This is a genomic window from Acidocella aromatica (assembly GCF_014201825.1).
Lineage (GTDB): Bacteria > Pseudomonadota > Alphaproteobacteria > Acetobacterales > Acetobacteraceae > Acidocella > Acidocella aromatica.
The window spans coordinates 113,117-224,323 of the sequence record NZ_JACHFJ010000003.1 but is presented as its reverse complement, the minus strand read 5'-3'; the positions used below and the strand labels follow the sequence as shown (position 1 = coordinate 224,323).

The following is a 111,207-nucleotide window of genomic DNA, read 5'->3' as shown; positions in this document are numbered from 1 at the left end:
ATATTGCCGCCTATCTCGCCGAGGGCGCGCTCGACCTCGGCACCCTGGCCGCCGATACGCGCCTTGCCGTGACGGCGCTCACTCTGGCGGCCCCCGGCGCGCATCGTCTGGCCATCGGCTTCACCGATCTCAACTTGCTCCTCACCCGCCTCGGGCTGGATTACGGTAGCCAGGCGGCACGCGACACGGCGGTGGCACTCACCGCCTTCATCGGCGCGCATGCGCATATCGCCTCCGCCGCCCTGCGCCCCCAGAGCCCTACTTTGGGCTACGCCTTCATGGCGCCCACCCTGCCCGAACATACCGCTGTACCTGGGCTGCCAGCCGCCGCCCAGGCCGCCCTGGAAGACGCGGCCAAGGCTGGCACCACGCGCCATGAGGCGCTGCTGGGCTTTGCCGCCGAACCGGCGGTGGAAGCTCTGCTCGGCGCGGAAGTCTGCAACTTCGCCCCGGCCCTCTCGCCGGTGAACGAAGAGGGCCAGCTAACCCTGTGGGCGCAGGAGAGCCTCGCGGCGCGCGGGCTGAATCCGGCCACCGCCCTGGCCCGCCAACTCTCCGGCGAAACCCTGTTCCCCGCCCCGCGCGCGGGCGCGCATCTGGCCATGCATGACGCCCTGGCTCCGCTGGTTGCCTCCATGCCCGCCCGCCCCGCGCAGCCCATGCAGGCGCGCCAGCCCAGCACACGCCAGCCCTTGCCCTCGCGCCGCAGCGGCTACACGCAGAAGGTCAGCGTCGGTGGGCATAAGCTGTTCCTCTCCACCGGCGAGTATGAGAATGGCCGGATCGGAGAGATCTTCGTTGCCCTGCATAAGGAGGGTTCGGCCTTCCGCGGGTTGATGGACGCCTTCGCCATCGCGGTGAGCATCGGCCTGCAGCATGGCGTGGGGCTGGAGGATTATGTCGAGGCTTTCACCTTCACCCGCTTCGGGCCGGCCGGCGTGGTCGAGGGCGACCCGGCCGTGACCGCCGCCACCTCGATGCTGGACTATGTGTTCCGTAATCTGGCGGTGAATTATCTCGGGCGTACCAACCTCGCTCCGGCCACCCTTGAATCCGCCGACACTGTGGGCGAAGGTGCCGCCGAGCGCGCGCCGCTGCTGCCGCTCGACCTGCCCGACCCCGCGCCGCGCGAACGGCGCAAGGCCCTCAAACTGGTGAGCTAACATGACCGCACTGCAACGCCTGGCCGATCTCGGCATCACCCTGCCCACCCCGATGCCGCCCGTGGCCACCTATGTACCCGTGAGCATCACGGGGGATCTGGTCGTCGTCAGTGGCCAGCTTCCGGCGGTGGACGGCAAGGTCGCCGTCACCGGCAAGCTCGGGGCTGGCGTGTCCCTGGAAGAAGGCCAGCACGCCGCGCGGCTTTGCCTCATCAACGTGCTCGCCCAGCTCAATGCCGCCCTGCCGGGTGGCCTCGCCAGCATCAAAAAGGTGGTGCGCCTGGGCGGGTTCATCGCCGCCACGCCGGATTTCATCCAGCATGCGGTGGTGATGAACGGTGCTTCCGACCTCGCCGTGGCCGTGTTCGGCGATGCCGGGCGGCATGCGCGCTCCACCATCGGCGTGCCCTCCCTGCCGCTGGATGCGGCGGTCGAGGTCGAGGGAATGTTTTCTCTCGTTTAATCTTTTAACGTAACGGGCTTGTGGATTTCGCCATGGCCCGGACGCTATAAACCTTAACATGAGCTGGCCCCGTTCACCTCTGCCCGGCCGCATGGCGGTGAATATCGCGCTCGACGGGGGGCTGGCGGCGCTTGCCGTCACCGCCAGCTTCTGGCTGGCCAACCCGCAAGCCCCTTGGGCTTGGCCGCATTTCTTTCCGCTCGCCGGGGCGTGGGCGATCTGGCTGATCGGCATCCCCTTCGGCCTCTGGCGCCTGCGCTGGCGCTTCGTCTCCTTCCGCGATCTCGCGATGCTCGCCGCCGCCGGCATCGTCACCGCGCTGATGCTGGCACTGCTGATGACCGGCGCCGGGCTGCCCCTGCCCTCGCCCGCCTTTCCCGCCATATTGGCGCTGGTGCTGGCCGCCTGCCTCACCGCCCCCAAATTCTGCTACCGTCTGCTGCGCGAACCCAGCGCCGGGCATAACGCCACCACGCAGCAGGCTATTCTTGTCGGCACCCCGGAAACAGCCGAGCTGTTTCTCGCCGCGCATGCGCAGAACCCGGCCAAGCCCTATTGCGTGGCCGGACTGCTCGCCCTCTCGTCCAAGCATGTGGGGCAGCGCCTGCATGGGCTGGACATTGTTGGCGCGGCTGACAATGCCGCCGCCGCGTTGGCACGGCAAAAGCCGGATCTGCTGATCATCACCACGCCGGATCTGGGTGGCACGCGGTTGCAAGCTCTGCTGGCGGCGGCGGCGCGGCATGGCACGCGGGTAATGCGCGCCCCTTGCCTCACACATCTGGCCCCTGCTGAGCAGCAGTCGGAACTCCGCCCCATCGCGCTGGAGGACCTGCTCAACCGCCAGCCGGTGCGCCTCGACCGCGCGGGCATGACCAAGCTGATCACCGGGCAGCGCGTGCTGGTGACCGGGGCGGGCGGGAGCATCGGCGCGGAGCTGGTGCGCCAGCTCGCCGCCCTTTCCCCCGCCGAGCTGCTGCTGCTGGACAACAACGAATTCGCCCTCTGGCGCATCGAGCTGGAACTCTCCGAGCTGCACCCTGCGCTTCCGCGCCGCATCGTCATCGCCGATATACGAGACGAGCCCCGCATCCGCGCCGTTATGCGGGAGTTCCGCCCGGCCCTGGTGTTCCACGCCGCCGCGCTGAAGCACGTGCCGATGGTGGAGGCCAACAAGCTGGAAGGCCTGCGCACCAACGCGCTCGGCACGCGCATCGTGGCCGATGCGGCTTCGGCCAGCGGCACCGGGCTGATGGTGCTGATCTCCACCGACAAGGCGGTGAATCCCAGCTCGGTGATGGGTGCCTCCAAGCGCCTGGCCGAGATGTACGCCCAGGCGCTGGACGTCGCCGCCCGCCATGCCGGGGCGGGGATGCGCTGCGTGACCGTGCGCTTCGGCAATGTGCTGGGCTCCACCGGCTCCGTGGTGCCACTGTTCCGCCACCAGCTCGCCCAGGGTGGGCCGCTCACCGTCACCCACCCCGATATGCACCGCTATTTCATGACCGTGCGCGAAGCCGTGGGGCTGGTGTTGCAGGCGTCCGTCTCGGGCAGCGGCGCCGAGGCCATCCCCGATGGCGGCATTTTCATGCTCGACATGGGCGAGCCCGTGCGCATCGTGGACCTCGCCCGCAACATGATCCGCCTGGCCGGTCTGCGGCCGGACGAGGATATCAAGATCGCCTTCACCGGCATGCGCCCGGGCGAGAAACTATTCGAGGAGCTGTTCCACGGCCATGAGCAGCCGGTCCCCAGCGGGCATGAGGGGCTGCTCATGGTCACCCCGCGCACGGCGGAGCTGAGGGCGATGAGCGCCGCGATGGACGAGCTTGCCGCCGCCCCGGACGATGCCCGCGCCATGGCGGTGGTCGAGGCGCTGGTACCGGAATTTTTACCGCCCGCCGGTCTCGCCGTTTCCGCCGCCGCGGAGTAACACGGGAGCCATGGACGCCGTGACCCTTCCGCCGATTCCCTTCCTCGACCTCAAGGCCCAGCAGGCCCGGCTCGGCCCAGGACTACGCCAGAGGCTGGATAAGGTGCTGGCTCATGGCCAGTTCATCCTGGGACCGGAGGTAACCGAGCTGGAGGGCAAACTCGCCGCCTTCTGCGGCGCCAAGCATTGCGTGACCGTGAGTTCCGGCACAGATGCCCTGCAAATCGCCCTGATGGCCGAGGGCATCGGCCGGGGTAATGCCGTATTCCTCCCCGCCTTCACCTACACCGCCACCGCCGAGGTGCCGCTGCTACTCGGCGCCACCCCGGTCTTCGTGGATGTCGATCCCCGTACCTTCCAGATCGACCTCGCCAGCCTGCGCACGCGCATCGCCCAGGTGAAGCAGGCCGGAAAGCTGAAGCCCCGCGCCATTATCGGCGTGGATCTGTTCGGCCAGCCCGCTGATTGGGCCGGTATCCGCGCCATTGCCGCCGAGGAAGAGCTGTTCACCCTGGATGACTGCGCCCAGAGCTTCGGCGCGGCGCAGGATGGCGACCGGCTCGGCAAGGCGGCGGACGCCACGGCCACCAGCTTCTTCCCCTCCAAGCCGCTCGGCGCCTATGGCGATGGCGGCGCGCTGTTCACCGAATCCGACGAGCGCGCGGCACTCTACCGCTCGCTGCGCACCCATGGCGAGGGCACAACACGCTACGAAGTGCTGCGCATCGGCATGAACGGGCGGTTGGACACCATGCAGGCCGCCGTGCTGCTGGCCAAGCTGGAGGTGTTCGAGGGCGAAATCGCCCGGCGCGAGGAAATCTCTCGCATCTACGATGCCGAACTCGCCGGCGTGGTGGAAACCCCCGCCCGCGTGCCGGGTGCCCAAAGCGCCTGGGCCGTGTACTCCGTGCTGCTGCGCGACACCGCACAGCGCGAGGCCGCCCGCGCCGCGTTGCAGGCCGCCAATGTCGGCAACGCCGTGTACTACCCGCGCGCTTTGCACCAGCAGCCCGCCTATGCCGCCTGCCATGACGGCGCTGCTCTGCCCGTGGCCGAGAGCCTGGGCGGGCGCATCCTGGCCCTGCCCATCCACCCGGACCTGACCGACGACCAAGCCCTGCGCACCGCCGCCACGCTGCGCGAAGCCGTAACGGCCTGAGCCATGCCGCGCGGCGATTTGTTCCCGGATATCGTCCCGTTCGAGACCGGCTATCTCTCGCTGGATAACGGCCACACCATGTATTGGGAGCAATCCGGCAACCCGCAGGGCAAACCGGCGCTGTTCCTGCATGGCGGGCCGGGGGCCGGGGCCGGGGCGGTGCATCGGCGCTTCTTCGACCCGCGCTTCTGGCGCATTATCATCTTCGACCAGCGCGGTGCCGGGCGCTCCCGCCCCCTTGCCGGGCTCACCGCCAACACCACGCCAGATCTCGTTGCCGATATCGAGCTGCTGCGCCAATTCCTGGCCATCGACCGCTGGCTGCTCTTCGGCGGTTCCTGGGGCTCCACACTGGCGCTGGCTTACGCCCAGGCCCACCCCGAGCGCGTGCTGGGCGCGGTGCTGCGCGGTATCTTCCTGGGCCGTGCCCCCGAGGTGGAGTGGTTCCTCTACGGGCTGCAACGCGTCTTCCCCGACGCCCATGCCGCCTTCGCCAGCTTCCTGCCCGAGGATGAGCGCCACGACCTCCTGGCCGGTTACTTCAAGCGCCTGACCGACCCGGACCCGGCGATACACAGCCCGGCGGCTCAGGCCTGGAGCATGTATGAAGGCTCCTGCTCCACGCTGCTGCCGAGCTTCGACGCTGTGGCCGCCTATGCGCAGGATCGTTCCGCCATCGGGCTGGCACGCATCGAGGCACATTATTTCCAGCACGGGTTGTTCCTGCCCGAGGGCGGGCTGCTCGCGCATATGCACCGGCTCCAGGACATCCCGGCCGAGATCATCCAGGGTCGCTACGACATGATCTGCCCGGCGCAATCGGCCTTCGAGCTGGCGGCGAGCTGGGCCGGATCGCGTCTCACCATCGTGCCCGATGCCGGGCATTCCGCGCTGGAGACTGGCGTGCGCCTCGCGCTCATCGCCGCTGTGGAGCGGTGCCGCGCCTTGACATGACCCACACGGAGGCGCTGATCTGCCGCCTCCAGGTCGGAGAAAAATTGTGAGCCTGTGCCGCCGGAATCTGTTGCGCCTCGGCCTCGCGCTGCCGGCGATGCCAGCCTTTGCCGATACCCCCGCGCTCTTGATGGGTACCGGTGCGCCGGGGGGCGACTATGCTGTTTACGGCCCGGCCTGGGGCCAGTTTGCCGCCGCACAAGCGGGCGTCAGCATCGCCTACCGTGTTACGGGCGGGTCCTCCGCGAATATTTTGCTGATCGAGGAAGGTACGGCCGAGTTGGGGCTGACGACGGTGGCCATCGCCAACCAGGCGCGCTCGGGCACCGGAAGCTGGACCGCAGGGGTGAAGTTCCGCGCCTTCCGCGCGCTGTTCCCCATGTTCCCCTCTGTGCTGCAGATCGTCTCCCCGGCCAATACGGGCATCACCTCACTCGACGCCCTGGCCGGACAGGCGATCGGCATCGGCCCCGAAGGCAGCAGTGCCGCCAACAGCGTGGCGCAGATCCTCGGCAGTGTCGGCGTGCAGCCCAAGGCCATGGTGACAGGAGGCTATATCAGGCAGCTCCATGACATGCTTGCCGGGCAACTTGCGGCCTGTGCCTTCATCGGCGCACCGCCCTTGCCCGCCATCGCCCGGGCGGCGATGACGCATAATCTCTCGCTCATCGGCTTTTCCGCCCCCGAGGCCGAGCAGGTGGCCCGCGTACTGCCCGGCATGAGCCCTATGGTGCTGAAAGCGGGGCTGTTCCCCGGCCAGCGTGTGGGCGTTGGCAGCGTGGGTACGGTGAATATCGCCATCGGCGCCGCCAGCCTGTCGAAGGATCTGGCGCAGGCCGTCACCCAGGCCGCGCTGGACCATGTGGGGCAACTCGCCGCCGCCATCGGCACGGCGCCGCATCCCTGCCCGGTGAGCAGCGTCACCGATGTGGGCATCACCTTCCACCCTGGTGCCGCCATCGCCCTGCGCCGCGCGGGGTTCGACGTGCCGGATAAGTTCGTCGAGGCTTAAACCAGCCCGCCGTCGCGCAGCGTTACCTGCCGGTCCATGCGCGCGGCCAGATCCGGGTTATGCGTGGCGATCAGCGCCGCCACATTCTCCGACCGCACCACATGCAGCAGTTCCTCGAACACGATATTGGCGGTGGCGACATCGAGATTGCCCGTCGGCTCGTCGGCCAGCAGCAGCGCGGGGCTGTTGGCCAGCGCACGGGCGATGGCCACGCGCTGCTTCTCGCCGCCCGAAAGCTTGCCCGGCGGATGCGCGGCACGGGCTGCCAAGCCAAATTTCTCCAGCAGCTCCATGGAGCGCTTATTGGCCGCCGCCTCCGGCACGCCGGCGATCATCTGCGGGATGGAGATGTTCTCCAAAGCCGTGAATTCCGCCAGCAGGTGGTGAAACTGATAGACGAAACCGACCTTACGCAGGCGGATGGCGGTGCGCGCGTCGTCGGACAGCGCCCCGGCATCCACGCCATCGATGAGCACCCGCCCGCCATCGGGTTTTTCCAGCAGCCCGGCGAGGTGCAGCAGGGTGGATTTACCCGAACCCGAGGGCGCGACCAGGGCGACGATCTCGCCCCGGTTCACGGAGAGTTCCGCGCCGTCGAGCACGGTGAGCGCCTCGCTGTCGGTCTTGTAGGTGCGCTGGATGGCTTCCAGCCGGAGCAGAACATTACTCACTGCGCAGCGTCTCCACCGGGTCGATATGCGAGGCCCGCCAGCTCGGGTAGATGGTGGCGAGCAATGAGAGCAGCAGGGACATGACCAGCACCTCGGTCACCTGGTGCCAGTCCAGCTTCGCCGGCAGGGCTTCCAGGTAATAGATCGTCGGATCGAACAGCTTCACCCCCAGCAGGCGCTGCACGAACTGGCGGATCTGGTCGATATAGGCGCAGAAGGTGACGCCCAGCCCAAAACCGATGAGCGTACCAAGCACGCCGACCGAGGCGCCGCACATCAGGAAGATGCGCATCACAGCACCCGAGCTGGCCCCCATGGTGCGCAGAATGGCGATGTCCCGCGCCTTGTCCTTCACCATCATGATCAAGGACGAGATGACGTTGAACGCCGCGACCAGGATGATCAGCGTCAGGATCAGGAACATCACATTCCCCTCCACCGTCACGGCGGCGAGGAAGGAGTCGTTGTTCTGCCGCCAGTCCTGCACGTTAAGCGTCTGCGTTGGGAACGCCGCCGCGATGGCCTGCTTGATGGCGTCGTCATGGTCCGGGTCGGTGACGAAGACCTGAATCTGCGTGGCCGTGTTGGGCTGCTGGAACAGCGTCTGCGCAGCCCCCAGAGGCAGGAACACAAAGCTCGAATCGTATTGCTGCATCCCGGTCTGGAAGATCGCCACCACCCGGAAAGACTGGATGGAGGGGATGGTGCCGATGACCGTGGCCTTGCCCTGAGGCAGGATCAGCGTGATCTGCGAACCGACCGACAGCCCGAACTGGCTGGCGAGGCTGCCGCCGATGGCGATGGTGTCGCTGCCGGTCAGGTCGTCGAGGCTGCCGGCGACGACATGCTTCGAGACGGTCGGAAGCTGCTTCAGCCCATCGGGCGTGATGCCGCGGGCGATACCGCCCGCCGCCCCGCCCTGCGGGCCGGAGAGCAGCACCTCGCCCTGCACGATGGGGAACGCGCCGGTGACACCCTTGATGCCGCGGATCGTCCCGGCCATGGCGTCGTACTCGGTGAGCGGGGCACCGGCGCCATACACGCCAATATCGCCGTTCAGGCCCAGGATCTGCGAGAGCAGCTCCTGGCGGAAGCCGTTCATCACGCTCATCACGATGATCAGCGTGGCCACACCCAGCGCAATGCCGATGAGCGAGAAGATGGCGATGATGGAGACGAACCGCTCCCCACGCCGGGCGCGCAGGTAGCGCGCCGCGATCTTGCGCTCGAACGCGTTGAACACTAGCCGCGCACCTTGGCGAGCGCCTCTTCAACCGGCAGCTCGAAACGCTCGCCCGTGGCGCGGCGCTTCAGCTCCACGATCCCGGCGGCAGCCCCGCGCGGGCCGACGATCATCTGCCACGGATGGCCCATCAGATCGGCCTCGGCGAATTTCTGCCCGGCGCGCTCCTCGCGGTCGTCATACAGCGCGTCCGCGCCCAGGGCGGCGTAGAGCTTCTCGCAGAGCGCGTCGGTGGTCGCATCACCCTGGCGCAGATTGAGGATGGCGGCCTTGAAGGGGGCGATGGCGTCGGGCCAGATGATGCCCGCCTCGTCGTGCCGCGCCTCGATGATCGCGCCGACCAAGCGGGAGATGCCGATGCCGTAGGAGCCCATCTCGGGGTAGAATTTCTGCCCGTCCGGCCCGGTGACGGCGAAATCCATCGCCTGGGAGTATTTGGTGCCGAAATAGAAGATCTGCCCGACCTCAATGCCACGCCCCTCGCGGCGGCGCTCGGCGGGGATGGTATCCCACACGGCGGTGTCGTGCTTCTCGTCGGTGGCGGCGTAGATCGTCGTCATCCGCTCATAGAAGGCATCGACGTCGGTGGCGTCCATGGCGTCGCCCGTCTCGAAGGCGGCGTCGTAGAACACGCCGGACTCGCCGGTAGGGGCCAAGATGTGGAATTCATGGGAGAGATCGCCACCGATCTGCCCGGTATCGGCGCGCATGGGGATGGCGGTGATGCCGATGCGCTGGAAGGTGCGCATATAGGCGAGCATCATGGTGCGGTAGGCACGCACCGCGCCCTCGTAGTCCAAATCGAAGGAATAGGCGTCCTTCATCAGGAACTCGCGGCCGCGCAGCACGCCGAAGCGGGGGCGCACCTCATCGCGGAACTTCCACTGGATGTGGTAGGGCCATTGCGGCAGGTCGCGGTAGCTCTTGATGTTGTCCCGCACGATGGCGGTGATCATCTCCTCGTTGGTCGGGCCGTAGAGCAGCTCGCGGTCGTGGCGGTCGGTGATGCGCAGCATCTCCTTGCCATAGGCGTCGTAGCGACCGGATTCGCGCCAGAGATCGGCGCTCTGGATCGTCGGCATCAGCACTTCCTGCGCGCCCGCGCGGTCCTGCTCCTCGCGCACGATCTGCGCGATCTTGTTCAGCACCTTATAGCCGGTGGGCAGCCAAGCGTAGATGCCCGAGGCCATCTGCCGGATCATGCCCGCGCGCAGCATCAGGCGGTGCGAGGCGATCTGCGCCTCTGCGGGGGTTTCCTTGAGGGTGGGAATCAGGCTGCGGGAGAGGCGCATTGCGGACCTTCAGGCGTTCAGTTTGAGAGTGACAGGCTCGGTATCGGAGGCCCTGGCCGCCAGCCACTTGTCGGCGGCGCGGCGGCAGGGGGTTTCCACGGCGGTATAAAGCAGAATCGCCAGGACAAAAGTGCCAACCACCATGCCAGAGGCGAAAAGCGCGGCGTGATCAGCGGGCGTCCACCCGGCGCGGCGGAAGAACTGGCAGAGCACCAGCTCGGGGATCGAGAAACTCATGTAAAAGGAGTAGGAAATCAGCCCCAGCCAGCGCAGCGCCGGGCGGTTGCCCAGCATCGGCGGCCAGCCGGTATCGGCTTGCATAAGAAAGGCGAACAGTACCGCCCACAGCCCCACCACGGTGATCAGGTCCACGCCCATCGCCGCGCCGCCCAGGGTGAAGGCGCCGCCACCATACAGGCAGAGCCGCCGCATCCAGGCTTCATCGGCGCAGAGATAAACAAACCGCGCCGAGGCCACGCCCGTGACGAACTCGGGGATGAACCGGAACAGCCCCCAGGCGTAGGTGAGGTTAAGGCTGTAATCGTTCATGATGAACACCGTGCCCATCACGGTAAAGCCGATCACCGCCACCTGTACCGCCACGATGGCGGGGCAATAGGTCAGCGCGAGCCAGAGCAGCGGGAATAGAAGATATCCCGCCCATTCCGTGCTGATCGACCAGCTCGGGTAATTCCACGCCCCTTGCACCGTCCCACCCCAGCCCTGCACCAGCAACAGGTTCTGCGCCAGCGAGGACAAGCCAAACCGCGAAGGATCGCGCGGCGCCCAGCCCAGCGCCATGCCGGAGAGCACCAGCCCGCCCAGTATGGCGATGGTGGCGAGATGCACCGGATACAGCCGGGCAAAACGCTTGCCCCAGAAGGCGAGCACGGCGGCGCGGGCGGGCGGCTTGAACTGCGGGGTACGCGTGTCCTTGTCCTGATTGGCGAGGTCCGGGTGCACCCGCGCCAGGATCAGGCCCGAGAGAATGAAGAAGCCATCCACCCCGAGATAACCACGGCGGATGATGTCCGCGAACGGGCCGAGCCAGGCGGAAAAATTGAGGTACAGGTCTATGTGATAGACGAACACCCACCCCGCGAAGACGGCGCGGCAGATCGTCAGATCGGTAATTTCCTGCTTCGCGGTCATCGGCGGGATCGTCCTAACCAAATAGAAAGAAGCCCGCCAGCCCTAAGAGGGCGGCGGGCCAAGTTCAGGGAGGAAACGCCAGTCACACGGCAGGATGAAGAACCGAACCTCATCCCTGAGACACATAATGCACTGCACAAAACCTCAGCGTCCAGCAAAAAGCCAAGGAATTTAGTATAAATTTTAACCTTTCAGGCAAAATTCGCATGTTTTTTGTGCCGCGTGACGTTCGCTTTCCATTTTTTGCTCAGATATTGTCCAGACGAAGAATATGCACCTCCACCAGAGGACGCTTGCCCAGGCGCTTGCCGGTGATCCGGCGCAGGGAGGCACGGGCGGCGTCGGTAAAGGCGGCATCGTCGTTGCGCAGCCCCTTTGGCAGGTCGTTCAGCTCCTCCAGGAACTCCGCCTCATAGGCCAAACGGGTCTTGCCATCAGCCTCATCCAGCAGGCCCGGGCCGGAGATGCGCGGCGTGCCGACGACGCGCCCACGCCCGTCCACCGCGAAGCTGCCCATGACCACGCCGTTGAACAACATGCGACGGCGCGCGGCCAGCACGCTGCCCTTCAGCGGCAGAATGCGGTCGCCATCCACCACCAGCCGCCCGGTGGGTACGGAATCCACAATCCGCGGCGCACCGGGGGCGAATTGCAGCACGTCGCCATTCTCCACCAGCACGGAGGGAATACCCTCATGCTGGGCCAGCCCCGCCTGGGTGGAGAGATGCCGCCACTCGCCATGGGTGGGGATGATGTATTTTGGGCGGATCAGCGCGTAGAGGCGCTTCAGCTCCTCCTGCGCCGGATGGCCGGAGACATGGGTAAACTCGTCGTCATCGGTGATGATGTTCGCCCCACGCCGGGTCAGGGCATCGCGTACCTTGCGCACCGCCAGCTCATTGCCAGGGATGACGCGGGAGGAAAAAATCACCGTATCGCCTTCGCCCAGTACGGCATAGCGGTGCGCATCGTGCGCAATTCGCGAGAGCGCCGAGCGCGGCTCGCCCTGGCTGCCGGTGACCAGCAGCAGCAGGTTCTCGTCGGGGATGGAGCCGATCTCCTCCTCCGGCACGAAATCTGGCAGGTCCTGTAGGTAGCCCGCCTCCTGCGCCGCGGCGAGATAAGTGTGCAAGCTGCGTCCAACCAGCGCGATATGCCGCCCCGCCGCCTCGCCGGCCGCGATGATGCTGGAAAGCCGCGCAATATTGCTGGCGAAGCAGGTCACGGCCACCCGCCCGGGCAGGTCCATGATCAGCGCTTCCAAGCTGGTCTTCACATCCTGCTCTGAGCCGGAATGCCCCTCCACCGTGGCATTGGTGGAGTCGGAGACCATGGCCAGCACGCCGGCATCGCCCAGGGCGCGCAGCGCGGCTTCGTCGGTGGCCGGGCCAACCACCGGGTTGGGGTCGAGCTTCCAGTCGCCCGTGTGCAGCACCGTGCCGTAGGACGTGGTGATGGCCAGGGCCTGCGCCTCGGGTGTGGAATGGGTGAAGCCATAATAGCGCAGCGAGAACGGGCCGCGCTGGAACGACCCGCCGCAGGGCACGATGTTGAGCTTCACCTCGCGGCCGATACCGGCCTCGGCCAGCTTGCGCTTGAGCACGGCGGCGGCGAACGGCGTGGCATAGACCGGGCAGCGCAGCTGCGGCCACAGCCGGGCGATGCCGCCGATATGGTCTTCATGCGCGTGCGTCACCACAAGGCCAAGCAGCGCGTCACGCTGTTCCGCGATAAAGGCGGGGTCGGGCAACAGGATCTCGGCCTCGGGCGTTTCCGGCCCGGTGAACCCCATGCCGCAATCCACCGCCAGCCAAGCGCCGTCGCAGCCATAGAGGTTGAAATTCATGCCGATTTCACCCGTGCCGCCAAGTGGCACGAAAATGAAAGCGCCTTCCGCGTCACCCCCGCTAGGTGGCTGGGGTTTGCGGGCGGATTTTGCCATCAGATGCTCAACTCCTGGTTTTCGTCTGTCAGTCGTGGTCCATAAACCTTGCGCGGTCTCGCGGCAAAGCCGGGGCTGGGTTGCGTTCCGAGAGCAGGCGCAGCCCGTCGAGCGTGAGGTCCGGGGCGATAGCCATGAAACGGCTCGTCCCCTCGGCAAAGAGTGGTGCCAGCCCACCCGTGGCGATGGCCTTCAGCGTCTCTCCATACTCAACCTCGATGCGCGAGAGCAGCCCCTCGACCAGCCCGATATAGCCCCAATAGATGCCCGATTGCATGGCGGGCACGGTATCGCGCCCGATGACGGAGTGGGGCCTGCCAATGCCGATGCGCGGCAGCCGCGCCGCCGCTTGGTGCAGCGCCTCGATGGAGAGGTTGATGCCGGGCGAGATGGCGCCACCGAGATAGGCGCCGTCCTTGTCCACCACATCGAAGGTCGTGGCGGTGCCGAAATCGACCACCACCAGCGGGCCGCGATAGTAATGATGCGCCGCCAGAGCGTTGAGCAGACGGTCGGCGCCCACGCCCTCGGGGTTGTCGGTCTTGATCTGGAAGCCCCAGTTCAGCGGGGCGCGGGCGATCAGCGGCTCCACGTTGAACCATTCGCGGCAGAGGCGGCGCAAATGATACAGCGCCGCCGGCACCACGGTGCCGATCACTGCACGGTCGATCTTCTCCGGCTTAACGCCAATGCGGATGAGCAAAGCTTGCAGCCAAACGCCGTATTCGTCGGAGGTACGCTGCGCCGAGGTCGCCAGCCGCCAGGTGCCGCGCCATTCCAACCCGTCATGCACGGCGAATACGATATTGGTATTGCCCGCATCGATCACCAGAAGCATCGCTCTCCGCCCCTTTTTATGCCTGCCCGAGCAGGACTTCGCCTGTGTTGACGGTGTCGATACGATTTTTGCTGCACAACAGCAATTCACCGGCAGGGGAGAGTCCGGCGAACGTGCCTTCCAGAAGTTGCCCACCGGATTGGATGCGCATGGGGGTGCCGACGGGGTGGGCGCGCGCCAGCCAAGCGGCGCGGATATCGGCGGCGGGAGCTTCCTGCCACGCACCAAGGCGGGCCAGTAACCCTTCCGCCATTTGCTGTGCCGTCAAGCTTACGCCGTGCGCGGCGAGCGAGGTGGTGCGTCGCCCGGCGATCTCGGGTGCTGTACGTAGATTCATCCCAATGCCAATCGCCAGCCAATCCATCCGGTTGGCGGCGGGGGCGGCGTCGATCAGGATACCAGCAAGCTTGGCATCGCCGATCAGCACATCATTAGGCCATTTCAGGCTGGTGGGGGGCGCGAAGAACTGCTCCAGCGCCTCGGCCACGGCGATGCCGGTGAGCAGGGCGAACATCCCAGCCTCGGCCAGAGGCCGGGCGGGACGCAGCAGCACGGAAAGATTGAGATTGCCCTCGGGCGCCTGCCAGGAGCGGCCTCGCGAGCCGCGTCCGGCAGTCTGTTTCAGGGCCAGGATTGCCAGCCCCTCAGGCTCCCCTGCCCGCGCCCGTTCGGCGCAGGCATCGGCGGTGGAGCCTAGTTCGTCAAAAACCTCAAGCCGCCAGGGGATCAACCCATCAGAGCCTTTGCCGCGGCATCAGCCGCGCTGAGCAGCGGCGCCGGGAGGAAGACGAACAGCGCGGTCACCGCGGCGCCGAGCGCCATGATGAAGTTCACACCCTTGGCGGAGGGGTCGAAATTCGGCGCACCGGCATCAAAATACATCACCTTGATCACGCGCAGATAGTAGAAGGCGTTGATCACACTGGTGACGATACCGATGATGGCCAGCGTAGTGAGCCCCGCATTGAAGGCGGCGGCAAACACGTACAGCTTACCGAAAAAGCCCGAAAGCGGTGGGATGCCCGCCATGGCCCACATGAACACGGCGAGCGCGAAGGCGAAGCCAGGACGCTGCCCGGCGAGTCCCGCGAGGTCGGAGATCTTCTCCACCGCCTGGCCCTGACGGCGCATGGCGATGATGCAGGCGAAGGCACCGAAGGACATCACCACATAGATGGCGATATAGACCAGCGTAGCCTGGATGCCCGCCTCGGTGCCCGCGGCGAGGCCCATGAGCGCGTAGCCCATATGGCCGATGGAGGAGTAGGCCATCAGGCGCTTGATGTTGGTCTGCGAGATGGCGGCGAGACCGCCCAGCGCCATGGAAATGACGGCGAGGATCTCGATGATCGCCTGCCATTGCGGCAGCAGGTGGCCGAACGGACCGGTCATCACCGAGAGGAACAGCGCCATGGCCGCGGCCTTAGGCGCGGTGCCAAAGAGCGCGGTGACGGAAGTCGGCGCGCCCTCGTACACATCCGGCGTCCACATATGGAACGGCGCGGCGGAGATCTTGAACGCCAAACCGACCAGCACGAACACCAAGCCGATCACGGTGCCCGCACCAGCAGTGCCGGTGAGCAACGCGGCCAGAGCGGTGAAGTTGGTGGTACCGGTGAAGCCGTAAACCAGCGAGATGCCATAGACCAGCAGGCCGGAGGCCAGCGCTCCGAGCACGAAGTATTTCAGGCCAGCCTCGGTGGAGCGCAGCGAGTCGCGCGCCAGGGCCGCGGCAATGTAGAGCGCCAGGGATTGCAGCTCGAACCCGACATAGAGCGTCATCAGGTCGTTGGCGGAGATCATCACCACCATGCCGAGCACCGCGAAGAGCACCAGGATCGGGTATTCGAAACGGGCAATGCCCTCTTTGCTGTTATAGTCGAAGGCCAGCACCAGCGCGGCGGCGGCGGAGACGTAAACGATACCGTCGGCAAAGCGGGTGAACAAAGTGGTCTTCAGCAACCCGCCAAAGAGCAACGCATCCGGCGCGGAGCAGGACGCCCAGGCGGCCGCGAGCAGCAGGACGATGGACCCCGCCGTGCTGAACGTCGCGCATTCACGCTTGGCCAGCACGCCGATGAGCAGCAGCGCCATGCCGCCAACGCCTAGAAGCAGGGCGGGAAGAACGGGGAGCAAGGAGGTCATTTCTGCGTCACCATGGCCAGGGCCGAGTGGGGGGAAAGGGCCGCGGTATGCGCCTGCACGAGCGAGGCCACCGAGGCGTCGAACATATGGGTGAAGCTGGTGGGGTACACGCCCAGCCACAGCACCAGCGCGGCCAGGGGCAGCAGCATGGCGTATTCACCCAGCTTCAGGTCGGCGATATGGGCGAGCCCGGGGTGGCTGAACTTGTCGAACAGCACGGCGCGTACCATCACCAGCATATAGGCGCAGCCCAGAACCATGCCGGCGGCCCCCAGCACCGAGACCCAGAAATTCACCTTCATGGCGCCGACGATGACCAAAATCTCGCCGATGAAGCCGGAGGTGCCGGGCAGGCCCATATTGGCCAGGGTGAAGAGCATCAGCAGCGCGGCATAGGCCGGCATGCGCGCGGCCAGACCGCCCAGGCGCGAGAGGGCCAGCCCCTCGCCACGGGAGAGGATCACACCGGCGCAGACGAACAGGCCCGCGATGACCACACCATGCGAGAGCATCTGGAACAGCGCGCCTTCGATGCCTTCGACCGTGAAGGTGAAGATGCCGATGATGATGACGCCCATATGCGCGACGGAGGAGTAGGCGATCAGCCGCTTCATGTCGGTCTGCGCCAGGGCGACCAGCGAGATGTAGATGACCGCGACCACGCCCAGGGCGAACATCAGCGGTGCTGCGGCGGCGCTGGCGGAGGGGAGCATCGGCACCGCGAAGCGCAGGAAGCCATAAGCGCCCATCTTGGAGAGCACGGCGGCCAGCATGATGGTGCCGGGGATCGGAGCTTCGCCGTAAGCATCCGGTAGCCAAGTATGCAGCGGCCACACCGCGGCCTTCACGCCGAAGGAGGCGAGGAAGGCGGCAAAGATCCAGATCTGCGCCTGGGCCGGAATGGCGGTGTGCAGCAGGGTGACGATATCGGTGGTGCCGGCATCGTGCCACAGCCAGACCAGGGCCAGCAGCATGAACAGCGAGCCCGCCAAGGTGAAGAGGAAGAACTTCACCGCCGCGTAGATGCGCTTCTCACCGCCCCAGACGCCGATGATCAGGTACATCGGCAGCAGCACGGCCTCGAAGAAGACGTAGAACAGCAGGAAGTCCGTCGCCGCGAACATGCCGGTCGTCATCGTCTCCAGCAGCAGCAGGGCCGCGAAGAAGGAGCGCGCGCGCTTGGTAATGGAGGCGCTGGCCAGAATGGCGATCGGCGTGAGCGCCAACGTCAGCAGGACAAGGAACAGGCTGATGCCGTCCACGCCCAAGCTGTACTTGATGTTGAGGCCTGGGAACCAAGCCACGCTCTCGACGAACTGGTAGCCCGCCTGGGTGGGGTCGAACTTCGTCCAGAGATCGACGCCCAGAGCGAGCGTGAGCAGCGAGATGGCCAGCGCCGCATGGCGCGCCTGCCTTGCAACGGCCACCTCATCGCCCCGGAGCAAGGCGAGATACGCCACGCCCAGCAGGGGGAGATAAGTGATGACCGAAAGGATGGGAAAACCTGCGACGTTCATGGTTTACCGGACCCACAGAAAGAGGCTGAGGAAGCCAAGCAGGCCAATCAGCATGACAAAGGCATACAGGGCGATCGAACCGGTTTGCAGCTTGACCGTCTGTGTCGAGGCGTCGGAAGTGAGGGCGGCGAGGCCGTTGGGCACGCCGTCGATCACCTGCTCGTCGCCGAAGCGCCAGGCGAACTTGGCCAAGCGCAAAGCCGGGCGGACGAAGAGCCAGTCATACAGCTCGTCGAAATACCATTTGTTCAGCAGGAAGCGGTACAGCCAGCCGAAATTCTGCGCCAGCGCGGCGGGAATGGCGGGGGCCACCATGTAGAACAGGAAGGCGACCGCGAAGCCGACGATGCCGATGACAAGCGGCGCGGTGGCGGCCCAGCTGGGGATGCTCTCGAGCATGCCCATTGGGGAGTTCGCCGTGACGTCGATGCTTGAACCCCAGAAGTGGATGTAATTGCCGCCGATGAAGTCGTTCTTCAGCAGGTAACCAGCCCCCACCGCACCGGCCGACAGGCCGATCAGCGGCACCAGCATCACCAGCGGGCTCTCATGCACATGCTCCTGCACATGCTTGGGCGCGCGGGATGTGCCGTGGAAGGTCAGCAGGAACAAGCGGGCGATGTAGAAGGCGGTGAGGCCCGCGGTGAACACGCCCAGATACCAGCCATACATCGCGATCGGCGTATGGGCGGCGAAGGCGGCGCTCAGGATCGCGTCCTTCGAGTAGTACCCGGCGAAAGGCGGGATACCGGCCAGCGCCAGCGAGCCGATGAGCATCATCAGCCAAGTAACCGGCAGCTTGCGGGCAATGCCCCCCATCAGGCGGATATCCTGCTCGTCGGACATCGCGTGAATGACCGAACCGGCGGACAAGAACAGCAGCGCCTTGAAGAAGGCGTGGTCGATCAGGTGGAACATCGCCACCGGATAAGCGCCCAGGCCCACGGCCAGGAACATGTAGCCGAGCTGCGAGCAGGTGGAGTAGGCGATGATGCGCTTGATGTCGTTCTGCACGCAGCCTACGGTGCCCGCGAAGAACGCCGTGGTGGCGCCGACAACGGTGATCAGCTCCAGCGTGCCGGGGGCGGCGTCCATCAGCGGGGACATGCGCACAATCATGAACACACCGGCCGCGACCATGGTGGCGGCGTGGATGAGCGCGGAGATCGGCGTCGGGCCTTCCATCGCGTCCGGCAGCCAAGTGTGCAGCAGCAGCTGGGCGGACTTGCCCATCGCGCCGATGAATAGCAGCACGGCGATGACTTCCAGCACCGGGAAAGTGGTGCCGAACAGCGTGTAGCCCTGCCCCGCATGGGCGGAGACTGCTGCGAAGATGCCGTCGAAGGAAATGGTGCCGAAAACCACGTAGATCAGCGCGATGCCGGCGGCGAAGGCGAGATCGCCCACGCGGTTGACGATGAAGGCCTTGATCGCCGCGGCGTTGGCCGCGTCGCGGTCGTACCAGTAATTGATCAGCAAATAGGAGACGAGGCCCACGCCCTCCCAGCCGAAGAAGAGCTGGAGCAAGTTGTTCGCCGTCACCAGCATCAGCATGGCGAAGGTAAACAGCGACATATAGGCGAAGAAGCGCGGGGCGTTCTCGTCATGCGCCATGTAGCCGATGCTGTAGACATGGATCAGCATGGAGATGACGCTGACCATCGCCACCATGGCGAGGCTCAGCTCGTCCTGGCGGATCGCCCAGTCGGGGTTGAAACCGCCAACGGAGATCCAGTCGGCAAGGTGCAGGGGCGCCTGCACGCCGCCCAGCTGGGCCAGCACGCCGGCAACGGCGCAGACCAGCATGAAGGCGATGCTGCCACCGATGGCAGCATGGCGACCAATGAAGGGGCGAGCCACGCCCGCGATGAGCGAGCCGACGAGCGGGGCGAAAATGGCGATCTGCGTGTACATATCAACCCCTCATCGTGGTCACGTCCTCGACCTCGATCGAGCCGCGATTACGGAAGTAGATGACGAGAATGGCGAGGCCGATGGCGGATTCCGCCGCCGCGACCGTGAGAACGAACATGGTGAAGACCTGGCCCACCATGTCGTGCAGCGCGCCAGAGAAGGCGACGAAGTTGATGTTGGCCGCCAGCAGAACCAGCTCGATCGACATCATGATAACGATGATGTTCTTGCGGTTCATGAAGATGCCGAACACGCCGATAACCAGCAGCAGCGCGGCAACCACGAGAAAGTGCGACAAGGGCACCGGCATGTCAGAGTGTCTCCTTCTCTTGCGCGGGCAGCGGCGCACCGGCGCCGAGCGCGGGGCGCGTCAGCACCAGCGTGTCTTGCGGCTTGCGGGCGTGCTGCATGGCAAGGTTCTGGCGCAGGGCGCGCTTGCGGTCGCGGTGGGTGAGCACGATGGCGCCAATCATGGCCACCAGCAGCACGATGCCGGAGAGCTGGAACAGCGGCAGATAGGCCGTGTAGATCAGGCTGCCCAGAGCGGCGGCGTTGGTCAAGTTATCCGGCGTGGGATACAGCCGGGCGGCGGTAGCGCCTGCCAGCACGTTCCAGCCGGAAACAACCAGGAACAGCTCGCCGAACAGCACCAGACCGACCAACGCGCCCACTGGGGCGTAACGCTGGAAGCCTTCCTTCAGCGCGGCGAAGTCCACATCGAGCATCATCACCACGAAGAGGAACAGCACCGCGACGGCGCCGACATAAACAATGGCCAGGATGAAGGCCAGGAACTCCGCCCCCGCAAGCAGGAACAGCACCGCGGCGTTGACGAAGGCCAGGATCAGGAACAGCACCGCATGCACGGGGTTGCGGGCGGTCACCACCATCACCGCCGAAGCCAGCAGGATGAGGGAGAAAAGGTAAAACGCGAGGTTCACGATCATGACTGGATCACCGGTAGGGGGCGTCGAGTTCGAGCCGCTTGGCGATTTCCGCTTCCCAGCGGTCACCGTTATCCAGCAGCTTGGCCTTGTTGTAGAGCAACTCCTCGCGCGTTTCGGTGGCGAACTCGAAGTTCGGCCCCTCGACGATGGCGTCCACCGGGCAGGCTTCCTCGCACAGACCGCAATAGATGCACTTGGTCATGTCGATATCGTAGCGCGTGGTGCGGCGCGAGCCGTCCTCACGCGGTTCAGCCTCGATGGTGATCGCCTGGGCGGGGCACACGGCCTCGCACAGCTTGCACGCGATGCAGCGTTCCTCGCCATTCGGGTAGCGGCGCAGCGCGTGCTCACCCTTAAAGCGCGGGCTGATCCGGTTCTTCTCGAACGGATAATTCAGCGTGGCCTTGGGTTTAAACACGTGCCCCAAGGTCAGGGCGAGACCGCTGACGATCTCCGAGAGCACAAGGCCCCATGCCATTCGGCCGAGACGGTTCATTTCACTACCTCAAGCATTGGGCAACCATCCGAAATACTCCAGCACTCCGGCCACCGCGACGAGGTAGACCAGCGTGATCGGCAGAAACACTTTCCAGCCAAGGGCCATCAGCTGGTCGTAGCGCAGGCGCGGCAGCGTGGCGCGCACCCAGACGAAGACGAACAGGCAGATGAGGATCTTGAGCAGGAACCAGAACACGCCGGGGATGAGCGTGAACGGCGCGAAGGGGATCGGCGAGAGCCAGCCACCAAGGAAGAGCAGCGTGGTCATACCGCTGATCAGGATCATGTTGGCGTATTCGCCCAGGAAGAACAGCGCGAAGGACATGGCGCTGTATTCCACGAAGAACCCAGCCACGATTTCCGACTCACCTTCCGCGAGGTCGAACGGCGCGCGGTTGGTCTCGGCGAGGCCCGAAATAAAGAAGATAATGAACAGCGGGAAGAGCGGGATGGCGTACCAGACATGGCGCTGCGCCAGCACGATGTCGTTCAGGTTCAGGCTGCCCGCGCAGACCAGCACGGTGACGATGATGAAGCCCATCGAGACTTCGTAGGACACCATCTGCGCCGCGGAGCGGAGCGCGCCGAGGAAGGCGTATTTGGAGTTAGAGGCCCAACCCGCGATGATGATGCCATACACGCCAAGCGAGGAGATCGCGAACAGGTACAGTATGCCGACATTGATGTTGGCGATGGCCCAGTTGTTGTTCACCGGGATCACCGCCCAGGCGATAAGCGCCAGGCCGAAGGTGAGCATCGGCGCCAGGGTGAACAGGAGCTTGTCCGCCCCCGCAGGCGTGATCGTCTCCTTGAGCAGCATCTTGATCGCGTCGGCGAAGGGCTGGGCCAGACCGAAGGGGCCGACCACGTTGGGGCCCTTACGGAGCTGGATCGCCCCCATCACCTTGCGCTCGAACCAGGTGAGATAGGCAACACCGATCAGCAGGGGCACCAGCAGAGCCAGCGTCTCCAGCAGGGTGAGGATCACGATCCCCAGATCGGTTTGAAAAAACTCGGCGTGAAAAAACGCGCTCATTCCGCGGCCTCCGCTTTAGCGGGGTAATGGGCCGCCACGCAGGCCGCCATTGTCGGGCTTGCGCGGCTGATGACATCGGTCTGGTAATAATTGGCGAAGACCGGGGCGAAAGACTCGGCCGAAACCGCCGACGGGTTACCGGTGGGGGCGCTGGCATCGTTCCCGGCAAGGCGGGTGAAGGCCTGACCAAACACCGGATAGCTGGCCTTCAGATGCTCGCGCAGCTGCTCCAGCGTATCATACGGCAGAGCATGGCCAACATAGGCGCTGATGGCGCGGATGATCGTCCAGTCCTCGCGGGCGTCGCCCGGCGGCAGCACGGCGGCGAAGCCCTGCTGCACGCGACCCTCGGTGTTCACGTAAGTGCCGTGCTTCTCGGTATAGGCCGCACCGGGCAGGATCACATCCGCGCGGGCAGCGCCGGCATCGCCGTGATGGCCCTGGTAGATCACGAAGGTGTCCTTACCGATCGCCTTGGTGTCCAGCTCATCGGCGCCGAGCAGCCAGAGCACGTCCACCCCGCCATTCAGCATGGCCTTTGTGGACTTGCCGTCCTTGCCGGGCAGGAAGCCGAGATCCAGCGCGCCGACGCGGGCGGCGGCGTGGTGCAGAACGTTGAAGCCGTGCCAGTCGGCGCGCAGCGCGTTGTACTGCGCCGCCAACCGCCAGGCGGCCGCCTGCAGCGCCGCGCCATCCGGGCGGGCCAGAACACCGGCACCGAGGATGATCATCGGCTTCTTCGCCGCCTTCAGCACCTCGGCGAAGGGATGCGTGCCATCGGCCAGGGCCTTCAGCGCCTCCGGCCCAGCGCCGATGCGCTCGACCGGATAGGTCAGCTCGCCCGCCTCGCCCACCAAACCAGCGGTGAAGCCGCCAGCCAGCCAGCGCTTGCGGATGCGGGCATTGAGCACCGGGGCCTCGTGGCGCGGATTGCTGCCGATGATCAGCAGCGCATCGGCTTCCTCGACGCCAGCGATGGTGGTGTTGAACAGATAGAAGGCGCGGCGGGAGGCGTCGAACGCGGCACCGTCCTGGCGACAATCCAGATTAGGCGAGCGCAAAGCGGTGAAGAACTCCTTCAGCGCCAGCATGCTCTCGGCATCGCACAGATCGCCCACGATCGCGCCCAGCGTCTCGGGCGCTGTGCCTTTGATGCGGTTGGCGATGGTGGCGAACGCCTCCTCCCAGCTCGCGGCGCGGAGCTTGCCGTTCTCGCGCAGCCAGGGGCGGTCGAGGCGGCGGCGCTTCAGGCCATCCACGGCGAAGCGGGACTTGTCGCCCAGCCACTCCTCGTTCACGTCGTCGTTCAGGCGCGGTAGGATGCGCAGCACCTCGGCGCCCCGGGCATCCACGCGGATGGCGGCGCCTTGTGCATCCAGCACGTCCACGCTGTCGGTCTTGCGCAGCTCCCAGGGGCGCGCGGTGAAGGCGTAGGGCTTGGAGGTCAGCGCGCCAACCGGGCAGAGATCGATGATATTGCCCGACAGCTCGGAGGTCAGGGCCTTCTCGACAAACGTACCGATCTGCGTGTTCTCTCCACGGAAGGTGCCGCCCAGCTCGGCGGTGCCGGCAACCTCGGTGGTGAAGCGCACACAGCGCGTGCAATGGATGCAGCGCGTCATGGTGGTGCGCACCAGCGGGCCCCAATCGGGCTTGGAGACGGCGCGCTTCTGCTCGTCGTAGCGCGAATAATCGCGCCCGTAGCTCACGGCCTCGTCCTGCAAATCGCACTCGCCGCCCTGGTCGCAGATCGGGCAATCCAGCGGGTGGTTGATGAGCAGGAACTCCATCACGCCGCGGCGGCCCTTGCGGACCATCTCGCTATCGGTGTGGACCACCATGCCCTCGGACACCGGCATACCGCAGGAGGCCTGCGGCTTCGGCGGCATCTTCTCGATCTCGACGAGGCACATGCGGCAATTGCCGGCGATGGACAGGCGCTCGTGATAGCAGAAACGGGGGATCTCGATCCCGGCGGCATCGGCCGCCTGGATCACGGTCGAACCGGCGGGGACTTCGACCTGGATACCGTCGATGGTGAGTTTTACCATGGCTTACTCCGCCGCCTGCGCCACGGTCTGCGGCGGCTGATAATCTGTTGCCCGCGCCTCCACCGTGGGGCGGAAAGCGCGCATCAGGCCCTGGATCGGCCAGGAGGAGGCCTCGCCGAAGGCGCAGATCGTGTGACCGGCCACCTGGGTCGTCACCTGCTCCAGCAGGTGGATGTCCGCCAGCGTCGCCTTGTTCTGCACGATGCGGTCCATCTGGCGCATCATCCAGCCGGTGCCCTCGCGGCACGGGGTGCACTGGCCGCAGCTCTCATGCTTGAAGAACTTGGACAGACGCCAGATCGCCTTCACCACGTCCACGGACTTGTCCATGACGATGATGGCGCCGGAGCCCATGCCGGATTTCACCGCCGCGAGGCTATCGAAATCCATGAGCTGCACGTCTGCCATCGCCTTGTTCAGGATCGGCATGGAGGCGCCGCCCGGAATAATGGCCTGGAGATTGTCCCAGCCTCCACGCACGCCACCGGCATGTTTCTCGATCAGATCCTTCAGCGGCACGCCGAGTTCTTCCTCGACATTGCAGGGATTGTTCACATGGCCGGAGATGCAGAAGATCTTGGTGCCCGCGTTCTTCGGGCGGCCAAGCCCCGCGAACCACGCGCCGCCACGGCGCATGATGGTCGCCACGCCCGCGATGGTCTCGACATTGTTCACCGTGGTCGGGCAGCCATACAGGCCCATCGCCGCCGGGAAGGGCGGCTTCATGCGCGGCATGCCCTTCTTGCCTTCGAGGCTTTCCAGCATGGCGGATTCCTCGCCGCAGATATAGGCGCCTGCGCCGCGCTGCAGCACGAGGTCAAAATCCCACCCGCTATTCGCCGCATTCTTGCCCAGAAGCCCTGCTTGATAGGCCTCATCGATCGCGAACTGGAGACGCTGGGCCTCGTTGTAATACTCGCCGCGGATATAGATAAACGCCTTGTGCGCGCCCATGGCGAAGGAGGCGATCAGCGCGCCCTCGATGAGCTTGTGCGGCTCATTGCGGATGATGTCGCGGTCCTTGCAGGTGCCGGGCTCGGATTCGTCGGCATTGATGACGACATAGCTCGGGCGGCCATCGGACTGCTTGGGCATGAAGGACCACTTCATGCCGGTGGGGAAGCCCGCACCGCCACGGCCGCGCATGCCGGAGGCTTTCATCTCCTCGACCAGAGCATCGCGCCCGCGCGCGATGATGTCCGCCGTGCCGTTCCAGTCGCCACGGGCGAGCGCGCCCGCCAGGCGCCAGTCCTGCTGACCGTAGAGGTTCTGATAGATGCGATCGGAATCCTTGAGCATGGTTACTCCCCCGAACCAGAGGCAGGCAGAAGAGTCGTCTGGCCGGAGGCCGGGGCGGAGGATTTGCGCCCGCCCAGCGAACCCGCCGGCGGAAGCGTCTTGCCGGCCTTAAGATCCCCGATCAGCGCCTCGGTGCGCGCCGCGTCCATGTCCTCGTAATAATCGTCGTTGACCTGCAGAATCGGCGCGTTCACGCAGGCACCGAGGCACTCAACCTCGGTGAGGGTGAACAGCCCGTCCGCGCTGGTATCGCCGAAATGCTCGATGCCGCTAGCCTTCTTGCAGGCACTCACGATGTCATCCGAACCGCGCAGCCAGCACGGCGTGGTGGTGCACACCTGGAGCTGGTACTTACCGACCGGCTTGAGGTTGAACATCGTGTAGAAGCTGGCGACCTCGTAGATGCGCATCGGCGCGGCATCCAGGCGCTTGGCCACCGCATCCAAAGCCGCCTGCGGCAGCCAAGCGGAGCCGGTGGTGCGGGCCATCTGGCGCTGGGCGATGTCGAGCAGGGTCTTCACCGCGCTCATCTGCCGCCCTGCGGGGTATTTGGAGATCGCCTTCGCCACCAGCGGCTCGGAGATCTCGTCGAATGCGAACGTCTGAGGCTCGGGCTGCGTATTCACCGGTCGATCTCACCAAACACAATATCCAGCGACCCGAGGATCGCGACCATGTCAGCCAGCATGTGGCCCTTCGTCAGTTTTTCCGTCGCCTGAAGATGCGCGAACCCGGTCGAGCGGATCTTGCAGCGATAGGGACGGTTCGTACCGTCGGACACCAGATACACGCCGAACTCACCCTTGGGAGCCTCCACGGCGGTATAGGTGGTACCCGCTGGCACGTGATAGCCCTCGGTATAGAGCTTGAAGTGATGGATCAGCGCTTCCATCGACTTCTTCATCTCGGCGCGCTTGGGCGGGGCGATCTTGTTGTCCTGGACCTTGATCGGGCCGGGCTTCATCTTCGCCAAGCACTGCTTCACGATCTTCACGCTCTCGCGCATCTCGGCCATGCGGACGAGGTAGCGGTCATAGCAATCGCCATGCTTGCCGACGGGCACGTCGAACTCGACCTCGGCATATTTGTCGTAGGGCTGGGCGCGGCGGAGATCCCACGCCACACCGGAACCGCGCAGCGACGGGCCAGAGAAGCCCCAGGCCAGCGCATCCTCGGCCGAAATCACGCCGATATCGACGACGCGCTGCTTCCAGATGCGGTTGCCATTGAGCAGCCGCTCGAGATCGTCGATGAATTTGGGAAAACGCTCGGTCCAGGCGCCGATTTCCTCGGCCAGCCCTTCCGGGATGTCCTTGGCGACGCCACCGGGACGGAAATAATTGGAGTGGAAACGCGCACCTGAGGCCGCCTCGTAGAAGGTCAGCAGCTCCTCGCGCTCCTCATAGCCCCACAGGCCGGGGGTGATGGCGCCGCAATCCAACGCAAAATGCGCGACAGCCAGCAGATGGTTCAGCACGCGCGTCAGCTCGGCGAACATCACGCGGATCCACTGCGCGCGCTCCGGCGCCTCGATGCCGAGGAGCTTCTCCGTCGCCAAAGCGAAGGCGTGCTCGCAAGCCATCGGGGAGACGTAATCCAGACGGTCGAAATACGGGAGGGCCTGGAGATAGCTCTTATATTCGATCAGCTTCTCGGTGCCGCGGTGCAGCAAGCCGATATGCGGGTCGGCACGCTCGATGACCTCGCCATCCATCTCCAGGATCAGACGGAGCACACCATGCGCGGAGGGGTGCTGCGGGCCGAAATTGATGGTGTGGCTGTCGAACTCGACGGTCCGGGTGACCGGGGTTGCGGCGTCACTCATCGGCGATCTCCACGCGCCTTCTCATCGCCCGGCAAGGTCGTCATGCCTTCCCAGGGAGAGAGGAAATCGAAATTACGGAATTCCTGCGTCAGCTTCACCTTGTCGTACACAACAGTTTTCCGCTCGGTGTCGTAGTGCACTTCGACATACCCGGTCAGCGGAAAATCCTTGCGCAGGGGGTGCCCCTCGAACCCGTAATCGGTGAGGATGCGGCGATGGTCGGCCAAACCGTTGAAGCGGACGCCGAACAGATCCCAGGTCTCGCGCTCCCACCAGCCGGCACTCGGCCAAACGTCGGAGACGGAATTGATCTCCTCGCCCTCGGCAACTTGCATGACCACACGCAGGCGAAGGTTACGGGTCACGGAGAGCAGGTTGTAAACGACATCGAAGCGCTTCGGGCGCTCCGGGTAATCGACACCGCAAATATCCATCACCTGCTCGAAGCCATGCGCGTCACGCAGAAGCTTGAACAGGCTCGCCGCCGGGTGGCTGGAGGCGATGGCGACCAACTCGTCACGCTCGCGGTGCGCGCTGAGCACGCCCGGCAGGGAGGCGATGGTCTGGAGCACGATATCGACCGGGGGCACAGCCTCCGGCGCGTCCTGTTTGGTTGCGTCAGCCACGGAGAATGGTCCCTGTCCGGCGGATTTTCTTTTGCAACTGCATAATTCCGTAAACCAGCGCCTCGGCGGTGGGCGGGCAGCCGGGCACGTACACGTCCACGGGCACGATCCTGTCGCAGCCGCGGACCACGGAATAAGAGTAATGGTAATAGCCGCCGCCATTGGCGCAGCTGCCCATCGAGATCACCCAGCGCGGCTCGGGCATCTGGTCGTAAACCTTGCGCAGAGCGGGAGCCATCTTGTTGGTGAGCGTGCCGGCGACGATCATGACGTCGCTCTGGCGGGGCGAGGCGCGGGGAATGATACCAAAGCGGTCGAGGTCGTAGCGGGGCATGTAGGCGTGGATCATCTCCACCGCGCAACAGGCCAGACCGAAGGTCATCGGCCAGAGGCTGCCCGTACGAGCCCAGTTCACCACCTTGTCGATATTCGCGACGACAAACCCTTTGCCCGCGATCTCCCCGGTGATCCCCTTGATAACCGCGTCCTGTTCAGCGCCGGGCGGCAGTTGTTCGCGGTTCCAGGCGATCTGCGTGGTGTCCTTCACCATGCTCATGCGGCTACTCCCAATCCAACGCGCCTTTATTCCACTCGTATACGAAGCCGACAGTTAAGACTCCGAGAAAGCCGAGCATCGAGAAAAATCCGACGGCGCCGATCCGCCCCAGGCTGATGGCCCACGGGAACAGGAAGGCGACTTCGACGTCGAAGATAATAAAGAGAATGGCGACCAGATAGAAGCGGACGTCAAAACGCCGGCGGGCATCGCCAAAGGCGTCGAAACCGCATTCATAGGCCGTGAGTTTTTCGGGGTAGGGCTTCTGCCGAGCCGCCAGCTTGGAGCCGAAGACGAAGGCCAATCCAAGGAAGGCACCGATGGCCAGGAAAACAAGGATGGGAAAATATTGCGAAAGGGCTACCTGCACCTGCTCATCTCCTTGTTCGCGCCGGGCCGAAAGGGCGCACAGCTCAAAGTAAGTCATTCGCCGTGTCGCATCGCAACACGTCGTGGTCAAGATCACACCACGAAGGGGAGGTATTACTCCATGTAGGAACGGAGAATGACAACTGGCGCGAGTGACGGGGCTCGAACCCGCGACCTCCGGCGTGACAGGCCGGCGCTCTAACCGACTGAGCTACACCCGCAATTCAGTATGAGGGCCGTGTAATGGGCTATTTGATCCACGTCAAGCGCACTACAGGCAAGAAAACTATGTTTCGGAATTTTGTCAGTGAAAAGCTGGGTTACAAAATTAACCTAGCTCAAAATGGTGGGCGGTGACGGTTTCGAACCGCCGACCCTCTCGGTGTAAACGAGACGCTCTACCGCTGAGCTAACCGCCCTGAAAAAGTGGACGGAAAATTCCCGTCCACACCTTTGCCGTTGTTAGTTAACGGCATCCTTCAGCGTCTTGCCGGGCTTGAAGCGCACGGAGGTGGACGCCGGAATCTCGATTTCCTCGCCGGTGCGGGGATTGCGGCCCTTGGAGGCATCACGCTCGGAGGTGGCGAAAGTGCCGAACCCAACCAGGCGAACCTCTTCCTTCTGCTTCAGAGACTTCTCGATCGCCCCGAACACAGCGTCGACAACCTCGGCCGCCTTGGCCTTGGACAGGTCGGTCTCTTCCGCCACGGCGGCAATCAGGTCATTCTTATTCACGGGCAAAGCTCCCAGTTGTGAGATACATAGATAATAGATGATGTCCGCAGAATGGCGGGCGCGCCAAATGGGGGTTTGGCGCGCGTTGATAGCCACGTTCGAAGTCTCGCGTCAAACACTGCCGATTTTTAATGCGGCAAGCCCGGCGCGACAGCTCCTTCTGCTGCCGGTTTAATCTCCGCCGGCGCCTCCTCCCACTCAATCGGCTCGGGCTTGCGCACCAGCGCCAGCTCAATCACCTCATCGACATGGGAAACCGGCACGATTTTCAGGCCTTTTTTCACGTTGTCAGGAATTTCAATGAGATCCTTCTCATTGTCTTTCGGAATGACAACCGTGTTCAGCCCTGCGCGCAATGCAGCCAGAAGCTTTTCCTTTAGCCCGCCAATCGGCAGCACGCGGCCACGCAGGGTAATTTCGCCGGTCATGGCAATGTCCTTGCGCACCGGAATGCCCGTGATGGCGGAAACGATGGTCGTGGCCATGGCGATGCCGGCGGAGGGCCCGTCTTTCGGAGTCGCGCCTTCGGGCACATGCACGTGGATATCGTGCTTGTCGAAGAAGGGCGGCTTGATGCCGAACTGCATCGCACGGGAGCGGACATAGGAGAACGCGGCCTGCACGCTCTCCTGCATCACTTCGCCGAGCTGGCCCGTCTGCTTGACGACGCCCTTGCCGGGCAACAGCAGACTCTCGATGGTCAGGATATCGCCGCCCACCTCGGTCCAGGCGAGGCCAGTGACAACGCCCACCATGTCCTCCGACTCGGTCTCGCCGAATCGGTATTTCGGCACCCCGGAGAATTTCTCCAGATTGCGCTTGGTGATCGCCACCTTCTTCGTCTTGGAGGTGACGATTTCCTTCACCGCCTTGCGCGCCAGGGTCGCGATTTCGCGCTCCAGGTTACGCACGCCGGCCTCACGCGTGTAGGTGCGCACCAGCTCGTGCAGCACATCGTCGGAGACGGACCATTCATCCGGCTTCAGTCCGTGCGCCTCGCTCTGCTTGGGCAGCAGATGCCGCTTGGCGATCTCCACCTTCTCATCCTCGGTGTAGCCGGGGATACGGATGATCTCCATGCGGTCGAGCAGCGGTTGCGGCATGCGCAGGGAGTTCGCCGTCGTCACGAACATCACGTCGGACAGATCGTAATCCACCTCGAGGTAATGATCGGCGAAGGTCGAGTTCTGCTCCGGGTCCAGCACTTCGAGCAGGGCCGAGGCCGGGTCGCCGCGCCAATCGGCGCCGAGCTTATCAATCTCGTCGAGCAGGAAAAGCGGGTTGGAGGTCTTGGCCTTCTTCATGCCCTGGATGACCTTGCCCGGCATGGAGCCGATATAGGTCCGCCGATGGCCGCGAATCTCGGATTCATCCCGCACGCCGCCCAGCGACATGCGCACGAATTGCCGCCCGGTGGCCTTGGCGATGGACTTGGCCAGCGAGGTCTTGCCCACGCCCGGCGGGCCGACGAGGCAGAGAATCGGCCCCCTCACCTTCGGGCTGCGCGCCTGCACCGCCAGATACTCGACGATTCGCTCCTTGATCTTGTCCAGGCCGAAATGGTCGGTATCGAGGATCTTCTCCGCCTCGACCACGTCGTTCTTGATCTTGCTGCGCTTCTTCCAGGGGATGCCGACGATCCACTCCAGATAATTGCGCACCACGGTCGCCTCGGCGCTCATCGGGCTCATCGAGCGCAGCTTCTTCAGCTCGCCCAGCGCCTTCTCGCGCGCCTCCTTCGAGAGCTTGGTGGCGTTGATCTTGGCTTCCAGCTCGGCGGCCTCATCCTTGCCGTCCTCACCCTCGCCCAGCTCCTTCTGGATCGCCTTGAGCTGCTCGTTCAGGTAATATTCGCGCTGGGTCTTTTCCATCTGCCGCTTCACGCGGTTGCGGATCTTCTTCTCGACCTGCAACACGCCGATCTCGGCTTCCATATGGTTGAACACGCGCTCCAGCCGCTCGGCGGTGCTGTCCATCTCCAGCAGTTCCTGCCGCTCGGCGATCTTCAGCCCCAGATGGCTCGCCACTGTGTCCGCCAGCTTGGAGGGCGCCTCGATCTGGTTGACCGAGACCAGCACCTCCGGCGCGATCTTCTTGTTCAGCTTGATATACTGCTCGAACTGCGCCACCACGGTGCGGCTCAGCGCCTCTACTTCCTTGGTGTCGTCGCCCCGCTCCTCGACCGGCTCGGCCGAGACCTCGAAATAATCCTCAGTCTCCTTGAAGCCGGTGATGCGCGCGCGCCGGATGCCCTCGACCAGCACCTTCACGGTGCCATCAGGCAGCTTCAGCAGCTGCAGAATGGTGGAGACGGTCCCCACGTTATAAATATCTTCGGCCGAAGGATCATCCTGCGCGGCGTTTTTCTGCGCCACGAGCAGGATCTGCTTGTCTTCCTTCATCACGCTTTCCAGCGCGCGCACGGATTTCTCGCGCCCGACGAAGAGCGGCACGATCATGTGCGGGAAGACGACGATATCGCGCAGCGGCAGGACTGCCAGCGAATCCATCGGCGTATCGGTTTTGGTTACATCAGACATTACGAATTCCCCTAGGTCTCATGGCCTGCCCTGCCTAGGCGCAGCCCATGCGTGCCGCATGCGGCCACATCCCGAATATCGGAAATGAAAAGGCGGCCCGCAAGGGCCGCCTTCCTAAAAGCCCCGTCAGGAGGCGTTTTCGGTACGCTTTTCGCTATAAGTATAGAGTGGTTCGGATCGCCCTTCGGCCACCTCGCCGTTGATCACCACCTCGGAGACGCCATCAAGCCCTGGCAGATCGAACATCGTCGTCAGCAGGATGGACTCCATGATCGAGCGCAGGCCGCGCGCACCGGTCTTGCGCTTGATCGCGCGCCCGGCCACCACTTTCAGCGCCTCGTCGGTGAAGGTCAGCTTGACGCCTTCCATCTCGAACAGGCGGCCATACTGCTTGACAAGCGCGTTCTTTGGCTTGGTTAGAATCTCGATCAGCGCCGCCTCGTCAAGATCATCGAGCGTCGCCACCACGGGCAGACGACCAATGAACTCGGGGATCAGCCCGAAGCGAAGCAAATCCTCCGGCTCCAGGTCGCGCAGGATCTGGCCGGTGCGGCGCTCGTCCTGGCTGCGCACCTCGGCGCCGAAGCCAATGCCCTGCCCCTTGCCACGCTGGGCAATGATCTTCTCCAGCCCCGCAAACGCGCCGCCGCAGATGAACAGGATGTTGGTCGTGTCCACCTGCAGGAATTCCTGCTGCGGATGCTTGCGCCCGCCCTGCGGCGGCACGGAGGCCACGGTGCCCTCCATGATCTTCAGCAGCGCCTGCTGCACGCCCTCGCCCGAAACATCGCGGGTGATGGAGGGGTTATCCGACTTGCGGCTGATCTTATCGACCTCGTCGATATAGACGATGCCGCGCTGCGCCCGCTCGACATTGTAGTCGGCGGCCTGCAGCAGCTTGAGGATGATGTTCTCCACGTCCTCGCCCACGTAACCGGCTTCGGTCAGGGTGGTGGCGTCGGCCATGGTGAACGGCACATCGAGGATTCGCGCGAGCGTCTGGGCCAGCAACGTCTTGCCCGAGCCGGTCGGCCCGATCAGCATGATGTTGGACTTCGCGATCTCGATGTCGTTGTTCTTGGTGGCGTGCGAGAGCCGCTTGTAGTGGTTGTGCACGGCCACGCTCAGTACCTTCTTGGCGTGCCCCTGGCCGATCACGTAATCGTCCAGCACCTTGCAGATCTCGCGTGGCGTCGGCACGCCATCGCGCGACTTCACCAGATGCGTCTTATGCTCCTCACGGATGATATCCATGCAGAGCTCCACGCATTCATCACAGATAAACACGGTCGGCCCTGCGATAAGCTTCCGCACCTCATGCTGCGATTTACCGCAGAAGGAACAGTAAAGCGTATTCTTTGTATCGGCCGATTTGCTGCTCATAACTACTCCACAGCGCGCAATTAAGTTGAAAGACTAGCTCCCTGTGCTCTTCCACACAAGCGCACCGCGCGGGACAGGAAAAACCAGAATTATTTCAAACGATTGCAGGAAAATTCCGCCCCATCTCCGGCATAACGGCGAAAGAGCTGCGTCAAAAAAGCGCAAAAAACGGGCCCGGAGGCGACTCCGGGCCCGTCCGTGTTTCCTGCCAGGTCCCGGCTCAGATGGAAGCGGGCAGTTCCGTGCTGGCGGCGGGGGTTTCCGCCTCGGCGCGGGGCTGGCTCTTCACCACGTCATCCACCAGGCCGAACTCCTTGGCCTCCTGGGCGGACATATAGGTGTCGCGCTCCAGCTTGGCCTCGATAGCCTCCAGCGGCTGGCCGGTGTGCTCCACGTAGATCCCGTTGAGCCGGCGGCGCAGGTTGAGGATCTCGCGGGCCTGGATCTCGATATCGGTGGCCTGGCCCTGGGCGCCGCCGGAGGGCTGGTGCACCATCACGCGGGCGTTCGGCAAGGCGAAGCGCTTGCCCTTCTCTCCAGCGCAGAGCAGCAGGCTGCCCATGGAGGCCGCCTGACCGATGCACACCGTGCTCACCGGCGAGCGGATATATTGCATGGTGTCGTAGATCGCGAGGCCGGAGGAGACCACACCGCCGGGGCTGTTGATGTAGAACGAGATTTCCTTGTTCGGGTTCTCGCTCTCCAGAAACAGCAGCTGCGCGCAGATCAGCGAGCTGACCTCGTCGTAAACCTGCCCGGTGAGGAAGATGATCCGCTCCTTCAGCAGGCGCGAATAAATGTCGTAGGAGCGTTCGCCGCGCGCGGTCTGCTCCACCACCATCGGCACCAGGGCGCTGTTGTAAAACTCGACTGGATCCCGATCCCGCATCACTTCATTCCTTGTCTCAAAAAAAACCGCCCGTCCCGGCATCACACCGGGCCATGTCCTGGCCGCGGTGTGGGCGGAACGGGCGTCATGCAACCAAGTTAGATGATCGCACGCGTTCGTCTAGTGCCGGATTAAGCTTCCGCGTCGGCGGCGAGCTCTTCCGGGGTCACGGTGACTTCGTCCTGCTTCACCTGCGAGAGCAGGAAGTCCACCACCTTGTCCTCGAAGAGCGGACCGCGGAAGCGCTCCATCTGCTGCGGGTTCTTGCGGAAGAACTCCACAACCTGCATCGCCTGCGGGCCGTAGCGCATCGCCTCGTTGAACATCGCGCGCTGCAGCTCCTGGTCGGCCACGGTCACGTTGTTGGCGCGGCCGATCTCGGCGACCAGCAGGCCCAGGCGCACGCGGCGGTCGGCGATGGCGCGATACTCGGCCTTCAGCGTCTCCTCGTCCTTCTCGGCATCCTCCGGGTCGGCGTTGCCGGCGGCCTTCTCGGCCTCAACCTGGCGCCAGATCGCGTCGAACTCGGCCTCGACCAGCGATTCCGGGGCGGTGAACTCGGCTTTGCCGGTCAGCGCATCCAGCAGGGCGCGCTTCAGCTTCAGGCGGGTCAGCTGCTCGTACTCGCGGCTGATCTGCTCGGACACCTTGCCGCGCAGCTCTTCCAGCGACTCGAGGCCAACAGCCTTGGCCAGCTCGTCGTCAATGGCCGGAACCTCGGCCACGGCGAGGGACTTGGCAGTAATCTCGAACTCGGCGGTCTTACCGGCGAGATCCTGCGCGCCGTATTCCTCGGGGAAGGTCACGGTGATGGTCTTGGTCTCACCGGGGGTCACCCCTTCAAGCTGCTCGGAGAAGCCGGGGATGAAGCCGGGGCCGGCGACGATCACACCGACATCCTGGGCGGTGCCGCCCTCGAAGGCGACGCCGTCGATGCGGCCGATGAAGTCCACGGTCAGGCGCTCGCCCTGGGCGGCGGGGCGGGCTTCCTCAACGTCCTTGAAGCTCTGGCGCTGCGACGCGATGTTCTTCAGCGCCTCGTCGATCTTCTCCTCGGCCACGGCGGCAACCGGCTTGGTCAGGGTGATGTCGGACACGTCCGGCACCGCGACCTCGGGCAACACTTCCATTTCCAGGGTGAATTCCAGGTCGGACTCAGTGCCGGGCTTGGTGATGTCGAGCTTCGGCTGCATCGCCGGGCGCAGGCCGCGCTCCTCGATCAGCTTGCCAGCCGCCTCGTTCACGGCCTGGTCCACCACTTCGGCGGCCACGGCCTCGCCATAGCGCTTGCGCACCATCGAGAGGGGCACCTTGCCCGGACGGAAGCCCGGCAGCTGCATGGTCTTGCTCAGCTCGGCCAAACGCGTCTCACGCTTGGCGGCAAGTTCGGGTTCGGGGACCACGACGGTAAAGCCGCGCTTCAAGCCCTCGGAGAGCGTCTCGGTAACCTGCATGAACGACAAAATCCTCAATAAAACAACAACTAAGCAACTCTACTGGTGCGGGCGGAGGGACTTGAACCCCCATGACTTGCGTCACCAGAACCTAAATCTGGCGTGTCTACCAGTTTCACCACGCCCGCTTTAGCCCTACTCCAAGCCGCGCCGTCTAGCGCGAGTTCCAAGACTTCACAAGGCGCCCCCTCGTATCTGCGGGAAAAAGCGACTAATTGGCATCCCCAATGAGCAGCGCGAACAACGAAACGCCCCCGAACCGGCAAGGCCGCCCCCCCCGCACCCGGCTCTGGCTTCTGGCGGGCATCGGCCTGCTCGTGGCCCTGCCGGTGGCAGCGGGGCTGGTGGCAATGGCCCGCTTCAATCCCAACGCCTACGCTCCCGCCCTCATCGCGGCGGCGGAACGCGCCACCGGGCGCCAGCTTACCCTGGGCGGCCCCGTGAAGCTGCATCTCTCCTTCAACCCCACGCTGACGGTCAGCAATGTCACGCTGGGCAACCCGGCGGGCGGCTTTGCTGGCGATTTCGTCACGCTGGACAAGGCCGAGGCGCAGATCGCCCTGCTGCCGCTGCTCACCCATCATCTGGACATTCTGCGCCTGGTTCTGGAGCGCCCGCGCATCACGCTGCAAACCCTGCCCTCCGGCGCCAGCAACTGGGATTTCTCCGCCGCACCGGGCCATGCCACCGGCACGCATCATTTCCACGGCTACCAGCTCGCCCTGGAGGCTGTGGAAATCCGCAATGGCCATGTCACCCTCATCCCGGCCAGCGGGCAGGTCTATGGGTTCGGCCTGCCGCGCGTCACCGGCACCGCGGCTTCGCTCACCGCCCCGCTGCATCTTTCGGGCGGCGCCAAAATCGGCATGCAGGAGGCGCAGCTTTCCGGGGTGGTCGGGCCCATCGCGCGGCTTTCCAACGCCGGGGCCGGCCCCTGGCCGGTGGACCTCAGCCTCACCGGCGCGGGAGCCACAGCGCATCTTGCCGGCGCCATCGAGCACCCGCGCACCGGCTCAGGCTATGACTTGACCTTGAGCGTGGACGTCCCGGATCTCTCGGCCCTTGGCGCCCTGCCCGCCATGCGCCAGCTGCATCTCGGCGCCGAGCTTTCCGACCGCCCCGGCCCCATCCCCGCCGTTAACAATCTCTCCCTCACCGCCGGAGCGTCGGACCTCTCCGCCCTGCGCCCTGGGCTGAAACTGCAAGGGCTGGATGTGGAGATGGCCTCGCTCGACCAGCCGCTGACGCTGCAAGCCACCGGCCAGCTCGGTCAGGACCCATTTAGCGTCAAGGGCGCCATCGGCGCGCCGGATACGCTGTTTGCCCCTTCCCTCCTGCCCGCGGGTACCGCCACCACGGCAAGCCTGCCGGTCGGGCTTTCGCTCCAGCTCGGCGCCGCCAAGGCCGCCATCACCGGGGCCATCGCCACGCCAAGCACGCTCTCCGGCGTGGCTCTGGCCATCAACGCCTCCATTCCGGACCTCTCAGCGCTCTCCACCGCCGCGGGCACGGCCCTGCCCGCTTGGAAGAACATCACCGTGCAGACCACGCTGATCGACCCCGGCGGACAGGGGCTGCGCAACGCCGTGGGAGTGGACAGCTTGGCCGTGAGCACGGACCATGCCCAGTTCGGCGGCGATGCCAGCCTGTTCCTTGGCGCTCACCCCGATCTCCAACTCGCGCTGAAATTCAGCAACCTGGACCTCGACGCGCTGGACGCCGCCCTGCCGCTGCCAACGCCGCCGCTGCCCACCGCCGCGCCGAGTTGGGCGCTGCCGCTGGCATGGCTGCATCTGGGCAATGCCGATATCCAGCTCGCCGCCGACTCCCTGGTCTGGCACAAGCTGAACTTCACCGCCTTGCAGGGTCACGCCACTGTCTCGAATGGCGTGCTCAGCCTCAATCCGTTCACCGGCGAATTGCCGGGCGGGGAGGTGTCCGCCAGCGCCGGTATCGACACATCGAAGCCCACTGCCGCCGAGACCCTGCAACTCACCGCCCCGGCGCTTGCCCTCTCGCCGCTGCTGCGCGCTTTCGGCCTGCCGGATACCGCCCAGGGCACGGCGCAGCTTCAGCTCAAGGCCGCCAGCACGGGCGATGACGTGCAAACCATCGCCGCCGGGCTAAACGGCAGCCTTGGGGTGGCGGCGGTGAATGGCATCGTCGATGGCGGCGTGCTGAGCAGCTTGCTCAGCGATGTGCTGAAAACCGCCGGACTGACCGAGCCGCAGCTCATCTCCCCCGGCCCCGTGCCTGTGCGCTGCGCCGCCTTGCGGCTGGATGCCGCCAACGGCACCGGCACGCTCAGCGCCCTGGCGCTGGATACCCCCCGCCTGACGCTACGCGGCTCCGGCACCGTGGATTTCGGCAAGCAGACCCTGGCCGTGACACTGCAACCTCAACCGCGCGGGCAGAACGCCACCAGCGCGGTCGTGCTCGGCGGCAGCTTTACCCAGCCCACGCTCACCGCCGCACCCGCCACCCCAGCGCCGGGCGGGGATCTCTGCCCCGGCGCGCTCAACCTCGCCCGGCTCGGTCAATCCGGCCCCGCCGCGCCGCCGCTGGGCAGCTTCCCCGCCCCCATCCGGGCCGCAGCCCCCCAGCCCGGCTCTCCCGCCAACCTCAACGCTCTGCTTGGCCAATAATGAAACGCTTCTGGACCACCACGACCGCCATCGCCGATGGCGAACATTTCACCGTTCTGCTCGACGCCAAGCCCCTGAAACTCCCTGGTGGGCGCGGCCTCTCCGTGCCTTATGCCGCGCTGGCCGAGGGCATCGCCGCCGAATGGGGCGCCGCTCCGCAAGAGTTCTCGCCCGACGACCTGCCCCTCACCCAGCTCACCAGCACAGCACAGGACCGCGTGCGCCCGCACCGGGCCGAGATCATCCGCCAGCTCGCCGCCTATGGGCTGAACGACCTGCTCTGCTACCGCGCCGAAGGCCCTGCCCCGCTGGTGGCGCACGAAAACGCGCAATGGGATAAATGGCTGGACTGGGCGCGCGAGCGGTACGGCGCGGAACTGCTCATCACCGCCGGGGTGCTGCCCATCAACCAACCCGAGGACACCGCCGCGCGCTTTGCCACCGCGCTCGACGCCTATACCGAATACGGTTTGGCGGCGCTGGGCGTGCTCGTCCCCGCCTTGGGCAGTCTGGTGCTTGGCCTCGCCGTGGCGGAAGGCGCGCTGGACGCCCAGACCGCCGCCGACACCGCCTTTACCGACGAGCTATGGCAGGAAGCGAATTGGGGGCAGGACAAGGAGGCCATCGCCCGGCGGCGTCATGTCACCGCCGATATCGCCTCTAGCCAGCAGTTCCTGTCCCTGTGCCGGGGCTAGAATAGACCAGCCCGGCGAACCTCGCCCCCGCCTCTACCAGCGCCGCCGCCACATCCTCGCCCAAGGCGGCGCCGCCCTGCTCCCAGGCGGCGGCAATCGCCTCGCGCGGCACAGCGTCGAACTCCACCGGCACCTCGACCGCCAGCCCCTGGAAGCTGACCGTGCCAAACCCGGTAACCGGCAGGCCGAACACGCGACCAGGTGCCAGCGAAGACCCGGCCTCGGCGCGCACGCACGCCCCGCGCAGTGCCAGATTCAGCGAGAGCAGCGGTTCCGCCCCATGGCCAAACCGCGCCGCGCCCTCACCCGCCAGGCGTTGCTCCATAATCTGCCGCGCCACCTTCCACAGATAGAAAGAGGGGATCACCAGCCCCGTCTCGCGCCGCAGCGCCAGCGTCACCTGGTGGATCACCGGCACATTCCCGCCATGGGCGTTGAGGATGACGATGCGCGTCAGCCCATGCCGCAACAGCCCGCGCAGCAGATCCTCCAGCACCGCCCGGAAGCTCTCCGCCGAGAGCGCCAGCCCGCCGGGGCTGGAACCAAAGTAATCCGCCACGCCATAGGGCAGGCTCGGCGCCACATAGGCTGGCGCGCCCAGCTCATGCGCCCGCCGCGCGATGCGCTCGGCGATGATATCGGCCAGCACGTAATCACCCATAGGCTGGTGCGGACCGTGGTCCTCATGGCTGCCCAGCGGCAGCAGGATCACCGGATCGCGCCCCAGGGCGGCGGCAAAGGCGGGGGCGGTGAGATCGCCTAGGCGGACAGGCCCGGTCACGGTGTTTCCGGCGCGCTCAACTTGAGCGAGAGCGCATGCAGCCCGGATTTGAACTCTGCCGCCAGCGCCTCATGCACCGCGCGCGAGCGCTCCAGCCGCGAGAGCGGGCGCAGGGATTCCGCCACCATGGTCACGGCGTAATGCGTCTCCCCGGCGGGCAGGTCGAATTTGTCGGCATGGCGGGCATGGCGGCGGCTCTCATCCTCCACCTCCAGCACCGTGGGCAAGAACGCCGCCCGCAGCGCCTGCTCGATTCTCTGGGCCCGTGTGCTCATCATCCGCATCCTTTCATCGCATCCTTGCGCGCATCGCATGTTGCCAATCGCGCGCGAGGGCGCACATTAAGGCCATGATTTCGACGAACCGCAAGCCGCGCGCCTTCGCGCCCGATCCGGCGGCCCCAGGCCAGGGCTGCAACAGCCCCGGCTGCCTGCTGGACGGCGAATTCCGCGCTCCCAAATCCCGCACCAATCTGCGCGAGTTCCATTGGTTCTGCCTGGAGCACGTACGCGCCTACAACGCCTCCTGGGACTATTATAAGGGCATGTCCGAAGGCGAGATCGAAGCCGAAATGCGCGCCGACGCATCCTGGCAGCGCCCGAGCTGGCCGCTGGGCCAGAACGGCAACGCCGCCCGCCTGCAAGAGGCGGTCGAGGCCGAGCTGCACGCCTTCGCCTTCGGCACCGAACGCCCCAACCCCGCCCCACGCTCCAGCGCGCCGCCCGAACTGCGCGAGGCGCTGGAGGTGTTCGCGCTGGTCTGGCCGGTTTCGATGGAGACGGTGAAAGCCACCTACAAAGCCCTGGCCAAGAAGCACCACCCCGACGCCAACCACGGCGACAAGGGCGCCGAGGAGCGGCTGAAGACCATCAATCTGGCCTATGCCACGCTGCGCGGCAGGTTGGCCTAGCCGCCCGCCGCGTAAGATGGCAAAATCAATGCAGCCTTGAAGGACCGAATACATGAACGACATCGCCGCGACGTCTGACTCCCGCACCCCCTCCACCTCGGCGATCAACCTGCCCGACATCAAGGTGAAGGTCCGCGAGGTGTTTGGCATCGACTCCGATCTCGAGGTCCCGGCCTTCTCGCTGCGCACCGAGCATGTGCCCGAGGCCGATCCCACCTATAAGTTCGACCGCGAGACCACGCTCGCCATCCTCGCCGGCTTCGCCTTCAACCGCCGCGTGATGATTCAGGGCTATCACGGCACCGGCAAATCCACGCATATCGAGCAGGTGGCCGCCCGCCTCAACTGGCCCTGCATCCGCGTCAACCTCGACAGCCACATCAGCCGCATCGACCTTATCGGCAAGGACGCGATCGTGCTGAAGGACGGCAAGCAGATCACCGAGTTCCGCGAGGGCATCCTCCCCTGGGCGCTGCAACATGCCTGCGCCTTGGTGTTCGACGAATACGACGCCGGCCGCCCGGACGTGATGTTCGTGATCCAGCGCGTGCTGGAGGTCGAGGGCAAGCTGACCCTGCTCGACCAGAACCGCGTGATCCGCCCGCACCCCTCCTTCCGCCTGTTCGCCACCGCCAACACGGTCGGCCTGGGCGACACCACGGGCCTCTATCACGGCACGCAGCAGATCAACCAAGGCCAGATGGACCGCTGGAACATCGTCGCCACGCTTAACTACCTGCCGCACCCGCAAGAGGTGGCGATCGTGATGGCGAAGATGGGCATCGCCGCCGACAACGCCGAGAAGAAGCAGCAGGTCGAGCGCATGGTGGCGCTGGCGGACCTCACCCGCGCCGGCTTCATCGCGGGCGATATCTCCACCGTCATGTCCCCGCGCACGGTCATCACCTGGGCCGAGAACACGCGCATCTTCGGCGATGTCGGCTTCGCCTTCCGCCTGTCCTTCCTCAACAAATGCGACGAAGCCGAGCGCCAGACGGTGGCCGAGTACTACCAGCGCTGCTTCAACGAGGAGATCCCGACCGGCCTGCGCCAGCCGGCCTGACGCGACATGAACGGCAAGCAGGATCAGGGCAAGGCCGAGGAGTTCAAGCGGGCGACCGCAAACACGCTGCGCGCCATGGCGCATGCGCAGGAGCTTGAGGTCGCCTACCAGCCCGGCCCGGCGGGGCTGGCCAGCAACAACAAGCGGGCGCGCCTGCCCTCGCCCTCGCGCGCGCTGCCCGCGGCCGAGATGGCCAAGCTCCGCGCCGCCGCCGATTCCATGGCGCTGCGCCTGCGCCACCACGACGATTCACTGCACAACGCCCGCGCCCCCGTGGCGCACGACGCCCGTGCCGCGTTCGACGCACTGGAACAGGCGCGCGTGGAAATCTACGGCGCGCGGCACATGGCGGGCGTGGCGGCCAATCTGCGCCACAAGCTGGACGATGAGTGCATCGCCCACGGGCTGGACAAGATGACCACCCGCGACCAGCTGCCTTTGGCCGAGGCCGTCGCCCTGCTGGCGCGCGAGCGTATGGATCCGGCCTCGGTGCCCGATTCGGCGCGGCATGCGCTCGATCTCTGGCACAACACGCTGAGCCAGGACGCCGAGAACGCGCTGAACGAGATGGCCTCCGCCCAGGGCGACCAGACCCATTACATCAGCGCCGCGCGCAAGCTACTGGCGGCGGTGGACCTCGCCGAGGCCGAGCCCGGCCCGGGCAATGACGAGAGCGAGGAGCAGAGCCAGGAGTCCGGCGAGCAAAGCTCGCAGCAGAACAACAGCCAGGAGAGCGAGGGCCAGCGCCAGGAGCAGGAGGCCCCGCTTCTGGCCGCCCAGCCCGAGATGGCCGAGGGCGATTCCGGTGACGACTTCCAGGAAGAGGAAGGCGAGCCCGAGGATATGTCCGCCGATGCGGGAGATGCCCCTTCCGGCCCGCAAACCCGCCGCCCGCCCGCCGATACCGGCGATGTCAGCGCCTACCGCGCCTACACCACCGCCTTCGACGAAGAGGTGGCCGCCGAGGATCTGTGCGACCCGGACGAGCTGACCCGCCTGCGCCAACAGCTTGACCAGCAGCTCCAGCATCTGCACGCGCTGGTGGCCAAGCTCGCCAACCGGCTGCAGCGCCGCCTGCTCGCCCAGCAGACCCGCGCCTGGGAGTTCGACCTGGAAGAAGGCATGCTGGACGCCGCCCGGCTCTCGCGCATCGTCGTCGATCCGCTGCTGGCGCTGACCTATAAACGCGAGCTGGAAACCGAGTTCCGGGATACGGTCGTGACCCTGCTCATCGACAATTCCGGCTCCATGCGCGGCCGCCCCATCACCGTCGCCGCCATGTGTGGAGACATCCTCGCCCGCACGCTGGAGCGCTGCGGCGTGAAGGTGGAGATTTTGGGCTTCACCACCCGCGCCTGGAAGGGCGGGCAGAGCCGCGAGCAATGGGTGCAGGCAGGCAAGCCGCCCCAGCCCGGGCGGCTGAATGATCTGCGGCACATCATCTACAAGGCCGCCGACATGCCGATGCGCCGCGCGCGCAAGAATCTCGGCCTGATGCTGCGCGAGGGGCTGCTGAAGGAGAATATCGACGGCGAGGCCCTGCTCTGGGCCTATAAGCGCCTGCTCGGCCGCCCGGAATACCGCCGCATCCTCATGGTCATCTCGGACGGCGCCCCCGTGGACGATTCCACCCTCTCGGTGAATGCCGGGAATTATCTGGAGCGACATCTGCGCGACGTGATCCGCGACATCGAAAGCCGGGGGCTGGTGGAGCTGATCGCCATCGGCATCGGGCACGACGTGACGCGCTATTACCGCCGCGCCGTGACCATAGTGGACGCCGAGGAACTGGGCGGCACGATGATGCGCAAGCTGGCCGAACTGTTCGACGAGGATGACAGCGCCGCCTGGCACCGCGCCACCGCTCTAGGCGCGCCGCAGATCGGGTAAACGCCGCTTTTTGAAAAAAGCGGTACCAAAAACTTCTTTTACTGCGGACACGCCTCCGCCATCGCCTTAACCTCAGGCGATGGCGGCTGCACGGGGCGATGCAACGCCGCCCCCAGCAGCGGCGCCAGCGCGATGGAATGCGCGTACTGGCAAGGCTTGGCCAGATGGTCCTCGCTGTTGAAAAAATCCGCCGCCGGGTAATGGCTTTCATTCGGCAACGCCAGAAACGCCCCGCCATTTTGCACATACACAGCCCGGATTGCCGCCAGCACATCCGGCGGCAGCGCCTGTTGCCGGTCATCCGCCGGCAACCCGCCAATCACCACCACGCCCCGCCGCCCCTGCACCGCGACAAAACCGGAAATCAGCCTGCTGCCATACCCCGCAGTGATTTCCGGCGATGTCGGCAACACGCGCGGCGCAGCGCCAATCAGCGCTGCGTCCCGCAACGCCAAATCGTTATCAACTCTATCACCTTGTTCATTATACTCTCGCGCCAGCAGCGCCTGTGCGTCCAGCGCATGCAGATGCGCCAGCGGCATCTCCGCGGCGGATTCCAGAAGATCATCCAATTGGCAGCAGAAAACCGCACCCAGCGCCCGTTCTCGCGGCATCTCGCGCAGCACATCCCGATCATGCCGGAGCAGGAATGCGCCATCCACCGCTGCGCGATATTCCCCAGCACTCATCGTGTATTGCGCCAGTTCCATCGGCATATACACAACATCGCCAGGACGCAGCAGCGGCGCGTAGCGGGCGAATACATCGTCCAGCCCAATGCCCACGGCGATGCCCGCATTCTCGCACGGCATATCCAACATCGTCCCCAGCACCGCGCAGGAATGCGAATACGGCCCGTTGGAGCCTGCTAGAATCACCAGGCGCGGCAAAGGCATGGCGGCCAGTGCGGCGGTTTTATCCAGCAACTCCAGCCGCAGCACGCCCAAAGATAATGGCCTGTCCGCCACCCCGGCGAACACTGCCGCATACAACGCCACCGAGGCCAGACAAGTCAGCAGCAACCGGTGCATCAGAACTGGAAATACAGAAACGGCACGGCAGCCGGGGCAAAGAACAGCGCTTGCACGCTGAACGCAAAACTCCCCAACAACGCCATATGGCGGCGATTGCGCGTCATCTCCTGCGTATTCGGCAGTGCCAGCGCAATCCACCACCCCAGTGCCAGGAACAACACACCCTGCGGCAGGCTGAGGGTGCGGGCATCGCCCAGATACGGCAACACCGGCACCACACGCACATACGCCGCGAGCCAGGGCACGGCCTGGGCAAAAATCTGCGGGAGCGCGACGCCATTGCCGCCGAACAGCGCCTTATAAAAGAGCATCGCAGCGCCAAACCCTTCGGCGCGGAACGGCACCCAGGCCAGCAGCACGCAAAGCAGCGTCAGCCCCCAGCCCAGCCTTGCCGGAACCCGCCAGCCCAGCCGCTCCACCCAGCCATGCAGCACCAGATACACCCCATGCAGCCCACCCCACAGCACGAACCGCCACGCCGCCCCGTGCCACAGCCCGCCGAGCAGCATGGTGATCATCAGGTTGCGGATGCGCTTGCCCTCGCCCTGCCGGTTGCCGCCGAGCGGGATGTAGAGGTAGTCGCGCAGAAACCCGCTCAGCGTGATGTTCCAGCGCCGCCAGAAATCGCTGATGTTCCGTGCCTTGTACGGGCTGTTGAAATTCACCGGGAACTTGATGCCGAACATCCGCGCGAGGCCGATCGCCATGTCCGAATAGCCGGAGAAGTCGAAATAGATTTGCAGCCCATAGGCCAGTAGCGCCACCCAGGCCTCGATCAGGCTCAACGGATCATGCCGCGCCGCCGCCGCGAAGCCCGGCTCGGCGAAGCGCGCCAGCCCATCCGCCAGCACCAGCTTCTTGCCCAGCCCCAGCAGGAAGATTTCCGTCCCAAGCACCAGCCGCTCGCGCAGCCCCTCCCAGGGCCGCAACGCCGCGAATTGCGGGAGGATATGGCCGGGCCGCACGATCGGCCCCGAGATGAGATGCGGGAAGAAGGCGATGAAGCAGGCATAATCGAGGAACCCCACCTCCCCCAGTTCGCCACGCGCCACGTCCACCAGATACATCACCTGCTGAAAGGTGAAGAAGCTGATTCCCAGCGGCAGGAAAATGCCCGTGGCCCCAAACAGCACGGCATATTTAAACAGCCCCAGCAGGCCGAGATTGAACCCCAGCCCCGCCACCAGCCAAAACCGCCCGCGCGGGATCATCCGCCCAAAGCCGGAATTCGCCCCGATGGAGACCAGCAGCAAAAGCAGAAAGGGCGGCTTCCACCACGCGTAGAAGACCAAGCTCACCGCCAGCAGCCAGAGCATCGCCGCCCGGCGCCCCAGCTTGGCGGCGGCCAGAAACCCACCCAGCGCCACCGGCAAAAACACCAGAATGAACAGCCTGCTATTGAAAAGCACGCAATTTTTGCTCGCCGTGGTTGTATCGAGGCCGGTTTACTTTACTAATCCGCCCCAGACAATTGGACCTGCCGCATGGCGATGCTATAGCGCCACGCCACCACAACGGTTCCCGATGAACGATACTGCGCTTACCCACCCTGCCCTTCTGCCTGTCGGCCTGCGCGACATCCTGCCCCCCGAGGCGGAGCTGGAAGCCCGCTCCGTCGAGGCGATCATGGATTGCTTCGCCGCCCACGGGTACGAGCGGGTAAAGCCGCCGCTGCTGGAGTTCGAGGACAGCCTGTTCGCGGGCTCGGGCGCCGCCACGGCGGAGCAGACCTTCCGGCTGATGGACCCGGAGAGCCAGCGCATGATGGGCCTGCGCGCGGACACCACACCGCAGATCGCCCGCCTCGCCGCCACCCGCCTCTCCGCCTCGCCCCGCCCGCTGCGCCTCGCCTATGCCGGGCAATGCCTGCGCGTGCGCGGCACAGATCTGGAGCCTGAGCGGCAGATCGCCCAGGCGGGCATCGAGTTGATCGGGCTGGACGCCGCCACAGCGGATGCCGAGATCATCCTCACCGCCATCGAGGCGCTGGAGGCCGTAGGCCTGACCCAGCTCAGTGTGGACCTCACCGTGCCCCGCCTAGTACCGGATCTGGTCGATGCCAAGCTCGGCCCGGTGCAGCCCGCCGCCCTCTCCCGCGCGCTGGACCGTAAGGACAGCGCCGGTGTCGCCGAGCATGGCGGAGCCGCCGCCCCGGTGCTGCTGGCACTGTTGGAGGCCAGCGGCTTGGTCGAGCGCGCCATCCCCTTGCTGCTGGCCATGGACCTGCCCGCCCCCGCCAAGGCGCAGATCGCCCGCCTCGCCGAGACCGTGGACGTGCTGCGCGCCGCCCGGCCCGAGCTGCAGCTCACCATCGATCCGGTGGAATTCCGCGGCTATCAATACCATACCGGCATCTGCATGACCGTGTTCGCCGCTGGCGAGCAGGCCGAGCTGGGGCGGGGCGGGCGCTATCTGTGCGATAACGAACCCGCCACCGGCATCACGCTGTACCCGGACACCATCACCCGCCTCGCGCCCCAGCCCAAGCTGCGCCCGCGCCTGTACGTGCCTTTCGGCACCAAGGCCCAGGACGCAGCCGCCGCGCGCGCAAAACATTTCGCCACCATCAACGGCCTGGCCCCGCACCCGGACCCGCGCGCCGAGGCGCGCCGTCTGGGTTGCAGCCATGTCTTCTCGGACGGCCAGATCGTCCCGCTCGCTTAAGGAACCAGGATTATGACGAACGTAACCATCATCGGCGCGCAATGGGGCGACGAGGGCAAGGGCAAGGTTGTGGATTGGCTGGCCAGCCGCGCGGATGTCGTAGTCCGTTTCCAGGGCGGGCATAATGCCGGGCATACCCTGGTCGTGGGCAATCAGACCTACAAGCTCTCCCTGCTGCCCTCCGGCCTCGTGCGCGGCAAGCTGGGCGTCATCGGCAATGGCGTGGTCATCGATCCGTTCGCCCTGCTGACCGAGATCGAGCGCGTCTCCGCCCAGGGCTTGAAAGTCACGCCCGAGACCCTGCGCATCGCCGACAACGCCCCGCTGATCCTGCCGCTGCACGCCGCGCTGGACGCCGCGCGCGAAGCCGCCCGTGGCGAGCGCAAGATCGGCACCACCGGGCGCGGCATTGGCCCAGCTTATGAGGACAAGGTGGCCCGCCGCGCCATCCGCGTCTGCGACCTCGCGGAACCCGAGACCCTGGCCGCCAAGCTCGACGAGCTGCTGCTGCACCACAACACCCTGCTCGCCGGCCTCGGCGCGCCGACCTTCAAGAAGGAAGACGTGCTGGCCAGCCTGCTGGAACTGGCGCCCAAGCTGCTGCCCTTCGCCGAGCCGGTGTGGGAGCGCCTCGCCGAGGCCAAGCAGCTCGGCCAGCGCATTTTGTTCGAGGGCGCGCAGGCCGTGATGCTGGATGTCGATCACGGCACCTACCCGTTCGTCACCTCCTCCAACACCGTGGCCAGCACCGCCGGGTCCGGCAGCGGCATGGGGCCGGACGCGGCGGGCCGCGTGCTCGGCATCGCCAAGGCGTATTGCACCCGCGTCGGCTCCGGCCCCTTCCCCACCGAGCTGCACGATGAGACCGGCCAGCAACTGGGCGAGCGCGGGCATGAATTCGGCACCGTGACCGGACGCAAGCGCCGCTGCGGCTGGTTCGACGCCGCACTGGTCCGCCAAGCCGTGAAGGTCGGCGGCATCCAGGGTCTGGCCCTGACCAAGCTGGACGTGCTGGACGGCTTCACGGAGCTGAAGATCGGCGTTGGCTACACCATCAACGGCAAGGCTTATAAGCACCTGCCCGCCGGCATGGCGGCCCAGGCGGCGGCGGAGCCGATCTACGAGACGCTGGAAGGCTGGAGCACCTCCACCCGTGGCGCCCGCTCCTGGGCCGAGCTTCCGGCGGCGGCGATTAAATACGTCAAGCGCATCGAGGAGCTGGTTGAAGCCCCGGTCACCCTGCTCTCCACCAGCCCGGAGCGCGACGACACCATCCTGATGCAGGACCCCTTTGCAGGCTAACCAGCCGCTTCTGCTGAACTGGCTCGATGCCCTGGTCGTGCTGCTGGCACGGCTGGGGCTGCCGGAAAGCTTCATCCGCTTTGGCATCGTCGGCGGCTTCGGCTTCTGCTGGGATACCGGCACCGTCTACCTGCTGCGCGGCCATACCAATCTCTACATCGCGGGCACGTGCGGCTTTCTCGTCGCCGCCACGGTCAATTGGGCCGCCAACCGGCTCTGGACCTTCCGCCACCACGAGCATGATGCCGCCCATATCCAATGGGCGCGCTTCATCGCCGCCAATGCCGTGGGATTTGTTTTCAATCGCGGCGTGTTCTTCGCCCTGGTGGCCCATTTCCCCCTCGCCAATCAACAACCTGTGATTGCCATCATCGCCGGTACGTTAGCGGGGCTAATCTTTAATTATGTGCTTTCCAAGCGTTTCGTGTTTCGTTAATACAACCCAAAGTAACAACACGTTAACTACACGACAACCTTAGAGAGCGTCTCGTATGGCGGAGCTTCACGCCTCGGCGGCCCTGATACAAGGGCAAACCCGCGCTGAAACGGCCTCTCTTTGCCCCCGCACGCTGCTCACCCGCCAGCAATTGCTGGTTATTTCCGATCTTCTCTGTATGCTGGCACTGCCGCTGACAGGCAGCCTGCTCATGCGGGAGAGCGAAGACTTGTTCCGCAACCTGTGGTTTTACGCACTGTTAGCCCTGCTCACAGTGCTGCTCACCGCCTCGCATGGCGGTTACAGGAAGTGGGCCCGGCAACCCGCCAGCATCGCCGCCAACAGCTTCCTCGCCACCAGCCTCGCCATGCTCGCCTTGGCGCTGCTGCTTGGGGATCCGCATATCCTCACTCGCGCCTGGACGGCGGCCGACCTCGGCATCACCCCGCTGCTGCTGGCGGGCGGGCGCTCTTTGCTCGCCATCCACACGGAGGCAGATGACCCAGCCCAGGCCGGGCGCGGCACGCTCGTCATCTGCTACGACCATTGCCCGCGCGACCTGCCCCGCGCCCTGGCCGAGAAGCGGATATCCCGCAACGTCGCCGGGGTGCTGCACCTCTCGCGGCTGCACGAGCCGGGCAACTGGCACCGCTGGCCGGAACTGCCGGATCCCCAGGCCCTGCTGCAACTCATCCATGAGCGGGACATTAAGGACGTGGTGTTCATCCACCACCCCGCGCTGGAGAGCTTCAGCGCCGCGCTGCACCAGGAGTTGCTGGCCGAACTGCTCGCTTTCCCGGCGCAGATCTGGATGGCCTTCGACCTCGCATCCAATCTGCCCGACGTGCTGAAATCCCGCTCCGGCGCGTGCAAGCTCATGCCCATCGCCACCGAGGAGCTGATCACCTCCGCCAACCCGGCCAAGCGCCTGCTGGACCTGCTGGGCGGCACGACCCTGCTCGCCCTCGTCGCCCCGCTGCTGCTGGCCCTGGCCATGGCGGTGCGCCTGAGCAGCCCGGGGCCGGTCCTGTTCCGCCAGACGCGCATCGGCGCGCATGGGCGGCGCTTTTCCCTACTCAAGTTCCGCACCATGACACATGCGCCGGAACGCCCCTTCGTCCAGGCCCAGACGGGTGATGCGCGCATTACCCCGGCGGGGCGCATCCTGCGGCGCCTTTCGCTCGACGAACTCCCCCAACTTATCAACGTCCTTCGCGGCGATATGTCGCTCGTTGGCCCGCGCCCGCACGCGCCGGAGACGCAGGTGGAGGGCTTGAGCTTCGAAACCGCGTTGCGCCTGTACCGGCTGCGCCACCGGGTAAAGCCGGGAATGACCGGGCTGGCGCAGATCCGCGGTCAGCGCGGGGCCACCCCGGCCATCGCGGCGCTGGAGCAGCGGCTGGCCAGCGACCTCGAATATATCCAGAACTGGTCGCTGGGGTTGGATCTCTCCATCCTGTTGCGCACGCTCCCCGCCGTGCTCTCGCAGAAGAATGCCTACTGAGAAGCGCCGCGCCGGCTTCCCCCCACCCTTGGGCGGGTACGACGCGGATATCATCATCCTCTGCCTCAACCGGCTGGAGGATACGCTAGAGGCCATCGGCTCCGCCTTGGCCCAGCGCGGCGGAGACTTCCACGTCACCGTGCTGGACCAGGGCTCGGAACCCGAGACCATCGCCGCCATCGCCCGCGCCTTCGGTACCCATCCGCGCTTCGCTCTCCACAGCGCGGGCAAAAATCTCGGCGTGGCGGGCGGGCGCAATCTCGCGGCCAAACTCGGCCATGGGAGCGTCATCGTGGCGCTGGATAACGACGCCACCTTCCGCGACGACTGGGTGGTGGCCAACGCGCTGAAGCGCTTCCGCCGCAGCCCCGATCTCGGCGCTCTGGGCTTCGCCATCCTCACCGCCGACGGCACGGGCCCCGATCCAGGCGCCTGGGGCTACCCCAAATCCCTGCTGCCGCGCTTCAGGGAGCGGTTCGACGCCTCCACCTTCGTCGGGGCCGGGCACGCCATCCGCCGCGCCGCTTGGAGCGCCGCCGGGGGGTATGATTCCAGCCTGTTCTTCACCTGGGAGGAATATGATTTCTGCCTCGCCGCCATCGCTCTGGGCTGGCGCATTGCCTACGATGGCACCTTGACCGTGCTGCACAAATCATCCGCCGAGGCGCGGGTACAGTGGAGCGGCGAGCGCATGGCCTGGTTCGTCCGTAACCGGCTGATCATCGCGCGCAAATGGGGGGCTTCCCGGCTGGGGCTGGTGCCACGCATCGGGGTGTATTGGCTGCACGGGCGGCGGCATGGCTGCGCGCCGCAAGTCTGGCGGGGGGTGGCACAGGCTTTTGAAGCAAACATTCCCGAGCCGCGCCGGATGCCCGAGTCAATGCGCCGCTATATCAGCCGCAATGAGACGCGCCATCGCGGCGGGCTGGTGCGCCAAGTGGTTAGCCTATTCAGCTAGGGGATGCAGCGTATTCACCAGCTTCTGTAGCCGCTCGGCCAGGACATGGGTGTAAATCTCGGTGGTGGAGATGTCCGCATGACCAAGGAGCTTCTGCAAACTTCGCAAATCCGCCCCATGCGCCAACAAATGCGAGGCGAAGGAATGCCGCAGCACATGCGGCGAGAGGCGTTCCGGGTCCACCCCCGCCTGCACCGCGACCTGTTTCAGCAGCAGCGCGAAGCCCTGGCGGGTCATCGGCTCGCGCGGGTCGCGCCCACTGAACAGATAGCGCGGCACGGGCTTCTTCTGCTCCATCACCTCACGCAGTGCCGCCGCCGCATCCTTCGCGGGCGCCGAGAGTGGCACCATGCGCTCACGTCCGCCCTTGCCTTTAATCAACAGCATCTGCGCATCGGTGGAGAGCGCCTCGCCCTTCAGGGCCAGCAGTTCCGAAACGCGCAGGCCTGTGGCGTAGAGGATCTCCAGCCCCGCCACCGCCTTCAGCCCCTTCAGGCCGGAAAGCTCCCGCGCCGCGCCGAACAAAGCCATCACCTCCGCCTCGCTCAGATATTTCGGCAGCGCCTTTGGCAAACGCGGGGAGGCAAACTCGGCCATCGGGTTATCGCTCCGCCGCCCCTCGCGCAGCAGGAACAGGAAGAACTGCCGCAGGGTGGAAAGCTTGCGCGCTTGGGTGCGCGCGGCCAACCCCAACTCGTATAGCTGGCGCACATAGGCCGCCACATGGCTGGCATCCGCCGCCCAGGCGCTCACCCCGCGCGTGCGCAAAAAGCCAAGAAAATCATCCAGGTCCGCCGCATAGGCGGCGAGCGTGTTGGCCGCCGCCCCCCGCTCTGCGGCCAGCATTTCCAGAAACGCCTCTGCCTGGCCATCTATCGTCATGCGCTCAATGTGATAAGCGTTCCCGGCAATGTCTTTCAACCATCACGACCTGCCCGTGCAGGAGCGCAGCATCGTTCTGGTCGGCCTCATGGGGGCCGGCAAAACCGCCATCGGCAAGCGCCTCGCCGCCCAACTCGGCCTGCCGTTTTACGATGCCGACCACGAGATCGAACGCGCCGCGGGCATGAGCATCGCGGAAATCTTCCAAACCCATGGCGAAGCGCATTTCCGCGCCGGGGAAAAGCGGGTGATCGAGCGTCTGCTCTCCGGGGAGCGCATCGTACTCGCCCCGGGTGGCGGTGCCTTCATGGACCCGGAGACCCGCGCGCTAGTCCGCGAACGCGCCATCTCCATCTGGCTGCGCTGCCCGCTGCCGGTGCTACATTCCCGCGTGATGGGGCGCACGCACCGTCCGCTGCTCAACGCCGGGGACCCTGCGGAAATCCTGGCCCGGCTTTCGGAGCTGCGCAGCCCGACCTACGCCCTGGCTGACATCATCATCGACGGTTCGGAGGTTCCCCCGCAAGTGACGACCGATAACGTGATTGCCGCGATCAACGCCTACACCCCGCCGCGGCGCGTGCATGTGCAGCTCTCCGAGCGCAGCTACGACGTGCTGATCGGCCCGGACCTGATCAAGCGCGCGGGCGCGCATATCGCCCCCGTGCTGCCGCAGCCGCGCTGCGTCATCATTACCGACAGCAACGTGGCCGCCCTGCATCTGCCCACATTGCAGGCGGCGCTCACCGAGGTCGGCATCAAGCACGCCACGCTCACCGTGGCGCCGGGCGAGGAGTCGAAGAGCTTCGAGACCTGGCAGCGCCTCGTGACCTCGCTGCTGGAGCAGAAGGTGGACCGCCACACCACCATCATCGCCCTTGGCGGTGGCGTGGTGGGCGACCTCGCAGGCTTTACCGCCGCCGCCACGCTGCGCGGGCTGCCCTTCATTCAGATCCCCACCACCCTGCTCTCCCAGGTGGATTCCAGCGTCGGCGGCAAGACGGGCATCAACACGCCGCAGGGCAAGAACCTGGCCGGCGCGTTCCACCAGCCGTTGCTGGTGCTGGCCGATACCGGAGCGCTGAAGACCCTGCCGGTGCGCGAGCTGCGCGCGGGCTATGCCGAAATCGTGAAGGCCGGGATGATCGCCGACGCCCCCTTCTACGAATGGTGCGAGGCGAATGCCGAGGGCATCGTCGGCGGGGATGACGCGCTGCTCTCCCAGGCCATCGAGCATGCCGTGCGCTTCAAGGCGCGGGTAGTGGGCGATGATGAGCGCGAGACCAAGCCGAACAATGGCCGCGCGCTGCTGAACCTGGGCCACACCTTCGCCCATGCGCTGGAGGCGGAATGCCATTTCGACGGCACGCTGCTGCATGGCGAGGCCGTGGCCACCGGGCTGGTGCTGGCCACCGATCTTTCCGCCCGGATGGGCCTCTGCCCGCAGGAGGATACTGGCCGGGTCGCCGCGCACATCGCCCGCGCCGGGCTCAACCCGCGCATCGCCGGGCTGAACGCCGAGGCATTGCTGGCGCATATGAAGCAGGACAAGAAGATGCGCGAGGGCAAGCTTACCTTCATCCTCATGCGCGGCATCGGTCAGGCCTTCACCAGCAATCAGGTGGAGGAAGACGCCGTCCGCAACACGCTGCTCGCCAACGGGGCAGCGTAACAACGCCGCCCTTTTTGAAAAAAGGGCGGCACCCCAAAAACTTTTAAAACTTTACGACTCGTCCGGCGAGATGATCACGCATCCGGTCGGCCCGCCAGAGAGGCGGTTGCAGGCGTTCACCGCGTCCTCATGCGGCAGCCCCACGATGCGCGCGCGATAGGTGGTCTTGCCATCCCTGTGGATGGACTGCACCATCGCCTGCCCATTCACCAGCTGCGACACAGCGGAGAGTTCCGCCATACCGAGCGCCGCGCGGGCGTTGGACGCGTTGGAATAAGCACCGACCTGGATGGCCCAATGGCGGCTGCCCGAAGGCGGCATCGCGGAAGCCTGCATGGTGCGCGACGGGGTATCGGCCATGGCGGACGGCACCAGCGCGAAACGGGGCTGCGGCTGCGTCCGCGCCGGTGAGGGCGGCGGAGGCGGCAGGGACATCGCCAAGGCCGAAGCCGAGAGCGAGCTCTGATACGCCGGCACGGCCGGACGTGAAGGCGGCGGGGGCGGAGGCGGCACCGGCGCTTCCTGCACTTCGGCGACGGCAGTGTTCTGCGCCACGGGGGCAATCTCCGAACTCTGCACCGCCTGGGTAACGGAAGGCGTCTGCACAGGAGCGATGGACGCCACCTGCACCTGCGCCCCCGTATTGTCACCCGTATTGGCGGGCAGCCCGTAAGAGGCATTCGGCACGAAGCCCGGCGGCAGCAGGCCGGGCGCCTGGCTCATCGGCTCGGTGTTCAAGGCCAGCTGGTCGGCCACGGAGCGATGCGCCGGGTAATAGCCCTGGATGCGCGGCGCGATCATCGCCACGTAATTCTTGGTCTCGTCCGGCAGGGGCCGGCTGTAGTTCATGTAGGAGTTCAGCCGCCCCGGCCCGGCGTTATACGCGGCCAGAAAGCCAGGCGAGCCATAGACCTGATACATGGCGTGGATATAGGCCGTGCCCGCCATGATGTTGTCGTACGGGTTGAACGGGTCATTCCCCAGCCCGTACTGCGAGGCCATCTCCTGATAAGTTTCGGGCTCAAGCTGCATCAGCCCCATGGCCCCCGCGGCGGAGACCACAAGCTGGCCGCCAATATACTCATGCCCGCCGGATTCCACGCGCATCACCTGGCGGATCCACATCGCCGGCACGTCAAACCGCGCCGAGGCCTCCTGGATATAGGGCCCCCATGGATCGCTCGGCGGGCCGGGCGGATTGTAGTCGTGCTGGGCATGGGAAAGGTAATAATTGGAGTTCTCGGCGGTACGCGGGCCGCCAGCGCAGGCGGTGAGTACGGCGAACCCCGCGCAGCCCAGCGACAGCTTGACCTTGAAGCCGGCACGAGAGCCACGCAAACGCCCCGGCCGCACTTTAGAGCCATTGACCACGATCAGAAGCCTCCAGCAATTCACGCCATATTTTTGCAGCATCATGTTCAATGACGGCTTAAACAAGGCACTGTAAGCCATTAGACCACCACACAAGTTTCGGCAATAAAATCTTGAGCCACGGCGCTACCGGCGAAAGCACAATCGTGTTAGCTCTGCAGCCATGCGGCGTTCTTGCAAAACCTCCCTGCTGCGCTCCGCTCCGGCCATGCTGCTGGTGTTTGGCGGATTGAGCGCCTGCGCGCCCTCTTCCCCGCAAGCCAGCACCGGCGCGGCGCCCAGCCTGCCCACAGGCACCGTGGCCGCCGTGCGCCATGCCGAGCCAGGGCAATCCCAAGCCTCGCTTGGCCGCATCATGTCCATCCTCGGCCAGCCGATGCCCGCCAATGCCGGGCCAGGCACGGAAGTGGTGATCAGGATGCAGGACGGCTCGGTGAAATCCGTGCCCGAGGCCGTGGACCCGCCGCTCTCCGCCGGGCAGAGGGTGACTGTCACCAAGACGCCGGACGGCGTCTCCATCAACCCGATCTGAGCCCCGAGGCGGCGCATGGTTGATGCCGCCCCACCGTTCCGCTATCGCCAGCCTATGCACATGATTGCGCCTGGCCAGGATACGGCCGGACCCGGCTCGCCGCCACCGGACGCGCCGCCGGCAAAGCGGCTCGTCATCGCCGCCTCGCATAGCTGGCGCGAACGCCTGCGCCTGGCCCTGGCCGACATTGCGGATACCGCCCGGCTCTGGCCGCTGGTGTGGACGCTCAGCCTGTTCGACATCCGCCTGCGCTATCGCGGCTCCCTGCTCGGGCCGCTTTGGCTAACCCTCTCCACCGCCATCATGGTCGGGGCCATCGGCGTGCTCTATGCGCGGCTGTTCCACCAGGATGTCGGGGATTACCTGCCGTTCCTCACCATCTCGCTGGTGCTGTGGACCTTCATCAGCACCGTCGCCTCGGATGCCACCACCTGCTTCACCCAGGCCGATGCCATGATCCGCTCCATGCGCATGCCCCATTCCGTGCATGCCGCACGGGTGGTGATGCGCAACATGCTGGTGCTGGGGCATAATGTCGTCGTCATCGCGGTGGTGTTCGCGCTGTTCGGCACCAGGCCAGGGCTGGATAGCTTTACCCTGCTGCCCGGCTTCCTGCTCTGGCTGGCCGACGGCTTTGCCGCGAGCCTGCTGCTGGGGCTGTTCGGCGCGCGATTCCGGGACATTCCGCCCATCATCGCCAGCATCATGCAGATCGCCTTCTACGTCACGCCCATCATGTGGAACCCGGCGATGCTGGCGCATCGGGGACTGGCCAAGGCGTTCGTCGAACTCAACCCGTTCTACGCGCTGCTGGAGATCATCCGCGGCCCGCTGCTCGGCCAGCCGCTCAATCCTGGCGCATGGCATCTGGCCGTGATCTATTCGCTGGGCCTCTTCCTGGTCACGGGCCTTGTCTTCACGCGCGCGCGGCCGCGCCTGCCCTATTGGTTGTAAGCCATGACCCAGCTGATCGTTAACGATGTCTCGGTGTCCTTTCCGCTCTACCACGCGGAGAGCCGCAGCCTGAAGAAGACCGTGCTCGCCGCCGCCTCGGGCCGGCTGGGCGAGGACAGCCGCCACCGCCTGACCGTGGAGGCGCTGCGCGGTGTCTCCTTCACGCTCAACACGGGCGACCGGCTGGGCTTCATCGGCTCCAACGGCGCTGGCAAGACCACGCTGCTGCGGACAATGGCGGGCATTTACGAGCCGGTGGGCGGGAGCATCACCATCGAGGGCGCGGTGACCGCCCTGCTCGACCCCGGCCAGGGCATGAACCCGGACCTCACCGGCAATGAGAACATCCGCCTGCGCGCCCTCTTCAACGGCTATTCCGAAGCGCGGATCCGCGAACTGCAAGAGGATGTCGCCGCCTTTGCCGGGCTCGACCAGTTTTTGGCCCTGCCGGTGCGCACCTACAGCTCCGGCATGGTGGTGCGGCTTGGGTTTGCCATGGCCACGGCCATCCGGGCGCAAATCCTGCTGATGGATGAATGGCTCCTGGCGGGCGATGCCAGCTTTCTCGACAAGGCCCGCCAGCGGCTGGAGACCATGGTGCGCGGCGCGGAAATCCTGGTGCTGTCCTCGCACCGGCCCGATATCCTGCTGCAATGGTGCAACCGGCTCATCTGGCTGGATGGCGGCACGGTAAAGGCCGATGGCACGCCGGAGGAGGTGCTCGCCGCCTATCTGCCGGCGGACCAGTTTACCCACGCCATGGAAACCGCTGGGAAAACCGCCTGAGGAAAGGACACGCCACATGCCCGCCATCGCCTATGTGAACGGCCGGTATCTGCCGCTGCATCAGGCCAGCGTGAATGTGGAGGATCGCGGCTACCAGTTCGGCGATGGCATCTATGAGGTGCTGTACGTGTATCGCGGCCGGCTGGTGGACGAGGCGCTGCACCTGCAACGGCTGGCGCGCAGCCTGGGCGAGATCGAACTACCCCGCCCGATGTCCGCCGCCGCGCTGCGGATCGTCATTGGCGAGGTGCTGCGGCGCAACCGGATCGAGACCGGGCTCGTCTATATGCAGGTCACGCGCGGTGTCGCCCGGCGGGACCATCCCATCCCCTCGCCTGCCCCGCGCCCGAGCCTCGTCATCACGGCAAGGCGCAAGCCGGAGCCACCGGCCGACATCGCGGACTGGACGGCCGAGGCCATCACCCTGCCGGATGAGCGCTGGGGACGCTGCGACATCAAATCCACCAATCTGCTCCCCAACGTGCTGGCCCGCACCGAGGCCAAGCGCGCCGGGGCGTATGAGGCGATTCTGTACGACACCAACGGCAATGTGACCGAGGGTGCTGCGAGTACGGTCTGGATTGTCACGCGCGAGGGCACGCTGCTCACCCGTAACCTGGACCGGCATATCCTGCCCGGCTGCACCCGCGCGGCGCTGGTCGAGGCACTTCAGCACCAGGGGATCGAGTTCGAGGAGCGGGAAGTCTCGCTGGACGAGTTGTGCGCGGCGCGGGAGATTGTCCTCACCAGCGCCACGTCCTTCGTGAAACCCGTGGTGCGGTTGGATGGCAAGCCCATCGGCAATGGCGGGCCCGGCGCCACCGCCACGGCGCTGTTCGAACTCTATTTACGCCGCCTGACGTAACAGGAGAGCAAAATGTACGTGCCGCCCGCCTTCGCCGAAACCCGCCCCGAGGAGCTGCACGCCATCATGCGCACGGCCTCTCTGCCGGTGCTGGTCTCCCCCACCGCCACCGGGCTGGCGGCAACGCATCTGCCGCTCTCATTGGACGGCACCGACAAGCTGGTGGGGCATATGGCGCGGGCCAACCAGCATTGGCGGGAATTTGATCCGCATGCCGAGTCGCTGGCCATTTTCACGGCGGTGGATGGCTATGTAAGCCCGAGCTGGTACCCAACCAAGGCGGAGACCGGAAAGGTGGTGCCGACCTGGAACTATCAGGCGGTGCATGCCACCGGGCGGCTGGAGATCGTCGAGGACCAGGCCGCGCTGCTGGAGATCGTCTCCCGGCTCACCGATCGCTTCGAGTCTCCCCGCGCCACCCCCTGGACGGTAAGCGACGCCCCGCCTGACTACATCGCCGGGCATCTCAAGGGCATTGTCGGCGTGGTGCTGCACATCACCAAATTGCAGGGCGTGGCCAAGCTCAGCCAGAACAAGTCCCTGGCCGACCGGGAGGGGGTGATCGCGGGTGCCGAAGCCGAGAGCCCGGCGCTGGCGGCGGCGATGCGGCGGACCCTAGATTAATTTGCCCTCGAACGGCGGCAGATAATCCGGGGCGTCGAACTCGATCACCCAGAGGTCGGGGTCGTAGGAAACCTGCTTCTTCACATAGGCGTCGGTGGCGTCCTCGCTCACCGGCTCGGGGCCAGTGCCGCGCATCCAGGCCAGTTCGCCATTCATGTCGCGGAACTGGGTTAATACGATGTTGCCCGTGCGCCCGTGCAGCACCACCAGCACACCTCCGGCATCGGGATCGCCCTTGCGCACCACGAGGCCCGGCTTGCCGTCCACCATCCCCAGCCGGAGCGCCGCCGAGACCCAAATTCCCGCCTTGATCCTCGGCTCACCCATGCTAATCCCTACAATACGTTCACGGATACCCGCGCAGGTCTTGCGCGGTCCGGTCCACTCTGCGTGCAACCACTCGTTTGCTCAAGTCTGTAGGGAGACTCCGCAATGTTCCGACCGGTCCGCTGGCTTGGCGCCGCCCTTGCCGCCCTCCTCGCCCCCACCGCACACGCCGCCGATACGGTGAGCTTCGGGCTGGATTGGGTGGCCGAGCCCGAATATGGCGGCTACTATCAAGCGCTGGCCACGGGCATCTATCAGAAATACGGGCTGGATGTGCACATCGTCCAGGGCGGACCGCAGGTGAACAACGCGCAGTTGCTCATCGCCGGGCGGCTGACCTTCGACATCACCTCCAACGCCTTCCTCGCCCTCAACTTCGCGCAGGAGAACATCCCCTTTGTCGCCGTCGCCGCGGGGTTCCAGAAGGACCCGGACGCGCTGATCGCGCATCCCGGCCAGGGCAATGACAGTTTTGCCAGCCTCAAGGGCATGCCCATCGCGGTAAGCACCGATACGCGGGCCAGCTGGTGGATCTTTCTCAAGGCCAAATACGGCTATAGCGACGATCAGCTCCGCCCTTACGGCTTCTCGCTCACCCCGTTCTTCACCAATCCGCAGGACGTGCAGGAGGCTTACGTCACCTCCGAGCCCTATCTGGTGCATCAGCAGACCGGGCAATGGCCCGTGGTGCTGGCCCTGCCCGATGCCGGGTTCGACGGCTATGCCAGCCTGATCGCCACCAGCCGAAAGCTGGTGGATGGCAACCCGGATCTGGTGAAACGCTTCATCGAGGCTTCCACCGAAGGCTGGTATTCATTCCTCTACAGCAACCCAGCCCCTGCTTTTGCCGCCATAAAAGCCGCCAACCCGGACATGACCGACGGGCTGATGCGATTCGGCTATGAACAGCTCAAGGCGCGCGGCATCGTCGATTCGGGCGACACCAAGCGGCTTGGCATCTACGCCATGACCGATGCGCGCTGGGCCAGCTTCTTCAACCAGATGGCCGAGGCCGGGCTGTACGACAAATCCATGGACTACAAGGCGGGCTACACGCTGCAATTCGTCGATCATGGGTTTGGCGTGCAGAAATAATGTTTTCCCTCCGTTCGGTCGCCAAGACCTACCCGAACGCCACCATCGCGCTAGACGGTATCACCGCCGAGATCGCGCCCGGCGAGTTCGTGGCGCTGCTGGGGCCATCCGGGTGCGGCAAATCCACGCTGCTGCGACTGCTGGCGGGGCTGGAGGAACCAAGTGCCGGAGAGATCGGGTGGGAACATCGCCCCGGTCCCGGCGATATCGGCTTCGTGTTCCAAGACGCGACGCTACTGCCCTGGGCCAGCGCCGAGGAGAACGTGTACCTGCCGCTGCGCCTGCGCGGGCACAAGCATGCCGAAGCCGCGCCGCTGGTTGCCGCCGCCCTGGCGCAGGTGGGTCTGGCGGAGTTCACCAAGGCCAAGCCGCGCGGGCTTTCGGGCGGGATGAGGATGCGCGTGTCCATCGCCCGGGCTTTGGTCTCCGACCCGATGCTGCTGCTGATGGACGAGCCCTTCGCGGCACTGGATGAATTCACCCGCCACAGGCTGCAAGACGATCTGCACGCGCTATGGCGGCGCAGCGGCAAGACCATTGTGTTCGTTACCCATTCCATCTACGAGGCCGCTTATCTGGCCAGCCGCATTCTGGTGCTCTCGCCACGGCCAGGGCGAATCGCGGCGGAGCTGCGCCCCAACCTCCCCGAGGGGGCGCACCGCCGCACCAGCGCCGCCTACACGCAGCTCGTCGCCGAGATCACCGAAACCTTCCAACGCGTGATGCCCGGGCATGAGTAAGAGCGTCGAACGCCTCGCTCCCTACGTGTTCGGGCTGATCGCCCTTGGGGCGTGGCAAGGGCTGGTCTGGGCGCTGGATGTGCCCTCTTACGTCCTGCCGGGACCGATCGCCATCGTGCAGGCTTACCTGGACGGCCACCAAGTGCTGAACCAGGCATTGCTGTCCACGTTAAGCGTGACCTTCGTGGCGCTGGTCGCGGCCACGGCCATCGGCGTGGCGCTGGCCGTGGCCATGGCGGCCAGCCCGCTGTTCCGCGCGGCCATCCAGCCCTGGGCCGTGATTTTGCAGGTCACGCCCATCGTCGCCATCGCGCCGTTCATCATCATCTGGGTCAACCAGCCGTTTCTGGCGCTGGTGGTCTGCGCCGTAATCATGGCGTTCTTCCCGATTCTCTCCAACACCGCCGCCGGGCTGGCCAGCACGCCGCCAGAACTGCGCGACTTGTTCCGGCTGAACGGCGCGACTCGGTGGCAGACGCTCACTCTGCTCAGCCTGCCCGCCGCCTTGCCCAGCTTCCTCACCGGGTTGCGCGTTTCCGGCACCTTGGCGCTGGTGGGGGCGGTGGTGGCGGAATTCGTGGCGGGATCAGGCGGTTTCGCCTCGGGGCTGGCATACCGTATCATCGAGGCCAGCTACCGGCTGGAGATCCCGCGCATGTTCGCGGCACTGGTGCTGCTGGGGCTGTCGGGCATCGTCATCTACGCCGCACTCGGCTGGTTGGAAGCCGCCCTGCTGCGCCGACGCGACGGCGCTTGAAATCTGCCCCGGACTCTGCGACGCAAGGACGACGACTGGAGACCAATATGACTGACTACACGAAGACGCTGAGCAAGGGACAGCTCGCTTATGAACAGCAGCGTGCGGCCAAGGCTGGGTTGTCGCTGGAAGACTGGATGAAGAGCAAGGCCAAAAAGGCCGAGGAAGAAGCCAAGCAAGCCGCCCCCAAGCCGCCGAAGAAGAAGGGCTTCTTCGCCCGGCTGCTCGACAAGGCACACGAGCCGCTCAGCTAATAAAAAAGGGCAAACCCCGGCGGGTTTGCCCTTTTGCTTTACCAGTTAAGGCGAAGACTTACTCTTCGCCTTCAGCCTCGGCGGCCACTACCGGCTTCGGGCCGGAGTCCTGGCCCTTGGCGGAAACGTCGCGCTCCACCAGCTCGATCACGGCCATGTCGGCGGCATCGCCATAACGCATGCCGGCCTTCAGCACGCGGGTGTAGCCACCGGCGCGGGTCTTGTAGCGCTCGGCCACAGTGGAGAACAGCTTGGCGACGATCGTCTCATCGCGGAGCTGATCGAAAGCCTGACGCTGGGCATGCAGCCCACCGCGCTTGCCGAGCGTGATCAGCTTCTCCACGACCGGGCGAAGCTCCTTGGCTTTCGGCAGGGTGGTGGTGATCTGCTCATGCTTGATGAGTGCGACCGCCATGTTGCGGAACATGGCAGCGCGATGAGAGGAGGTGACGCCGAGTTTACGACCGCTGAGACCGTGACGCATGATGAAGTGTTCCTGTTAATACTTTAGAAAGGCTGGTCCGAGCGCTTGGCCAGTTCCTCGATATTCTCGGGCGGCCAATCCGGCACCGTCATGCCAAGGGAGAGCCCCATGACAGTCAGCACTTCCTTGATTTCGTTCAAAGATTTGCGGCCGAAATTCGGCGTGCGCAGCATTTCCTGCTCGCTCTTCTGCACGAGGTCGCCAATATACACGATATTGTCGTTCTTCAGGCAGTTGGCGGAACGCACGGAGAGCTCCAGCTCGTCCACCTTGCGCAGCAGGTTCGGGTTGAAGGGCAGCTCGATGCGCGGCTCTTCGGGGCGGGCGCGCTGCGGCTCCTCGAAGTTCACGAACATGCTGAGCTGGTCCTGCAGGATGCGCGCGGCCAGGGCCACGGCGTCCTCCGGCGTCACCGCGCCGTTGGTTTCCACTTCCAGGATGAGCTTGTCATAATCCGTCACCTGGCCCACGCGGGTCTTCTCGACCTTGTAGGACACGCGGCGCACCGGGGAGTAGATGGCATCGACCGGGATCAGGCCGATCGGCGCGTCCTCGGGACGGTTGGCGGAAGCCGCCTCGTACCCGCGGCCGGAGCCGACGGTGAATTCCATACCGAGCGTCGCGCCCTCGTCCAGCGTGCAGAGCACGAGTTCAGGGTTCATGATCTCGATATCGTGGCCAGCCTGGATCTGCCCGGCCTTGACCTCGCCCGGGCCGGTCGCGGTCAGCACCATACGCTTCGGCCCCTCGCCATGCATGCGCACAGCGAGCTGCTTGATGTTGAGCACGATGTCGGTCACGTCCTCGCGCACGCCGGCGAGGGTGGAGAACTCATGCAGCACGCCATCGATACGGACTGCCGTGACGGCGGCGCCCTGCAGCGAGGAGAGCAGGATACGGCGCAGCGCGTTGCCGAGCGTGAGGCCGAAGCCCCGCTCCAGCGGCTCGGCGACGATGGTGGCGACGCGGGAAGCATCGGCACCAAATTCGACGTCGAGCTGCTCCGGCTTAATCAGCAACTGCCAATTGCGTTGCAGAGACAAAGTAGAGTCTTTCAACTTTCACCCCTCCGGCCTGGGCGGGGGATAAGACTCCACCCCGGCCTAAAGAAAAACCGAACCCAGATTAGACGCGGCGGCGCTTGCGCGGCCGGCAGCCATTATGCGGGATCGGCGTCAGGTCGCGAATCGCGGAAATCTGGAAGCCCACGGCCTGCAGGGCGCGCAGCGCGCTCTCACGTCCCGAACCAGGACCGCTCACCTCGATCTCGAGGGTCTCCATGCCGTGCTCGCGGGCCTTGCGGCCAGCGTCTTCGGCGGCAACCTGAGCGGCATACGGGGTGGACTTGCGGCTACCCTTGAAGCCCTGGCTACCAGCGGTCGACCAGGCAATGGTGTTGCCCTGCGCGTCCGTGATGTTGACCATCGTGTTGTTGAAGCTGGCGAGAACGTGCGCAACACCGGCGATGATGTTCTTGCGTTCTTTCTTGCGGGGACGAGAAGAGGCGGGCTTCGCCATATCGGTATTCCTGTTTCTGACGCTATGCGCGGAAAATTAGCGGGTGGCTTTCTTCTTGCCGGCGATGGCAACAGCCTTGCCCTTGCGGGTGCGGGCGTTGGTGTGGGTGCGCTGACCGCGGACCGGCAGCCCCTTACGGTGACGCAGGCCGCGGTAGCAGCCCAGGTCCATAAGGCGCTTGATGTTCATCGCCACTTCGCGGCGGAGGTCGCCCTCAACGCGGAAGTCGCGGTCGATGATCTCGCGCAGGCGCTGGATCTCTTCGTCGGAGAGCTGGTTAACCCGGCGCTCGTCAGGGATGGCCAGTGCCGTGCAAATCTCCTGAGCCTTCGCCGGGCCGATGCCGTAGATGTAGCGAAGGCTGATCACAACACGCTTGTTCGTGGGAATGTTTACGCCGGCAATACGCGCCACGTGGTCTCTCCTGAGGTCATAACAAGTAGCGGCGCCCCACCCGGGAGCGCCGCAGAAAGCGGGTTATAGCGCCCGCGAACTTAGAGTCAACAACGACTGATCAATTTTTCGTGAGGCTTGTCAAGAGTTGATGTCAGGCCTTCGCGGCGGATACGCCAACCTGGCGCAAAACCGCCTCGATCTGGCGCTCAACCTCATCCATCTCGGCCATGCCGTCCACGCTGAACAACCGCCCCTTGGCCTTGTAGTAGGGCAGAATCGGGGCCGTCTGGGCGTTATAGGCCTCCAGGCGCGCATGCACGGTCTCGGCCTTGTCGTCCGGGCGGCGGATGAACTCGGTGCCGCCGCATTTGTCGCACACGCCAGCCGCTTTCGGCTGCTTGAACGTGTCGTGGTAGCCCTCGCCGCATTTGGCGCAGGTGAAGCGGCCGGAAATGCGCTCGACCAGGGCGGCCTCGTCGACTCGGAGCTCGATCACCGCGTCCAGATCCACCGCCGCCTCGTGCAGCAGCTTATCCAGCGCTTCGGCCTGCGGCACGGTGCGGGGGAAGCCATCCAGGATGAAGCCGTTGGCGCAATCCTCGCGCTTGATGCGCTCGCCGATCATGCGGATCAGGATGTCGTCCGACACCAGCTTGCCGGCATCCATCACGGCCTTGGCCTCCAGCCCGATCGGGCTGCCCGCCTTCACCTCGGCGCGCAGCATATCGCCAGTGGAGATCTGGGCGATGCCGTAGCGCTCCTCCAGCAGCTTGGATTGCGTGCCTTTGCCAGCGCCGGGCGGGCCTAAAAGGATCAGTTCCACGTTGTTGCTCCTCCTTGTATTTACTTGCGGTTTTTACCGCGCCCCTTGCGGATCAGCCCTTCGTACTGATGCGCCAGCAGATGCGACTGGACCTGCGTCACCGTATCCATGGTTACCGAGACCATGATCAGCAGAGACGTGCCACCAAAATAGAACGGCAGACTGTAATTGCTCATGGCGAAGTCCGGCAGCAGGCAGACCAGCACGAGATATACCGCGCCGATGGCGGTGAGGCGGGTAAGCACGGTGTCGAAATACTTCGCCGTATTGCTGCCCGGGCGGATGCCGGGGATGAAGGCGCCGTTCTTCTTCAGGTTCTCGGCCGTTTCTTCAGGGTTGAAGGCGATCGCAGCCCAGACGAAAGAGAAAGTCATGATCAGCGCGGCAAACAGAAGCATATACAGCGGCTGACCGCGGGAAAGCTGGTGCGCCAGGGCCTGCAGCCAACCGGGGCCGCCCGCCGAGAAGCCGACGAAGGTGGCAGGGATGACCAGCAGGGAGCTGGCGAAGATCGGCGGCATCACGCCCGAGGCGTTCACCTTGAGCGGCATGTAGTTGCTCTCGCCGCCATAGATGCGCTGGCCGATCTGGCGCTTGGGATGCTGGATGAGAATCCGGCGCTGCGCGCGCTCCATGAACACGATGAAGCCGATGACCAACAGCGCCGCGACGAAGAACGTGATGATAAAGATGGTGGACAGCGCACCGGTGGAGCCCAGCTCCAGGATATTGGCGATGGCGACCGGCATGTTGGCGACGATACCGGCGAAGATGATGAGACTGGAGCCGGTGCCAATGCCGCGCGAAGTGATCTGCTCGCCAAGCCACATCACGAACACGGTGCCGCCAACCAGTGTGACCACCGCGGTGAACTCGAAGAACAGGCCGGGGTCGATCACGGCGGGCCCAAGCGCGCTCTTCACTCGCTCCAGGCTGACCGCGATGCCGTAGGCCTGCGCCGTGGCAATGATGACGGTGAGATAGCGCGTGTACTGGGTGATGCGCTGACGGCCCGAGTCGCCCTCTTTCTTCATCGCCTCCAGCGCCGGGATGGTCGTGGACATCAGCTGAATGATGATGCTGGCGCTGATATAGGGCAGGATGTTGAGGGCGAAGATGGTCATGCGGCCAAGCGCGCCGCCCGTGAACATGTTGAACATGCCAAGGATGCCGCCACCGTTCTGCGTCATCAGATGCGCCATCACGGTCGCGTCCACGCCGGGAACCGGAATATATGTACCCAAACGGAACACAATCAGCGCGCCCAGAGTAAACCAGATGCGCTTGCGCAGCTCCGTGGCCTTGCCGAATGCGCCCAAATTGAGGTTCGCGGCCATCTGTTCAGCGGCGGATGCCATTAATCTATCCTTATCATCCAATAAAAAACGGCGCTTGCCAGTGCTTAGCGCTACAGGCAAGCGCCGTTTTACAGCGCTATTTGCCGGATTTTCTCCGGCAGAGGCAAGAGGCTTAGGCGGCTTCGGCGTCAGCCTTGGCAACCAGGGTGGTCACCTTGCCACCGGCCTGCTCAACCGCGGCAACAGCCGCAGCGGAAGCGCCGGAGACTTCGATGGTCACAGCCTTGCTGATGGTGCCGCGGGCGAGCAGGCGCACGCCTTCCACCTTGTTCAGGCGGACCACGCCGGCCTCGGCCAGAACGGCCTCGGTGATCGGCTGAGACGCATCCAGCTTGCCGGACTCGATCGCCGCTTCGAGCGTGCCGAGGTTCAGCGGCGCGTACTCTTTGCGGTTGATGTTGGTGAAGCCACGCTTCGGCAGACGACGGTAGATCGGGAGCTGACCACCCTCGAAGCCGTTCAGGGACACGCCCTCACGAGCCTTCTGACCCTTCACACCCTTACCGGAGGTCTTGCCCTTGCCGGAGCCGATGCCGCGGCCAAGGCGCTTGGACTTCAGCCGGGCGCCGGGATTGTCGCGAATTTCATTGAGTTTCATGACGAATATCCTTGCACGGAGCGGCTTACGCCAGCTCCTCGACCTTCAGCAGGTGCTTGACCTTGTTGACCATGCCCAGCACTTCCGGCGTAGCGGTGACCTCGATGGTCTTGCTGATCTTGTTCAGACCAAGACCGATCAGGGTCGCCTGCTGGCCAGGCTTGCGCCCGTTGCCAGACGCGACCTGCGTGATCCGAATCTTCTTATCAGACATCGCTCACCTCCACGGCCGCTTCCTTGTGGGCCGGGCCATACAGATCCGCCACCTTCTTGCCACGGCGGCTAGCCACCTGGCGCGGGCTGGTCACGTTGGCCAGCGCGGCGAAGGTCGCCTTCACCATGTTGTGCGGGTTACGGCTACCCAGGGACTTGGCAACCACGTCGCCAATGCCCAGGGTCTCGAACACGGCGCGCAGCGGGCCACCGGCGATGATACCGGTACCGGCCGGAGCCGAACGGATGACGACATCACCCGCGCCGAAGATGCCGCGCACGTCGTGGTGCAGCGTGCGGCCTTCCTTCATCGGAACGCGAATCATGGTCTTCTTCGCGCGCTCGGTCGCCTTGCGGATCGCCTCGGGAACCTCACGGGCCTTGCCAGCGCCGTAGCCAACGCGGCCCTTCTGGTCGCCAACGACGACCAGAGCGGCAAACGCAAACCGGCGACCACCCTTCACGACCTTGGCGACGCGGTTGATCGTCACCAGCTTGTCGACGAACTCGTCACCAGCCTCGCGCTCGCGCTCGCGTTCGCGATTCCTGCCGCCGCTGCCGCCTTCGCGTGCTTCACGTGCCATGTGCAAACCCTCTTAGAAGTCGAGGCCGCCCTCGCGGGCCGCCTCTGCCAGGGCTTTCACCCGGCCATGATACAGATAAGAACCGCGGTCGAATACCACGGAGACAACGCCAGCAGCCTTGGAGCGCTCGGCGATCAGCTTGCCCACGGCGGTGGCGGCATCCTTGTCGGCGCCGGTGCGCAGCGCAGCCTTCAGATCTTTGTCCAGGGTCGAAGCGGCGGCCAGGGTGCAGCCCTGGGCGTCGTCGATGATCTGGGCGTAGATGTGCTTGCCAGAGCGGAACACGGACAAGCGCGGACGCCCGCCCGACTTCTGCCGGAGCTGATAGCGGAGACGGGCCCGGCGGCGCGCCTGCAATTCCAGATTGCTCGACATTATTTCTTCTTACCCTCTTTCCGGCGGATCGCCTCGCCTTCGAACTTAACACCCTTGCCCTTATACGGCTCGGGCGGACGGTGGCTGCGCAGCTCGGCGCAGACCTGACCAACCTGACGCTTGTCCACACCCTCGACCTTGATCGAGGTCGGCTTCTCACAGGTCACCTTGATCCCGGCCGGGATCGGGTACACCACATCGTGGGAGAATCCGAGGTTGACCACCAGATTGGCCCCCTGCACCGCAGCGCGGTAACCGGTACCGGTGATCTCCAGCGTCTTCGAGTAGCCCTGCGACACACCCTTCACCATGTTGGCGATGTTGGCACGGGTGGTGCCCCACATCATACGGGCCTGGGCAGCCTTGGTCTTCGGCTCAACCGAGACCTTGTTGCCTTCGATCTTGGCCTCGACCAGATCCGTGAGGGCGAGTTTCAGCTCGCCCAGCTTGCCCTTCGCCGTGATCACGTTGTCGGCCAGCGCAACGGTGACGCCAGCGGGGATCTCGACGGGATATTTGCCTACGCGCGACATATCTGCTCCCTCCCTTAGAAGACGCGGCAGAGAACTTCGCCGCCGACATTGGCAGCGCGGGCCTCGACATCGCTCATCACGCCGCGCGGCGTGGAGAGGATGGAAACACCCAGACCATTATAGACGCGCGGCAGCTCCTTGATCTTGGAGTAAACGCGGCGGCCCGGACGGGACACGCGGCTGATCTCCTTGATCACCGGCTGACCGTCATTGTACTTCAGCTCAATGCGGAGCTGAGCAATGCCGGGGCGCACTTCCTCGCGGGCGAAACCGCGGATGAAGCCTTCGCGCTTCAGGACGTCCAGCACGTTGGCGCGCAGGTTGGAAGCAGGCGCAACGCAAGACGTCAGACGAGCGTGCTGCGCGTTACGAATACGGGTGAGCATATCGCCCAAAGGATCGGACATCGACATTTTTAAACCGCCCTTTCCTTACCAGCTGGCCTTGGTGACACCGGGGATCTGCCCGGTGCTCGCCAGATCGCGGAAGGCGACACGGCAAAGCTTAAACTTACGATAATTGCCACGGGCGCGACCCGTGAGCTCGCAACGCAGGCGCACGCGAACCTTCGCGCCGTTGCGCGGCAGCTGCGCGAGCTTGAGGCTCGCCTCAAAGCGGTCTTCCACCGGCAGCGAACGATCCATGATCGTCGCCTTCAGCGTTGCACGTTTCGCCTGATCACGGGCGGCCATGCGCTCACGCTTGCCGTTTCGGTTGACCTGCGATGTCTTAGCCATCTTCTGATACCCTCCGGAACCTGCCAGTCTCTACCAGCCGTTTTCCAACAAAAATTTTCGCGATGCCGCTCACTTCTGGAACGGCAAGTTGAAACCCTTCAGCAACGCCTTGGCCTCGGCATCGGTCTTCGCGCTGGTGACGAAGATGATGTCCATGCCACGGATCGCATCGACCTTGTCATAGACGATCTCAGGGAAAATGATCTGTTCCTTGAGGCCCATGGCGTAGTTTCCGCGTCCGTCGAAGCCCTTATTAGCAGGCATTCCACGGAAGTCACGCACGCGAGGCAGCGCAATCGTCACAAGACGATCAAGAAATTCGTACATGCGGTCGCGGCGCAGGGTCACCTTGCACCCGATCGGCAGGCCAGCACGGATCTTGAAGCCAGCAATCGCCTTTTTCGCCAGCGTCTTCACAGGCTTCTGACCGGAGATCAGCGTCAGCTCGGCCAGCGCGGCTTCCAGCTTCTTCTGGTCAGCGGCGGCTTCGCCAACGCCCATGTTGATCACGATCTTCTGCAGGGACGGCACCTCGAACGGGTTCGAGTAGCCGAACTCCTTCTGCAGCTGCTCACGCACCACCTCACGGTAGTATTTCTGAAGGCGGGGCAGCTCTTTCACTTCGCTCATATTGGCCTCCTCAGCCTTCAATAGCGGTGCCGCTCTTGCGGGCGACACGCACTTTGCGGCCATCGTCCAGCACGCGGAAGCCAACCTTGGTCGGCTTGTCCGTGGCGGGGTCGATCAGCGCCAGATTAGACAGGTCCACGGCGGCCTCACGCTCGATGATGCCACCCTGCTCGCCCATGCGGGTCGCCTTGGTGTGGTGCTTAGCCACAGCAACGCCCTGCACAACGGCACGGTTCTCGGACGGGATCACGCGCAGCACTTCGCCGCGGGAGCCCTTGGCGGCGCCGGAAATAACCAGCACCTTGTCGCCCTTTTTAATACGCGCGGCCATGTTACAGCACCTCCGGCGCCAGGCTGATGATCTTCATGAACTTCTTCGCACGCAGCTCACGCACCACGGGCCCAAAGATACGGGTGCCGATCGGCTCCATCTGCTTGTTGATAAGCACGGCGGCGTTGCGGTCGAAGCGAATGGCGCTGCCATCGGCGCGGCGAACCGGGAAGGCCGTGCGCACGACAACCGCCTGGTGCACGTCACCCTTCTTCACCTTGCCACGGGGGATGGCATCCTTCACGGAGACGACGATGACATCGCCAACCGAAGCGGTCTTACGCTTGGAGCCGCCGAGCACCTTGATGCACTGCACGCGGCGGGCGCCGGAGTTGTCAGCAACATCGAGGTTGGATTCTACGATAATCATGGTTCAGCCCCCTCAGCCGGCCTGCTGGTCGGTGATGGCGGCGCCGTTGCGCTCCGTCACAACCCAGGTCTTGCGCTTGCTGATCGGCGCGCATTCTTCAATGCGAACCACATCACCTTCGACGCACACATTGCCCTCGTCATGCGCCGCGTACTTCTTGGAGCGGCGAATGAACTTCTTGTACAGCGGATGCATGATGCGACGCTCGACAAGCACGGTGATCGTCTTGTCCATCTTATCGCTCACGACACGCCCGGTCAGAACACGTTTCGGCATGGTACCCTCTTAACCCTTCACAGCCGAACGCGCGCGCTCAGCCAGAATCGTCTTCACCCGCGCGATCTCGCGACGCACCGCGCGCACGCGGCTGGTGTTTTCCTGCTGGCCGGTGGCGCGCTGGAAACGCAGGTTGAACTGCTCCTTGCGCAGATCCAGCAGCAGGCTCTTCAGCTCGTCCGGGGTCTTCACCCGGATGTCACTAGCAGCGGTCATCTCTTAAGCCTCCCCGATACGGGTGACGAACTTGGTGCGGATCGGCAGCTTGGCGGCACCCAGAGCCAGCGCCTCGCGGGCCAGCGGCTCGGCGACGCCGTCGATCTCGAACATAATACGGCCGGGCTGCACGCGGGCCACCCAGAATTCCGGGCTGCCCTTACCGGAGCCCATACGCACTTCGGCGGGCTTGGTGGAGACGGGCAGGTCCGGGAAGATGCGGATCCACACGCGGCCGGCACGCTTCATGCAGCGGGTGATGGCGCGGCGGGCAGACTCGATCTGGCGGGCGGTAATACGCTCCGGCTCCAGCGCCTTCAGGCCGAACGCGCCGAAATTCAGCTGCGTGTTGCCTTTGGCGTTGCCGTGGATGCGGCCCTTATGCGCCTTGCGGAACTTGGTACGCTTTGGAGACATCATGGCTTAAAAATTCCTTAGCGCTGCGGAGCCTGTTCGGCCGCGCGCTTATCCTGCGCGAACGGGTCCTGAACCAGAATCTCGCCCTTGAAAATCCAAACCTTCACGCCGCAGGTGCCGTAGGTGGTCTTCGCGGTGGCAACGCCGTAATCGATATCGGCGCGCAGCGTGTGCAGGGGCACACGGCCTTCGCGGTACCACTCAACGCGGGCGATCTCGGCGCCGCCGAGACGGCCGGAGCAGGTAATCTTGATGCCTTGGGCACCCAGACGCATCGCGGACTGCACAGCGCGCTTCATCGCACGGCGGAAAGCCACGCGGCGCTCCAGCTGCTGGGAGATGTTCTCGGCCACCAGCGTGGCGTCGATCTCCGGCTTGCGGATTTCCATGATATTGAGGGCCACATCGGCCTTCGCCATCGAGGACAGCTCCTTGCGCAGGCTGTCGATATCCTGCCCCTTCTTGCCGATCACCACACCCGGGCGAGCAGCATAGATGGTCACGCGCGGCTTCTTGGCCGGACGCTCAATGACCACGCGGGACACGCCCGCCTGCTGCAGCTTGCCGCGCAGGTGGTTGCGCAGCTTGATGTCGTCATGCAGCAGTTTAGCGTAGTCCTTGTCGGCGTACCAGCGGCTGTCCCAAGTGCGGGTGATGCCGAGGCGCAGGCCGATCGGATTAATCTTGTGACCCATGTTACGCAGCCTCCCCGGCAGACTTCGCGGACTTACCAAAGCCCGGACGAGCATCGCGCATCGGCTTCTCGGCCTGCTCGCGTTCCTCAACAACGATCTTCAGATGGCTGAACCACTTCTCCACGGTCGCGGAACGGCCACGGCCACGGGCATGGAAACGGCGCATCACGATGCCACGGCCAACCTCAGCCAGCTTCACATAGAGCTTGTCCACGTCCAGCTGGTGGTTGTTCTCGGCATTGGCGATCGCGCTCTCCAGAGCCTTCTTCACCTGCTTCGCGACGCGACGCTTGGAGAAGGTCAGGTCGGCCAGCGCACGGCTGGCCGGGAGGTTGCGGATGGAGCCCGCAACCAGGTTCAGCTTGCGCGGGCTAACACGAATGTTGCGCGCAATGGCCTCCGCCTGATTGTCGGCCAGGCCGCGCTCGGCTTTCGGTTTGCTCATCTTAGCCCCGCTTCGCTTTCTTGTCGGCCGCGTGCCCCGGGAAGGTGCGCGTCGGCGAGAATTCACCAAACTTGTGGCCGACCATGTTCTCGTTCACCTGCACCGGCAGAAATTTCTTGCCGTTGTAGACACCGAAGGTCAGGCCGACAAACTGCGGCAGGATCGTGGAGCGGCGCGACCAGATCTTGATGATCTCGTTACGGCCGGAGGCGCGAGACGCCTCCGCCTTGCCAAGGAGGTATCCGTCCACAAACGGACCTTTCCAAACAGAACGTGACATCGATTAGCCCTTCCCGCCTTTCGCACGGCGGATGATGAGATTATCCGTGCGCTTGTTGCTGCGCGTCTTGTAACCCTTGGTCGGCTTGCCCCACGGCGTAACCGGATGACGGCCACCGGAGGTACGGCCTTCACCACCACCATGCGGGTGATCGACCGGGTTCATAACCACACCGCGGTTATGCGGCTTGCGGCCCAGCCAGCGAGAGCGACCAGCCTTGCCGATCTGCTCATTCTGGTGGTCGGAGTTGGAGACCGCGCCGATGGTGGCCATGCACTCGCCGCGCACCATGCGCAGCTCACCGGACATCAGCTTGATCTGGGCATACCCCTGATCCTTGCCGACCAGCTGGGCGAAGGTGCCGGCCGAACGGGCCAGCTTGCCGCCGGCGCCAGCCTTCAGCTCGATATTGTGGATGATCGTGCCCACCGGAATGGCGGACAGCGGCATCGCGTTACCGGGCTTGATGTCAACGCGGGCACCGGAGATGACCGGATCCCCGGCCTTCAGACGCTGCGGGGCCAGGATGTAGGCCAGCTCGCCATCGGCGTACTTGATCAGCGCGATAAAGGCGGTGCGGTTCGGGTCATATTCCAGACGTTCGACCGTCGCCGGCACATCGAACTTGCGGCGCTTGAAGTCCACCAGACGGTAGGACTGCTTGTGTCCGCCGCCGCGGAAGCGGCTGGTGATACGGCCGTGGTTGTTACGGCCACCGGTCGAGCTCTTGCCCTCGGTCAGCCCCTTAACGGGCTTGCCCTTCCAGAGCTCGCTGCGGTCGATCAGGACGGTGCCGCGAAGGCTCGCCGTGACCGGATTAAAATGTTTCAATGCCATAATCCGCGCCTCACACCAGACCGGTGGTGAAATCGATGCTCTCGCCCTCGGCGAGCGTCACGAACGCCTTCTTCACGTCGGAGCGAATGCCCGGGCGGCCCTTGAACCGCTTGGTTTTGCCCTTCGTGACCAGCGTATTCACACCGGTAACTTTAACCTTGAACAGAGCTTCGATCGCAGCCTTGATTTCAGGCTTCGTCGCGTCGCTCGCCACCTTGAACACGAACTGGTTCTTCTCGGAGAGAAGAGTCGCCTTCTCGGTGATATGCGGAGCGCGCACGACTTCGTAGATACGCTCCGGGGAAATTTTCACGGTGCTCATGCCAGGCGCTCCTTCAGCCCCTCGATGCCGGCCTTGGTGATGACCAGCACGTCGTGACGCACAATGTCATAGACATTCGCGCCGACGACCGGCAGCACATCGAGGCCGTGCACGTTACGGCTGGCGCGGAGGAACTTCTCCTCCACGGCGGCATCGACGATCAGCGCCGAGCTCCAGCCAAAGTTCTTCACGCGGGACGCCACGTCCTTGGTCTTCTCGATGCCGCCAACGGCATCCAGAACCACCAGCTTGCCCTCGGCCGCCTTCTGCGACAGTGCGGAGACGAGGCCCAGACGGCGCACCTTCTTGTTCAGCGAGTAGCCATGGTCGCGCACAACGGGACCATGCACCACGCCACCGGTACGGAACTGCGGTGCACGCAGAGAGCCCTGACGGGCGTTACCCGTGCCCTTCTGCTTGTACGGCTTACGGGTGGTGCCCGAAACCTCGCCCATGCCCTTCACCTTGTGGGTGCCGGCACGGCGCTTGGCCAGCTGCCAATGGATCACGCGGGCGATAATGTCCGTGCGGGGCTCAGCGGCGAAGATATCGTCCGGCAGCTCAGCGCTGCCAACGGCCTTCGCGTCAAAATCAACAACATCCAGCTTCATCGACTTAGCCCTTCAGCGCCGCGGGGTAGGCGGCATCCGCCGGCCGCGCCTTCTTGATCGCATCGCGCATCAGCACGTAGCCACCCTTGGAACCGGGGACCGCGCCATGCACGAGGACCAGATTACGTTCCGCGTCCACACCCGCTACTTCGAGGTTGAGGGTGGTCACGCGCTCCTGGCCGAGATGACCGGCCATCTTCTTGTTCTTGAAGGTCTTGCCGGGATCCTGACGATTACCGGTGGAACCCAGGCTACGATGGCTGATGGACACGCCGTGGGAGGCTTCCAAACCACGGAAGTTCCAGCGCTTCATACCACCGGCGAAGCCCTTACCCTTGGTGATACCGGCAACATCGACGAACTGGCCGATAGCGAAGTGCGAAGCGGAGATCGCAGCGCCAGCTTCCAGCACGGCATCATCGGCCACGCGGAATTCCACCAGCTTCTGCGCCGGCTCTACCTTGCCCTTGGCGAAGTGGCCCTTCTGCGCCTTGCTCACATTCTTCGGCTTGGCCTTGCCAATGCCGAGCTGCACGGCGGAGTAGCCGTCGGTCTCAACCGTCCGCGCCGCCACAACCCGCACCTCGTCGAGATGCAGCACCGTGACCGGCACATGCGTGCCGTCTTCCTTGAACAGCCGGGTCATCCCCAGCTTTTTTGCGATCACACCGGTACGCATAATACCAATACCACCTAAGCTTAGATCTTAATTTCGACTTCGACGCCGGCGGCCAGGTCGAGCTTCATCAGCGCGTCCACGGTCTGCGGGGTCGGGTCAACGATATCCAGCAAGCGCCGATGCGTCCGGATTTCGAACTGCTCGCGGCTCTTCTTATCAACGTGCGGGGAACGGTTCACGGTGAACCGCTCGATATGGGTCGGCAAAGGAATCGGCCCCCGCACCTGAGCGCCCGTGCGCTTCGCCGTGTTGACGATGTCCTTCGTGCTGTTGTCCAGCACGCGGTGGTCATACGCCTTCAGGCGGATACGGATGTTCTGATTGTCCATCTTACTCAAGCTCTTCTGTAGATACGGGGGCCGGTAGGCTTACTTCTCGATCTTGGCGACGACGCCCGAACCGACGGTACGGCCGCCTTCGCGGATCGCGAAGCGGAGACCTTCGTCCATGGCGATCGGGGCGATCAGCTCAACGGCGATCGTCACGTTGTCGCCCGGCATCACCATCTCGGTGCCCTCAGGCAGCGTCACCACGCCGGTCACGTCCGTGGTGCGGAAGTAGAACTGCGGGCGGTAGTTGGTGAAGAACGGGGTATGACGGCCACCTTCTTCCTTGGTCAGGATGTAGGCCTGGCCAGAGAACTTGGTGTGCGGGGTGATGGAGCCCGGGGCCGCCAGAACCTGGCCGCGCTCGATGTCCTCACGCTTGGTGCCGCGCAGCAGCGCGCCGATGTTGTCGCCAGCCTGGCCCTGGTCGAGCAGCTTGCGGAACATTTCCACGCCGGTCACGGTCGTCTTGGTGGTCGGACGCAGGCCGACGATCTCGACTTCCTCACCAACCTTGATGATACCACGCTCGACGCGGCCGGTCGCCACGGTGCCGCGGCCGGAGATGGAGAACACGTCTTCCACCGGCATCAGGAACGGCTTGTCGATGGCGCGCTCCGGCTGCGGGATGTAGCTGTCAACAGCTTCCATCAGCTTCAGGATGGCTTCGCGGCCGATCTCGGGGTTGGTGTCGTTCAGGGCACAAACGGCGGAACCCTTGATGATGGGGATATCATCGCCGGGGAAGCCGTAGTTGGAGAGCAGCTCGCGCACTTCCATCTCGACCAGCTCGACCAGATCAGGGTCGGCAAGGTCCATCTTGTTCAGGAACACGACCAGAGCCGGCACGCCGACCTGACGGGCGAGCAGGATGTGCTCACGGGTCTGCGGCATCGGGCCATCGGCGGCGGACACGACCAGGATCGCGCCGTCCATCTGAGCGGCACCGGTGATCATGTTCTTCACGTAGTCGGCGTGGCCAGGGCAGTCCACGTGCGCGTAGTGACGGTTGTCGGTCTCATACTCCACATGGGCGGTGGAGATGGTGATGCCGCGAGCGCGCTCTTCCGGGGCCTTGTCGATCTGGTCGTAGGCGGTGAAGGTAGCACCACCCTTCTCGGCCAGCACCTTGGTGATGGCGGCGGTCAGCGAGGTCTTGCCATGGTCAACGTGGCCGATGGTGCCGATGTTGACGTGCGGCTTATTGCGCTCAAATTTAGCTTTGGCCATTTAACTGCTCCGTGTGCAGGCTAAAAACAGTAACGTTCAGTCCGATTACCACCGGTAGTGGCTGAAAGCCTTGTTGGCTTCGGCCATACGGTGAGTGTCTTCGCGCTTCTTAACGGCAGAACCACGGTTATTCACCGCATCCTGCAGCTCGTTCGACAGACGCTCTTCCATCGTGTGCTCCCCACGCTTGCGCGCGGAGTCGATGATCCAGCGAATCGCCAGCGCCTGACGGCGCTCAGCGCGAACTTCAACGGGAACCTGGTAGGTCGCACCGCCAACGCGGCGAGAGCGAACCTCAATGGCCGGCTTCACGTTGTCCAGCGCCTCGTGGAACAAGCGAACCGGGTCGGCATTCGCCCCGCCGCGCTTCTTCAGCACGTCCAGCGCACCGTAGACAATGCTCTCGGCCACAGATTTTTTGCCGTCATGCATCAGCACATTCATGAAACGGCTGATCACGACATCACCGAACTTGGCGTCCGGCAGAACTTCACGCTTAATCGCGCGACGGCGACGGCTCATCTCAATCTCTCCTTACTTCGGACGCTTCGCGCCGTAGAGCGAGCGGCGCTTACGGCGCTTCGGCAGGCCCTGCGTATCGAGCACGCCGCGCAGAATATGGTAACGCACGCCGGGAAGGTCTTTCACGCGCCCGCCACGGATCAGCACCACAGAGTGCTCCTGCAGGTTATGGCCTTCACCAGGGATGTAGCTCACAACTTCGAAGCCATTGGTCAGACGCACCTTGGCGACCTTACGAAGCGCCGAGTTCGGCTTCTTCGGTGTGGTCGTGTAGACGCGCGTGCAAACGCCGCGCTTTTGGGGGCAGCCCTCAAGGGCAGGCACCTTATTACGCTTCGGCGCCGGCTCGCGGCCTTTGGCGATCAACTGATTAATGGTCGGCATATCTCATCCTGCTTCGTGTGTATCCCGGTGGCGCCTTCGCCTTGACGTCTGGTCATCACAAAAGGACCCCCGTACCGCAGATTCCTGCCTTACGGAATGTCCCGCTCTAGCACGCGGCCTAGGTATGGGATGTTCCCACACGGCGCCGCACGCGCCAGATTGTATAGACGACCCACGCCAGAGAACTCTGGAACCGCGAGAGCGCTCTCCTTAGGACCCACCAGCATTCAAGTCAAGCGTTTCCGCAGGTTTTGCCAGGGTAAAATTGCAGATTGATGGATTCCTCATGGCTCGCCCCCGGAATCAAAACGGCGCCCACAAGGGGCGCCGTTCCGACTCGTTATAAATAGCGGAGACTCTTATTCCGCCGCGATATCCGGCTTGGAGATGGCAGCGCGGCTGCCCCCCAGGGCCTGGCGGTCGCGCCCGGCGGCAATGGCACGCAGCCGGTTCATCACCGAGCCGGTACCGGCCGGAATCAGGCGGCCGACGATCACGTTTTCCTTCAGGCCGGTCAGCGCGTCGATCTTGCCCGCCGTGGCGGCCTCGGTCAGCACGCGAGTCGTCTCCTGGAAGGAGGCAGCGGAGATGAAGCTCTGCGTCTGCAAGGACGCCTTGGTGATGCCCTGCAGCACCGGCAGAGCCACGGCCTTGCGCTCGTCCTCGGCCAGTTTGCCGTTCTCGTGGTCGAACTCCACGCGGTCCACCAGCTCGCCGACCAAGAAGGTCGTATCGCCCGGCTCCACGACCTCCACCTTCTGCAGCATCTGGCGGACGATCACTTCAATATGCTTGTCGTTGATCTTCACGCCCTGCAGACGGTACACGTCCTGGATTTCGTTCACGAGGTAGTCGGATAGTGCCTCGACGCCCAGCACGCGCAGGATGTCGTGCGGCACGCGCGGGCCGTCCACCAGCGGGTCGCCCTTGCGGACATAGTCGCCTTCCTGAACGGATACGTGCTTGCCCTTGGGAACCAGGTACTCGGTCTCCTCGCCGGTCTCGTCGCTCTTCACGATCACGCGGCGCTTGGCCTTGTAGTCCTTGCCGAATTCCACGCGGCCGTCGATCTCGGCGATGATCGCGTGATCCTTCGGACGGCGGGCCTCGAACAATTCCGCCACGCGCGGCAGACCACCGGTAATGTCGCGGGTCTTGGAGCCTTCGCGGGGAATACGCGCCAGCACGTCACCATCGGCCACCGTGGCGCCCGATTCCACCGAGAGGATGGAGTCCGGGGCCAGGAAGTAGCGGGCCTCGGTGCCATTGGCGAGACGCAGGATCTCGCCCTTGGCATCCTTCAGCAGCAGGCGCGGGCGCAGATCGGCGCCGCGAGCGGACTGCTTGTAGTCCACCACCACCTTGGAGGTCAGGCCCGTCACTTCGTCGGTCCGCTCGACCAGGGTGATGCCCTCGATCAGGTCCGCATACTCGACGATACCTGCACGCTCGGTGATGATCGGCAGGGTGTACGGATCCCACTCGGCCAGCTTCTGGCCGCGGGCGACATCCGCGTTCTCATCCACCAGCAGGCGCGCGCCGTAAGGCACGCGGAAGCGGGCGCGCTCGCGCTTGGCCGAGTCGGTGATGATGATTTCGCAGTTGCGGCTCATCACCACGGGCACGCCCTGGGAGTTGGTCACCACGTTGCGGTTGCGGATGGCGACCACACCATCATGGCTAGCTTCCACGTTAGACTGCTCGGCGCCACGCTGCGCCGCACCACCGATATGGAAGGTACGCATGGTCAGCTGCGTGCCCGGCTCGCCGATGGACTGCGCCGCGATCACGCCGACGGCCTCGCCCACGTTCACCGGGGTACCACGCGCCAAGTCGCGGCCATAGCACTTGGCGCAGACGGCGATCTTGGTGTCACAGGTCAGCACGGAGCGGATCTTCACCGTCTCGACGCCAGACTTCTCGATGAGCTCGGCCTGCGGCTCCTCGATCAGCGTATTCGCCGCGACGATCACCTCGCCGGTGACCAGATCGACCACATCCGCCGCGGCGGTACGGCCCAGCACGCGCTCGGACAGGGAGGAGACGATCTCGCCACCATCGCGCACCGCGCTCACCGTCAGGCCGCGCTCGGTGCCGCAATCATCCTCGATGATGATGCAGTCCTGCGCCACGTCGACGAGTCGGCGGGTCAGGTAACCGGAGTTCGCGGTCTTCAACGCCGTATCGGCCAGACCCTTACGGGCGCCGTGGGTGGAGTTGAAGTAATCGAGAACCGAGAGGCCCTCTTTGAAGTTCGCGATGATCGGCTGCTCGATGATCTCGCCCGACGGCTTGGCCATCAGGCCGCGCATGCCAGCGAGCTGGGACATCTGCGCCGCGGAACCACGGGCACCGGAATGGCTCATCATCCACACGGAGTTGGTGGGGCGGCCGATCTCCTGCTTGGAGATCTCCTTCATCATCGCGGTCGCCACGAGGTCCTTACAACGCGACCAGGCGTCAACCACCTTGTTGTAACGCTCGCCGGCGGTGATCAGACCATCCTGGTACTGCTGCTCGAACTCGCGCACCTCGGCCTGGGTCTTGCCAACCAGCTCGGCCTTGGACGCGGGGATCCGCATATCGTCCTTGCCGAAGGAGATGCCGGCGCGCGCCGCGTGACGGAAGCCGAGGCCCATCATGCGGTCGCAGAAGATCACCGCCTCCTTCTGACCGCAATGGCGGTAGACGAGGTCGATCACGTCCTGCACGTTCTTCTTGGTCAGCATCTTGTTGACCACGGCGAACGGCACGTTCGGATTCAGCGGCAGGAGCTGGCCAATGAGCATGCGGCCCGGCGTCGTCACCACGATCGCGGTCTTCACGTTGCCGTCATGGTCGATGGTCTTCACGCGGCCGCGGATCTTGTCGTGCAGCTTGATGACACCAGCGGTGAGGGCGAACTCAATCTCGCCGACCGTGCCGAAGGCCTTCGCCTCCTCGTCCTTGGCGGCCAGGAATTCCGGGGTCTCCAAGGAGAGGTAGTACAGGCCGAGCACGATATCCTGGCTCGGCACGATGATCGGCTTGCCGTTGGCGGGGCTGAGGATGTTGTTGGTGGACATCATCAGCACGCGGCCTTCCAGCTGCGCCTCGATGGAGAGCGGCACGTGGACCGCCATCTGGTCGCCGTCGAAATCCGCGTTGAAGGCGGTGCAGACCAGCGGGTGCAGCTGGATCGCCTTGCCCTCGATCAGGATCGGCTCGAAGGCCTGGATACCCAGGCGGTGCAGCGTCGGCGCGCGGTTCAGCATCACGGGATGCTCGCGGATCACCTCTTCGAGGATGTCCCAAACCTCCGGACGCTCCTTCTCCACCATCCGCTTGGCGGCCTTGATGGTCGTGGCCAGGCCGTATTTCTCCAGCTTGGCGTAAATGAACGGCTTGAACAGCTCCAGCGCCATCTTCTTCGGCAGACCGCACTGGTGGAGCTTCAGCTCCGGGCCCACCACGATGACCGAACGGCCGGAATAGTCGACGCGCTTGCCGAGCAGGTTCTGGCGGAAACGACCCTGCTTGCCCTTCAGCATGTCGGAGAGCGACTTCAGCGGGCGCTTGTTGGTGCCGGTGATGGCGCGGCCACGGCGGCCGTTATCGAACAGCGCATCCACGGCCTCCTGCAGCATGCGCTTCTCGTTGCGCACGATGATGTCCGGCGCGCGCAACTCCATCAGCCGCTTCAGGCGGTTGTTACGGTTGATAACGCGGCGATACAAATCGTTGAGGTCGGAGGTGGCGAAGCGGCCGCCATCCAGCGGCACCAGCGGGCGCAACTCGGGCGGGATCACCGGAATCACGTCCAGCACCATCCACTCCGGGTGCGTGCCGGAATCGAGGAAGTTCTCCAGCAACTTCAGGCGCTTGACCAGCTTCTTACGCTTGGTCTCGCTGGTGGTTTCCTTCAGCTCGGCGCGCATCGTGGCGCGGTCCTCGGCGAGGTCGATCGAGACCAGGATCTGCTTGATCGCCTCGGCGCCAATGCCGGCGCGGAACGCGTCCTCACCGAACTCGTCCTGCTTGTTGTACATCTCGTCTTCCGAGATGAGCTGGTGCAGCTTGAGGTCCGTGGTGCCCGGCTCGAGCACGATGTAGCTCTCGAAATACAGCACCTTCTCGACATCTTTGAGCGTCATGTCGAGCATGGTGGAGATGCGGCTCGGGAGCGACTTCAGGAACCAGATATGCGCGACCGGCGAAGCCAGCTCGATATGACCCATGCGCTCGCGGCGCACCTTGGCCAGCGTCACTTCCACGCCGCACTTCTCGCAGATAATCCCGCGGAACTTCATGCGCTTGTACTTGCCGCACAGGCACTCGTAGTCCTTGATCGGCCCGAAGATGCGGGCGCAGAACAAGCCGTCGCGCTCAGGCTTGAAGGTACGATAGTTGATCGTCTCCGGCTTCTTGATCTCGCCGTAAGACCAGCTGCGGATCTGCTCCGGCGAGGCGATCTGGATCTTCATCCGGTCGAAAGACGTGGCCTGCCCCGGCTGGCCCAGAATCTTCATCAAGTCACTCATCTGCGTCATCCTTGCAAAGCCAGGCGGGAGGCCATGCCTCCGCCCGGCGATATGAAGTTTAGGTGGCGTCCTGTTCCAGATCGACGTTCAGGCCGAGGGACTTCAGTTCCTTCAGCAGCACGTTGAAGCTTTCGGGAATGCCCGCCTCGAAATTGTCCTGCTCGCGCACGATGGCCTCGTAGACCTTGGTACGGCCGGACACGTCGTCGGACTTCACCGTCAGCATTTCCTGCAGCGTGTACGCGGCGCCGTAGGCTTCCAGTGCCCACACTTCCATTTCACCGAAGCGCTGGCCACCGAACTGCGCCTTGCCGCCCAGCGGCTGCTGGGTAACGAGCGAGTACGGGCCGATCGAACGGGCATGGATCTTGTCGTCGACCAAGTGGTGCAGCTTGAGCATGTACATGTAGCCCACGGTCACCTTGCGCTCGAACGGCTCGCCGGTGCGGCCGTCGATGAGGGTGGACTGGCCGGACACGTCAATCCCCGCGCGAGCCAGCGCGCTCTCGATGTCGGAGATGCGGGCACCGTCGAACACCGGGGTCGCAATGGGCACGCCCTTCTTGATGTTCTGGCAGAGCTCGAACAGCTCGTCGTCTTCGCGGTTGACGATCTGCTCGTTGAAGATCTCCTCGCCATAGGCGCCCTTGAGCTGCTCCAGCAGGGCCTCGCGAGCCTCGCCAGTGCGGCGGTACTCTTCCATGGCCTTGTTGATCTGCTTGCCAAGATTGGCACAGGCCCACCCCAGATGCACCTCGAGGATCTGACCGACGTTCATGCGCGACGGCACGCCCAGCGGGTTCAGCACGAGGTCCACGGTGGTGCCATCCTCAAGGAACGGCATGTCCTCCACCGGCACAACGCGCGAGACCACACCCTTGTTACCGTGACGGCCGGCCATCTTGTCGCCCGGCTGCAGCTTGCGCTTCACCGCCACGAACACCTTGACCATCTTCATCACGCCGGGGAGCAGCTCGTCGCCGCGCTGCAGCTTCTCGACCTTGCTCTCGAAGCGCTCCTGCAGCTTCTTCACGGCGGCGTCGAACTCGCGCTTCAGCGTCTCGATATGCGCCACCACGGCGTCGTCCTGCACCACCACGTTGCGCCATGCGCCGCGCGGATGCTCGGCCAGCACTTCCTCGGTGATCTCCGTACCGGCCTTGATGCCCTTGAAGCCGGAGCCGGCGATCTGGCCCAGCAGCGACTCGCGCAGCCGGTTCAGGAACGAACGCTCCTGAATGCCCTTCTCGTCGTCACGGTCCTTGGCCAGACGCTCGATCTCGGCGCGCTCGATCGCCAGCGCGCGCTCGTCCTTGTCCACGCCGCGGCGGTTGAACACGCGCACATCGACGATGGTGCCGGCGGTGCCGGGCGGCAGGCGCAGCGAGGTGTCGCGCACGTCGGAGGCCTTCTCGCCGAAGATGGCGCGCAGCAGCTTCTCTTCCGGCGTCATCGGGCTTTCGCCCTTCGGAGTGACCTTGCCAACGAGAATGTCGCCCGGGTTCACCTCGGCGCCGATATACACAATGCCCGCCTCGTCGAGGTTGCGCAGCGCTTCCTCACCGACATTCGGGATGTCGCGGGTAATTTCCCCCTGGCCAAGCTTGGTGTCGCGGGCCATGACCTCGAACTCCTCGATATGGATCGAGGTGAACACGTCATCGCGGGCGATACGCTCGGAGATCAGGATGGAGTCTTCGAAGTTGTAGCCATTCCAAGGCATGAACGCGCAAAGCGCGTTGCGGCCCAGCGCCAGCTCGCCCAGCTCGGTGGACGGGCCGTCGGCGATGATGTCACCGGCGGAGACGCGGTCGCCCACCTTCACCAACGGACGCTGGTTGATGCAGGTGCTCTGGTTGGAGCGCATATACTTGCGCAGGCGGTAAATATCGACGCCCATGGTCGTGCCATCCTCGGCGGTGGCGCGGACCACGATACGGGCACCATCGATCTGGTCGATGATACCGGCGCGCTTGGCGACGATGGTGGCGCCCGAGTCGCGCGCGACGGCGGCTTCCATGCCGGTGCCGACGATCGGCGCGTCCGACTGCACCAGCGGCACGGCCTGACGCTGCATGTTCGAGCCCATCAGCGCGCGGTTGGCGTCGTCGTTCTCAAGGAAGGGGATGAGCGCGGCGGCGACCGAGACGAGCTGCTTCGGCGAAACGTCGATGGCGGTCACTTCCTCGGGCTTCACCATAAGGAAGTCGCCGTTGCGGCGCACGGAGACGAGGTCGGAGGTCAGCTGGCCGTCCTCGGCCTTGGCGGCGTCGGCCTGCGCAACCGTGAGGCGCTCCTCTTCCATGGCGGAGAGGTACTTGTAGTCGGGCTGCACCACGCCGTCCTTGACGATCTGGTACGGGGTCTCGATGAAGCCGTACTTGTTCACCTTGGCGTAGGTGGCGAGCGAGTTGATCAGACCGATGTTCGGGCCTTCCGGCGTCTCAATCGGGCAGATACGGCCGTAATGGGTCGGGTGCACGTCGCGCACCTCGAAGCCGGCGCGCTCGCGGGTCAGACCGCCCGGCCCGAGGGCGGAGAGGCGACGCTTATGCGTCACCTCGGAGAGCGGGTTGGTCTGGTCCATGAACTGGCTGAGCTGGCTGGAGCCGAAGAACTCACGCACCGCAGCCGCGGCCGGCTTGGCGTTGATGAGGTCGTGCGGCATCACGCTGTCGATATCCACCGAGCCCATGCGCTCGCGGATCGCGCGCTCCATGCGCAGCAGGCCGACGCGGTACTGGTTCTCCATCAGTTCGCCAACAGAGCGCACGCGGCGGTTGCCCAGGTTATCGATATCGTCGATCGCGCCGCGGCCGTCCTTCAGCTCGGTCATGATCTTGATGGTGAGCAGGATGTCGTCCTTGCGCAGCACGCGCACGGTGTCCGGCACGTCGATGCCCAGGCGCATGTTCATCTTCACGCGGCCCACGGCGGAGAGGTCGTAGCGGTCGGCGTCGAAGAACAGCCCCTTGAAGAGAGCTTCGGCGGTCTCGCTGGTCGGCGGCTCGCCGGGGCGCATCACGCGGTAGATGTCGATCAGCGCATCTTCGCGGTTGTTGTTCTTGTCGGCGGCCAGGGTGTTGCGGATCCACGGGCCATTCGCCTGGTCGATCGCCAGCGTCGGCAGGGCGTCGATGCCCTTTTCCTCCAGCTGAGCCAGCTTCTGCTCGGTCAGTTCCTCACCGGCCTCGGCGAAGATCTCGCCGGTGTTCGGGTCGTACAGATCCTCGGCAACGAAGCGCCCAACCAGATCGCCACGCGCCACCAGAACGCTCTTGGTCTTCTCGGCAATCTTGCGGGCCGAGCGGGCAGTGAGCTTCTCTTCGGCCTTGGCCACAACCTCGCCTGTCTCGGCATCGATCAGGTCTTCGATGAGCTTGACGTTGCGGAACGCGTCGACCTCGAACGGGCGGGCCCACTGGCCCTTGTTCGCGGTGTAAACCACCTGGCCGTAGAAGAAGTTCAGCATCTCCTCGGCGTCCATGCCCTTGATCTCGCCGATCTCGACCGTCTCGCCCTTGGCGGCGCGGGCCTCGATCAGCTTCTCGGTGGCCTGGCTCGGCAGGGCGTAGAGCAGCGTGGTGACGGGCAGCTTGCGCTTGCGGTCGATGCGCACATAGACGAGGTCCTTGGCGTCGAACTCGAAGTCCAGCCAGGAGCCGCGATACGGAATCACGCGGGCGGTGAACAGGTACTTGCCCGAGGAATGGGTCTTGCCGCGGTCATGGTCGAAGAACACGCCGGGGCTGCGGTGCATCTGGGAGACGATGACGCGCTCGGTGCCGTTGACGACGAAGGTGCCGTTATCGGTCATCAGCGGCATGTCGCCCATGTAAACGGGCTGCTCTTTAATATCGCGGATGGAGCGCGCGCCGGTGTCCTCGTCCACGTCCCAGACGATCAGGCGCAGGATCACCTTCAGCGGGGCGGCATAGGTCATGCCACGCTGGATGCACTCCTCGACATCGTATTTCGGCTCTTCCAGCTCGTAATGGACGAACTCAAGCCGGCCGCGGCCAGCGAAATCGTCGATGGGGAAGACCGACTTAAAAACTTCCTGCAAGCCGGAATGCGTGCGGGCGTCAGCCTTCGTGTGCATCTGCAGGAACGAATCGTAGCTGGCTCGCTGCACGTCGATAAGGTTCGGCATCGGCGCAACTTCGGGGATACGGCCAAAGCTCTTACGAATGCGCTTACGGTTGGTGAAAGATCCCTTACCCAAACCACCACTGATCGCGTTCATCGCATCACCCTTGTAAATAAATCCAGCTCAGTCTTCACAAAAACAGGCGGCAGGCGATCCCCCACAGGTGATCGCCTGCCCTTTAGGCCATCTGCACGCCGGAGCTCAAAATACCCCGGCGGGAAAGAGGGTTACTTGACTTCGACAGTCGCGCCCTGCTCTTCCAGCGTCTTCTTAATCGCTGCAGCCTCGTCCTTGGTCGCGTTTTCCTTGACCGTCTTCGGGGCGCCCTCAACCAGGTCCTTGGCTTCCTTGAGGCCCAGGCCGGTGATGGTGCGAATTTCCTTAATCACGTTGATCTTCTTGTCGCCGCCGTTGGCGAGGATCACGGTGAACTCGGTCTGCTCTTCAGCCGGGGCGGCAGCGGCAGCGGCCGGGCCGGCAACAGCGGCAACAGCCACCGGAGCGGCGGCGGAAACGCCCCACTTCTCTTCGAGCAGCTTGGAGAGCTCAGCGGCCTCCAGGACAGTCAGCTTGGACAGCTCTTCAACGAGCGCGTTCAGGTCAGCCATGTTTCAATCTTTCGTATAAGTAGACTTTGGTTGGTTCAAGGCAAGAGCGGCACCACGCCACCTTGCCATTTTTTCAAGCCACAAGAGTTTGAAGCGTTATCAGGCCGCTTCGCTCTTCTGGGAGTCGGCATACGCCGCGAAGACCCGGGCAAGCTGGCCAGCCGGCGCCTGGAGCACACCCGCAACCTTGGTCGCCGGGGCATTGAGAAGCCCCAGGATCTTGGCGCGCAGCGCATCGAGCGACGGCAGCTCGGACAATGCCTTCACGCCATCAGCGTTGAGCACCTGGCTCCCGAGGGAGCCACCGAGCAGCACAAACTTGTCATTGGTCTTGGCGAAGTCGACAGCAACCTTCGCCACCGCCACCGGGTCTTGCGACCAAGCGAGTGCGGTGGGCCCCTTCAGGAGCGGGCCAATGCCATCGAACCGGGTCCCATCGAGCGCAAGCAGGGCCAGACGATTCTTCGCAACCTTGAAGCTAACGCCAGCCTCGCGCATCTTGCGGCGCAGCGCGGTGACCTCGGCAACCGTCATACCCGCATTGCGGGTCACAACGACCATCGAAGTCTCGGCGAACACCGAAGACAGCTCAGCGACGAATTCACGCTTCTCTATGCGATCCACATCCGTCTCCAACTTGCGGCGATAAGCGGGGCAAGCCCCACGAACCGCCAGGTTACCCAAGATGCCGGGACCACCCCGGACATCTCTCGCCTGTCCTTACTTGGAACCACCAAAGCCTTGCCGTTACGCAAGTCCTTGGCACCTCTCTACCGAATGCGGGGCGAACCCCATCAAACCTAGCGGTGCATACGGTCTCGGACAGGTCGGGGCGTTTTCACGCCCCTGCCCGTGGCGGCCGGAGCCGCCACGTATCTCTCAGAAAAACTTAGGCGACGGTGGTGACATCCACATGGATGCCAGCGCCCATCGTGGAGGACAGCGCCACCTTCTTGAGGTAGGTGCCCTTGGCGCCGGTCGGCTTGGCCTTCTGCACAGCGTCGATCAGCGCCTTGGCGTTCTCGACCAGCTTGTCGTCGGCGAAGCTCGCCTTGCCGATACCAGCATGGATGATACCAGCCTTCTCGGCGCGGAACTCAACCTGGCCGGACTTGGCGGCGGTCACGGCGCCCTTGACGTCCATGGTCACGGTGCCGAGCTTCGGGTTCGGCATCAGGCCGCGCGGGCCCAGGATCTTACCAAGCTTACCCACCAGCCCCATCATGTCCGGGGTGGCGATGCAGCGGTCGAACTGGATGTCGCCAGCCTGCACCTTCTCGGCCAGATCATCGGCGCCAACCACGTCGGCGCCGGCGGCCAGGGCTTCCTCAGCCTTCGCGCCGCGGGCGAACACGCCCACGCGCAGCACCTTGCCGGTGCCATTCGGCAAGGAGATCAGGCCACGGACCATCTGGTCGGCGTGACGCGGGTCGATACCCAGGTTCAGCGAGATCTCGATGGTCTCATCGAACTTCGCCTTGGCGTTGGACTTGGCCAGGGTCACGGCCTCGGTCAGCGGGTACAGCTTCGCGCGGTCAACAGCGGCGCGGGCGGCGGCAATACGCTTGTCATGTGCCATTGTATTAGCCCTCCACCACAGTCACGCCCATGGAACGGGCGGAGCCAGTGAGCATGCGCACGGCAGCATCCTCGTCATTGGCGTTCATGTCTTTCATCTTGACCTTGGCGATCTCGCGGAGCTGCTCGATCGTCACCTTGCCGACGGCAGCGCCCTTGCCCGGGGTCGTCGTGCCCTTGTCGATCTTCGCCGCCTTCTTCAGGAAGTAGGTGTTCGGCGGGGTCTTCATGACGAAGGAGAAAGTACGGTCGGCAAACGCGGTGATCACCACCGGAATCGGCATGCCCGGTTCCATCTGCTGCGTCGCCGCGTTGAATTCCTTGACGAACTGCATGATGTTCAGACCGCGCTGACCGAGCGCCGGACCAACCGGCGGCGACGGATTCGCCTTGCCTGCAGGAATCTGCAGCTTGATATAGCCTACAACCTTCTTTGCCATCTCTGGCTCCTATCCTTTGGCACACGCCAATGGACCGTGGTACATCCGGCCTCGCGGACCCCCGCCAAGCCTCCCACGTTCCGGTAAGGGGCGGAGCCTTACTCCATCCCCCCTCACCTGTCTATATCCCCGCACGCTAAATAATCTATAATGCCAAGCATGCAGCCCCATACAGCCTTGCTTGTGATCGACGTCCAGAACGATTTCTGCGCCGGCGGCGCGCTCGCCGTGCCAGAGGGCGAAGCTGTCGTGCCAAGGGTCAACAGGCTCGCTAAACAATTCGAGACCGTGGTGCTCACGCAGGACTGGCACCCGGCGGACCACATCTCCTTCGCCGCCAGCCATCCGGGCAGACAACCCTTCGAGAGCCTCGACCTCCCCTACGGCCCACAGGTGCTCTGGCCAAGCCATTGCGTGCAGGGCACGCAAGGTGCGGCGCTGCACCCGGAACTGGACATCCCGCACGCAAGGATGATCCTGCGCAAGGGCGGCAACCGGCTGGTAGACAGCTACTCCGCCTTTCTGGAGGCCGACCGCACCAGCAGGACCGGGCTGGACGGGTATCTGCGCTCTCTCGGCATCACCGACCTTTATATATGTGGCCTTGCCACGGATTTCTGCGTCGCCTGGTCGGCAGAGGACGCACGCGCCTTCGGCTTCAGCGCCACGATCATCGAGGACGCCTGCCGCGCCATCGACCTGAACGGCTCGCTCGCCGCCGCCTGGGCGAAACTGGCCGCCGCCGGGGTCGGGCGGATCGGCAGCGCCGCGCTCGGGGCATAAAAGAAGCGGCCCGAAGGCCGCTTCTCTTATTACTTACTGCCCGATCAATCAGTCGAGGCTAATGGCAGAAACTTCCGGGCCCTTGGAACCCTGAACCACGCTCATCTTCACAGCCTGGCCTTCCTGCAGCGGAGAGAGGCCAGCGGCCTCCAGCGCGGTGGCGTGCACGAACACATCCTTGCCGCCGCTCTGCGGGCTGATGAAGCCGAAGCCCTTGGTGGCATTGTACCACTTGACGATACCATCCATCTCCACGGCCGGACCGCTCGCCTGCTGGCGGGGCGGGCGCGGGGTGCGCGGACGGTCGAAACCGCCACCGAAACCACCGCTACGGGGCGGCGGAGCATCGCCTTCCTTCACCGAGATCACCTGGTCGACCTGACGGCCCTTCTGCCCCTGGCCAACCCGCACCTGCAGGATGGACCCCGGCGTCACGGCCTGGAAACCGGCATTCTGCAGCGAGTTGGCGTGCAGGAACACGTCGCCCGAGCCGTCGGCCATCTCGACGAAACCAAACCCCTTCTCGGGGTTATACCATTTCACGGTTGCCTTTGCCTCGGGGGCAGAGGACGTGGACCCAAACCCGGAAAAGGACGGCGGGGGAAGGGGCGCGTTGCCAAAGAAATTGTCGTCATCAAAACCGCGACGGCGGCTCTGCCGCTGGCGGTCGTTTTTCGGGGGTCGCACTATAAAAACTGTCCTCTGTGATCTTTCAGGGCGTCCGGTGTTTTCGACCGGACGCCATCGACCATAGGGCAGCAAGGCTAGGGCTTCAATCCCGAAATGGAGCAGGTACCCCGCATCACTGCATAAAATACCGCGGTTTTCCGTAGCCCTTCGCAAATAGCATGGCTCGGCGCGCTTGCTCTGCGCGTTGCCGCGCCGTAAGAGCCGCTATGGCTTTCCCCATTGACAATCCGGCCCTGGCCGAAGCGCTCACCGAGCGCGGCTATTCCAACCCCACTTCGGTGCAGCTTGCCGTGCTGCAGCCCGAGGCCGAGGGGCGCGACCTCCTCGTTTCCGCCCAGACCGGCTCCGGCAAGACCGTGGCCTTTGGCTTGGCTCTGGCCAGCACCATTCTCGGCGCCAACCCGGCCCTGCCCGCCACGCGGCACCCGCTGGTGCTGGTTATCGCCCCCACGCGCGAGCTGGCCTTGCAGGTGCATGCCGAACTCACCTGGCTGTACGAAAAAGCGGGCGGGCGCATCGTCTCCTGCGTCGGCGGCATGGACCCGCGCCGCGAGTCCCGGCAGCTCTCCGCGGGTTGCCATATCGTCGTCGGCACGCCGGGGCGGCTGCAAGACCATATCGACCGTGGCAATCTCAACCTCTCCGAGCTTGAGGCCGTGGTGCTGGACGAGGCCGACGAAATGCTCGACCTCGGTTTCAAGGATGAGCTGGACTTCATCCTCTCCGCCGCGCCCGAGAGCCGCCGCACCCTGCTCTTCTCCGCCACCATCTCGCGCGAGATTGCGTCCCTCGCCCGCACCTACCAGCATAATGCGCTCCGCATCGACACGGTCTCCCGCACCGAGCCTCACGCGGATATCGAATACCGGGCCATCGTCGCCCCCGGGCACGAGATTGAGGCAGCGCTAGTGAACCTGCTGCGCGCGCAGGAAGCGCGGGCGATCGTGTTCTGCGCCACGCGCGACAATGTGCGCCACCTGCACGCCAGCCTGCTGGCGCGCGGCTTCAACGCCGTGGCGCTCTCGGGCGAGCTGTCCCAGGCCGAACGAAACACGGCGCTGAACGCGCTGCGCGAGGGCCGCGCCCAGGTCTGCATCGCCACCGACGTCGCGGCCCGCGGGCTGGATCTGCCGGATCTCGGCCTCGTCATCCATGCCGACCTGCCGACCAACAAGGCCACCCTGCTGCACCGCTCCGGCCGCACCGGCCGCGCCGGGCGCAAGGGCGTGTGCGTGCTGCTGGTCTCGCCGGTCAAGCGCCGCCGCGCCGAGATGCTGCTGGGCTCGGCCAATATCGAGGCCACCTGGCACACCCCGCCCACCCCGGAGCAGATCCGCGCGCTGGATGGCGAGCGCCTGCTCGAACACCCGCTGCTCACCCAAACCCCGGATCCAGAGCAGCAGAGCGCGGCCGCCGGCCTGCTTGAGCGCTTCTCCCCCGAGGCCATCGCCGCCGCGTTCGTCCGGCTGGCCCAGGCGCATCTGCCCGAGCCCGCGCATGTGACGATCCTGCCACTGGAGCAATCCCGTCCGGCCCGCCCCTCCAAGTCGCAGCCCATCGGGGCGGTGACGGGAAGCGGCAATGGCGTGTGGTTCCGCCTGCCCACCGGGCGCCAGAACAATGCCGACCCGAAATGGCTGATCCCGCTGTTGTGCAAGCGCGGCGGCATCACCAAGGCCGAAATCGGTGCGATCCGCATCTTCGACCGCGAGACCAAGTTCGAGATTCTCGCCTCGGCGGCGGAGTCGTTCTACGCGGCGGCGGCACAGGTCGGGCCGTCGGATCTGCCGATCGAACCCGCCACCCCGCCGAGCCCAAGCGGGCCGAGAACACCGCGTCCGCAAGGCCAAAAGCCCGCTGGCAAGCCCTTTAACAAACCCGCACGCGACAACGCCGGCCCGCCGAACGAACAGCAGCGCCGGCGCAAGAACAAGGCCACGAAGGGCGTGCGCTAAAGCTAAAAGAGGTCTTGATGCTGCTCAGCGCGCGCCACTGCTTCAAGCGCGCTGAGCCGTCATCTTCAAAAACGCTGCTTTTCCACAACAAGCGGCACCAAAAAAACTTTCAATACCGCCGCAGCAGGGCGACCAGCTTACCCTGCACGCGCACGCGCTCAGGCGGGTAGATCTTGGTTTCGTACCGGACGTTCGCCGGCTCCAGCGCGATGGAATTGCCCCGGCGGCGCAAGCGTTTCAGCGTCACCTCGTTCTCATCCACCAGGGCGACGATGATCTGGCCGTTCTCGGCCGTGTCGCCCTTGCGGATGACGACGATATCGCCATCCAGAATCCCGGCCTCGACCATCGAGTCCCCATCGACCTTCAAGGCGAAATGATCCCCATTGCCGAGCAGCGCCAGCGGCACATCCACCTGCTCAGCCTCGTCGCGCAGCGCCTCGATCGGCAGGCCCGCGGCAATACGCCCATAAAGCGGCAGGCTGACCGCCCCAACCTCGCTGGCGGCGCGCACGCCGGGCAGCTTGCCTGAGAAATTGCCCTGGATGACGTTGGGAGCGAAGCGCGGCAGGCTGCGCTCGGGCGGAGCCAGATCGTCCGAGAGGCGCACCACCTCCAGCGCGCGGGCGCGGTGCTTGTGGCGACGCAAAAAGCCTCGCTCCTCCAGCGCCGTGATCAGCCGGTGGATGCCGGATTTGGAGCGCAGATCCAGCGCTTCCTTCATTTCCTCGAAGCTCGGGCTGCACCCGGTCTCACGCAGATGCTTGTCGATGAACACAAGCAGCTCATGTTGCTTCGTCGTCAGCATGCAGCTCTCCAAACCGGCCAAGGCGCTTTAAGAACAAAGCGCTAACTTGCGCCATGTTCTAGTTTGGTTCTCGTTTGCGCGTCAAGCGTTACAATCGCCCGCGCTCTGGTTATTCAACCCCGAGTAGCGAGCGCACGGCAGCGCCTATATCGTCCTGGCGCATCAGCGACTCGCCGACCAGGAAGCCCTGCACCCCGGCCTGCTGCAAACGCACCACGTCCGCATTGGTCTTAATGCCCGATTCCGAGATGAGGAAGCGGTCCGGCGGGCAGAGGCGCGAGAGCGTCTCAGTGGTTTCCAGCGAGGTCACCATGGTCTTGAGGTTGCGGTTATTGATGCCGAGCAGCGGCGACTGCAGGCACAGCGCCCGCTCCAGTTCTTCCTCGTTGTGCACTTCCACCAGCACGTCCATGTCCAGGGCACGGGCCAGTTCCTCCAGCTCCCGCGCCTGACCGTCCTCAAGGGCCGCCATGATCAGTAGGATGCAATCCGCGCCCATCGCCCGGCTTTCGTAGATCTGCCAGGGGTCGAGCATGAAATCCTTGCGCAGCACCGGCAACTTCACCGCCGCCCGCGCCGCCTTTAGATAAGCCGTGCTGCCGGAGAAATATTTCTCGTCGGTGAGCACTGAGAGGCAGGCCGCACCGTTTTCGGCATAGGCGTGGGCCAGCATCGCCGGATCGAAATCCGGGCGGATCAGCCCGCCCGAGGGCGAAGCCTTCTTGATCTCGGCGATCAGCCCCGGATGCCCGGCGGCCACCGCGTCCATCAGCGCCCGGCCGAAGCCACGCGGCTTGTCGGCGTCACGCGCCGCCTGCTTGATCTCGTCCAGCGGCGCAACCGCCTGCCGGGCGATGATTTCTTCACGCTTATCGGCGCAGATTTGCGCCAGAATGTCTTTGTCAGCCACAGTTCCACTCATTGTGCGGACACCATCTTGAGCCGCTCCAGCACATCGGCTGCGGCTCCGGTGTCGATTGCCGCCGCCGCCCGGGCCACGCCCTCGGGCAGGGTTTCCACATGTTCCGCCACGATCAGCGCCGCGGCGGCATTAAATAATATGGTGTCGCGATAGCCGTTGCGCGCGCCATGCAGCACCGCCCGTAGCGCCGCCGCATTCTCAGCCGCATCGCCGCCTTTCAGCGCCTCCAGCGGCACGGGAGACAGCCCGGCATCCGCCGCTGTCACGGTGAATTCCTTGATCTCCCCGTGATGCAGCGAGACGACATGGTTCTCGGTGGAGAGGATCAGCTCATCCAACCCGCCGCCATGCACCACCCAGGCCGACTCGCTGCCCAAATCGCGCAGCGTCTCCGCCACGGGGCGGGCCCAGGCGGGATCGTACACCCCCACGAGTTGACGCTTCACACCGGCGGGGTTGGCCAGCGGGCCGGTGAGGTTGAACAGCGTGCGCGTGCCCAGCTCCACCCGCACCGGGGCGGCGTGGCGCAGCGCCGGATGATGGCGCGGCGCGAACAGGAACACGCAGCCGACCTCACGCATAATCGCGGAGAGCCGCTCGATCGGCGCTTCGATGTTCACGCCCAGGGCCACGAGCGCATCCGCCGCACCCGAGCGGGAGGAGAGCGCCTTGTTGCCATGCTTGGCCACCGTCACGCCGCAACCCGCGAGCACGAAGGTGACGGCGGTGGAGATGTTCAGGCTGGCCGCACCGTCGCCCCCCGTGCCGCAGACATCGATGGCTCCTTCCGGCGCTTCGATCCGCGTCATGCGTGCGCGCATCGCCGTCACCGCGCCGGTCAGCTCGGCCACGGTCTCGCCCCTTGCCCGCATGGCCATCAGCAAGCCACCAATCTGCGCCGGAGTCGCCTGCCCGTCCATGATGATACCGAACGCCGCCTCGGCCTCGGCCACGCTCAGCGTCTCGCCCCTGCCGAGGCGTGCCAGCACAGGTTTGAGCGAAACGCTCATGCGGCGACCGGCTGAGCCTCGCGCGCCAGGCGCAGGAAATTCCCCAGAATCTGGTGCCCGCCAGAGGTGGCGATGCTCTCCGGGTGGAACTGCACGCCATAGATCGGCAGGGTGGCGTGGCGCAGGCCCATCACGGTGCCATCCTCGGTCCAGGCCGTGGCCACCAGGCAGTCCGGCATGGTGGAGCGGCGCACGATCAGCGAGTGATAGCGCGTGGCGGTGAAGGGGTTGGGTAGGCCGGAGAAGATGTCCGTATTGTCGTGGAAGATCGGGCTGGTCTTGCCATGCACTGGCTCAGCACCCCGGATCACCTCGCCACCAAAGGCCTGGCCGATGGATTGATGCCCCAGGCACACGCCGAACAGCGGCACGCGGCGCTCGGCGGCCAGCTTCACCATGTCCAGGCAGATGCCCGCCTCGTTGGGCGTGCAGGGGCCAGGGGAGAGCACGATGGCCTCCGGGTTCAGGGCCAGCGCCTCTTCGGCGGTCAGCGCGTCGTTACGCTTCACCAGGCAGTCCGCGCCGAGATCGCCGAAGAACTGTACGAGGTTGAAGGTGAAGCTGTCGTAATTGTCGATAAGCAGGATCATGGCTTGTTACTCCGGCGCGGCGACATAGCGCACCGCGTCCTCAGCGGCACGGAACAACGCCCGCGCCTTTTGCACGGATTCGGCATATTCGGCCTCGGCATCCGAGTCGGCGACCACGCCGACACCGGCCTGCACGTACATCTTGCCATCCTTCAGCACCGCCGTACGCAGGCCGATGCAGGTGTCCATCGTGCCGTTGGCGGCGAAATAGCCGATGCACCCAGCATACAGCCCCCGGCGGGAAGGTTCCAGTTCCTCGATGATCTCCATCGCCCGCACCTTCGGAGCGCCCGAGAGCGTACCAGCGGGGAAACCCGCGATCAACGCGTCCAACGCGTCGAGATCGGGGCGCAGCTTGCCCTCGACGGTCGAGGAAATGTGCATCACATGCGAGAACCGCTCGATGACGAAGCTCTCCACCACGCGCACGGAGCCGATCTCGGCGACACGGCCGACATCGTTGCGCCCAAGGTCGAGCAGCATCAGATGCTCGGCCCGCTCCTTCGGGTCGGCCAGCAGCTCCTCTTCCAGCGCGTGGTCTTCCGCGGCGTCCACGCCACGGCGGCGGGTGCCGGCCAGCGGGCGGATCGTCACCTTGCCGTCGCGCAGCCGCACCAGGATCTCCGGGCTGGAACCAACGGCGCAGAAATTGCCGAAATCCAGGAAGAACAGGAACGGCGCCGGGTTGACGCGGCGGAGCGAGCGGTACAGCGCGAAGGGCGGCAGGGAGAAGCTGGCCTCGAAGCGCTGGGAGGGGACGATCTGGAAGGCGTCGCCCGCGCGGATATAGTTCTTCGCCGTCTCCACGACGCCGAGGAACTCCTCCTTCTCCATGTTGGAACTCTGCTCCAACGGCTCCAGCAGGCGGCCCTTGAGCTGCGGCACCGGGCGCTCCAGCGCCACCGCCACGTCGTTCAGCCGGGTTTCGGCGCTCGCGAACGCCTCGGCGGCGGAAACGCCCTCACGCGGATAGACCGGGGCGGCGATGGTCATCTCGTCGGTCACGCTGTCGAAGATGATGAACACGCCAGGGCGGGCCAGCACGGCGTCGGGGATTTCCAGCACATCCGGCTTAAGCGCCGGCAGCTCCTCCATTAGCCGCACCATGTCATAGCCCAGATAGCCCAGCAGCCCGCCGGTCATGGGCGGCAGGCATTCGGGCACGTCCAGCTTCGTCTGGGCGATCAGTGCGCGCAGGTTCTTCAGCGGCGCCTCGCCCACGGGGGTGAAGGCGTCGGGGCTGGTCTGGGCGTCGCTGTTGATCGAGGCGATGCCGTGCTCGCAGCGCCAGATCAGGTCTGGCGACATGGCGATAACGGAATAGCGCCCACGCACCGCGCCGCCTTCCACGCTCTCCAGCAGGAAAGAATAAGGCTGGCCATGCGCCACCTTGAGAAAGGCGGCTACCGGGGTGAGCAGGTCGGCGATCCCGTGCCGCCAGACCAGCGCGCCGCGTCCCTGGTCGTAGGCGGCGCGAAAACTCTCGAAACGGTCTGGCGAAACGGCGTTCATTCTCTATCCAACGTTATTGATACAACTGCGAGAGCAGCTTCTGGTTCACAGACACCTTGTCGCGCCGCTGCAGCCCGTCAAGGAAGCTCTCACCGATATCCTCCTGCAAGAGCTTTGTCATCGCCTGCGTGAGCTGGGCGTAATCCGCGGGGTCCTGCTCAGGCGTCGGGTCCACCACCTGGCTCAGTACGGCCACGGTGAAGCCCGTGGCGGTCTGCTCCATCGTCGCCTGCCCTGGCTTGAGGCTGAACATCACATTGACGAACTGCGTGTCGATCCCGGCGGGCGGCGGGCCGTTGCGGGTAATGGCCGGGGTGGTGGTCACGCTGTAATGCTTGGCGGCGGCCAGGGCGTCGAGCTTCTGGCCCTGCTGCACGGCGTAAAGCAGGTCGGCGGCCTTCTGCTCGGCCTCGCGGGTCTGCTGGTCGGCCAGCCAAGCGCTCAGCACCTTGCCGCGCACCTGCGCGAAGGGGGCGAGCGCCGGGGGGATCACCTGATCGACCGTCAGCGCGAAATAGCTGCCATCGGGCCCATTGGTGAGCTGCGCCGGGTCGCCCTGATGCGCCGCGAAGGCGGCCTTGATCACGGCGGCCTTCAGGGCGTCCCCGCCCGGCACCGGGGCGGGCGTGCCGTCCGGCGTGTTGCCGTTGGCGTCCAGCGTGCCCTCGGCGGCGGTGAGGCCGAGATTAGCCGGAAGCTGGTCAAGCGGCGTTTGCCCGGCCAGCGCGTCCTGCAACCCGTCCACATCCTGGGCGACATCCGCCTGCGCCTTCTGCAACTGCAATTGCTGCATCACCTGAGCGCGCAGGGCGGCCTGGTCCGGCCCGCTCTGGCCGGTCTGCGTCACCTTGAACACATACATGCCGGTATCGCCCGCGATCGGCCCGACCACCTTGCCCGGCTCGGCGGCGAACACCGCGGCGGCGAGGTTGGCGTTGGGGATCTGCGTCTGGGTGGCGCTGGAAAGCTCGATGGCGCTGGCGCCGAAGCTCTTGGCCATGGCCTGGATCTCGCTCCAGCTCTTGCCCTTCTTCCACGCCGCCTCGATGCGCGAGGAGCTGGCGAGGTCGCCCACCGAGAGCACCTGCACGCTGCGCTCCGGCACGCTCGGCGCGGTGCCGGCGGCATGAGCCATGGCGGCATCCACATCGGCCTGAGGCACCTGTTCACTGGGCGCCAGCAGCGCCGGGGAGAGGATCACCAGCTTGACCTTGCGGTACTCGGGCGCGGTGAACTGGTCCGGGTGGTTGCGCCAGAAGCGTTGCAGCGTGGCGTCATCGGGGGAGGCCGGGAGCGGCTGCGTGGCGACGGGGATCTGCACCGTGCTGGCGAAGCGCTGCTCCGCCATGGCGGAGAAGATCGGCTTGAGCAGCGCATCGGGCGCCGTCACCCCGGCCATGATCGGGCCGAGCAGCTGGCGGTCGCTCAGATCATGGCGCACATCGGCGATGAACTGGTCCGGCGAGCTATTATTCTGTTGCAGTACCTGGGCGAATTTCGCCTTGTCGAACACGCCGTTGGTCTGGAAGGCGGGGATCTGGTCCAGCATCTGGCGGATGGCCGAATCCGGCACCGCGATACCCAGCCGCCCCGCCTCCTGCTCCAGCACCTGCTTGCGCAGCACCTGGGCCAGGGCCTGTTCGGCAATCTGCTGGCGCGTGGCCGCATCCGGCTGGGGCTGGCCGTTCTGCGCCGCCTGGGTCAGCAGCGCCTGATACGCCGCCTGCACCGCCGAGATATCCACCGGCTTACCCGCGACACGCGCCACGGCGGTACTTCCGCCTGCCAGCGTGAACACGTTGGAGATGCCCCAAAGCAGGAAGAGGACGACAAGAAGGCCGAAAAACCCCCGCGCCACCCAGTTGCTCATAATTTTACGGACCCAGACCAGCATCGGCTCTCTTTACCCAAAACCGCCGCCTCTATAGCTAGACCCCTGGGACTCGGCAAATAACGGATGCAACGAGCGCGGATCTGCCGGGACCGCGCCATAACATTACGGGCTGAACAGGGAGACCATGACATGCGGCAACTGATTGCAGGCAACTGGAAGATGAACGGGCGGCTGGCCGATGTCGCGGGCTATGCCCAGGCGGTGCGCGCCGCCACGCTGCATACCCGCCTGCTGATCTGCCCGCCCTTCACCCTCATCGACCGTTTCGCCACCGCCCTGGCCGGGTCCGGCATCACCGTTGGCGGGCAGGATTGCCACGCCAACCCGCACGGCGCTCACACCGGCGACATCTCGGCCTCCGCGCTGGCCGAAGCCGGGGCGAGCTATGTCATCGTCGGCCATTCCGAGCGCCGGCTGGACCATGGCGAGACCAACGCCATCGTCGCCGGCAAGGCCGTGGCGGCCACCGCGGCGGGGCTGACCCCGATTGTCTGCGTCGGTGAGACCGAGGAACAGCGCGATGCCGGTGAGGCCGAGAACGTGGTGCGCCAGCAGCTCGCCCACAGCCTGCCGGCAGGCTTCGCCGGGGTCGTGGCCTATGAGCCGGTCTGGGCCATCGGCACCGGCCGCACGCCCACCGAGGACGACGTGGCAGCCATGCACGCCGCCATCCGTGCCGCATTGGTGGAAAAGCTGGGCGAGACCGGCAAGGGTCTGCTGATCCTGTACGGCGGCTCGGTGAAGCCCAGCAACGCCGCCAGCCTGCTGGCCCTGCCCGAGGTGGGCGGCGCGCTGGTGGGCGGGGCGAGCCTGAAGGCCGAGGACCTGCTGGCCATCGCTGGGGCGGCCCCGCGCGGCTGAACCACGCCACATGCAGCGCACGCGGTTGAACTATTGGCTGTAGCGCTTTAGAAGCCGCGAAACCTTTTTCACCCAGGCCCCAAAATGATTAAAGTCCTCCTCGTCCTGCACGTCTTCGTGACCATCGCGCTGATCGGCGTGGTGCTGATCCAGCGCAGCGAGGGCGGCGGTCTGGGCCTGGGCGGCGGCCAGGGCATGGGCAGCTTCATGACCGGGCGCGGCACCGCCAACCTACTCACCCGCGCCACCGCGATCCTGGGCACGCTGTTCTTCGCGCTCTCTCTGGCGCTGGCCCTGCTGTATAAGGGCAGTGCGGTGAACAACAACGCCGCCATCCTCAACACTCCGGCGCAGAGCGTCCCGGCCGTGCCCGCCCCCGCGGCACCCACAACCGCGCCTCTGCCCAGCTCCCTGCCCTCCACCCCGGCCGACGCCCTGCCCGCACCTAGCGCGCCGAGCGCCCCGGCAGCCCCCGCTCCGGGCGGCGCGCAGTAAACGCGCGTCTCCCCCCTCCCGTTTTCTCAACGACTCGTGTAAGGTTGGATTCCATGACGCGGTTTGTTTTCATCACCGGCGGCGTGGTGTCTTCGCTCGGCAAGGGCATCGCCTCGGCAGCCCTCGGCGCGCTGCTTCAGGCGCGTGGCTATTCCGTGCGGCTGCGCAAGCTGGACCCCTATCTCAACGTGGACCCGGGCACCATGAGCCCGTACCAGCACGGCGAGGTGTTCGTCACCGATGACGGCGCCGAGACCGACCTCGACCTTGGCCATTACGAGCGCTTCACCGGCGTTGCCGCGGCCAAGACCGACAACGCCACCACCGGGCGCATCTATTCGGACGTGATCGCCAAGGAACGCCGGGGCGACTATCTGGGTGCCACCGTGCAGGTGATCCCGCACATCACCGATGCGATCAAGGACGTGATCGTCCACGGTACCTCCGAGTTCGATTTCGTGCTCGTCGAGGTCGGCGGCACGGTGGGCGATATCGAGTCCCTGCCCTTCCTCGAAGCCATCCGCCAGCTCGGCAACGAGCTGACCGCCGAGCGCGCAATGTTCGTGCACCTGACGCTGGTGCCCTACATCCCCTCCGCCGGCGAGCTGAAGACCAAGCCGACCCAGCACTCCGTGAAGGAGCTGCAGAATGTCGGCATCCAGCCGAACATGCTGATCTGCCGCTGCGACCGGGAAATCCCCGAGAACGAGCGCCGCAAGATCGCGAGCTTCTGCAATGTCCGCGCCGAGGCCGTGGTGCCCGCGCTGGATATCGACACCATCTACGCCGTGCCCATCTCCTACCACGAGGCGGGGATGGACCGCGAAGTGCTGCGCCATTTCGGCCTCCCCTTCGATGTCGAGCCGAATCTCACCCACTGGCAGCGCATCGTGGACACCGTGCGCCACCCGGAGGGCGAGGTGCGCATCGCCGTGGTCGGCAAGTACATCAACCTGCTGGACAGCTATAAATCCCTGGCCGAGGCGCTCGCCCATGGCGGCATCGCCAATAAGGTGAAGGTGAAGCTGGAATGGGTGGATGCCGAGATCTTCGAGCAGCCCGACACCATCGAGCAGCTCGAGGGCGTGCATGGCATTCTGGTGCCGGGCGGCTTTGGCGAGCGCGGCGCGATGGGCAAGATCGAAGCCGTGCGCTTCGCCCGCGAGCATAAGGTGCCGTTCCTCGGCATCTGCTTCGGCATGCAGATGGCGGTGATCGAGGCCGCGCGGAACCTGGCCGGTATGCCGGAAGCCTCCTCCACCGAGTTCGGCCCGTGCGACACCCCCATTGTTGGCCTGCTGACCGAATGGGCGCGCGGCAACGAGATCGAGCGCCGCCGTGAGGGTGGCGATCTTGGGGGCACCATGCGCCTGGGCGCCTTCCCCGCCGCACTGGTGGAGGGTTCGCTGGTGCGCGAAGTGTATGAAGGTGCCGCGACGATCTCCGAGCGCCACCGCCACCGCTTCGAGGTGAACATCCATTACCGCGACGAGCTGGAAGCCACGGGCCTGCGCTTCTCCGGCCTCTCGCCCGATGGCGTGCTGCCGGAAATCGTCGAGTACCCGGATCACCCCTGGTTCATCGGCGTGCAGTACCACCCGGAGCTGAAATCCAAGCCATTCGACCCGCACCCGCTGTTCAAGGGCTTCATCGCCGCGGCGGTAAGGCAGTCCCGGCTAGTTTAAGAGCGGCATATCAGGACGCAATAAAAACGGCGGGGTTTTCCCCGCCGTTTTGCGTTAAGCCTTCCCGGGCTTGGTGATGTCGACAAGATTGAAGGATTTTTGTCCCTCCACCTCCAGAAACGCACCCAGTTTCTGGCCAAGCTCTGGGTCGGAGAGATCGAAAATACCCAGCGCCACATTCCGCCGCCTGGCGTAGTCCGTCACCATCTGCGCAAAGCGCCGGTACAACGCCTCCAGCTCGGCATCGCCAAGTGTGAGATAATCGCCAAAATTCTTCCCGTAGGCGGTCCAGTACTGCATCTTCTCCAGCACATCCATTTCGCGCTGGTTGACGTGCTGCCTGACTGATTTGACCCACTCGGCAGGCTCACGGAGGATGAGGACGAACTTGGCGTCGGGGTAGTTGGTCATCGCCTCGCGGAAGACCACCGGCGCGGGGATGTCGGCCACCGCGTCGAACCCGCCGATGATCTTGCTGTACTGGTACCAGACATACTCGCTATCGACCGTCTCCAGTGCCGGCCGGCAGATCAGATCGAACCCAATGCCGGGCCAGTGCAGCGTTTTCAGCCCGTTGCGTTGGCAGAAATCCGCGAAGCTCTGCGTCCCACTGCGGTGCAGGCTGAGATTAAAGATCCTGGTCTTTGGCATTCGGCACCCGCTCTCTAAGCCCCCGAAATATGTGCGGGCTTGGGTGCCCAGCGCCTTAACTGCCGCCCCTTACCAGCTCAAATCCGGCAGAATCGCCTTGGGCGAGAGACCATTCGCCGCCGCCTCACCGGGCGCGGCCTCCGGGTGCAGAGCGTGAATCCCCGAGAGCACCCAGAGCGCATCGACCCCCACCCGCGCGGCGCCGGTGATGTCCGTGCGCAGCGAGTCGCCAATGGCCAGGGTCCGCTCCCGCTTCGTGCCCAGCATGGCCATTACCGGCACATAGATGGCCGGGTCCGGCTTGCCGCGCTCGATCACCTCGCCGCCATCGCCCTTGTAAATCTGCGCCAGCAGCCCGGCGCAGATCACCAGCTCGCCATCCTTGGACACCTCAAGGTCGGGGTTCGCGCAGATCATTGGCAGACCAGCCCGAAGTGCGGCGTCCAACACCGGGCGGTACAGCTCCGGGTCCTGCGGGCCGAGATCGTCATCCGGCCCGGTATTGAGCAGGAAATCCGCCGCCGCCGGGTCACCCGCTTCCTCGTAGTCGTGCAGCGTGTCGAACACATTGCGGTCGCGCTCCGGGCCAAGATGGTAGAACCGCCGGCCCAGCTGCGCAAACTCATCCGTCCGGTCGCGCAGGCCCAGATAAACTGCCTCGCCGCTGGACATGATGCCGTTATACAGGTCTGGCGTGACGCCCATATTCGCCAGCGTCTGCGCGATGCCATGCGGGCGGCGCGGCGCGTTGGTGAGGAACACCACGCGCTTGCCCGCCGCGCGCAGCTTCGTCAGGCACTCCAGCACACCGGGGAAAAGCTGCACGCCATTATGCACCACGCCCCAGAGGTCGATGATGAAGCCATCGTAGTTTTCCGCCAGCGCGCCGAATCCGCTCATGCTCCAGCTCCTACAGCCTGCGCCACATTGGCAAAGCCGCGCTGACGCAGCAGCGCCGCCAGCCCCGCCTTGAGGCGCGGAAGCAGCGCCGGGCCCTGATAGGCGAAGCCGGAGTAAAGCTGCACCAGGGATGCGCCGGCAAGAATTTTCGCCAGCGCCTGCTCGGGCGTGGAAACACCGCCCGCCCCAATGAACAGCAGCCGCCCGCCAGCCAGCTTATAGGCGCGGGCCAGCATGGCGGTGGAAGGCCCAAAAAGCGGCGCGCCGGAAAGCCCGCCCGCCTCGCGCTTGAGCGGGCTTTTCAGCGTATCGGGCCGGGCGATGGTGGTGTTGGAGATGATCAGCCCCGTCACCCCATGCTGCACGGCCACCGAGATCACCGCCTCCAGCCCGTCCTCGGAGAGGTCCGGCGCGATCTTCACATAAACCGGCTTGGGCGAGGAAATGCCCGAGAGAATGGAGGCCAGGCGCTGCTCGGACTGCAAATCGCGCAGGCCGGGCGTGTTGGGCGAGGAGATGTTGATGGTGATGTAGTCGGCATGGGGCGCCACCGCGCTCACCAGCGCCGGATAGTCGCGCTCCGGGTCCGCCCCCTCTTTGTTGATGCCAACATTGGCGCCCAGCACCACGCGCCGCCTGTCCGCCTGCTGGAGATTTTCAAGGAACATGGCGAGTCCCTCGTTATTGAAGCCCATGCGGTTGATCACCGCCTGATCCTCGGTGAGGCGGAACAAACGCGGGCGCGGATTGCCCGGCTGCGGGCGGGGCGTGACTGTCCCGGCCTCGACGAAGCCAAAGCCCAACCGCGCCAGCCCGTTCACGGCGGCGGCGTTCTTGTCGAATCCCGCGGCGAGGCCGATGGGGTTCTTCAGCGTGCGGCCAAAGGCGCGGGTTTCCAGGATCGGGTCGTCGGGCGTGGTATCCGCCCCGGCGAGACCCAGGCGCAGCGCCTTGATGGTGAGGTTATGCGCGGTTTCCGGGTCCAGCCGGCGCATCACCGGCATCAGCAGAGAGGACGGGAGCATTCGGCCTTTATTTCACGTAAACGAGGATGACGGGCGCCTGCCCCCCAGTGCGGGCGGCGAGGGTGACGCGGTCGGCGGCAACACCGTCAGCGCGGATGGACTGCGCCACGATGCTGGCCAGCGGGGCGAGGTTTTGCAGGAAGGTCACCGCATCGTCGGGGGCGATCCCCTGCGGCGCCTGGGCCGTGACCTCGAACGCCGCTTGCGGCTTGATCGCCAGCGCCTGCGCCACCGCACTCTTCAACGGGGCCGCGAAATCGGTAGTGCCGGGCTGGATCGTCACCAGCGGGATGCGCCCGGTGAAGGCGTCCGTCGCGGCGATCTCGCTCGCCTGCGGCGCGACCGGGTTCGGCGCCAGGGTTTCCCGCCCCGGAAGGGAGCAAGCGGCGAGAGGCAAAACAGCCAGAAGAACAAGGGCGCGCATGGTTCCGGTGTACCCATGTGCGGCTTGCGCGGCAACAGGGCTGAAGCCATGCTGGGCGGCGAGACAGCGAGAGGGACAAACGATGCTCGACATGATCATCCGCGGGGCCACCCTGCCGGACGGGCGCACCAATATCGATATCGGCATCAAGGGCGGCAAAATCACCGCCGCCGAGCCAAACCTCGCCGCCGAGGCCGGGCAGGTCATCGACGCAACGGGCCGCCTCGTCACCCCGCCTTTCGCCGACGCGCATGTGCATATGGACTCCACCCTCTCCCTCGGCCTGCCGCGCCTGAACGAGTCAGGCACGCTGCTGGAGGGCATCGCCCTCTGGGGCGAGCTGAAGCCGCATCTCACCGTCGAGGCGATTTACGAGCGCGCCAAGAAGCTGTGCCTGTGGTCCATCGCGCGCGGCACGCTGGCCATCCGCAGCCATGTCGACATCTGCGACGACCGGCTGCTGGCCGTGGAGGCGCTGACCAAGCTACGCCGCGACATGCGCGATTATCTGGACATCCAGCTCGTCGCCTTCCCGCAGGATGGTTATCTCCGTTACGCCAACTCCGCCATCAACCTGCAACGCGCGCTGGACATGGGCGTGGACGTGATCGGCGGCATCCCGCATTTCGAGCGCACCATGGAAGACGGCGCGGAGAGCGTGAAGGCGCTGATGCGCATCGCCGCCGACCGGGGCACGCGCGTGGACATGCATTGCGATGAAACCGACGACCCGCTCTCGCGCCATATCGAGACCCTGGCGGCGGAAACCGTGCGCCACGGCATGCAGGGGCGCGTGGCGGGCTCGCACCTCACCTCCATGCACTCCATGGATAACTACTATGTGAGCAAACTAATTCCACTCATCGCCGAGGCCGGTGTGGGAGCCATTGCCAACCCGCTCATCAACATCACGCTCCAAGGCCGGCACGACACCTACCCCAAGCGCCGGGGCATGACGCGGGTGAAGGAGCTGCTGGCAGCGGGGGTGAACGTGGCCTTCGGGCATGATTGCGTGATGGACCCCTGGTACTCCTTCGGTAGCCACGACATGCTGGAGGTGGCCAGCATGGGGCTGCATGTCGGCCAGCTTACCTCCCAGGCGGATATCAAAGCCTGTTTCGCCGCCGTGACCGAGGCGCCGGCGAAAATTCTCGGCTTGCAGAATTACGGCATCGCGCCTGGATGCGATGCGAATCTCGTGGTGCTGCAAGCGGCCGACGCGTTCGAAGCGATTCGCATTTCCGCCGAGCGTCTCTATGTTATCCGGCGCGGCCATGTCATCGCCAAGGCGCCCCCGCGCGAAAGCCGGGTGCTGCTGAATGGCGCTGAGATTGCCGTGGATTTCACGCGTGCAAATCTGGGGTGAGGAAATAATGAAGACAATTCTGGTAACCGGCGCGACCGCCGGGTTCGGTGCGGCCATTGCGCGGCGTTTCGTCAAAGACGGCCACCGCGTCATCGCCACCGGGCGGCGCGTGGAGCGGCTGGAGGCGCTGGCCAAGGAGCTGGGCGACAAGCTGCTCCCCGTGGAGCTGGACGTGACCGACACCAAATCCGTCGCCGGGTTCGTGGAGCGCCTGCCGGAAGCCTGGCGGCGCATCGACGTGCTGGTGAACAATGCTGGCCTCGCCCTCGGCCTTTCCCCCGCCTGGGAAGCCGACCTCGAAGAGTGGGACACGATGATCGCCACCAATGTCACCGGGCTGGTGCATGTCACCCGCGCCATCCTGCCCGGCATGGTCGAGCGCGATGATGGCGTGATCCTCAACCTCGGCTCCGTGGCGGGCGAGTACCCCTATCCGGGCGGGCATGTGTACGGCGCGACGAAGGCTTTCGTGCGCCAGTTCTCGCTGAACCTGCGCGCGGACCTCGTGGGCAAGAACATCCGCGTCACAGATATCGAGCCCGGGCTATGCGGCGGCTCGGAATTCTCCCAGGTGCGCTTCCATGGCGATGAGGCGAAGGCGGCGGCGGTTTACACCGGCACCACGCCGCTCACGCCGGAGGATATCGCCGAGGCAGCATCCTGGATCGTGGCGCTGCCCAAGCACATGAACATCAACAAGATCGAGATGATGCCAACCTGCCAGGCCAGCGGTCCGTTCGCGGTGAAGCGCAGCTAGACAACTATAAATTGCACACTTAACCTGTCGGCAACTATTGCAGGCAGGTTAATGGCAATCGCACGCGTCAACAGCTTCGCTTTCTCCGGCATCGAGGCTCAGCGCGTCGAGGTACAGGTGCAGATCAGCGCCGGGCTGCCAGGATTCCTCATGGTCGGGTTGCCGGACAAAGCCGTGGGCGAGGCGCGGGAGCGCGTGCGCGCGGCCCTCACCGCCATGGGGCTGTCGCTTCCGCCGAAGCGCGTGCTGGTCAACCTCGCCCCCGCCGACATGGTCAAGGAGGGCAGCCATTTCGACCTGCCCATAGCGCTGGCCGTGCTCGCCGCCATGGATGTGCTGCCCGCCGAGGAACTCGCCGGCTGCGCCGCCCTGGGCGAACTGTCGCTGGATGGCCGGATCAACCCCGTGGCGGGCGTACTGCCCGCCGCCATCTCGGCGTCGCGGCGGGAGTGGGGGCTGGTCTGCCCGGCGGCGCAGGGGGCCGAGGCGGGCTGGGCCGGGGAGATCAACCTCGTCGCCGCGCCCGACCTACTCAGCCTGATCAACCATTTCCGGGGTACGCAGCTCATCCCCGCCCCGCCCCCCGGCCAGCTTGGCGGCGGCGGGCCGGTGCTGGACCTCGCCGATGTGCGCGGCATGGAAACCGCCCGCCGCGCGCTGGAGGTGTCGGCGGCTGGAGGACATAATCTGCTGATGATCGGCCCGCCCGGTGGCGGCAAATCCATGCTGGCGGCGCGGCTGCCGGGGCTGCTGCCGGACCTCACCCCCAGAGAGGCGCTGGAGGTGAGTATGGTGCATTCCGTGGCCGGGATGCTGCGCGACGGCCAGCTCATTACCCGCCCGCCCTTCCGCGAGCCGCATCATTCCGCCAGCCAGGCGGCCATCGCGGGCGGGGGGAACCGGGCCAAGCCGGGCGAGGTCTCGCTCGCGCATCGCGGCGTGCTGTTTCTGGATGAAATGCCCGAATTCCCCCGCGCCACGCTGGAAGCCCTACGCCAGCCGCTGGAGGCGGGGCAAACCACCGTCTCCCGCGCCAGCGCGCACATCACCTACCCCGCGCGCTTCCAGCTCGTGGCGGCGATGAACCCGTGCCGCTGCGGTTACCTCGGCGATGGCTCGCGCGAATGCGGCCGCGCCCCGCGCTGCGGCGAGGATTACCAGGGCAAGCTCTCCGGCCCGCTGCTCGACCGCATGGACATCGTCATCGAGATCACCCCGCTCTCGCCCAAGGAGCTGGCCTGGGCGCCACAAGGCGAGTCCAGCGCCGTGGTGGCCGAGCGCATCGCCGCCGCTCGCGCCATGGCGCGAGCGCGTTATGGTGAGGATGGTCCCACCTGCAATGCCGAGGCCGGGGGCGAGCTGATCGAACTTTCACCCGAAGCCAAGGCGTTTCTGGAACATGCGGCGGGCAAGCTGCGGCTCTCGGCACGCGGCTTCACCCGCGCCATGCGCGTGGGGCGCAGCATCGCCGACCTCGCCGGAAGCGAAATCGTGCAGAAGCCGCATATCGCCGAGGCACTGGCCTACCGCCTGCGCCAGCCGGGGCGGATGCCAGTTACTGGCTAGCCCCGCACCACCGCCAAAATCTCCCCCACCCGCGCGGCGAAATCCTCCGGCCGGTGTTCACGCGCCAACTTGGCCAGGGCGTTGTGCCGCAGCGCGGTCCACAGGGCTTCGTCCCGGTACAGCCGGGCTATCTGCTGCGCGAAACCGCGCGGATCATTGGCCGCCAGTAGTTCCCGGCCATCCGCCCAGCCGAGCTGTGCGGCGAGCAACGGCGTCACCACGCAGGGCAGACCGAATCCAGCGGCCTCGTAAATCTTGTATGGCGTCCCAGCGGCAAAGCGCGTGGGGGCGATGAACAGACGCGCTTCATCGTAGAGCCGGGTCAGATCGTCCAGCTCGCCATGCCAGACGATGCCTGGACGCTCGGCGATACCCTCCAGCCCCACCCCGCGCGCCACATGCCCGGCCACATGCAGCACCGGCACTTCACCCATGATCTCGGCCAGCGCCGGGTAAATCTCCTCCACATACCAGCGCAACGCATCGAGATTCGGGCTGTCCGCCTGATGCACGGCGCCGACGAACAACAGCCCGCCCCGCTCGGCAAAGCCGCGCGGCGTGGGAGCGGGGCGGCGCACCGTACCCAGCACCGCCACATTCACCGCCAGCCCCGAGGCCGCCAGCAGCCCAGCTTCGCGCTCATTCACGGCCAGCACCATCGCCGCCACCCCGGCGCTGGCAAACTCCGCCGCGAACGCCTCGGTGAAATCAAACGCCTGGAAGCGCAAAGCATCGCGGGCGCTGGCAATGGCCTCGGTATCCAGGATGATCGGCGCGCTGATCTTCGCCTGCTCCAGCAGCGGCAGCACACGGTCCAGATTATGCGTCCGCGCCACCCAGAGCAGATCGTATACCTCGCGCCGCTCGGCCAGGAAGTCCGGCAGGGTCATGAAGTCCTGCCCCACCAGCACCTCCACGGTCTCCGGCAGTTCGCCATACAGGCTCATGTAATCATAGGGCGCGCCGTTGATGGGAAAGACATGCACCTCATACCCCGCGGCTTCGATGGCGTGGACAATGTCGTTGGAGCGCACGAAGCCCGAGCCGAGGCGGCGCAGCGGCACGGTATCCTCGATAAACAACACACGCGGTTTTTGGCCACGGCTGCGCGCGGGGATGAGGTTTTGCGGACCGGGCGCATACTGGCTCTGCAGAAACGCCTTATGCTTGTCGCGGAAGATTCGCCGCCCCCTTCGCATCAGCGCCATCGAGACCTCGGTGGTGGGTGCGCTGCCGAACTCCATATGCTCCAGCGTCACCGCCGGATCGTACACCACGCGGTAGCCGGCCCCGATGAGCCGCACACACAAATCGGCATCCTCGTAATAGGCGGGAGTAAAATCCTCATCGAACCCGCCAAGCCCTTTCACCAGCGCGGTGCGGCAGAGCAGGAACACGGCGGAGCAGTAATCGACATCACGTACAAAATTCGCCTCTGGCGTCAGCGGCGGGGCATCGCGCAGATAGCCCACCGCCGTGC

The 111,207-nt window shown here is 65.1% G+C and carries 114 protein-coding genes, 3 tRNA genes and 1 pseudogene (2 of these 118 only partly in view); 34 read left to right on the top strand and 84 right to left on the bottom strand.

Annotated elements, in window-relative coordinates; all coding sequences use genetic code 11:
• The 6 genes in view from HNP71_RS05710 to HNP71_RS05685 are tightly spaced (at most 58 nt apart) and all read left to right on the top strand, a layout consistent with a single transcriptional unit that may run on beyond the window.
• On the top strand, window positions 1-1,163 hold the 3' portion of the coding sequence (locus HNP71_RS05710) for a TSCPD domain-containing protein (RefSeq protein WP_183265919.1). Its footprint begins 340 nt before the window's first position; only the last 1,163 of its 1,503 coding nucleotides appear in the window; its start codon lies off the left edge, out of view; its stop codon occupies window positions 1,161-1,163.
• A 1-nt stretch (window position 1,164) separates the two neighbouring features.
• Window positions 1,165-1,626 carry a RidA family protein gene (locus HNP71_RS05705; protein WP_183265918.1) on the top strand — a complete coding sequence of 154 codons (462 nt, stop codon included), beginning with the start codon at window positions 1,165-1,167 and terminating at the stop codon, window positions 1,624-1,626.
• Window positions 1,627-1,684: 58 nt separating this feature from the next.
• Complete coding sequence (locus HNP71_RS05700; RefSeq protein ID WP_183265917.1) at window positions 1,685-3,559, top strand: polysaccharide biosynthesis protein; 1,875 nt, start codon at window positions 1,685-1,687, stop codon at window positions 3,557-3,559.
• 10 nt (window positions 3,560-3,569) lie between these two features.
• Window positions 3,570-4,718: a DegT/DnrJ/EryC1/StrS family aminotransferase gene (locus HNP71_RS05695; RefSeq protein ID WP_183265916.1), complete on the top strand. Its 1,149-nt coding sequence runs from the start codon at window positions 3,570-3,572 to the stop codon at window positions 4,716-4,718.
• 3 nt (window positions 4,719-4,721) lie between these two features.
• Window positions 4,722-5,672, top strand: a complete 951-nt coding sequence (gene pip / locus HNP71_RS05690) for a prolyl aminopeptidase (RefSeq protein ID WP_183265915.1) — start codon at window positions 4,722-4,724, stop codon at window positions 5,670-5,672.
• 46 nt (window positions 5,673-5,718) lie between these two features.
• Window positions 5,719-6,684 (top strand): TAXI family TRAP transporter solute-binding subunit, encoded by a 966-nt coding sequence (locus HNP71_RS05685; protein WP_183265914.1) that lies wholly within the window; start codon window positions 5,719-5,721, stop codon window positions 6,682-6,684.
• Between the two features lie 140 nt (window positions 6,685-6,824).
• On the opposite strand, the pseudogene HNP71_RS05680 reads toward HNP71_RS05685, so the two are convergent.
• The 29 genes and pseudogenes from HNP71_RS05680 to HNP71_RS05540 all read right to left on the bottom strand — a co-directional run.
• Window positions 6,825-7,286 (bottom strand): annotated as a pseudogene (locus HNP71_RS05680) (ABC transporter ATP-binding protein); the annotation flags it as partial.
• A gap of 61 nt (window positions 7,287-7,347) precedes the next feature.
• On the bottom strand, window positions 7,348-8,598 hold the full coding sequence (locus HNP71_RS05675) for a lipoprotein-releasing ABC transporter permease subunit (RefSeq protein WP_183265912.1): 1,251 nt from the start codon (window positions 8,596-8,598) through the stop codon (window positions 7,348-7,350).
• Window positions 8,598-9,890, bottom strand: coding sequence for a proline--tRNA ligase (gene proS / locus HNP71_RS05670; protein ID WP_183265911.1), 1,293 nt, complete (start codon window positions 9,888-9,890; stop codon window positions 8,598-8,600). Before proS ends, HNP71_RS05675 begins: the two co-directional genes overlap by 1 nt.
• 9 nt (window positions 9,891-9,899) lie before the next feature.
• Window positions 9,900-11,042, bottom strand: a complete 1,143-nt coding sequence (locus tag HNP71_RS05665) for an acyltransferase family protein (protein ID WP_183265910.1) — start codon at window positions 11,040-11,042, stop codon at window positions 9,900-9,902.
• A gap of 247 nt (window positions 11,043-11,289) precedes the next feature.
• On the bottom strand, window positions 11,290-12,888 hold the full coding sequence (locus HNP71_RS05660) for a ribonuclease J (RefSeq protein WP_246344102.1): 1,599 nt from the start codon (window positions 12,886-12,888) through the stop codon (window positions 11,290-11,292).
• A 124-nt stretch (window positions 12,889-13,012) separates the two neighbouring features.
• The gene (locus HNP71_RS05655; RefSeq protein ID WP_183265908.1) at window positions 13,013-13,822 is read right to left on the bottom strand and encodes a type III pantothenate kinase; all 810 of its coding nucleotides are present in this window, start codon (window positions 13,820-13,822) and stop codon (window positions 13,013-13,015) included.
• A gap of 16 nt (window positions 13,823-13,838) precedes the next feature.
• Window positions 13,839-14,552 carry a biotin--[acetyl-CoA-carboxylase] ligase gene (locus HNP71_RS05650; RefSeq protein ID WP_183265907.1) on the bottom strand — a complete coding sequence of 238 codons (714 nt, stop codon included), beginning with the start codon at window positions 14,550-14,552 and terminating at the stop codon, window positions 13,839-13,841.
• Window positions 14,549-15,967 (bottom strand): NADH-quinone oxidoreductase subunit NuoN, encoded by a 1,419-nt coding sequence (gene nuoN, locus HNP71_RS05645; RefSeq protein WP_183265906.1) that lies wholly within the window; start codon window positions 15,965-15,967, stop codon window positions 14,549-14,551. Before nuoN ends, HNP71_RS05650 begins: the two co-directional genes overlap by 4 nt.
• Complete coding sequence (locus HNP71_RS05640) at window positions 15,964-17,484, bottom strand: NADH-quinone oxidoreductase subunit M (protein ID WP_183265905.1); 1,521 nt, start codon at window positions 17,482-17,484, stop codon at window positions 15,964-15,966. Before HNP71_RS05640 ends, nuoN begins: the two co-directional genes overlap by 4 nt.
• A 3-nt stretch (window positions 17,485-17,487) precedes the next feature.
• Entirely contained in the window at window positions 17,488-19,398 is a 1,911-nt protein-coding gene (gene nuoL, locus HNP71_RS05635; RefSeq protein ID WP_183265904.1) for an NADH-quinone oxidoreductase subunit L, read from the bottom strand.
• 1 nt (window position 19,399) lies between these two features.
• On the bottom strand, window positions 19,400-19,708 hold the full coding sequence (gene nuoK, locus HNP71_RS05630) for an NADH-quinone oxidoreductase subunit NuoK (protein ID WP_183265903.1): 309 nt from the start codon (window positions 19,706-19,708) through the stop codon (window positions 19,400-19,402).
• A gap of 1 nt (window position 19,709) precedes the next feature.
• Window positions 19,710-20,345, bottom strand: a complete 636-nt coding sequence (locus HNP71_RS05625) for an NADH-quinone oxidoreductase subunit J (RefSeq protein WP_183265902.1) — start codon at window positions 20,343-20,345, stop codon at window positions 19,710-19,712.
• 7 nt (window positions 20,346-20,352) lie between these two features.
• Window positions 20,353-20,841, bottom strand: a complete 489-nt coding sequence (nuoI, locus tag HNP71_RS05620) for an NADH-quinone oxidoreductase subunit NuoI (RefSeq protein WP_183265901.1) — start codon at window positions 20,839-20,841, stop codon at window positions 20,353-20,355.
• Between the two features lie 9 nt (window positions 20,842-20,850).
• On the bottom strand, window positions 20,851-21,879 hold the full coding sequence (gene nuoH, locus HNP71_RS05615) for an NADH-quinone oxidoreductase subunit NuoH (RefSeq protein ID WP_183265900.1): 1,029 nt from the start codon (window positions 21,877-21,879) through the stop codon (window positions 20,851-20,853).
• The gene (gene nuoG, locus HNP71_RS05610) at window positions 21,876-23,930 is read right to left on the bottom strand and encodes an NADH-quinone oxidoreductase subunit NuoG (RefSeq protein ID WP_183265899.1); all 2,055 of its coding nucleotides are present in this window, start codon (window positions 23,928-23,930) and stop codon (window positions 21,876-21,878) included. Before nuoG ends, nuoH begins: the two co-directional genes overlap by 4 nt.
• 3 nt (window positions 23,931-23,933) lie before the next feature.
• Window positions 23,934-25,229 (bottom strand): NADH-quinone oxidoreductase subunit NuoF, encoded by a 1,296-nt coding sequence (gene nuoF, locus HNP71_RS05605; protein ID WP_183265898.1) that lies wholly within the window; start codon window positions 25,227-25,229, stop codon window positions 23,934-23,936.
• Between the two features lie 2 nt (window positions 25,230-25,231).
• On the bottom strand, window positions 25,232-25,855 hold the full coding sequence (locus HNP71_RS05600) for a complex I 24 kDa subunit family protein (RefSeq protein WP_343062218.1): 624 nt from the start codon (window positions 25,853-25,855) through the stop codon (window positions 25,232-25,234).
• Window positions 25,852-27,054, bottom strand: a complete 1,203-nt coding sequence (locus HNP71_RS05595; protein ID WP_183265897.1) for an NADH-quinone oxidoreductase subunit D — start codon at window positions 27,052-27,054, stop codon at window positions 25,852-25,854. Before HNP71_RS05595 ends, HNP71_RS05600 begins: the two co-directional genes overlap by 4 nt.
• Complete coding sequence (locus HNP71_RS05590) at window positions 27,051-27,680, bottom strand: NADH-quinone oxidoreductase subunit C (RefSeq protein ID WP_408840647.1); 630 nt, start codon at window positions 27,678-27,680, stop codon at window positions 27,051-27,053. Before HNP71_RS05590 ends, HNP71_RS05595 begins: the two co-directional genes overlap by 4 nt.
• Window positions 27,673-28,230 (bottom strand): NuoB/complex I 20 kDa subunit family protein, encoded by a 558-nt coding sequence (locus HNP71_RS05585; RefSeq protein ID WP_183266018.1) that lies wholly within the window; start codon window positions 28,228-28,230, stop codon window positions 27,673-27,675. The genes HNP71_RS05590 and HNP71_RS05585 overlap by 8 nt, the downstream gene beginning before the upstream one ends.
• Before the next feature lie 10 nt (window positions 28,231-28,240).
• A complete protein-coding gene (locus HNP71_RS05580) occupies window positions 28,241-28,606 on the bottom strand; it encodes an NADH-quinone oxidoreductase subunit A (RefSeq protein ID WP_343062262.1) in 366 nt (121 codons plus the stop codon).
• A gap of 143 nt (window positions 28,607-28,749) precedes the next feature.
• Window positions 28,750-28,826, bottom strand: a tRNA-Asp gene (locus HNP71_RS05575).
• 123 nt (window positions 28,827-28,949) lie between these two features.
• Window positions 28,950-29,024, bottom strand: a tRNA-Val gene (locus HNP71_RS05570).
• 43 nt (window positions 29,025-29,067) lie between these two features.
• Window positions 29,068-29,346 (bottom strand): HU family DNA-binding protein, encoded by a 279-nt coding sequence (locus HNP71_RS05565; RefSeq protein WP_221246638.1) that lies wholly within the window; start codon window positions 29,344-29,346, stop codon window positions 29,068-29,070.
• Window positions 29,347-29,468: 122 nt separating this feature from the next.
• Window positions 29,469-31,880: an endopeptidase La gene (gene lon / locus HNP71_RS05560; protein ID WP_183265894.1), complete on the bottom strand. Its 2,412-nt coding sequence runs from the start codon at window positions 31,878-31,880 to the stop codon at window positions 29,469-29,471.
• A 126-nt stretch (window positions 31,881-32,006) separates the two neighbouring features.
• Entirely contained in the window at window positions 32,007-33,263 is a 1,257-nt protein-coding gene (gene clpX / locus HNP71_RS05555; protein WP_183265893.1) for an ATP-dependent Clp protease ATP-binding subunit ClpX, read from the bottom strand.
• Window positions 33,264-33,483: 220 nt separating this feature from the next.
• A complete protein-coding gene (gene clpP / locus HNP71_RS05550; protein ID WP_183265892.1) occupies window positions 33,484-34,152 on the bottom strand; it encodes an ATP-dependent Clp endopeptidase proteolytic subunit ClpP in 669 nt (222 codons plus the stop codon).
• A gap of 131 nt (window positions 34,153-34,283) precedes the next feature.
• On the bottom strand, window positions 34,284-35,606 hold the full coding sequence (gene tig, locus HNP71_RS05545) for a trigger factor (RefSeq protein ID WP_183265891.1): 1,323 nt from the start codon (window positions 35,604-35,606) through the stop codon (window positions 34,284-34,286).
• 43 nt (window positions 35,607-35,649) lie between these two features.
• A tRNA-Leu gene (locus tag HNP71_RS05540) sits at window positions 35,650-35,734 on the bottom strand.
• Window positions 35,735-35,833: 99 nt separating this feature from the next.
• On the opposite strand from HNP71_RS05540, the gene HNP71_RS05535 reads away from it, so the two are divergent.
• Both HNP71_RS05535 and HNP71_RS05530 read left to right on the top strand, forming a co-directional pair.
• Window positions 35,834-38,251 carry an AsmA family protein gene (locus HNP71_RS05535; protein ID WP_183265890.1) on the top strand — a complete coding sequence of 806 codons (2,418 nt, stop codon included), beginning with the start codon at window positions 35,834-35,836 and terminating at the stop codon, window positions 38,249-38,251.
• Entirely contained in the window at window positions 38,251-38,946 is a 696-nt protein-coding gene (locus HNP71_RS05530; protein WP_183265889.1) for an ATP12 family chaperone protein, read from the top strand. The genes HNP71_RS05535 and HNP71_RS05530 overlap by 1 nt, the downstream gene beginning before the upstream one ends.
• Here HNP71_RS05530 and HNP71_RS05525 read toward each other — a convergent pair.
• Window positions 38,912-39,727: a creatininase family protein gene (locus HNP71_RS05525; protein ID WP_183265888.1), complete on the bottom strand. Its 816-nt coding sequence runs from the start codon at window positions 39,725-39,727 to the stop codon at window positions 38,912-38,914. The two genes, HNP71_RS05530 and HNP71_RS05525, sit on opposite strands and share 35 nt — an antisense overlap.
• Window positions 39,724-40,002 carry a BolA family protein gene (locus tag HNP71_RS05520; protein WP_183265887.1) on the bottom strand — a complete coding sequence of 93 codons (279 nt, stop codon included), beginning with the start codon at window positions 40,000-40,002 and terminating at the stop codon, window positions 39,724-39,726. Before HNP71_RS05520 ends, HNP71_RS05525 begins: the two co-directional genes overlap by 4 nt.
• A gap of 74 nt (window positions 40,003-40,076) precedes the next feature.
• Here HNP71_RS05520 and HNP71_RS05515 point away from each other — a divergent pair, with 74 nt between their 5' ends.
• Genes HNP71_RS05515 through cobT form a run of 3 tightly spaced genes read left to right on the top strand, consistent with a single transcriptional unit; the run spans window position 40,077 to window position 43,590 of the window.
• Window positions 40,077-40,637, top strand: a complete 561-nt coding sequence (locus HNP71_RS05515; RefSeq protein WP_183265886.1) for a DnaJ domain-containing protein — start codon at window positions 40,077-40,079, stop codon at window positions 40,635-40,637.
• Between the two features lie 52 nt (window positions 40,638-40,689).
• On the top strand, window positions 40,690-41,700 hold the full coding sequence (gene cobS / locus HNP71_RS05510) for a cobaltochelatase subunit CobS (RefSeq protein ID WP_183265885.1): 1,011 nt from the start codon (window positions 40,690-40,692) through the stop codon (window positions 41,698-41,700).
• 6 nt (window positions 41,701-41,706) lie between these two features.
• Window positions 41,707-43,590, top strand: coding sequence for a cobaltochelatase subunit CobT (gene cobT, locus HNP71_RS05505; protein WP_183265884.1), 1,884 nt, complete (start codon window positions 41,707-41,709; stop codon window positions 43,588-43,590).
• 38 nt (window positions 43,591-43,628) lie between these two features.
• On the opposite strand, the gene HNP71_RS05500 is transcribed toward cobT, so the two are convergent.
• Both HNP71_RS05500 and HNP71_RS05495 read right to left on the bottom strand, forming a co-directional pair.
• Window positions 43,629-44,621, bottom strand: coding sequence for a hypothetical protein (locus HNP71_RS05500; RefSeq protein ID WP_183265883.1), 993 nt, complete (start codon window positions 44,619-44,621; stop codon window positions 43,629-43,631).
• Window positions 44,621-46,033 (bottom strand): MBOAT family protein, encoded by a 1,413-nt coding sequence (locus HNP71_RS05495; RefSeq protein ID WP_183265882.1) that lies wholly within the window; start codon window positions 46,031-46,033, stop codon window positions 44,621-44,623. Before HNP71_RS05495 ends, HNP71_RS05500 begins: the two co-directional genes overlap by 1 nt.
• 115 nt (window positions 46,034-46,148) lie before the next feature.
• Between HNP71_RS05495 and HNP71_RS05490 the strand changes: the two genes are divergently transcribed.
• From HNP71_RS05490 to HNP71_RS05470, 5 genes are read left to right on the top strand one after another with little or no spacing between them, the layout of a single operon-like run.
• Window positions 46,149-47,288: an ATP phosphoribosyltransferase regulatory subunit gene (locus HNP71_RS05490; RefSeq protein WP_183265881.1), complete on the top strand. Its 1,140-nt coding sequence runs from the start codon at window positions 46,149-46,151 to the stop codon at window positions 47,286-47,288.
• A 12-nt stretch (window positions 47,289-47,300) separates the two neighbouring features.
• Entirely contained in the window at window positions 47,301-48,590 is a 1,290-nt protein-coding gene (locus HNP71_RS05485) for an adenylosuccinate synthase (RefSeq protein WP_183265880.1), read from the top strand.
• Window positions 48,580-49,026 carry a GtrA family protein gene (locus HNP71_RS05480; RefSeq protein WP_183265879.1) on the top strand — a complete coding sequence of 149 codons (447 nt, stop codon included), beginning with the start codon at window positions 48,580-48,582 and terminating at the stop codon, window positions 49,024-49,026. The genes HNP71_RS05485 and HNP71_RS05480 overlap by 11 nt, the downstream gene beginning before the upstream one ends.
• A 55-nt stretch (window positions 49,027-49,081) precedes the next feature.
• On the top strand, window positions 49,082-50,530 hold the full coding sequence (locus tag HNP71_RS05475) for an exopolysaccharide biosynthesis polyprenyl glycosylphosphotransferase (RefSeq protein WP_183265878.1): 1,449 nt from the start codon (window positions 49,082-49,084) through the stop codon (window positions 50,528-50,530).
• Window positions 50,520-51,488 (top strand): glycosyltransferase family 2 protein, encoded by a 969-nt coding sequence (locus HNP71_RS05470; RefSeq protein ID WP_183265877.1) that lies wholly within the window; start codon window positions 50,520-50,522, stop codon window positions 51,486-51,488. Before HNP71_RS05475 ends, HNP71_RS05470 begins: the two co-directional genes overlap by 11 nt.
• On the opposite strand, the gene HNP71_RS05465 is transcribed toward HNP71_RS05470, so the two are convergent.
• Window positions 51,477-52,370, bottom strand: coding sequence for a tyrosine recombinase (locus HNP71_RS05465; protein WP_183265876.1), 894 nt, complete (start codon window positions 52,368-52,370; stop codon window positions 51,477-51,479). The genes HNP71_RS05470 and HNP71_RS05465 overlap by 12 nt on opposite strands.
• Window positions 52,371-52,398: 28 nt before the next feature.
• Between HNP71_RS05465 and aroB the strand changes: the two genes are divergently transcribed.
• The gene (aroB, locus tag HNP71_RS05460) at window positions 52,399-54,042 is read left to right on the top strand and encodes a 3-dehydroquinate synthase (protein ID WP_183265875.1); all 1,644 of its coding nucleotides are present in this window, start codon (window positions 52,399-52,401) and stop codon (window positions 54,040-54,042) included.
• A 51-nt stretch (window positions 54,043-54,093) separates the two neighbouring features.
• Here the strand turns inward: aroB and HNP71_RS05455 are convergent, their stop codons facing one another.
• The gene (locus tag HNP71_RS05455; protein ID WP_183265874.1) at window positions 54,094-55,458 is read right to left on the bottom strand and encodes a lytic transglycosylase domain-containing protein; all 1,365 of its coding nucleotides are present in this window, start codon (window positions 55,456-55,458) and stop codon (window positions 54,094-54,096) included.
• Between the two features lie 118 nt (window positions 55,459-55,576).
• Here HNP71_RS05455 and HNP71_RS05450 point away from each other — a divergent pair, with 118 nt between their 5' ends.
• Genes HNP71_RS05450 through HNP71_RS05430 form a run of 5 tightly spaced genes read left to right on the top strand, consistent with a single transcriptional unit; the run spans window position 55,577 to window position 59,174 of the window.
• Entirely contained in the window at window positions 55,577-55,945 is a 369-nt protein-coding gene (locus HNP71_RS05450; protein ID WP_183265873.1) for a hypothetical protein, read from the top strand.
• 60 nt (window positions 55,946-56,005) lie between these two features.
• A complete protein-coding gene (locus tag HNP71_RS05445) occupies window positions 56,006-56,899 on the top strand; it encodes an ABC transporter permease (protein ID WP_183266017.1) in 894 nt (297 codons plus the stop codon).
• Window positions 56,900-56,902: 3 nt separating this feature from the next.
• Window positions 56,903-57,685: an ABC transporter ATP-binding protein gene (locus HNP71_RS05440; RefSeq protein ID WP_183265872.1), complete on the top strand. Its 783-nt coding sequence runs from the start codon at window positions 56,903-56,905 to the stop codon at window positions 57,683-57,685.
• 16 nt (window positions 57,686-57,701) lie between these two features.
• Complete coding sequence (locus tag HNP71_RS05435; RefSeq protein ID WP_183265871.1) at window positions 57,702-58,550, top strand: D-amino-acid transaminase; 849 nt, start codon at window positions 57,702-57,704, stop codon at window positions 58,548-58,550.
• A 12-nt stretch (window positions 58,551-58,562) separates the two neighbouring features.
• A complete protein-coding gene (locus HNP71_RS05430; protein ID WP_183265870.1) occupies window positions 58,563-59,174 on the top strand; it encodes an FMN-binding negative transcriptional regulator in 612 nt (203 codons plus the stop codon).
• On the opposite strand, the gene HNP71_RS05425 is transcribed toward HNP71_RS05430, so the two are convergent.
• Window positions 59,166-59,501, bottom strand: a complete 336-nt coding sequence (locus HNP71_RS05425) for a DUF1491 family protein (protein ID WP_183265869.1) — start codon at window positions 59,499-59,501, stop codon at window positions 59,166-59,168. The genes HNP71_RS05430 and HNP71_RS05425 overlap by 9 nt on opposite strands.
• Window positions 59,502-59,606: 105 nt before the next feature.
• Here HNP71_RS05425 and HNP71_RS05420 point away from each other — a divergent pair, with 105 nt between their 5' ends.
• Genes HNP71_RS05420 through HNP71_RS05405 form a run of 4 tightly spaced genes read left to right on the top strand, consistent with a single transcriptional unit; the run spans window position 59,607 to window position 62,347 of the window.
• Window positions 59,607-60,596 (top strand): ABC transporter substrate-binding protein, encoded by a 990-nt coding sequence (locus HNP71_RS05420; RefSeq protein WP_183265868.1) that lies wholly within the window; start codon window positions 59,607-59,609, stop codon window positions 60,594-60,596.
• Window positions 60,596-61,336, top strand: a complete 741-nt coding sequence (locus HNP71_RS05415; protein ID WP_183265867.1) for an ABC transporter ATP-binding protein — start codon at window positions 60,596-60,598, stop codon at window positions 61,334-61,336. The genes HNP71_RS05420 and HNP71_RS05415 overlap by 1 nt, the downstream gene beginning before the upstream one ends.
• Window positions 61,329-62,093, top strand: coding sequence for an ABC transporter permease (locus tag HNP71_RS05410; protein WP_183265866.1), 765 nt, complete (start codon window positions 61,329-61,331; stop codon window positions 62,091-62,093). Before HNP71_RS05415 ends, HNP71_RS05410 begins: the two co-directional genes overlap by 8 nt.
• A 47-nt stretch (window positions 62,094-62,140) precedes the next feature.
• Window positions 62,141-62,347, top strand: coding sequence for a hypothetical protein (locus HNP71_RS05405; RefSeq protein ID WP_183265865.1), 207 nt, complete (start codon window positions 62,141-62,143; stop codon window positions 62,345-62,347).
• A gap of 58 nt (window positions 62,348-62,405) precedes the next feature.
• Here the strand turns inward: HNP71_RS05405 and rplQ are convergent, their stop codons facing one another.
• From rplQ to rplK, 36 genes are all read right to left on the bottom strand, one after another.
• A complete protein-coding gene (gene rplQ / locus HNP71_RS05400; protein WP_183265864.1) occupies window positions 62,406-62,831 on the bottom strand; it encodes a 50S ribosomal protein L17 in 426 nt (141 codons plus the stop codon).
• A gap of 23 nt (window positions 62,832-62,854) precedes the next feature.
• Window positions 62,855-63,874 (bottom strand): DNA-directed RNA polymerase subunit alpha, encoded by a 1,020-nt coding sequence (locus HNP71_RS05395; protein ID WP_183265863.1) that lies wholly within the window; start codon window positions 63,872-63,874, stop codon window positions 62,855-62,857.
• 82 nt (window positions 63,875-63,956) lie between these two features.
• Complete coding sequence (gene rpsK, locus HNP71_RS05390) at window positions 63,957-64,349, bottom strand: 30S ribosomal protein S11 (RefSeq protein WP_183265862.1); 393 nt, start codon at window positions 64,347-64,349, stop codon at window positions 63,957-63,959.
• A gap of 36 nt (window positions 64,350-64,385) precedes the next feature.
• Complete coding sequence (gene rpsM, locus HNP71_RS05385) at window positions 64,386-64,763, bottom strand: 30S ribosomal protein S13 (protein WP_183265861.1); 378 nt, start codon at window positions 64,761-64,763, stop codon at window positions 64,386-64,388.
• 133 nt (window positions 64,764-64,896) lie between these two features.
• Complete coding sequence (locus HNP71_RS05380; RefSeq protein WP_183265860.1) at window positions 64,897-65,568, bottom strand: adenylate kinase; 672 nt, start codon at window positions 65,566-65,568, stop codon at window positions 64,897-64,899.
• A gap of 20 nt (window positions 65,569-65,588) precedes the next feature.
• Entirely contained in the window at window positions 65,589-66,926 is a 1,338-nt protein-coding gene (secY, locus tag HNP71_RS05375) for a preprotein translocase subunit SecY (RefSeq protein ID WP_183265859.1), read from the bottom strand.
• A gap of 112 nt (window positions 66,927-67,038) precedes the next feature.
• The gene (gene rplO / locus HNP71_RS05370) at window positions 67,039-67,524 is read right to left on the bottom strand and encodes a 50S ribosomal protein L15 (RefSeq protein ID WP_183265858.1); all 486 of its coding nucleotides are present in this window, start codon (window positions 67,522-67,524) and stop codon (window positions 67,039-67,041) included.
• A 25-nt stretch (window positions 67,525-67,549) separates the two neighbouring features.
• The gene (gene rpmD / locus HNP71_RS05365; RefSeq protein WP_183265857.1) at window positions 67,550-67,738 is read right to left on the bottom strand and encodes a 50S ribosomal protein L30; all 189 of its coding nucleotides are present in this window, start codon (window positions 67,736-67,738) and stop codon (window positions 67,550-67,552) included.
• The gene (gene rpsE / locus HNP71_RS05360; protein ID WP_183265856.1) at window positions 67,731-68,321 is read right to left on the bottom strand and encodes a 30S ribosomal protein S5; all 591 of its coding nucleotides are present in this window, start codon (window positions 68,319-68,321) and stop codon (window positions 67,731-67,733) included. The genes rpmD and rpsE overlap by 8 nt, the downstream gene beginning before the upstream one ends.
• 12 nt (window positions 68,322-68,333) lie before the next feature.
• Window positions 68,334-68,696 (bottom strand): 50S ribosomal protein L18, encoded by a 363-nt coding sequence (gene rplR, locus HNP71_RS05355; protein ID WP_183265855.1) that lies wholly within the window; start codon window positions 68,694-68,696, stop codon window positions 68,334-68,336.
• Complete coding sequence (rplF, locus tag HNP71_RS05350; protein WP_183265854.1) at window positions 68,696-69,229, bottom strand: 50S ribosomal protein L6; 534 nt, start codon at window positions 69,227-69,229, stop codon at window positions 68,696-68,698. Before rplF ends, rplR begins: the two co-directional genes overlap by 1 nt.
• 14 nt (window positions 69,230-69,243) lie before the next feature.
• Complete coding sequence (rpsH, locus tag HNP71_RS05345) at window positions 69,244-69,642, bottom strand: 30S ribosomal protein S8 (RefSeq protein WP_183265853.1); 399 nt, start codon at window positions 69,640-69,642, stop codon at window positions 69,244-69,246.
• 18 nt (window positions 69,643-69,660) lie between these two features.
• Window positions 69,661-69,966: a 30S ribosomal protein S14 gene (gene rpsN / locus HNP71_RS05340; protein WP_183265852.1), complete on the bottom strand. Its 306-nt coding sequence runs from the start codon at window positions 69,964-69,966 to the stop codon at window positions 69,661-69,663.
• Window positions 69,967-70,035: 69 nt separating this feature from the next.
• Window positions 70,036-70,596: a 50S ribosomal protein L5 gene (gene rplE, locus HNP71_RS05335; RefSeq protein ID WP_183265851.1), complete on the bottom strand. Its 561-nt coding sequence runs from the start codon at window positions 70,594-70,596 to the stop codon at window positions 70,036-70,038.
• A 10-nt stretch (window positions 70,597-70,606) separates the two neighbouring features.
• Window positions 70,607-70,927, bottom strand: a complete 321-nt coding sequence (gene rplX, locus HNP71_RS05330) for a 50S ribosomal protein L24 (RefSeq protein WP_183265850.1) — start codon at window positions 70,925-70,927, stop codon at window positions 70,607-70,609.
• Window position 70,928: 1 nt separating this feature from the next.
• A complete protein-coding gene (gene rplN / locus HNP71_RS05325; protein WP_183265849.1) occupies window positions 70,929-71,297 on the bottom strand; it encodes a 50S ribosomal protein L14 in 369 nt (122 codons plus the stop codon).
• A 12-nt stretch (window positions 71,298-71,309) separates the two neighbouring features.
• On the bottom strand, window positions 71,310-71,573 hold the full coding sequence (gene rpsQ / locus HNP71_RS05320) for a 30S ribosomal protein S17 (protein ID WP_183265848.1): 264 nt from the start codon (window positions 71,571-71,573) through the stop codon (window positions 71,310-71,312).
• A gap of 9 nt (window positions 71,574-71,582) precedes the next feature.
• The gene (gene rpmC, locus HNP71_RS05315; RefSeq protein ID WP_183265847.1) at window positions 71,583-71,789 is read right to left on the bottom strand and encodes a 50S ribosomal protein L29; all 207 of its coding nucleotides are present in this window, start codon (window positions 71,787-71,789) and stop codon (window positions 71,583-71,585) included.
• Window positions 71,790-71,792: 3 nt separating this feature from the next.
• Window positions 71,793-72,209, bottom strand: coding sequence for a 50S ribosomal protein L16 (gene rplP, locus HNP71_RS05310; RefSeq protein WP_183265846.1), 417 nt, complete (start codon window positions 72,207-72,209; stop codon window positions 71,793-71,795).
• A 14-nt stretch (window positions 72,210-72,223) separates the two neighbouring features.
• Complete coding sequence (gene rpsC, locus HNP71_RS05305) at window positions 72,224-72,901, bottom strand: 30S ribosomal protein S3 (protein ID WP_183265845.1); 678 nt, start codon at window positions 72,899-72,901, stop codon at window positions 72,224-72,226.
• 1 nt (window position 72,902) lies between these two features.
• Window positions 72,903-73,346: a 50S ribosomal protein L22 gene (gene rplV, locus HNP71_RS05300; protein WP_183265844.1), complete on the bottom strand. Its 444-nt coding sequence runs from the start codon at window positions 73,344-73,346 to the stop codon at window positions 72,903-72,905.
• Window position 73,347: 1 nt separating this feature from the next.
• Entirely contained in the window at window positions 73,348-73,626 is a 279-nt protein-coding gene (gene rpsS, locus HNP71_RS05295; protein WP_183265843.1) for a 30S ribosomal protein S19, read from the bottom strand.
• 3 nt (window positions 73,627-73,629) lie between these two features.
• The gene (gene rplB, locus HNP71_RS05290; protein WP_183265842.1) at window positions 73,630-74,463 is read right to left on the bottom strand and encodes a 50S ribosomal protein L2; all 834 of its coding nucleotides are present in this window, start codon (window positions 74,461-74,463) and stop codon (window positions 73,630-73,632) included.
• A gap of 10 nt (window positions 74,464-74,473) precedes the next feature.
• Window positions 74,474-74,785: a 50S ribosomal protein L23 gene (locus HNP71_RS05285; protein WP_183265841.1), complete on the bottom strand. Its 312-nt coding sequence runs from the start codon at window positions 74,783-74,785 to the stop codon at window positions 74,474-74,476.
• Window positions 74,782-75,396, bottom strand: coding sequence for a 50S ribosomal protein L4 (rplD, locus tag HNP71_RS05280; RefSeq protein ID WP_183265840.1), 615 nt, complete (start codon window positions 75,394-75,396; stop codon window positions 74,782-74,784). Before rplD ends, HNP71_RS05285 begins: the two co-directional genes overlap by 4 nt.
• 4 nt (window positions 75,397-75,400) lie before the next feature.
• Window positions 75,401-76,075, bottom strand: a complete 675-nt coding sequence (gene rplC / locus HNP71_RS05275; protein WP_183265839.1) for a 50S ribosomal protein L3 — start codon at window positions 76,073-76,075, stop codon at window positions 75,401-75,403.
• A 20-nt stretch (window positions 76,076-76,095) separates the two neighbouring features.
• Window positions 76,096-76,404, bottom strand: coding sequence for a 30S ribosomal protein S10 (gene rpsJ / locus HNP71_RS05270; RefSeq protein WP_008494541.1), 309 nt, complete (start codon window positions 76,402-76,404; stop codon window positions 76,096-76,098).
• Window positions 76,405-76,443: 39 nt separating this feature from the next.
• Window positions 76,444-77,631 (bottom strand): elongation factor Tu, encoded by a 1,188-nt coding sequence (gene tuf, locus HNP71_RS05265; protein ID WP_183265838.1) that lies wholly within the window; start codon window positions 77,629-77,631, stop codon window positions 76,444-76,446.
• Window positions 77,632-77,676: 45 nt separating this feature from the next.
• Window positions 77,677-78,153, bottom strand: a complete 477-nt coding sequence (gene rpsG, locus HNP71_RS05260) for a 30S ribosomal protein S7 (protein WP_183265837.1) — start codon at window positions 78,151-78,153, stop codon at window positions 77,677-77,679.
• A gap of 12 nt (window positions 78,154-78,165) precedes the next feature.
• On the bottom strand, window positions 78,166-78,537 hold the full coding sequence (rpsL, locus tag HNP71_RS05255) for a 30S ribosomal protein S12 (RefSeq protein WP_183265836.1): 372 nt from the start codon (window positions 78,535-78,537) through the stop codon (window positions 78,166-78,168).
• Between the two features lie 359 nt (window positions 78,538-78,896).
• Complete coding sequence (rpoC, locus tag HNP71_RS05250; protein ID WP_183265835.1) at window positions 78,897-83,057, bottom strand: DNA-directed RNA polymerase subunit beta'; 4,161 nt, start codon at window positions 83,055-83,057, stop codon at window positions 78,897-78,899.
• A gap of 58 nt (window positions 83,058-83,115) precedes the next feature.
• Complete coding sequence (rpoB, locus tag HNP71_RS05245; protein ID WP_183265834.1) at window positions 83,116-87,303, bottom strand: DNA-directed RNA polymerase subunit beta; 4,188 nt, start codon at window positions 87,301-87,303, stop codon at window positions 83,116-83,118.
• Window positions 87,304-87,434: 131 nt separating this feature from the next.
• The gene (gene rplL / locus HNP71_RS05240; RefSeq protein ID WP_183265833.1) at window positions 87,435-87,815 is read right to left on the bottom strand and encodes a 50S ribosomal protein L7/L12; all 381 of its coding nucleotides are present in this window, start codon (window positions 87,813-87,815) and stop codon (window positions 87,435-87,437) included.
• Between the two features lie 99 nt (window positions 87,816-87,914).
• Window positions 87,915-88,439 carry a 50S ribosomal protein L10 gene (gene rplJ, locus HNP71_RS05235; RefSeq protein ID WP_183265832.1) on the bottom strand — a complete coding sequence of 175 codons (525 nt, stop codon included), beginning with the start codon at window positions 88,437-88,439 and terminating at the stop codon, window positions 87,915-87,917.
• Window positions 88,440-88,704: 265 nt separating this feature from the next.
• Window positions 88,705-89,394 carry a 50S ribosomal protein L1 gene (rplA, locus tag HNP71_RS05230; RefSeq protein ID WP_183265831.1) on the bottom strand — a complete coding sequence of 230 codons (690 nt, stop codon included), beginning with the start codon at window positions 89,392-89,394 and terminating at the stop codon, window positions 88,705-88,707.
• A gap of 4 nt (window positions 89,395-89,398) precedes the next feature.
• Entirely contained in the window at window positions 89,399-89,833 is a 435-nt protein-coding gene (gene rplK, locus HNP71_RS05225) for a 50S ribosomal protein L11 (RefSeq protein ID WP_183265830.1), read from the bottom strand.
• A 177-nt stretch (window positions 89,834-90,010) separates the two neighbouring features.
• Here rplK and pncA point away from each other — a divergent pair, with 177 nt between their 5' ends.
• Entirely contained in the window at window positions 90,011-90,616 is a 606-nt protein-coding gene (gene pncA / locus HNP71_RS05220; protein WP_456304180.1) for a bifunctional nicotinamidase/pyrazinamidase, read from the top strand.
• Window positions 90,617-90,664: 48 nt separating this feature from the next.
• On the opposite strand, the gene HNP71_RS14310 is transcribed toward pncA, so the two are convergent.
• A complete protein-coding gene (locus HNP71_RS14310) occupies window positions 90,665-91,159 on the bottom strand; it encodes a cold-shock protein (RefSeq protein WP_343062213.1) in 495 nt (164 codons plus the stop codon).
• 353 nt (window positions 91,160-91,512) lie between these two features.
• On the opposite strand from HNP71_RS14310, the gene HNP71_RS05210 reads away from it, so the two are divergent.
• Window positions 91,513-93,261 (top strand): DEAD/DEAH box helicase, encoded by a 1,749-nt coding sequence (locus HNP71_RS05210; RefSeq protein WP_183265827.1) that lies wholly within the window; start codon window positions 91,513-91,515, stop codon window positions 93,259-93,261.
• A gap of 109 nt (window positions 93,262-93,370) precedes the next feature.
• Here the strand turns inward: HNP71_RS05210 and lexA are convergent, their stop codons facing one another.
• From lexA to HNP71_RS05180, 6 genes are all read right to left on the bottom strand, one after another.
• Window positions 93,371-94,069 carry a transcriptional repressor LexA gene (gene lexA, locus HNP71_RS05205; protein WP_183265826.1) on the bottom strand — a complete coding sequence of 233 codons (699 nt, stop codon included), beginning with the start codon at window positions 94,067-94,069 and terminating at the stop codon, window positions 93,371-93,373.
• 109 nt (window positions 94,070-94,178) lie between these two features.
• Window positions 94,179-94,979, bottom strand: a complete 801-nt coding sequence (gene trpC / locus HNP71_RS05200) for an indole-3-glycerol phosphate synthase TrpC (RefSeq protein ID WP_408840629.1) — start codon at window positions 94,977-94,979, stop codon at window positions 94,179-94,181.
• An 8-nt stretch (window positions 94,980-94,987) separates the two neighbouring features.
• Window positions 94,988-96,001: an anthranilate phosphoribosyltransferase gene (gene trpD, locus HNP71_RS05195; RefSeq protein ID WP_183265824.1), complete on the bottom strand. Its 1,014-nt coding sequence runs from the start codon at window positions 95,999-96,001 to the stop codon at window positions 94,988-94,990.
• The gene (locus HNP71_RS05190; protein ID WP_183265823.1) at window positions 95,998-96,591 is read right to left on the bottom strand and encodes an anthranilate synthase component II; all 594 of its coding nucleotides are present in this window, start codon (window positions 96,589-96,591) and stop codon (window positions 95,998-96,000) included. The genes trpD and HNP71_RS05190 overlap by 4 nt, the downstream gene beginning before the upstream one ends.
• Before the next feature lie 6 nt (window positions 96,592-96,597).
• Entirely contained in the window at window positions 96,598-98,103 is a 1,506-nt protein-coding gene (trpE, locus tag HNP71_RS05185) for an anthranilate synthase component I (protein ID WP_183265822.1), read from the bottom strand.
• 13 nt (window positions 98,104-98,116) lie between these two features.
• Window positions 98,117-99,997 carry a SurA N-terminal domain-containing protein gene (locus tag HNP71_RS05180; protein ID WP_183265821.1) on the bottom strand — a complete coding sequence of 627 codons (1,881 nt, stop codon included), beginning with the start codon at window positions 99,995-99,997 and terminating at the stop codon, window positions 98,117-98,119.
• A gap of 129 nt (window positions 99,998-100,126) precedes the next feature.
• Between HNP71_RS05180 and tpiA the strand changes: the two genes are divergently transcribed.
• From tpiA to HNP71_RS05165, 3 genes are all read left to right on the top strand, one after another.
• On the top strand, window positions 100,127-100,858 hold the full coding sequence (gene tpiA, locus HNP71_RS05175) for a triose-phosphate isomerase (protein WP_183265820.1): 732 nt from the start codon (window positions 100,127-100,129) through the stop codon (window positions 100,856-100,858).
• A gap of 84 nt (window positions 100,859-100,942) precedes the next feature.
• Window positions 100,943-101,353, top strand: a complete 411-nt coding sequence (secG, locus tag HNP71_RS05170; protein WP_183265819.1) for a preprotein translocase subunit SecG — start codon at window positions 100,943-100,945, stop codon at window positions 101,351-101,353.
• A gap of 53 nt (window positions 101,354-101,406) precedes the next feature.
• Complete coding sequence (locus HNP71_RS05165) at window positions 101,407-103,038, top strand: CTP synthase (RefSeq protein WP_183265818.1); 1,632 nt, start codon at window positions 101,407-101,409, stop codon at window positions 103,036-103,038.
• A 54-nt stretch (window positions 103,039-103,092) separates the two neighbouring features.
• On the opposite strand, the gene HNP71_RS05160 is transcribed toward HNP71_RS05165, so the two are convergent.
• From HNP71_RS05160 to HNP71_RS05145, 4 genes are all read right to left on the bottom strand, one after another.
• A complete protein-coding gene (locus HNP71_RS05160) occupies window positions 103,093-103,689 on the bottom strand; it encodes a sulfotransferase (protein ID WP_183265817.1) in 597 nt (198 codons plus the stop codon).
• 69 nt (window positions 103,690-103,758) lie between these two features.
• Window positions 103,759-104,589, bottom strand: coding sequence for a TIGR01459 family HAD-type hydrolase (locus HNP71_RS05155; protein ID WP_183265816.1), 831 nt, complete (start codon window positions 104,587-104,589; stop codon window positions 103,759-103,761).
• The gene (locus HNP71_RS05150; protein WP_183265815.1) at window positions 104,586-105,614 is read right to left on the bottom strand and encodes a quinone-dependent dihydroorotate dehydrogenase; all 1,029 of its coding nucleotides are present in this window, start codon (window positions 105,612-105,614) and stop codon (window positions 104,586-104,588) included. Before HNP71_RS05150 ends, HNP71_RS05155 begins: the two co-directional genes overlap by 4 nt.
• Window positions 105,615-105,621: 7 nt before the next feature.
• Window positions 105,622-106,131, bottom strand: a complete 510-nt coding sequence (locus HNP71_RS05145) for a hypothetical protein (RefSeq protein ID WP_183265814.1) — start codon at window positions 106,129-106,131, stop codon at window positions 105,622-105,624.
• Here HNP71_RS05145 and HNP71_RS05140 point away from each other — a divergent pair.
• From HNP71_RS05140 to HNP71_RS05130, 3 genes are read left to right on the top strand one after another with little or no spacing between them, the layout of a single operon-like run.
• Window positions 106,121-107,404 (top strand): amidohydrolase family protein, encoded by a 1,284-nt coding sequence (locus HNP71_RS05140; RefSeq protein WP_183265813.1) that lies wholly within the window; start codon window positions 106,121-106,123, stop codon window positions 107,402-107,404. The two genes, HNP71_RS05145 and HNP71_RS05140, sit on opposite strands and share 11 nt — an antisense overlap.
• A gap of 4 nt (window positions 107,405-107,408) precedes the next feature.
• Window positions 107,409-108,161 (top strand): SDR family oxidoreductase, encoded by a 753-nt coding sequence (locus HNP71_RS05135; protein ID WP_343062260.1) that lies wholly within the window; start codon window positions 107,409-107,411, stop codon window positions 108,159-108,161.
• Between the two features lie 51 nt (window positions 108,162-108,212).
• Window positions 108,213-109,727, top strand: coding sequence for a YifB family Mg chelatase-like AAA ATPase (locus tag HNP71_RS05130; protein WP_183265811.1), 1,515 nt, complete (start codon window positions 108,213-108,215; stop codon window positions 109,725-109,727).
• Here the strand turns inward: HNP71_RS05130 and HNP71_RS05125 are convergent.
• Window positions 109,724-111,207: the 3' portion of a glycosyltransferase gene (locus HNP71_RS05125; protein ID WP_183265810.1), read on the bottom strand. It continues 1,483 nt past the right edge of the window; 1,484 of the gene's 2,967 nt are visible here — the last part of the coding sequence; its start codon lies beyond the right edge, outside the window — the gene reads right to left on this strand; it ends in the stop codon at window positions 109,724-109,726. The two genes, HNP71_RS05130 and HNP71_RS05125, sit on opposite strands and share 4 nt — an antisense overlap.

Excerpts from the sequence above, each read along its gene's own strand:
- HNP71_RS05705 (WP_183265918.1), top strand. The coding sequence starts at position 1,165 with ATGACCGCACTGCAACGCCTGGCCGATCTCGGCATCACCCTGCCCACC.
- HNP71_RS05700 (WP_183265917.1), top strand. The coding sequence starts at position 1,685 with ATGAGCTGGCCCCGTTCACCTCTGCCCGGCCGCATGGCGGTGAATATC.
- HNP71_RS05695 (WP_183265916.1), top strand. The coding sequence starts at position 3,570 with ATGGACGCCGTGACCCTTCCGCCGATTCCCTTCCTCGACCTCAAGGCC.
- pip (WP_183265915.1), top strand. The coding sequence starts at position 4,722 with ATGCCGCGCGGCGATTTGTTCCCGGATATCGTCCCGTTCGAGACCGGC.
- proS (WP_183265911.1), bottom strand. The coding sequence starts at position 9,890 with ATGCGCCTCTCCCGCAGCCTGATTCCCACCCTCAAGGAAACCCCCGCA.
- HNP71_RS05665 (WP_183265910.1), bottom strand. The coding sequence starts at position 11,042 with ATGACCGCGAAGCAGGAAATTACCGATCTGACGATCTGCCGCGCCGTC.
- HNP71_RS05660 (WP_246344102.1), bottom strand. The coding sequence starts at position 12,888 with ATGAATTTCAACCTCTATGGCTGCGACGGCGCTTGGCTGGCGGTGGAT.
- HNP71_RS05655 (WP_183265908.1), bottom strand. The coding sequence starts at position 13,822 with ATGCTTCTGGTGATCGATGCGGGCAATACCAATATCGTATTCGCCGTG.
- nuoN (WP_183265906.1), bottom strand. The coding sequence starts at position 15,967 with ATGACCTCCTTGCTCCCCGTTCTTCCCGCCCTGCTTCTAGGCGTTGGC.
- HNP71_RS05640 (WP_183265905.1), bottom strand. The coding sequence starts at position 17,484 with ATGAACGTCGCAGGTTTTCCCATCCTTTCGGTCATCACTTATCTCCCC.
- nuoL (WP_183265904.1), bottom strand. The coding sequence starts at position 19,398 with ATGTACACGCAGATCGCCATTTTCGCCCCGCTCGTCGGCTCGCTCATC.
- nuoK (WP_183265903.1), bottom strand. The coding sequence starts at position 19,708 with ATGCCGGTGCCCTTGTCGCACTTTCTCGTGGTTGCCGCGCTGCTGCTG.
- HNP71_RS05625 (WP_183265902.1), bottom strand. The coding sequence starts at position 20,345 with ATGATCGTGAACCTCGCGTTTTACCTTTTCTCCCTCATCCTGCTGGCT.
- nuoI (WP_183265901.1), bottom strand. The coding sequence starts at position 20,841 with ATGAACCGTCTCGGCCGAATGGCATGGGGCCTTGTGCTCTCGGAGATC.
- nuoH (WP_183265900.1), bottom strand. The coding sequence starts at position 21,879 with ATGAGCGCGTTTTTTCACGCCGAGTTTTTTCAAACCGATCTGGGGATC.
- nuoG (WP_183265899.1), bottom strand. The coding sequence starts at position 23,930 with ATGGTAAAACTCACCATCGACGGTATCCAGGTCGAAGTCCCCGCCGGT.
- nuoF (WP_183265898.1), bottom strand. The coding sequence starts at position 25,229 with ATGCTCAAGGATTCCGATCGCATCTATCAGAACCTCTACGGTCAGCAG.
- HNP71_RS05595 (WP_183265897.1), bottom strand. The coding sequence starts at position 27,054 with ATGAGTGACGCCGCAACCCCGGTCACCCGGACCGTCGAGTTCGACAGC.
- HNP71_RS05585 (WP_183266018.1), bottom strand. The coding sequence starts at position 28,230 with ATGGTGAAGGACACCACGCAGATCGCCTGGAACCGCGAACAACTGCCG.
- lon (WP_183265894.1), bottom strand. The coding sequence starts at position 31,880 with ATGTCTGATGTAACCAAAACCGATACGCCGATGGATTCGCTGGCAGTC.
- clpX (WP_183265893.1), bottom strand. The coding sequence starts at position 33,263 with ATGAGCAGCAAATCGGCCGATACAAAGAATACGCTTTACTGTTCCTTC.
- clpP (WP_183265892.1), bottom strand. The coding sequence starts at position 34,152 with ATGCGGGATCGGGATCCAGTCGAGTTTTACAACAGCGCCCTGGTGCCG.
- tig (WP_183265891.1), bottom strand. The coding sequence starts at position 35,606 with ATGCAGGTTACCGAGACGCTCTCCGAGGGCTTGAAGCGCGGCTTTACC.
- HNP71_RS05535 (WP_183265890.1), top strand. The coding sequence starts at position 35,834 with ATGAGCAGCGCGAACAACGAAACGCCCCCGAACCGGCAAGGCCGCCCC.
- HNP71_RS05530 (WP_183265889.1), top strand. The coding sequence starts at position 38,251 with ATGAAACGCTTCTGGACCACCACGACCGCCATCGCCGATGGCGAACAT.
- HNP71_RS05520 (WP_183265887.1), bottom strand. The coding sequence starts at position 40,002 with ATGAGCACACGGGCCCAGAGAATCGAGCAGGCGCTGCGGGCGGCGTTC.
- HNP71_RS05515 (WP_183265886.1), top strand. The coding sequence starts at position 40,077 with ATGATTTCGACGAACCGCAAGCCGCGCGCCTTCGCGCCCGATCCGGCG.
- cobS (WP_183265885.1), top strand. The coding sequence starts at position 40,690 with ATGAACGACATCGCCGCGACGTCTGACTCCCGCACCCCCTCCACCTCG.
- cobT (WP_183265884.1), top strand. The coding sequence starts at position 41,707 with ATGAACGGCAAGCAGGATCAGGGCAAGGCCGAGGAGTTCAAGCGGGCG.
- HNP71_RS05500 (WP_183265883.1), bottom strand. The coding sequence starts at position 44,621 with ATGCACCGGTTGCTGCTGACTTGTCTGGCCTCGGTGGCGTTGTATGCG.
- HNP71_RS05490 (WP_183265881.1), top strand. The coding sequence starts at position 46,149 with ATGAACGATACTGCGCTTACCCACCCTGCCCTTCTGCCTGTCGGCCTG.
- HNP71_RS05485 (WP_183265880.1), top strand. The coding sequence starts at position 47,301 with ATGACGAACGTAACCATCATCGGCGCGCAATGGGGCGACGAGGGCAAG.
- HNP71_RS05475 (WP_183265878.1), top strand. The coding sequence starts at position 49,082 with ATGGCGGAGCTTCACGCCTCGGCGGCCCTGATACAAGGGCAAACCCGC.
- HNP71_RS05470 (WP_183265877.1), top strand. The coding sequence starts at position 50,520 with ATGCCTACTGAGAAGCGCCGCGCCGGCTTCCCCCCACCCTTGGGCGGG.
- HNP71_RS05465 (WP_183265876.1), bottom strand. The coding sequence starts at position 52,370 with ATGACGATAGATGGCCAGGCAGAGGCGTTTCTGGAAATGCTGGCCGCA.
- aroB (WP_183265875.1), top strand. The coding sequence starts at position 52,399 with ATGTCTTTCAACCATCACGACCTGCCCGTGCAGGAGCGCAGCATCGTT.
- HNP71_RS05455 (WP_183265874.1), bottom strand. The coding sequence starts at position 55,458 with ATGATGCTGCAAAAATATGGCGTGAATTGCTGGAGGCTTCTGATCGTG.
- HNP71_RS05450 (WP_183265873.1), top strand. The coding sequence starts at position 55,577 with ATGCGGCGTTCTTGCAAAACCTCCCTGCTGCGCTCCGCTCCGGCCATG.
- HNP71_RS05445 (WP_183266017.1), top strand. The coding sequence starts at position 56,006 with ATGATTGCGCCTGGCCAGGATACGGCCGGACCCGGCTCGCCGCCACCG.
- HNP71_RS05440 (WP_183265872.1), top strand. The coding sequence starts at position 56,903 with ATGACCCAGCTGATCGTTAACGATGTCTCGGTGTCCTTTCCGCTCTAC.
- HNP71_RS05435 (WP_183265871.1), top strand. The coding sequence starts at position 57,702 with ATGCCCGCCATCGCCTATGTGAACGGCCGGTATCTGCCGCTGCATCAG.
- HNP71_RS05430 (WP_183265870.1), top strand. The coding sequence starts at position 58,563 with ATGTACGTGCCGCCCGCCTTCGCCGAAACCCGCCCCGAGGAGCTGCAC.
- HNP71_RS05425 (WP_183265869.1), bottom strand. The coding sequence starts at position 59,501 with ATGGGTGAGCCGAGGATCAAGGCGGGAATTTGGGTCTCGGCGGCGCTC.
- HNP71_RS05420 (WP_183265868.1), top strand. The coding sequence starts at position 59,607 with ATGTTCCGACCGGTCCGCTGGCTTGGCGCCGCCCTTGCCGCCCTCCTC.
- HNP71_RS05415 (WP_183265867.1), top strand. The coding sequence starts at position 60,596 with ATGTTTTCCCTCCGTTCGGTCGCCAAGACCTACCCGAACGCCACCATC.
- HNP71_RS05410 (WP_183265866.1), top strand. The coding sequence starts at position 61,329 with ATGAGTAAGAGCGTCGAACGCCTCGCTCCCTACGTGTTCGGGCTGATC.
- HNP71_RS05405 (WP_183265865.1), top strand. The coding sequence starts at position 62,141 with ATGACTGACTACACGAAGACGCTGAGCAAGGGACAGCTCGCTTATGAA.
- rplQ (WP_183265864.1), bottom strand. The coding sequence starts at position 62,831 with ATGCGTCACGGTCTCAGCGGTCGTAAACTCGGCGTCACCTCCTCTCAT.
- rpsK (WP_183265862.1), bottom strand. The coding sequence starts at position 64,349 with ATGGCGAAGCCCGCCTCTTCTCGTCCCCGCAAGAAAGAACGCAAGAAC.
- secY (WP_183265859.1), bottom strand. The coding sequence starts at position 66,926 with ATGGCATCCGCCGCTGAACAGATGGCCGCGAACCTCAATTTGGGCGCA.
- rplO (WP_183265858.1), bottom strand. The coding sequence starts at position 67,524 with ATGAAACTCAATGAAATTCGCGACAATCCCGGCGCCCGGCTGAAGTCC.
- rpmD (WP_183265857.1), bottom strand. The coding sequence starts at position 67,738 with ATGTCTGATAAGAAGATTCGGATCACGCAGGTCGCGTCTGGCAACGGG.
- rpsE (WP_183265856.1), bottom strand. The coding sequence starts at position 68,321 with ATGGCACGTGAAGCACGCGAAGGCGGCAGCGGCGGCAGGAATCGCGAA.
- rplR (WP_183265855.1), bottom strand. The coding sequence starts at position 68,696 with ATGTCGAGCAATCTGGAATTGCAGGCGCGCCGCCGGGCCCGTCTCCGC.
- rplF (WP_183265854.1), bottom strand. The coding sequence starts at position 69,229 with ATGTCGCGCGTAGGCAAATATCCCGTCGAGATCCCCGCTGGCGTCACC.
- rpsH (WP_183265853.1), bottom strand. The coding sequence starts at position 69,642 with ATGTCGATGTCCGATCCTTTGGGCGATATGCTCACCCGTATTCGTAAC.
- rpsN (WP_183265852.1), bottom strand. The coding sequence starts at position 69,966 with ATGGCTAAGACATCGCAGGTCAACCGAAACGGCAAGCGTGAGCGCATG.
- rplE (WP_183265851.1), bottom strand. The coding sequence starts at position 70,596 with ATGAGCGAAGTGAAAGAGCTGCCCCGCCTTCAGAAATACTACCGTGAG.
- rplX (WP_183265850.1), bottom strand. The coding sequence starts at position 70,927 with ATGGCCGCGCGTATTAAAAAGGGCGACAAGGTGCTGGTTATTTCCGGC.
- rplN (WP_183265849.1), bottom strand. The coding sequence starts at position 71,297 with ATGATTATCGTAGAATCCAACCTCGATGTTGCTGACAACTCCGGCGCC.
- rpsQ (WP_183265848.1), bottom strand. The coding sequence starts at position 71,573 with ATGCCGAAACGTGTTCTGACCGGGCGTGTCGTGAGCGATAAGATGGAC.
- rpmC (WP_183265847.1), bottom strand. The coding sequence starts at position 71,789 with ATGACCGCTGCTAGTGACATCCGGGTGAAGACCCCGGACGAGCTGAAG.
- rplP (WP_183265846.1), bottom strand. The coding sequence starts at position 72,209 with ATGATGTCTCCAAAGCGTACCAAGTTCCGCAAGGCGCATAAGGGCCGC.
- rpsC (WP_183265845.1), bottom strand. The coding sequence starts at position 72,901 with ATGGGTCACAAGATTAATCCGATCGGCCTGCGCCTCGGCATCACCCGC.
- rplV (WP_183265844.1), bottom strand. The coding sequence starts at position 73,346 with ATGAGCAAACCGAAAGCCGAGCGCGGCCTGGCCGACAATCAGGCGGAG.
- rpsS (WP_183265843.1), bottom strand. The coding sequence starts at position 73,626 with ATGTCACGTTCTGTTTGGAAAGGTCCGTTTGTGGACGGATACCTCCTT.
- rplB (WP_183265842.1), bottom strand. The coding sequence starts at position 74,463 with ATGGCATTGAAACATTTTAATCCGGTCACGGCGAGCCTTCGCGGCACC.
- HNP71_RS05285 (WP_183265841.1), bottom strand. The coding sequence starts at position 74,785 with ATGAGCACCGTGAAAATTTCCCCGGAGCGTATCTACGAAGTCGTGCGC.
- rplD (WP_183265840.1), bottom strand. The coding sequence starts at position 75,396 with ATGAAGCTGGATGTTGTTGATTTTGACGCGAAGGCCGTTGGCAGCGCT.
- rplC (WP_183265839.1), bottom strand. The coding sequence starts at position 76,075 with ATGCGTACCGGTGTGATCGCAAAAAAGCTGGGGATGACCCGGCTGTTC.
- rpsJ (WP_008494541.1), bottom strand. The coding sequence starts at position 76,404 with ATGGACAATCAGAACATCCGTATCCGCCTGAAGGCGTATGACCACCGC.
- tuf (WP_183265838.1), bottom strand. The coding sequence starts at position 77,631 with ATGGCCAAAGCTAAATTTGAGCGCAATAAGCCGCACGTCAACATCGGC.
- rpsG (WP_183265837.1), bottom strand. The coding sequence starts at position 78,153 with ATGAGCCGTCGCCGTCGCGCGATTAAGCGTGAAGTTCTGCCGGACGCC.
- rpsL (WP_183265836.1), bottom strand. The coding sequence starts at position 78,537 with ATGCCGACCATTAATCAGTTGATCGCCAAAGGCCGCGAGCCGGCGCCG.
- rpoC (WP_183265835.1), bottom strand. The coding sequence starts at position 83,057 with ATGAGTGACTTGATGAAGATTCTGGGCCAGCCGGGGCAGGCCACGTCT.
- rpoB (WP_183265834.1), bottom strand. The coding sequence starts at position 87,303 with ATGAACGCGATCAGTGGTGGTTTGGGTAAGGGATCTTTCACCAACCGT.
- rplL (WP_183265833.1), bottom strand. The coding sequence starts at position 87,815 with ATGGCTGACCTGAACGCGCTCGTTGAAGAGCTGTCCAAGCTGACTGTC.
- rplA (WP_183265831.1), bottom strand. The coding sequence starts at position 89,394 with ATGGCACATGACAAGCGTATTGCCGCCGCCCGCGCCGCTGTTGACCGC.
- rplK (WP_183265830.1), bottom strand. The coding sequence starts at position 89,833 with ATGGCAAAGAAGGTTGTAGGCTATATCAAGCTGCAGATTCCTGCAGGC.
- HNP71_RS05210 (WP_183265827.1), top strand. The coding sequence starts at position 91,513 with ATGGCTTTCCCCATTGACAATCCGGCCCTGGCCGAAGCGCTCACCGAG.
- lexA (WP_183265826.1), bottom strand. The coding sequence starts at position 94,069 with ATGCTGACGACGAAGCAACATGAGCTGCTTGTGTTCATCGACAAGCAT.
- trpD (WP_183265824.1), bottom strand. The coding sequence starts at position 96,001 with ATGAGCGTTTCGCTCAAACCTGTGCTGGCACGCCTCGGCAGGGGCGAG.
- HNP71_RS05190 (WP_183265823.1), bottom strand. The coding sequence starts at position 96,591 with ATGATCCTGCTTATCGACAATTACGACAGCTTCACCTTCAACCTCGTA.
- trpE (WP_183265822.1), bottom strand. The coding sequence starts at position 98,103 with ATGAACGCCGTTTCGCCAGACCGTTTCGAGAGTTTTCGCGCCGCCTAC.
- HNP71_RS05180 (WP_183265821.1), bottom strand. The coding sequence starts at position 99,997 with ATGCTGGTCTGGGTCCGTAAAATTATGAGCAACTGGGTGGCGCGGGGG.
- tpiA (WP_183265820.1), top strand. The coding sequence starts at position 100,127 with ATGCGGCAACTGATTGCAGGCAACTGGAAGATGAACGGGCGGCTGGCC.
- secG (WP_183265819.1), top strand. The coding sequence starts at position 100,943 with ATGATTAAAGTCCTCCTCGTCCTGCACGTCTTCGTGACCATCGCGCTG.
- HNP71_RS05165 (WP_183265818.1), top strand. The coding sequence starts at position 101,407 with ATGACGCGGTTTGTTTTCATCACCGGCGGCGTGGTGTCTTCGCTCGGC.
- HNP71_RS05160 (WP_183265817.1), bottom strand. The coding sequence starts at position 103,689 with ATGCCAAAGACCAGGATCTTTAATCTCAGCCTGCACCGCAGTGGGACG.
- HNP71_RS05155 (WP_183265816.1), bottom strand. The coding sequence starts at position 104,589 with ATGAGCGGATTCGGCGCGCTGGCGGAAAACTACGATGGCTTCATCATC.
- HNP71_RS05150 (WP_183265815.1), bottom strand. The coding sequence starts at position 105,614 with ATGCTCCCGTCCTCTCTGCTGATGCCGGTGATGCGCCGGCTGGACCCG.
- HNP71_RS05140 (WP_183265813.1), top strand. The coding sequence starts at position 106,121 with ATGCTCGACATGATCATCCGCGGGGCCACCCTGCCGGACGGGCGCACC.
- HNP71_RS05145 (WP_183265814.1), bottom strand. The coding sequence starts at position 106,131 with ATGTCGAGCATCGTTTGTCCCTCTCGCTGTCTCGCCGCCCAGCATGGC.
- HNP71_RS05130 (WP_183265811.1), top strand. The coding sequence starts at position 108,213 with ATGGCAATCGCACGCGTCAACAGCTTCGCTTTCTCCGGCATCGAGGCT.